We start from the raw sequence: 115,343 nt of genomic DNA on the forward strand, positions 1-115,343 counted from the left end.
GGAAAGAACGTCACCGTGCTGGTGACCCAGGGCGCCATGGAGAACGTGGGGGCCGCGAAGGCCACCACCATCGGCGGCGGCTACAGCGTCAACGTGGCGCTGGCCTGCAACGAAGCGACGGGGGGCGCAAAAGCAGAGCTGGTGGCAGGCCTCAAGGCCGAAGGCGTGGGCGGCCCGAGACAAGAAACCGTCTCGGGAGACAAGCAGCTCCACGCGGGTGGTGACGACTGGGTGGACGTGGATGGCTGTTTCACGCTGGCCATCGGCAAGGACTGGAAGGTCCAGGCCGGGGAGGGGCTCCACCTGCGCGTCGACGAGGTCCACTCGGTGCACGCGAGGTCCTTCAATTTGAACGCGGAGAGGTTCACCATCGCCGTCAACGGCAGGGTGATTCTTCAGCTGGAAGAGCCTGGACGGGCGCGTTTCTTTGGTCGCCGCCTCACCATTGAGGAGAAATAGGAGCGCGGTCATGGTCAGGTTCAAGGGGAAGCGGGTATTGATGATTCAAGGAGGCTGCGAGCTGCCCTTCGCACGGCCGATGGTGGAAGACCCCTGCCCGCCCGGTGAGCATGCCGAGCGCATCTACTTCCCAGAGGTGGACCCAGCAGAGGCCAACCCACTCAGGCGCATAGCGAAGATGAGGGATGCGGAGAACGATGCCTTCGAAATCGCCGCAGCCGAGTACAACGTCAAGAGAGGCCACATCACCCATGGACGTCAGATTTCGCGCGCCGCGACCTCCGCGGAGCTGGCAGCTGGACTGAATGGTGGCCACCAGCACGTCAAGGCCGTGTGCATCCGCTGTGGGCAGTCGCGCGAAATCGACCACGCCGCGGACAAGAGAACCACGGTCGAGTGCAAGAATCAGATGTCTCCTTATGGAGGCTCCGACCAGCTCAAGAACAATAAGACAATGCTTGAGCGAGGCATGCGGGTGTCTTACAAGCTTCCTGCGGGTCAGCGAGGAGACAGGCGCCTCCAGACGCTCACGGACGCGGGGTTTGAGCTGATCTTCATCAAGTTCGTCTAGCCGACACTCGGGAGCGCCTCATGGGAACGCCCACCTGGTTTCATTTCGCCGCGGTGCAATCAACGCCCGCGCAGCTCTTCTCCAGGGTCGAGTCACTGAGGAGGGAGCATCGCTTCAAGCCGCGTGACATGGCCCGACTGTCTCGAAACACCGAAAGCGGAGAGCTTGAGTTCCAGGAGAGCACGCTCCGTCAGGTTCATGAGGACGCGGAGGTACTGGACGCCGCGCGCACATGGGACGGGTTCGCTGTGGCCTACAACGTCCTGTCGATACAGGCGACGATGTACCTGCACTTCTGGCGCCAGGACAGAGGAGCCGGTTTCGCCGTGGAGGTGGACACCCAGGTTCCCTACCGAGAAGCTCCTGGCATGGCCGAAGGAGAGTGGCTGGAGCGGTTCATGTGTGCGTATGCCGCGACCTGTGACAGTTCCGCGTGTGCATATGGCCGGGACTGGCCTTTTTCCTTCGAGTCCCTGGAGCCCGCACGGCTCGTGGAGGAGCTGCGTGGGGGAAAGCTGCTCAAGCGTCCGCTCCCAGGCTTCTACCTGCTCTCCCCCAGCCTCCTGAGCGGGGAGGAGGTCTCCAGCCTGTTGCATGCCCAGGAAGCGGAGCTGGCGAAGCACCATCACCTGCTGCGCTACTTCCGCACGTCCACGGGACACCACGTGCTCTCGTCACTGTGCCGGAGCGACTGGTGGGCGGCCTGAAGCGTAGCCAGCCGCCCCGCGTCAGCGAATCGTCCGCACGGGCCGCACCGGGCCGTTGAACCAGCGGCTCAGCTCCACCACGTCCTCCAGCCGGCGCGCATCCGGCAGGCTGGACAGGAACACCCGGCCGTACGCCTTCGTCACGATGCGCCTGTCCAGCATCGCCACGATGCCCCGGTCCGACTGTGTGCGGATGAGCCGCCCGAAGCCCTGCCGCAGCGCCAGCGCCGCCTGCGGGAGCTGGTACGCCTCGAAGGGCTCCTCGCCCCGCTGCTGGAGCTGGTTGATTCGCGCCGCCACCAGCGGGTCCCCCGGTGATGCGAAGGGCAGCCTGTCGATGATGACCAGGCTCAGCGCGTCCCCCGGCACGTCCACGCCCTCCCAGAAGCTGTGCGCCGCGAACAGCACGCTCGGCGTCTCGCGGAAGGCCTCCAACAGCTGCTGCTTGGGCCGCTCGCCCTGGAGCAGCGCCTGGTAGGGCAGCCGCCCCGCCGTCAGCTCGTACGCGCGCACCATGTTGCGCAGCGACGTGAAGAGCACGAACGCGCGCCCCCCCGTCACCTCGCACAGCTTCAGGATTTCCTCCGCCGCCGCCTCGATGAAGCCGGGCGCCGCCGGGTCCGGCAGGTGCGTGGGCAGGTACAGCGCCGCCTGCGTCGGGAAGTCGAACGGGCTGGGCACCGCCAGCGTCCGCACCTGCGTCACCGGCTGCCCGTCCTCCCCGTACAGCCCCATGCGCTTCGCGAAGAAGTCGAAGCGGCTGTCCGCCGCCAGCGTGGCCGACGTGTACACCACCGTGTCCAGCGCGCCGTACATCCGCTCGCGCAGCTCCTTCGCCACGTCAATGGGGCTGGCGCGCAAAAAGAGCCCCTTGCCGCGCTGCTCCGCCCAGTACACGTGGTCCGCGGACTCCACCTTCTCCAGGAAGCCGAGCTGCTCCTCCAGCTCGTCGCCACGGCGCGTGACGGCCGCCAGCTCCGGCTCGCGCTCGCCCACCGTGAAGGCCGTCAGCGCGCCCAGCGCCTCGCGCACGCCCTCCAGCGCGGTGGACAGCTTCGCCATCGCCTCCGGCTTCAGTGCCACGGAGGACTCCAGCCCGGACAGCCCCAGCGCCCGCGGCGCCTGCGCGAAGAGGGCCTCCGCGCCGCTGCGCAGCCTCGCCGCCAGCGCGCGCAGCATGGCGTGGCGCGAGTCCTCCTCCTTCAGCGCCGCCACGGCGTCCCGCGCCAGCTCCTCCAGCCGGTAGTTGGACACGCTGACGCCGAAGTGGCCGCTGGCCGCGTCCTCCAGCGCGTGCGCCTCGTCGAAGATGACGGCGTCGTACCAGGGCAGCACGCCCTCGGTGCGCTTGCCGGAGCTGCGCAGCGCCAGGTCCGCGAAGAAGAGGTGGTGGTTGACCACCAGCAGGTCCGCGCCCTCCGCGCGCTTGCGCATGCGCGTGACGTGGCAGTTCTCGTACAGCGGGCACCTCGTGCCCATGCACGTCTCGGACGTGGTGGACAGCCGCGACCAGGCGCTGAAGGACTCGGGCAGGTCCAGCTCGCCGCGGTCCCCCGTCTCCGTCTCCTGCGCCCACTTCTTCAGCTTCGGCCAGTAGCGCGACTCCTCGCGAGAGGAGAACTGCGGGTCCTTGGAGAAGGCGTCGTACCGGTGCAGGCAGAGGTAGTTGCCGCGCCCCTTGAGGTACGCCGCCTCGAAGCGCAGCCCCATCTTCTCCCGCATCAGCGGCAGGTCCTTGAAGAAAATCTGGTCCTGCAGCGTCTTCGTCGCGGTGGACACCACCACCCGGCGCCCGGACAGCAGCGCGGGCACCAGGTAGGCGAGCGTCTTGCCCGTGCCCGTCCCTGCCTCGGCCAGGAGGTAGCTGCGCTCGTTGAAGGCCCGCTCCACGGCGCGCGCCATCTGGAGCTGCTCCGGGCGGTGCTCGTACCCGGGCAGCGCGGCTTCGAGCGCCCCGCCGGGACCCAGCAGGCTGTCGACGGAGTGGGACGTGGAGTGGGAGAGCGGCATCGGTACCGGGAGGAGGACGGAGGCGGCCGGACAAGATAGCAGCGCTCGCCGCTTCAGGCGCGTTTCCGTCCACGCGCCGCCCCGCGCGCGCGAAGGGCCGGCTGCTCCCCGGGGGAGCGCCGCCTCACGGGCCCGACATCAGCGCGCGCAGGTTCTGGAAGACGAGCACGGCCAGCACCACCACCACCAGGAACATCACCGCCGCCAGCACCGTCTTCATGCGCTTCTGCGTGGGAGAGGGGCCGGAGAGCTCGCCCGGCCCCGGCACCGCGAGGGTGGCCCGCCGCACCACCTCGTCCCGCCCGCGCCGGGCCATGGCGTCCTCGGGCACCCGCGCCAGCCGCAGCCGGTACAGCCGCCCCGCCATGGCCAGCTCGCCGCGCGCCATGGCCAGCGTCATCAGCCGGTCGTGCGCCTCCTCGTCCTCCCAGTGCTCGGACAGCGCCCGCCAGGCGTCCGCCAGCACGCTGGAGGGGCGGTGCTCGTCCGCGCTGAAGTTGACGTAGACGAGCCCGCACTGCGCGCAGGACTCCGCGCCCTCGCGCCGCGGCGCCACGCACTTGGGGCAGTCGCCGGCCGGCGCCTCGAAGAGCTCCTCATCGGACAGGGGCGCGCCCGGCCGCCCCGCCTGCGTCCGCACCACGCGCAGGGCCGGCGAGCTGGGGCGCGCGGGAGGCGGCGGCGCCGCTTCGGGCTCGGACGGCGGTGCGCCCGGCCCCGTCCCCTCTCTCGCCGGCGGCGAGGCGGCGGCGCCCCCCATCACCGCGGAGGAGGCCGCGGGCGCGCGGGCCCGGCTCTCCGCGCCGCAGCGGTCGCACTTCACCACGAGCACGCCCGCCTCCACCCGGAACACCTCGAGGGGAACGAGCCGCTCGCACGCCTCACACTGGAATTTCATGTCACCACCTGACGCAGGGGGATGGGCATGGCGCAACCGATGAGGGCCAGCAGGCACAACGCGCAGATGACCTTGCGCCCGGGGCTGAGCGGCTCCAGCGGCTCCACCACCTCCGGGTGCCCGAAGCCCACCAGCTTGCTCGTCACCAGCAGCCACAGGCCCCAGGACGCGGTGACGAAGACGGTGAGGAACAGCAGCACCAGCGCCACCACCCGCCCCACCCACCGCGCGCGCTGCCCCCAGAGGGCATGGGCCAGGTGCCCGCCGTCGAGCTGCCCCACCGGCATCAGGTTGAGCAGCGTGACGAGCAGACCGAACCAGCCGGCGATGACCACCGGGTGCACCAGCACGTCCTTGCCCTCGGGAATCGGGCCCAGCGCCAGCCACGTCAGGCCCCGCATCAGCAGGCTGTCCCCGAAGACGGTCTGCACGCTGTGGATGGCCTCCTCCGGCGCGGGCGGCGCGTGGGTGATTTTCGCCATGACCCAGGCGAACAAGTCACGCCCATACGCCCACAGCGAGTCGTCACCGGGGAACGGCGCGTCGAGCCGCGGCGCGTCCACCACCGTGGAGTGCGCCAGTCCCCAGAAGAGGATGGGCAGCGCCACCACCAGCCCCGCCAGCGGCCCCGCCGCGCCAATGTCCACCAGCGCGTTGCGGTGGGGGATGCGGTCCCGGATGCGGATGACGGCGCCCAGCGTGCCCACGCCCAGCACCGGCAGCGGGATGAAGTACGGCAGCGACGTGTCCACCCGGTGAATGCGCGCCAGCAGGTAGTGCCCCATCTCGTGCGAGCCGAGGATGGCCAGCAGGGACAGGCTGAAGGACAGCGCGCGCAGGGCCGCCTCGGGGGAGACCTCGCCCGGCGAGTAGGGACGCTGGAAGTGGAAGTAGAGGAGGTACGACGTGAAGGTGGTGCCCACCGTCAGCACGAGCAGCAACAGGTGTACCCAGTACCGGGGGGCGGGACGGGCAACGGGGGCGGTGTCCATGCGCGAGGGCCTCGGGGTTGGCTAGCAAGGGGAGGTGTGCATTGCAACGGGCCCCTGGCCAGCCCCACCCGGACACTCTGTCCCAGACCGACCTTGACATGGAGTCGACATCTGGTACGACCCCCCGCCGCTTGAGGTCCCATCCAACGGCCGGGCGCTTCCAAGGACGCTCAGCCACCGTTCAAGCGCCTTTTAGAGAGGGGAACGCCATGAAGAAGTTCGTCCTGTCCGCCGTTGCCGCCAGCAGCCTGGTTGCCTGCACCAGCGTGGAGAGCGCCGTTGTCTCCGGTACGGAGATCGCCTCCAATGGCGAGGCCGTCGCCGTCGTCCAGGCCAACGCCCTGGGCCTGACCGCCATCTTCCACATCATCGACATCGTCCAGAGCGACCTGGACACCGTCATCAACAAGCTGCTCATCGCCGAGGCGAAGGCCATGGGCGCCTCCAAGGTGGAGCTGCTGACCACCGGCACCACCCCCCGTCACGGCATCTACGCCCTGACCGGCCTCATCATCGGCGTGACCTCGTCCAGCGCCACCGGTGTGGCGGTGAAGTAGTCCACACCCCAGCTCACGCTGGCGGTATGCGGGAGGCCCCCTGGCGACAGGCGGGCCTCCTTGCTTTTCAGCCCTCCCCTCCCTTCTCCTCCCGCCCATGCGCTCCCGCCTCCTCCTGTCCTGTGCCCTGCTGGCCCTCACCGGTTGCTCCCGGAAGGGCGGGGACGACTCCGCCACCCTGGTTCCCCAGGTGCGGACGCGGCTGGCGGAGCGCGACGCGAAGCTCACCGGCTACCGCATCTCCGGCACGGTGAAGGAAGAGGGACAGGCGCCGGTGAGCTTCACCTTCGACTACCGCGCGCCGCAGCGCATGCGCGGCACGCTGGGCGCGCCCGCCTCGCGCACCTTCGCCTGGGACGGCACGCACCTGTTCCAGCAGCTCGACGGGGAGAAGCAGTTCAGCACCTTCAAGTCGGAGCTGCCGCCGGCGAAGCTGGCGGAGTTCCTCACGACCACCTTCGGCCCCTTCACGCCCGAGGGCTTCCGCACGCCGCTGCTGTTGCGCAGCGCCACGGCCCGCCGCGCCCAGCACCCGCGTGCCCCGGAGGCCGTGGAGCTGGTCCAGAAGCTGGAGGGCGAGGCCGCCGGCGTGGAGATGGTCTACGTGCTGCGCTGGCCCCGGCTGGATTTCCTCGCCCGGCGCACCCGTGCTCCGGACGGCACCACGGCCGAGGAGCGCATGGAGGACGAGCACTGCGACGAGAAGCTCGGGCTGTGCGTGCCGAAGCGCCTCACGCGGTGGCTGGGGGGCAGGCAGGTGGGGGAGACCGTGCTCGGCGGTGTGGAGCTGAACGTGAGCCTGCCCAACGATGCCTTCACCCTCGGCGCGCCCGAGGGGTACGAAGTGCAGTCGCGGACACTGGTGGAGTCCACTCCCGCCGCGGCGCCCACGGGCGGTTGACCGGGTTCCCATTCGTCGCCACCTTCGGGGCCGGGGGCAACGGCACATATGGTGGAAAACGTCATCTTCGACGTGGATGGGACCCTGGTGGACTCGGTGGACGAGCACGCCGAGGCCTGGCGGCGCGCCTTCCTGCACTTCGGCCGGGACATCCCCTTCGCGCACGTGCGCAGCCAGATTGGCAAGGGGGCCGACCAGCTCATCCCCGTCTTCTTCAACGACGAGGAGCTGGAGCGCTTCGGCAAGGAGCTGGAGGAGTACCGGACCCGGCTCTTCATGAGCGAGTTCCTGCCCAAGGTGCGCGCCTTCCCCCGGGTGCGCGAGCTGTTCCAGCGGCTGCGCGCGGAAGGCGTCCGCGTCGCCCTGGCCTCCAGCGCCAAGGAGGAGGAGCTGAAGCAGTACGTGAAGCTGTGCGCCATCGACGGCCTGTTCGAGACGAAGACGAACAAGGACGAGGTGGACAAGAGCAAGCCGCACCCGGACATCTTCGACGTGGCGCTGGAGCGCCTGGGCCGGCCGGACGTGCGCGCCACGGTGGTGGTGGGCGACACGCCCTATGACGCGCTCGCCGCCAACAAGCTGGGCCTGCCCACGGTGGGCGTGCTGGCCGGGGGCTTCCCTCCGGACGACCTGCGCTCCGCGGGCTGCCGCACCCTGGTGAAGGACCCGGCGGAGTTGCTCGCGCGCTTCGAGTCCTCCCCGCGCGACTGGCCCTGGAACGAGGCCGGCGCCGCCCAGACGGCCAAGGACGAGTAGCCCCGTCCGTCCCCGCGCCCCATCCCCCATGCGAGGGATGGGTGGGGACACCAACCCCGCTACCTGCGCGAGCTGCTCCGGCTGCTCTTGCGGCCGCCACTCCGGCTCCGGCTGGTGGTGCTCCGGCGGCTGACGCCGCGCGAGCCCGCCCGGGAGCGGCTGCTCGTGGAGGAGCGCTTCGCGGTGACGCGGCGCCCCGCGGTGCCACGCGCGGTGGACTTGCTGCCCGAGCGCATGGAGCGGGTGGTGCGCGTGGGCCTCCGGGTCCGGCCAGCGGCCGCGGACTTCCGCTGCGCGGCGCGCGCCTTGCCGCCCCTGCTGCCCGCCTTCCTCGCGTTCTTCCGCGCGGTGGGACGGCGGCGCGCGGCCTTGGCCTTGCTGCCGGAGCCCCCCTTCATGCCGCCACCGGTGAGCTTGTTGACGGTGGCCCAGGCGCGGGACTCCGCCGTCTTCCCGGACGTGCCGCGCTTCTCGTAGCCCTCCTCGATGTGCCGGGCCATCCGCTTCTGCTTCGCCGAGTACTTCGCCTTGCTTCCACGTGCCATGCGTTCCCTCCTGGCAGGTTCGGCGCCGGCGTGGAGCCAGCGTCGGCTGCAAGGTGGGTCGCCCCCTGCCCGTACGGAAGTGGGCATCCGGCCACGGGTGTCCACCCCGGAACGGCGGGGCCTCCGGACGCGCGCGGAAATTCCCCCCGCAACTTCTCCGCGGAGGCCGGGTTCATGGAGCCAGGGCCGGAACACACAGCACCTCGAACCCTGGAGAAAACCCATGAACCGCACGTCTGCCCACCGCCGTCTCCTCACCGCCGCGCTCTGCTTCGCCCTGCCCCTGGGGCTCGCCGCCTGTGGAGACGGCAACACCTCCGAGGAGGAGCTCCATGTCGGCGAGGCCGCCGCCTTCCTCGAGTCCTCCGAGGAGGGAGGCAGCATCGGCGCGGACGCGGTGGCGGACGCGGACACCACGACGGTGCAGTCGATTGCGGCCGAGGAGGTGGACGGCCTCAACCAGGAGCCGGTGGACACCGGCAGCGTGTGTGACTTCAGCGCCCGCCGGCAGGCGGTGCTGGAGAAGTACGACGACAACGGGGACGGCACGCTGAGCCGCGCGGAGCTGGCGGAGCTGAAGGCGGACCTGGGCGAGCGGCGCGACACCATCCGCCCGCGCCTGGCACAGGTGGGCCTGCGCGCGCGGCACTGGGCCTTCTGGCGCGTGCGCTGGGCCTTCGACGAGGACGGCAGCGGCACGCTGTCCGCCGAGGAGCGCGCCGAGCTGGTGGACGCCATGGAGGCCCGCTGCGAGCGGCTGCGCGCGGAGCGGCTGGAGCGGTTCGACACCAACGGCGACGGCAAGCTGGACGAGGCGGAGCGCCAGGCCGCGCGGCAGGCGGTGCTCGCCCGCTGGCAGGCGAAGCGCCAGGAGCTGCTGGCCACGTACGACACCAACGGCAACAACGTGCTGGACGACGGTGAGCGCCTCGCGCTGCGCCAGGACCGGATTGCCGCCGCCCAGGAGCGCCGCGCGACGCTGCTGGCCACCTACGACACCAACGGCGACGGCGTGCTGAGCACGGCGGAGGCCCTGCCGCTGCGTGAGGAAATCCAGCGCCGCATCATCGAGGGACGCGACGCCGAGGACTGACGCCTCGCTCACCGGAAGACGCGGGAGCGCGGCACCGTCAACGGATTCCCCCTGTGCCCTGCCCCGTCCCCGGGTCGCCCTCCAGGCGGCCCGGGGTTTCTACCTGGGTGACGTGAGCGCGGTGAGCCGCTCCTGGAGTCCCTCCAGCGGCGCGTCGGGCCCGGCGAGCCGCGTGTCGATGACGCCCTCCGCGTCGAGCAGCGTGATGACCGACTCGTGGTTCATCCCGCCTCCGGGCACCGTCCGGTAGCGGATGCCCAGGACGGCGGCCACGTCCCGCACACCCGCCTCGTCCGTGCGCAGCAGGCGCCAGCGCTCCGGGTCCACCCCATGCGTCCGGACCAGCCGCGTCATCGCCTCCGGGGTGTCGCGGGCGGGGTCCAGGCTGACGAGCACGATGCGGACGCGGGCCCGGGCCTCGGGCGTCATCCCCGCCGCGATGCGCTTGAGCCGCGCGAAGAGCAGCGGGCAGGCCAGGGGGCAGGTGCCGTAGAACATGCTGAGCAGCACCGGCTGTCCCCGGAAGTCCTCCAGCCGCACGGCCTGGCCATCCTGGTCCGTGAAGTCCGTCTTCAGTTGATACAGCGACAGCTCCGGCAGCGCGCGGGCCGTGCCTGCTGACTCGGCCTTCGCCGCCCGCGCGCGGGGTGGAGGCTCGGCGGCGCTCGGGGTGGCGAGTGCCAGCAGGACGGCCAGGATGTGCTTTCTCATGGTGCTCCTCCCGCCAGGTCCCGCGCGCAGCGGAACCCGAGGTTGCCTGTCGTGTATGCCGCCTGCAGCGAGCCCCGGAAGGCGAGCCGCATGAAGCTCGCGTAGTCGCCCTTCTCCCCCGAGGAGAGCGCGCCGGCCCCGCAGAAGCGGGAGGTGCCCGCGGGCGAGCCCTCCCGGCTGTCCTCGCTGACGAGCGTGTTGCCGAAGTCCAGCACCCACTCCCAGATGAGCCCGTGCAGGTCCTTCACTCCCCAGACATTGGCCTCCGTCCGCCCGACGGGCGGAAGCACGCGGGGCGTGGGCCGCGAGTACCAGCGCAGCAGCTGCTCGCGGAAGGCCTCCGTGTCGCGCGCATCCACCTCGGTCCGGCTCGCCGACGCGGCGAACTCCCACTCCGCCTCCGTGGGCAGCCGGGCGCCCCGCGCTTCGCAGTACGCCCGCGCCGCGAACCAGCTCACGCCCACCACCGGGGCGTCCGGAGCGGCGTCCGGGCCGGGCCGCAGCGGCCCCGCCCAGTGGCGCAGGTAGCCCGCGTCCGCGAAGAGCCGGGGCACCGCCCCCCGCCGCCAGGTGGGCGCCTGGCGCACGAAGGCGAGGAACTCCGCGTTCGTCACCGGCACCCGGTCCATCCAGAAGGCCGCCACCGGCACCCGTTGCTCCTCGGGGCTGGGGACGTACACGGGACGCAGCGTGCCGGGGCCGACCTTCACCATGCCGCGCGGCGGAGGCTCGGCGCGCGCGGCGGTGCCGGTGAGCCCCAGCAGCCCCGCCACGAGCGCGCCCGTCTTGAAGTGGCCCCGGCTCAATGTGCCGCTCCGGCGGGACGCGTGGTCGTGGCGCGCACCTCGGCCACCTCCGCCGCCGTGACGGCGTCGCCCCGGTTGCCCCACGTATTGCGGACGTAGGTGAGGATGTCGGCCACCTCGTCGTCGTTGAGCTGGCTCATGGGGGGCATCACCGAGTTGTACGTCTTGCCCCGGACCTGCACGGGGCCACTCATCCCGTTGAGCACGATGCCGATGGAGCGGCGCTTGTCCGCCATGAGGTAGTCCGACTGCGCCAGCGGCGGGAAGACGTCGGGCAGGCCCTGGCCCTCGTTCTGGTGGCAGACGGAGCAGGTGCCCGCGAAGAGCGTCTTGCCGGCGGCAATCTGCTCCTCGAGGGACACCTTCCCCTGGCTGCGCTTCTGCGTGGCCTGCTCGACGGCGGCCGAGGGCGTGGCCTTGTCGGCGAGGTACACCGAGTCCACCTCCTTGCCGGAGTAGACGTCCTTGCGCTCGGGGCCCTCCACCTTGAGCATTCCGAGCGCGCCCTTGTTGAAGGCACGGAAGATGGAGTGGTCCACCAGCACGTAGGTGCCCGGCGCCTCCAGGGTGAAGTCGACGATGGCCGAGCCGCCCGCGGGCACCAGCGTCGTCTGGACGTTCTCCTGGTAGCGCGTGCCGCCCTCCGTGTAGACGCGGTCGAAAATCTCTCCGATGACGTGGAAGCTGCTGACGAGGTTGGGGCCGCCGTTGCCGAAGAAGATGCGCACGCGCTCGCCCACCCGCGCCTGCAGCGCGTTGTCACCCACCAGCGCGCCCTCGGAGCCGTTGAAGAGGACGTACGTCGCGTTCTCCTCGATGGCCTTCTGCATGTCGAAGGGCTGCAGGCCCTTCTCGCGGTACTTGCCCACCGTGTAGAAGTCGCCCTGCACCACGTAGAACTCGCGGTCCACCGGCGGCAGCCCCTCGGGAGGCTCCACGAAGATGAGGCCGTACATGCCATTGGCGATGTGCATGCCCACCGGGGCCGTGGCGCAGTGGTAGATGTAGAGCCCCTGGTTGAGCGCCTTGAAGGTGAACTGGGACTCGTGGCCCGGCGCGGTGAAGCTGCTCGTCGCGCCGCCGCCGGGGCCGGTGACGGCATGCAGGTCGATGTTGTGCGGCATCTTGCTGCTCGGGTGATTGCGCAGGTGGAACTCCACCGTGTCGCCCTGGCGCACCCGGATGAACTTGCCCGGCACCTGCCCGCCGAACGTCCAGAAGGTGTAGTCCACGCCATCCGACATCCGCATCACCTTCTCCAGGACCTCCAGCTCCACGACGACGCGGGCGGGGGAGGTGCGGCGCGGCGCGGCGGGGACCGCGGGGGCGTCGGTGAGCTCGGCGTGCACCGCCGGGCCCTGGGGTGGACCGAAGTCGCCTCGCGCCGAGCCGCCCGTGTCCACAGGCGGGCTGGCCGTGGCGGACCGAGCGGCGGCGCGTGACGTGGAGCCTGTCGCGCCGTCGGCCTGCGTACACCCGACGTTCCAGCTGGCCAGGAGCAATGCGCCGATACAGCAGAGTGGGCGGGTGAGCATGTGCGACTCCTTTGCGCGCGAGCGCAAGGTGACGGGGCATGAGTCCGGGAGTGCCCTGCCAGGTGGGGTGGGACTGTCGAGGCCGGCTGCGAAGCACATGCCACCGGGCACGGCGGTGTCCTTCGCTCGGAAGCACGCCAGGCCCACGAGAGCGGCGGCGTAACCGGTGCGCTCGCGAGGACGAACGCGCGGGTTCTTGCGCGCGCACGGCGTCCTTGAAGGAAGGACGCATCCCCGGGGCCCTCGCGAGGCGGCCACGGGCGCGAGACGGAAAGCGGGCGCCGCATTCGCGCGCCGCATAGCCGACATTCCTCCGCCTCGGGTCAGACAGTGAGCGTGCCCGGCGGAGGACGGGCCTGGCGGGACAGCGCTCCTACTGACTCGCAGCGGCGGCCCTTCACGTGCGCGAGGAACAGGCGCTCGCGCGGCCTCCCGTTCAAAACATGTATTTTAAATGCATATTTTGCGCGGCCTGCTCCAGGGACCTGCCCCCACGGCGCATCTCCGCCGGACCACCGGTGGAGCGCACGGCCTCCGGGGCGTCCTCCGGGCGGCCCGGGGCGTTTCCCTTTCAGACACTTCCCGCTGACCACCTCCCGGCAGGGCCGCTGGCCTGCCTGCCCCGGCGTGCACACCTTGAAAGACGACACGGAAAGAGAGGTCGCACCTGGAACCCGCCCTCATCCAGCCCCCTCGACGCCGGGCCGTGGACGACGGGCCGGCGGTGCTGGTGGTCAACACCCGCTCCCGCTCGGGCCGAGAGGCCTTCGACACCGCCCGGGCCACGCTCGCCGCGCGCGGGGTGCCGCTGGCGGAGTGCTACGCGCTGTCCCGCTCCGAGCGCCTGCAACACGTGCTGGAGCGGATGACGGAGCTGGGCGCGCGCCGCATCCTCCTGGGCGGTGGCGACGGCACGCTGAGCTGCGCGGTGGCGCGCCTCCTCGGCCGTGACGTGACGCTGGGCGTGCTGCCGCTGGGCACCGGCAACGACTTCGCGCGCTCGCTGGGAATCCCTCCAGACGTGGAGGCCGCTTGCGGCATCATCGCCGACGGCTACACCGCGCGCGTGGACGTGGGGCTGGCCAACGGGCGCCCCTTCCTCAACGCGGCCAGCCTGGGCCTGGCCACCGCCATCGCGAAGCGGCTGACGAAGCGCCTCAAGCAGCGCGCGGGAAAGCTGGCCTACCCGGTGGCCGCCGCCGCGGAGATGAAGGACCTCCAGCCCTTCCACGTGCGCCTGAAGGCGGATGACCAGGAGCTGGAGCTGGACGCGCTGCAGCTCGTGGTGGGCAATGGCCGCTACCACGGCGCGGGCAACGTCGTCTCACCAGATGCACAACTGGATGACAGGCGCCTCCACGTGTACGCCATCACCGCGCCCTCCGCCGCGACGGGCAGCGAGGGCACCGGCCTGGGTCACCTGCGGGACGTGGCCACCCTGGCGCGCGTGGCGCTGTCGTTGCGCAGCGGCGAGCACGTGGAGCACCCGGCCGTGACGACGCTGCGCGCCGCGCGCCTGTTCGTGGAGACCGACCCCGTCCAGGAGGTGAACGCGGACGGAGAGCTCATCGGCCGCACGCCCATGCGCTTCGAGGTGGCGCCGGCGGCCCTGCGCGTCTACGCGCCCGCCCCGTCCTGAGCGGGGACCTGGCGCGCGGGCCGCTCCTGCTGGAACGCGTGGCCCCGCCCTGGACGAGGGGCCAGAATGACCTAGGCTCCTCACTGTCCGTGGCGTTCCTCCGCCACGGGGAGGACGAGCCCGTGCGCCAGCGCTCCCGAATCCCGCTCCTCATCGCCGCGGCCCTCGGCGTCGCCGCGGTGCTGCTCCTCTGGTTTCGCATGCCCGCGCCGGGCGGCGCTGCCTCGCGCCCGGGCAGCCCCGTGCCCCCCGCCGCCGCCACGCCGGGCACCACGCCCGAGGCCGCGCCGCGCGCCAGCACGCCGCCCACGCCGTCACTGGAGGAGGTCAACACGGCGGAGGATGGGGCCTTCGTGGTGCGCGTGCTCGGGGGCACGGGCCCGGTGGCGGGGGCTCGCGTGCGGGCGTACCTGCGCGTGGTGGAAGATGGCACCGGCACGCCGCCCTGGCGCCGCGCGGGCGAGGGCACCACCGCCGCGGATGGCACGCTGCGGCTGCCGGCCCGTCCCGGAGACTACCTGCTGTCCGCGCAGGCCCCGGGCCACGGCCCCGCCCGGCGCGAGGTGACGCGTCCCTCGGGTGAGGCGGAGACGGCGGTGGAGCTGACCCTGCCCACGGGCGTGTCGCTCCAGGGGCGCACGATGGCGGCGGGCCGCGGTGAGCCGGTGCCGCTCGCGGAGGTGACACTGCGGCCCTACCCGGGGACGGCCACGGCGTGGGCGGAGCCCATGGACCTGCCGGAAGAGGCCTCGGCGGTGACGAGCGACGCGGAGGGCCGCTTCACCCTCTCCGGCCTGGCGCCGGGCCGCTACGTCCTGACAGCGGAGGCGCCGGGCTTCAGCCGCCGCACCGTGCGCCAGCTCCGGGTCCCCCACTCCGCCGAGCTGGTGGTGGAACTGTGGGGCGCGGGCACCCTGGAGGGCTTCGTCGTGGACGCGAGCGGCCAGCCCGTGGTGGGCGCGGAGGTGATGGCCTCCGGTGGACTCGCCCCCGTGCGCGCCACCAGCGGCGAGGGCGGAGGCTTCGCGCTGGAGGTGCAGTCCGGCACCTGGGTGGTGTCCGCGAGGCGGGGCGAGGCGGTGGGCCGCGTCCCCGGGCCGGTGTCCGTGGCGCCGGGCGAGACGCTGCGTGGCCTCACCGTGACGCTGGGAGGCGCCAGCGGGCTGGAGGGCACCGTGTCGGCGGCGGACGGAGCGCCGGTGCGCGGCGCGGTGCTGGTGGCCAGGCCCTCGGGCGGCACGGGCGAGCTGGGCCGGGCCGCGTCGGCGGAAGACGGCGGCTGGCGGATGGACCTGCCTCCGGGCGAGTACGACGTGGGCGTCCGGGCCCCGGGCCTGACGGGCCTCGTGCGGGAGGGCGTGGTGGTCGCCCCGGGCCGCTACACCCCGCTGCACGTGCGGCTGGAGCCAGCGACGGCGGTGGTGGAGGGCACGGTGGCGGATGAGGAGGGACGGCCCCTCCCGGGCATCCAGGTGCGCGCGGAGCTCCGGTCGGGCGAGGGCGTGGCACACACCACGCTCACCGATGGACAGGGCGCATACCGGCTGGAGGGGCTCGAGGCGGGGCCGACCGCCATCAAGGCCCGGCGCGAGGGCGCCGCGCGGTGGATGTCCCGGCTGGAGACGCTGGGCCCCGCCACCACCACGCGGGTGGACTTCACGCTGCCGGAGTCGGGCATGGTGTGGGGGCTCGTGACGCTCGGGTCGGGAGCATCCCCCGCCGGGCCCGTGCTGGTGCACGCGGTGTCCAGGAGTGGCGCGGGCAAGGGCACGGCGGAGACGGATGAACAGGGGCGCTACCAGCTGGAGCTGCCCGCGGGTGTGTACCAGCTCGTCGCGCTGCCGCACGAGGCGGCCGCCATCTACTTCCACGTGGACAACGACGCGTCGGTGACGGTGCCGGCCGGGAGCACGGTGCGGCAGGACCTCGTCGTGAACGAGGACCCGGCCCTCTCGGGCACCGTGCTGGAGCCCTCGGGAGTGCCCAGCCCTCTCGCCGTGGTGGCCGCCATCCAGGGCGGAGACTTCCCCATCACCCAGAGGGTGCGCGCGGACGAGGCGGGCCGCTTCGCCCTGCCCCACCGCCCGCGAGGCGCCGCGCCGCTGGAGCTGGTGGCGTACAACGGCGGCCGCATGGGCCGGCTGCCCGGGGCCACCGAGGGCCAGTCCCCACACACCCTGCGGCTTCGGCCCGCGGCCACGCTGCGGGGACGCGTGGTGACGGGCGGAGGCACGCCGCCGGACGGCTTCGTGCTGGAGTTGCGGGAGGCGGACGGCGCGGAGCTGCCGTGGGCGAGACTCTGGCCCACCACGCGGCGGCTCTCCGGCGACACCTTCACCCTCACCGACGCGCCCGGGCAGCCGCTGCTGGTGCGGGTGAGCACCGGGGACGGCCGCACGGGAGAGGCACGGGTGACGCTCACTCCGGGCGGCACCGGAGAGGTGGAGGTGCCGCTCACGGGCGGCGCGTCCTCCCTGTCCGGGCGCGCGGTGTGGAGCCGGGGTGGTGGGCCCGCGCCGGGCGTGGCGGTGTTCCTGGACCGGCCCGTCTCGCCCCAGCCGGACGCGCGCACCGGGCCGGACGGCCGCTTCCGCCTGGACGACGTGCGCCCCGGGCCCCACACCGTGCGGCTGATGCCTCCCGAGGGACGCGTGGAGACGCGCACCGTGAAGGTGCTGGAGGAGGAGGCCACGGACCTGGGAGACGTGACGGTGTCCCCGCGCCGCGCCCCACCGGGCACCCTGGGCGCGGGCTTCAGCGAGGACCGGGGCCACGTCACCTTCGCCTGGCTGACACCGGACGGCCCCGCGGCGCGCGCGGGTGTCACCGTCGGAGACAGGCTGCTGTCGGTGGACGGGCTGGTGGTGCGGGACAGGACGGAGGCCGAGTCCCGCACCCGCGGCGCGCCGGGCTCGCCGGTGCGGCTCCAGGTGCGGCGCGAGAGCGTCGAGCAGGAGGTGCTCGTCACCCGGGCGGAGTGAGGCGCCCTACACCTTCTCCAGCACGCGCGACAGCACCTGCGCGGTGAAGTTCACCAGCGGAATCACGCGCCGGTAGTCCATGCGCGTGGGGCCGATGACGCCCACCGTGCCCAGCACCTGCTCCTGGTTGCCGTAGGGGCTGGCGATGACGGAGACGTCGCCGGCCGCGGAGAAGTCGCTCTCCGCGCCGATGAATATCTGCATCTCGTTGGCGCGCTGCACCCTGTCCAACAGCGACAGCAGCTTGTGCTTCTCGTCCAGCGCCTTGAAGAGCGCGCGCATGCGCTCCACGTCCGCGAACTCCGGCGCCTCCAGGAACGAGCCCGTGCCCTGGATGAGGACGCGCTCCGTGGTGGGCAGGTCCGTGGCCGCCGCGCCCAGCTTCAGCGCCTTGGCCGTCAGCGCGTTGTAGAGCGCCTGCTCCTGGTCCATCTCCGCGCGGATGCGCTCCCGCGCCTCCTCCAGCGGCACCTCGCGCAGCAGCTCCGACAGGTAGTTGCTCGCCTTGAGCAGCTCGTCCGAGGTGATGGGGAAGTCGACCGTAATCGCCTTGTTGTGCACCTGGCCGCTCTGCCCCACCAGGATGGCGAGCACGCGGTCCTCGCGCAGCCGGACGAACTCGATGCGGTGGAACACGGACGCGTCCGGGCGCGGCGTGACGACGACGCCCGCGTGCCGCGTCAGCGAGTGCAGGATGCGGCTGGCCTCGCCCAGCACCTCCTCCAGGTTGGCCTCGTGCACCAGGCCCGCGTGGATGAGCTCCCGGTCCTTGGGCGTGGGGTCCTTCAGCTTGACGAGCGTGTCCACGTAGAACCGGTAGCCCTGGTCCGTGGGGACGCGGCCCGCCGAGGTGTGCGGCTTCTCCAGGAAGCCCAGCTCCTCCAGGTCGGCGAGCACGTTGCGCATCGTCGCCGAGGAGACCTCGAACCCCGCCCTCCGGGTGAGCTGTTGGCTGCCCACCGGCCCTCCCGTGGAGATGTACTCCTGCACCACCGCGCGGAGGACTTCCTTCTCTCGTTCTCCCAGCTCTTCGGACATCCCGGCGTCACGCTCCGGAGCTCCGGCTCCAAGGGAAGTTTAAGAAAGCGGGCCCGGTCATTCAATCCGCGCGCCCCCTGTCCGGACGTCCATGAGCCTGCCCCATCCCCGGAGCCGGGAAACCAGGAAGACAGGCAGGCGCCACCGTGCCCGGGCGGGGACCCTCCCGCACTGTACCGCCGGGTCGATGCACCGACTGTAGGGTACGGGAAAGCGCACATGGCCGAGTGGGTGCCTCGGCGCTACAAGCCGCGGCACCGTGTCCGCCTCGTCCGTCCAGTCCCTGCCCACCGCGCCGTCCACTCCCGCCGACATGCCCGCCAGCGATTCCGCGCCCGCGGGGCCGAGCAGGGCCGGGCTCATCACCAGCCTGGTGGCGCTGTACCTCATCTGGGGCTCCACCTACCTGGCCATCCGCTGGGCCCTGCAAGGGGGGCTGCCGCCCTTCCTGATGTCGGGAAGCCGCTTCGTGCTGGCGGGTGGGGTGCTGTTCGCGGCGCTGTGGCTGCGCGGCGCGCCGGTGCCCACGGCGCGGCAGTGGGGCGCGAGCGCGCTGGTGGGCTTCCTGCTTCTGGGCGTGGGCAACGGCGGCATCGTCTTCGCGCAGCAGTGGGTGCCGTCCGGCGTGGCGGCGCTGGTGGTGGGCAGCCTGCCCATGTGGACGGCGCTCTTCGGTGGGCTCTTCGGGCAGTGGCCGGGGCGCATGGAGCGCTGGGGGTTGGCGATTGGCTTTGGCGGCATCGTCCTGCTCAACCTGGGCGGCGACATGGGCGGCCGGTGGCTGCCCACGCTGGCGATGATGCTGGCGCCGGTGAGCTGGGCGTTCGGCTCCATGTGGAGCCGCCGCCTGCCCATGCCGCAGGGGTTGATGTCCGCCGCGGCGCAGATGCTGTGCGGCGGCGTGTTCATGCTCGGCTTCGGCCTGGTGCTGGGCGAGCACGTGCCGGCGGCGATGCCCGGCGCGCAGGCGGTGTTCGCCTGGTTCTACCTGGTCATCTTCGGCTCGCTGGTGGGCTACAGCGCCTATGGCTACCTGCTGCGCCACGCGCGGCCGTCGGTGGCCACCAGCTATGCCTACGTCAACCCGGTGGTGGCCGTGCTCCTGGGCGGCGTGCTGGCCGGGGAGATGATGAAGCCCATGACCTGGGTGGCCATGGGCGCCATCCTCGGCGCGGTGGTGCTGCTGACGCGCAAGAGGTGAGCAGGCCCGGGCCTCCAGGGGACGCCACCACCGCTCCGCCGGCCCGGCGCGTGGCCCTTGGGCTTCCCTCCTCGGTAGGGCCCCCGTCTTTCCCATGCGTGGCCCGGGCCGGCGTTGTCATCCTCCGGAGGGCGGCACCATCCTGCTTACCTTGGGTGTTGGGAGGATGATGAAACCAGAGCTCCAGGCGTATGCGTTGGGCGAGCGGCTCCAGGCGGGGCACCGGGCGAGCGTCCATCACGCCGTGCGGACCTCCGATGGACGCGCGCTCCTCCTCAAGGTCCTCGAGCCTGAGCACAGCCGCCCGGAGGACCTCGAGCGGCTGAGGAGGGAATACGAGGTGGGGCGTGCGCTCGCGGGCCTGGCCGTCGTCGAGCCGCTCGCCCTCTCGACGTTCGAGGGGCGGCCGGCGCTCGAGCTCGAGGACTTCCCGGGCGCTCCCCTCGAGAAGCTCGTGGGCGCGCCGATGCCCGTCGGGGACTTCCTTCGCCTGGCGGTGCGTCTGGCCGGGATTGTCGCTGACATCCACGAGCGGGGCGTCATCCACAGGGAGCTCAAGCCGGGAAACATCCTCTTGGACCCCAGGAGTGGCGAGCTCAAGGTCTGGAACTTCAGCATCGCCGCGCGCGGCACACGGGAGCAGCCCCCTCCCCGCGCCGCGCGGCTCATCGAGGGGGCGCTCCCCTACATGTCGCCGGAGCAGACGGGCCGGATGAACCGCTCCGTGGACAGCCGCTCCGACCTCTACGCCCTCGGCGTCACCTTCTACGAGCTGCTCACGGGGCGCCGTCCCTTCGCTGCGCGCGACCCCCTGGAATGGGTGCACTGCCACGTCGCCCGCACTCCGCCCGCCCCTTCCGCGCTCGTTCCCGGCCTCCCGGGCGTCCTCTCGGACATCGTCCTCAGGCTCCTGGCCAAGCTGGCGGAGGAGCGGTACCAGACCGCGCGCGGGCTCCAGCACGACCTCGAGCGCTGTCTGTCCGGCTGGGAGGCGAAAGGCACGCTCGCGCCCTTTGCCCTGGGAACGCACGATGTCTCGGACCGCTTCGAGCTGCCCCACAAGCTCTATGGCCGCGAGGCCGAGCGCACCGAGCTCCTTCGTACCTTCAAGCGGGTCGTCGAGCAGGGGACCCCGGAGCTCGTGCTGGTGTCGGGGTACTCGGGCATTGGCAAGTCCTCGCTGGTCCGTGAGCTGCACAGGCCCATCGTGCGGGAGCGCGGGTTCTTCATCTTCGGCAAGTTCGACCAATACCGGCGAGACGTGCCGTACTCCCCCTTCGCCCAGGCGTTCGCCGAGCTGATAGAGCAGATTCTCACCGAAAGCGAAGCGAGCGTGGCCGCCTGGAGGGAGCAGCTGCGGCAGGCGCTTGGCGCGAGCGCGCAGCTCATCATCGACATCATCCCTCACGTGGAGCTGATTCTCGGCCCGCAGCCCGCGCTTCCTCCGCTCCCTCCGCTCGAAGCGCAGAACCGCTTCCACCGGGTGTTCCGCCAGTTCATCAGCGTCTTCGCGCGCGAGGAGCACCCCCTCGCCCTGTTCCTCGACGACCTCCAGTGGCTCGACTCCGGGAGCTTGAAGCTCCTCGAGGACCTCCTCCTCCACCCGCAGACCCGCTACCTCCTCCTCCTGGGCGCGTACCGCGACAACGCGGTGGGCCCCTCCCACCCCCTCGCGCTCATGCTCGACACCCTCCGGAAGTCCGGCGCGCGCGTGCACGAGCTCGTCCTCGCCCCCCTCACCGTCGAGCACCTGGGACAGTTCCTCGCGGAGGCCCTGCGCTGCTCCCCCGGCTCCGCCGCGCCCCTGGCCCGCCTCGTCCACGAGAAGACCGCCGGCAATCCCTTCTTCGCCATCCAGTTCCTCACCACGCTCCACGAGGAGGGCCTGCTGGAGTTCGACCGCGGCACCTCCCGGTGGCGCTGGGACGTGGCGAAGATTCACGCCAAGGGCCTCACCGACAACGTCGTCGACCTCATGGTGCGGAAGCTCAAGCGCCTCCCACCCGCCACACAGGAGGTGTTGAAGCTCGCCGCATGCGTCGGAAACACCACGGACCTGCACACCCTGGCCGTCATCTCCAACCAGCCGGGCGAGCAGACCGCGCGTGCGCTCTCGGACGCGGTCCGGGAAGGGCTGGTGCTCCAGCAGGGCGACGTCTACACGTTCCTGCACGACCGCGTCCAGCAGGGGGCCTATGCGCTCATCGAGGATGAGAGGAAGAAGGGCGTCCATCTCCGCATCGGGCGTCTGCTGCTGGCGAGCCTGGACGCACGGAGCATCGAGGAGCGCATCTTCGACGTCGTCGGCCAGCTCAACCGCGGCCTTGCCCTCATCACCGACCCGGCGGAGAGGGACGCGCTCGCGAGGCTCAACTTCCTCGCGGGAAGGAAGGCGAAGGCGTCCATCGCCTATACCTCCGCGAGGAACTTCCTCGCCGTCGCGGCGGCCCTCCTGCCCGAGGGTGCCTGGGAGTCCCGCTACGACGTCGCGTTCCCCCTCTTCATCGAGCGCGCGGAGTGCGAGTACCTGGGCGGCGCGTTCGAGCAGGCCGAGACCCTGTTCGACGTCCTCCTCGCCCGCGCGAGGACCGACTGCGACAAGGCCACGGTGTACGAGCTCCGCCTGAAGCTCTGCCACGTCGCGGGCAGGTACGACGAGGCGGTGGCGATGGCGTGCAAGGCCCTTCAGCTCTTTGGTGTGGACATCCCCGAGGACGACGCGGTGCTGAGCGAGGCGACCCGCGCCGAGGCGGAGGCCATCCAGGTCAACCTGGGCGGGCGCCGCATCGCGGACCTCGCGGATGCCGCCGAGGCCACCGACCCGCGCGTCAGGGCCGTCATCGGTCTGCTCTCGAACGTGGCCCCTGCCGCCTACATTGGCAGCAGGCCCCAGGTCTTCCCGCTCGTCATCCTGAAGCTCGTCAATCACTCCCTCCGGTTCGGCCACACGTACGAATCCTGCGTGGGGTACAGCGCCTACGGCTTGATGCTCGTCTCCCTCTACGATGACCCTCGTGCCGCCTACGAGTTCTCGGAGATGTCCATCAGGCTCAACCAGAAGCTCGGCGACATCAGCCGGCGGGGCACGGTCCTGCACTTCCACGGCGACCACATCAACTTCTGGAGCCGTCACATCTCGACGGACTTCCCCATCCTGGAGCGGGGATTCCTCGCATGCCTGGATGCGGGCGACCTGGTCTTCGCGAACGCCATCGCGTTCCAGATTGTCTGGCAGGCCATCGAGCGGGGCGATGCCATCGATGATGTCATCCGGTTCTCGCGGAGCTACGCGGCCTTCGCCCGGGACTCCCGCAACGAACCCATCCACGAGACAATCCGGCTGGAGCAGCAGTTCCTCGCGTGCCTGAAGGGAAGGACTCGCGGGAGTACCTCCTTCGAGGACGAAGCGTTCCAGGAGGCCCCGTGCGTCGCGAAGATTGCCGGGGCGGCCTTCGGGTGCGGCATCGTCTTCTTCCACATGATGAAGCTCATCACGGCGTATCTCGCCGGAGACGACGCCGAGGCGCTCCATCACGCGGACGAAGCGAAGAAGACGCTCAGCGCCGTGCTGGCCATGCCCATGGAGGCGACCTTCTATTACTTCCACGCCCTCCTGCTCGCCCGCATCCACCCGCGGAGGACGGAAGAGGAGCAGCGGGAGATTGAGAGGACGCTCGAGGGCTACGACAAGAAGCTCGCCCTCTGGGCCCGGAGCTGCCCGGAGAACTTCCTCACGAAACACGCCCTCGTGTCCGCGGAGCTCGCCCGAATCACGGGAGACACGCTCCAGGCCGAGCAGCGCTACGAGGAGGCCATCCGGGCGGCGCGGGCCAACGGCTTCGTCCACTGGGAGGCCATGGCCAACGAGCTTGCCGCGGCGTTCTACCGGGAGCGGCGCTTCAGGACCATCACCGCCGCCTATCTCCGGGAGGCCCGGGACTGTTACGTCCGGTGGGGCGCGGAAGCGAAGGTGAGGCAGCTCGCGGAGCGCCACGCGCACCTTCATGAGGCACCGCCGCCCGGCCTCGCGGCCGTCTTCGCGGCCCGGCCCGAGCAGCTCGACCTGCTCTCGGTGGTCAAGGCCTCGCAGACCATCTCCGGGGTGATGGTCCGCGAGCAGCTCCTGCACACGCTCTTGCAGGTCGTCCTCGAGCAAGGCGGGGCGCGCCGGGCCCTCCTGGTCCTGTCCCGCGAGGGCGCGCTCGAGGTCGCGGCCGAGTCCGCCGTGGGCGAGGAGGAGGCGCCGGGCCTGCTGTTCGGCGCGGCCCCGCAAGCGCTGGCGGCACGCGCCCCGGCGTCCATCCTGCAGTACGCGCAGCGCACCCGGGAGCACGTGCTGCTTTCCGACGCGGCCGCTGACGCGGAGCGGTTCTCGGGGGACCCGTACTTCGCGCGGGCGCGCCCGCGCTCTGTCCTCTGCCTCCCCGTCCGCAGGCAGGCGGAGGTCGTCGCCTTCCTCTACCTCGAGAACGACCTCGTCCCCGGCAGCTTCACGCCCGAGCGCCTGCTGGCGCTCGAGCTGCTCGCGGCCCAGGCGGCCATCTCGCTGGAGAACGCGCTCCTCCTCGAGCGCGAGCATGCCGGCCGCGTGGAGGCCGAGACGGCCGGACGGCGTGCGCTCCTGCTCGGAGAGGCGACCGCGCTCATCTCCTCGACGCTCGACTACGTGGGCGTGTTCGACGCGCTGACCCGCCTGTGCGCGCGCTCGTTCGCCGACTGGGCGGTCGTCGACCTCAACGAGGGGAGCACCGTCATACGCCTGGCGGGCGCACACCGCGACCCGCGGAAGGAGCCGCTCCTGCGTGAGCTCGCGGAGCGATACCCCGCGCGCCTCGGCACGGCCACGCCGGTGACGACCGTGCTCCAGGGAGGGGCCCCCGTCCACCTGCCGGCCCTCACCGACGAGCAGATCCGGTCCTACACGCTCGACGAGCACCACGCCGCGCTCATCCGCCGGCTGGGCACGCGGAGCGTGCTCATCGTGCCGCTGATCGCGCGAGACACGAAGCTCGGGGCCTTGACGTTCGTGGCGGCCGCTCCGCACTGGTTCGGGACGGCCGACGTGGAGCTGGCGGTGGAGCTGGGCCGCCGCGCGGCGCTGACCATCGACAACGCGCGCCTGCTCGCCGAGACGCAGCGGGCGCTGCGCCTGCGGGAGGAGTTCCTCACCGTGGCCTCGCACGAGCTGCGCACGCCGCTGACCTCGCTCCGGCTCTCGGTGGAGGGCCTGCTCCGCGCGGCCTCGGCCGGGAGGACCGTCTCGACGGAGACGCTGAACCGCGGCCTCGGCCGGGTGCTGAGCAGGACCGACAGGCTCGAGCAGCTCACCGGGGAACTCCTCGACGTGACGCGCATCGAGCAGGGGCGGCTGGAGCTGAAGCGCGGCGAGGTCGAGCTCGGCGCGCTGGTGCGCGGCGTGGTGGAGCGCCTCGAGCCCGAGCTGACCGCGGCCCGCTGCACGGTGTCCCTCACGTGCGCCGCGCCGGTGGTGGGGCAGTGGGATGCCGCGCGGCTCGCGCAGCTCGTGACCCACCTGCTCCACAACGCCCTCAAGTTCGGGCCAGGCAAGCCCATCGAGGTCTTCGTCAGGGAGGAGGCCGGGAGCGCGCGGCTCGTGGTGAGGGACCACGGAATCGGTATCGCCCCGGAGCGGCAGGGCCACATCTTCGAGCGCTTCGAGCGCGCCGTGTCCAAGAACTATGGCGGGCTGGGGCTCGGCCTGTACATCAGCCGCGGGATTGCGGAGTCACACGGCGGTTCCATCCAGGTCCAGAGCGTGCCCGGCGCCGGCTCCACGTTCACCGTCACGCTCCCGCGCGTCTGGCGGCCAGCGCTGACGGCGTCGCTCGGCTGAGCCAGGGCGCGCCCCCGGACGCGCGGGGGCCGCTGGAGCTGAATACCCCGCTGCGGGACGGGCGCGACGTGCGAACCCCAGTCGGATACAAGGTGCATCACGAAGGTGTACCGCTGAGCCGACGTTGCGAGCTGCGGCAGCTTGGGCCGGAGGTTCTCGGCTCTGGCGCTCCAAGGAGGGCGCTGCCAAAGTCGGGCGCTCCGAGCACTCTCGCTGTCGAGCGTGGCGGGCAGACCCCTTCCGTAACGACGTGACCATGCTTCTTCGAACTTGCGTCGCACTCCTGCTGCTTCTCTCGGCCTGCGCAACGACGGAGCCGAGCCCGAAAGAGTCGGCGACCCGGAGCCCGAGGGTCGCCAACCTCCAGAGAGCGGCAGAGCTGCCGTGGGCGGATGGCGGGCGATGCGTGGTGCGGGAGGCATCCAACGAATGAGCCGTGCTTGTGGAGCGGTGCTATCACGCGCTCGACCATGACCGGATTGAGTTTCGCGATGTCACGGGAAGATGCTCTGTCGCCTCTGCCGGTGCTGCGACCTTGGGGTTGGGAGTCTGCATTCTGATAGCACCCGAGATAGTCGTTGGAGCCGTGATCATAGCTGGCGCAGTCGTGGTGGCAGTCGCCATCAAAGAGGAGTTGGATGCATACCGTAGGGCATCTCGTGAGCGAGCCAAGCCCGAGATTCAAACGCAGCCATCCAATGAGCAGGATCGTTTGACGCACCGCAAGCCCAATCCCGAGCCATCAGGACAGGACTGGTTCCCCCCGGTGCCGACCGATCCACTGGACCGAGAGCGCCGTCCCGAGTGCAGGCCCGTCCCGGTGCCGCGCGCCTCCAAAGATGGTCCGCATAACGAGTGCGCCGACAAGTTTCCACCCAACCGTTATCCCGGCATGGACGTGAGCGTGGGCGGAGTACGCTTCGATGCACTGCAAGTCGGCGTGCGCGTGCTGTGGGAGATCAAGACTCATCAATTTGATAAGTACAATGCCTTCGTCCAGAACATGGAGATCAAGAAGGAACTCAAACAAATCAGGAAGGAGCGAGACATAGCCGTGGCGTGTGGATATGACTTCGTGATCGGAGTGAGCACCCAAGCGCACAAAGACGCTCTGCTCGCCGAGGATGAGTCCCTCAATATCATCGTCACGGGATGCCCACGATGACTAAGCAAAGAACCCTCAACCTTATCACCTACGCGCCTGCGCTCGTGGGCAAAGACGGTCGCGCGGTCGACGTCATCCATGGAATGGAACAGACACTATCCGGCTTGCGGCTGAAGTGGCGGCTCTCAGACAGCGGGCGCCCCATCCCATTGCCACAGCGTGATGCATGGCTCCTGGAAAACATTGAAGACGGGGAGTTCCCTATTGTGTGCAACGGGGACGTGAATTACCCCGTGACGGTTGATGGAAGGGAAAGGTCGGGACTCTTCAGCCCAGGCGGTCAGCCCCTTTTTGAAATCCATGCGAAAATGCCACTGGACGAGCCAGTGATCGCGGCAGCGGCGGCTGTGCTTGAAGCCGTGGCGGAGGGCGCACGCGCGTTCTGGGGGAGTGCAACGCCGTACGCCGCTAAGGTGGACATCGCGTATCAGACAGCACCCACGCTGCAAGGTCCGCCTTCCCCACGCCGGGGACTGCCCGCCCTGAAACTCCCCCCGCACATTCGCTCGCCCGAGATTCCCTATTACCTTGGGTGGATGAACTACTGGTCTGCCGCTGCCGCACAGGCCATCGGGTTCCCAGACCCCGCCCGCGACGCCGACCTGCTCTCACGAGCGCGGCGCACGGCATCGGGCGGGTGGGTCGTGCAGCTCACGGACACGCCGCTCGACCTGGACAACCCCGCCCACCTGGACGCGCTGAAGCGGGCCTATGAGCGCTTCCCGGAGATCGGCGGTCGCGCAGCGCCTTGACCCCTCAGCTCGGGGCGCCCTTGCGTGCTTGCCGGCGGCTGAATACCCCGCTGCGGGACGGACGCGCCGTGCGAACCCCAGTCGGGTATTGCCGCAACTCAACAAAGACGCGACCATCCGGAATGATGAACAGCGTCCCGGAGAAGTCATGGCCCATGGCACCAATGGCTCATGAGGTGAGCCGGGCTCCTCGTCCCGCGAGGCCGATCCACTACGTGCTCATCGCCAGTGTGCTGCTGGTTGCATGTGGTGCACCGGCCCGATATGGCAGGCCCAGCCACTACGCGCAGTCGATGGACTCGGCGACGAGCGCCTGCCTGCGCACGCCCGCCTGCTACACGGCAACGGGCGAGGAGGCCATCATTCCCTGGCTGTCACGCGCGGCGGGCGCGGTGCGAACCACCGCGGCGGTGATGCGGTTGCTGGAGGCGGCCGAACTCGCCCGCATTGAGGCCATCCTGATGGAGTGCGCGTCGGAAGCGAACGGCCAGGTCAACGAGCAGTTCTTCGGGAAGGGCGGCTGGCCGACCCGCGCTCAATGCGAGGAGAAGATCACGAACGAATGGGAGCAGCAGGAGAAACGGTCCGAGCGACTGGGCCGATTGAAGCACGAGGTGGCGCTGAAGTGCGCCCGAGAGAAGCTGAAGGAGGTGATTCCAGGCAACTTCAGCATCGAGCCACGCTACTTCCCCGACCCCAGGAAGGGGCTGCGTCTGATAACACCCGCGCAGGTAGCAGAGTGGCTACAAGATGGGCTCTTCCACCTGCTGTTGGGGACGCTGGTGCCGGACGTCGTCATCCACGCGACGAACGAGCCGCTCAAGGTTCAGGCCGTCTATGATTTCAAGTTCCCGTGCCCGCTCAGCAACCCGCCCCAGTGGAATTCCTATGACCGCAGGCATCCCTACTACGGAAAGCACCAAGGTCAGATGTACCACCAGTCGCTGGGAGGCACGACTCCATCCGTTGTTGTACCCCAACAAGGAATCACTCAACCGTGGACGCCTTGAGCCCAAAGATACGCATCTACAAGACGTATGATGCGTACCCGCCGGAAATCCCCGAACCCGTGCGCTATCTGGTCGTGCGGGACAGTCTGAACATCACCTTCTATATGCAGCGGCCCCATGCCGAGGTGAGGCATGGAATCGCGCACGCGCTGGACGTCTACCTCAGCGCGGTAGGCAGCCGGAAGCTGTCTCAATACGTGACCCGTTCCGGTCAGTGGAGCGACCTTGATGATGAGGGCTGGGCTGCTGTCCGAAAGGACCTACTCGACCCAGAAGGCGGCGGCAGAATCGTCCTGAGAGAATGGCCGACGGTGGTGCCGGGGCACGAGTTCACCTATTTCGGTCGGCTCTACGACTTCCCTGGGTACATGACGTTCCCCAACGAGACGTCCACGGTCTCCTTCTGGCTGCCGACCGAGTACCTGGAGGAGCGCGGCGCCGGCTGGGTGCGCGAGCTGGCACTGGAACTGGGAGCCCGGCTCCCCTTCAACTCCGGCCATGCCGGCCTGTTCATGCAGTCGCTTTTCGACTCAAGGACGTATGCGGCGGAGGTTCGCGAGGCCTGCTTCACCTATCCGGGCATGGACATCGCGATTGCGGATCATCTGGCCAATCACATTGGAGCCCGCGTGAAGGGAGCGCACTGGCTGACCTTCCTCGGCCAGCCGGTGCTGGGGGAGCTGGGCGGTGCCGAGGGCCTTCGCTCGCGCCTGCACTCGCCCGACACCACCGTGCAAGACATGGGCGGAGACCGCGTCGTCGTGACGCTGGGCAAGCAGCCGGAGGCCGGTGACAGAGAGCCCGAGCGCACCCTCGCCTCCTACCGAGAGCTGGCCCTCGTGCTGGAGCCCTGGCTCTACCGCGAGCGCTCCCCGTGGCCCGGCTTCACCGAGGACGACATGCGCCGCTGGGAGCGCCGGCTCCTCGACTAGCAGCCGCTCCGCTCCCTGCCCCGCCCGCCCACCGGGCGCACTCGCCGGAAGCGCACCGCCGGAAGCCGGTTACACTCCCCGCCCCCATGCGGTACGCGCTCCTGCCCATCCTCCTCCTGTGCGCCGCGCTCACCAGCGTGGGACTGGGAGTCCTGACGCTGCTGGAGCGCAACCGCGCGGCGCTCGCGCAGCAGTTCGCCACGGACCGCCAGGCCCAGCTCGACGAGGCCACGCGTGGAGTCGCGGAGACGCTCGAGGACGTGGGCGAGGACCTGCGCTTCGCGGGCGAGCTCATGTCCCAGCCCGGCAGCGACGCGGAGCACCGGCGCGAGCTGCGCGCCCTGCTGGAGGCCGTGGGCCAGTACAAGGTCATCGCCACCTACAACGCGCAGGGCGCCGAGCGGCTGCGGCTGCTGGACCGGCGCACCGGCAAGCAACTGGCACGCGGCACCATCCTTCCCCAGATGGCGGAGGCGGCCCGGCGCGCGCTGCAGCGGCCTCCCGGAGACATCACCACGTCCCCTCCGCTGGGAGAGCCGCAGAGCTGGCTGCGCGTCATGGCCACCGCGCTGCCCGCCGTCAACGGGCGCCCCGCGGGGGCCGTGGCGGTGCTGGTGGACACCGAGTCCTTCTTCACGCCGCTGCGCATCGTCACCTCGGACCCGGAAGCCCGCCTGCTGCTGGTGGGCGCCCATGGCCAGCCCACCTCCGCCAGCGATGCCACGCTCGCGGACTGGTACAGGCGGCTGGACACCGAGGGCGCGCTCGTCCCCGGCTTCGCGTCCGTGGCGGCCCGGCTCCGGGAAGGCGAGCGCGGCAGGCTCCCCCTGCGCGAGGACGAGGCCGAGCGGCTCGGCCTGGGACGCGCCGAGGCCGTCGCCATCTTCACCCCCATCCGCATCCGCGGCGGCAGCCACTGGTCCGTGGCCACCCTGGTCTCCACCGCCGCGCTCCGCTCGCACGAGCAGGGCCTCATCTGGCAACTGGCCGGGGCCGCGCTGCTGGTGTCCCTCTTCCTGGTGGCGTTCGCCGTGTACGTGGCCCTGGCCCAGCGCCGCGCGGCGGCCCTGCGGGAGAGCCGCCGCCATGCCGAGCAGCTCGCGCACCTGCACGACAAGACGCAGAAGATTCTCGACCACATCCCCGCCGGCGTGCTCGCCCTCACCGAGACGGGCCGCATCAGCGCCGTCAACCAGGTGCTGCGCGCCCGCATGCCCGACAGCGCCGTGGGAGCCCCCCTGGCCGCGGCCTTCCCCCAGGCCCCAGAGCCGGTGGTGTCCCGCCTGCGCGCCCTGGTGGAGGCCGCCAACGGCGAGGCGCGCCCCCAGAGCCTGCTGGGCGAGCCGCTCGCGCTCTTCGGAGACGAGGGCCGCTTCAACCTGCACGCGGTGCCGCTGGAGGCAAGAGACCCGGACGTGCGCACGCTGCTGGTGGTGGAGGACCTCACCAACGTGCGCGCGCTGGAGACCCAGCTCCTGCGCGCGGAGAAGCTGGCCACCGTGGGCGTGCTCGCCGCGGGCATCGCCCATGAGATTGGCACCCCGCTGGGCGTGGTGCGCGGGCGGGCGGAGTACGTGCTCGGCAAGCTGGGGCCGGCCCACCCCCAGGGGCCCGGAGTGGCCGTCATCATCGAGCAGATAGACCGGGTGAGCCGCACGCTGCGGCAGCTCCTGGACTTCTCCCGCCTGCAGGCCACCGCGGTGCGCCCCGTGGCGCTGGCCCCCATCGCCCGCGACGTGTACGAGCTCTTGCGCGTGGAGGCCGAGCGCCGCCGGGTGAGCCTGGAGCTGGACGTGCCCGACGCGCTGCCGCCCCTGGCCGCGGACCCGGACCAGCTCCAGCAGGTCCTGGTGAACCTGGCGCTCAACGCCTGTGACGCGTGCGGCCCGGGAGGGCAGGTGCGGCTGTCGGCCTCGCCGCCGGATGGCGCGTCCGCCGGAAGCTGGGGGCTGGTGGCGCTCACCGTGCGCGACAACGGCTGCGGCATCCCCCGGGAGAGCCTCAACCAGGTCTTCGACCCGTTCTTCACCACCAAGAAGCGCGGGCAGGGCACGGGGCTGGGCCTGACGATGGTGGCCCACGTCGTGCGCAACCACGGCGGGCGGCTGGAGCTGGAGAGCGAGCCGGGCCAGGGCACCTGCGTCACCGTGCTATGGCCCGCGGCGGTGCCCGCCACCGAGGAGCGACATGCGAGCTGAGGGACGCATCCTGGTCGTCGACGACCACGTGGAGATGGGGCGCATGCTGAGCGACCCGCTCACGGACGAGGGCTACACGGTGGACCTGGCCACCGGGGGCGAGGAGGCCATCCGCCTGGCGCGCACCCGTCTCTACGACGCGGTGCTGACCGACCTGCGCATGGAGAAGGTGGACGGCCTGGACGTGCTGGAGGCGGTGCGCGCCATGGACCCGGACGTGCCGGTGCTCCTGATGACCGCCTTCGGCGGCGTGGAGAGCGCCGTGGAGGCGATGAAGCGCGGCGCATACCACTACTTCACCAAGCCCTTCCGGCTGGACGAGGTGCTCGTCTTCCTGAAGCGGGCGCTGGCGGAGCGCCGGCTGCGTGCGGAGAACCGGGCGCTGCGCCAGCAGGCGGCGGAGCGGAGCAGCCTGGGCGCGCTGGTGGGCCGCAGCGCGCCCATGCGCGCCCTGTACGAGCTCATCGAGCGCGTGGCCCACTCCGGCGCGGCGGTGCTGCTGCGGGGCGAGAGCGGCAGCGGCAAGGAGCTGGTGGCGCGCGCGCTCCACTTCGAGGGGCCACGCGCCGAGGGGCCCTTCGTGGCCGTCAACTGCACCGCCCTGCCGCACCACCTGCTGGAGAGCGAGCTGTTCGGTCACGTGAAGGGCGCCTTCACCGGGGCCACCTCGGCGCGGCGCGGCCTCTTCGTGGAGGCGGACCGGGGCACGCTCTTCCTCGACGAGATTGGCGACATGCCCCTGGAGCTGCAGGCCCGCCTGCTGCGCGTGCTGGAGGACGGCGAGGTGCGCGCGGTGGGAGCGGACGCCAGCCGCACCGTGGACGTGCGCATCATCGCCGCCACGCACCAGGACCTGGAGGCGCGCGTGCGCGAGGGCCGCTTCCGCGCGGACCTCTTCTACCGCCTCAACGTCGTCACCCTCCGCATGCCCCCGCTGCGCGAGCGCCGCGAGGACATCCCCCTGCTGGTGGAGCACTTCATCTCCCGCTCCCGCGCGCGCAACCCGCGCTCGCGCCTGCAAGGCCTGACGCCCGAGGCCGTGGCCGCCCTCGCCGCCCTCCCCTGGCCCGGCAACGTGCGCGAGCTGGAGAACCTGGTGGAGCGGCTGGTGGTGCTCGCCCCGGGAGAGAGCGCGAGCCTGGACGACCTGCGCCCACACCTGCCCCCCGAAGCGGCGGAGTCCCAGCCGCTGGCGCGTGCCCAGCAAGAGCTGTGGCCCCTGCGCCGGCTGGAGGCGGAGTACATCACCTGGATGGTGGCGCGCTGCGGCGGAAACAAGACGCGGGCCGCGGAGCTGTTGGGTATCGACGTCTCCACCATCCACCGCCGCGAGCGGGAGCGGGGGTAGCGCAAGGGAGCGTGGCAATCCGCCACGCCCCCCTGGCGCGATGCCACGGTTCGCGGCCGCCCGGCCACGGCTTCCCAGGGCACCAGGCCGGGCATGGGCCTTGCTTTGAGCTCCCACCGTGGAGTCCCCGCACACAGCCCATGCCTGCCTCCTGGGAGGTGACGCCTCGCTCGGCTCGCTCCTGGCGGACGTCCTGGGCGAGCTGGGCATCACACTGGACGTGGAGGCCCCCGGGTCCGCCGTGCCCCCCGACGTCGTGCTGGCGCACGTGGAGCGCGGTGAGGCCATCCTGCCGCTGCTCCAGCGGGCGCGGGAGCTGACGGCCGAGGGGCCCGTCATCGTGCTGGTGCCGTTCGCCGACGAGCGGCTGGTGCGGCTCGCGCTCCGGCTGGGCGCCCGCGACTGCTTCGCCCTGGGACGCCCGCTGGATGAATTGCGCCGCGTACTGCTCGCACACCTGCCCCGCGCCCGGGGCGCTGACTCAACTCCTTCCGGCGGGGCCGTGCCGCCGTCTCGTGGAGACGACCCATGATTGAGCCACTGGCAGTAGTCCCCCGGCTTCCCGCCACGCCCGCGTTTCCCGAGCGCCCGGTGGTGGTGTCGCTTCCCGCGCCCGAGGCGCCGCTCTTCCAGGGGCACGGCGTGCTCGTCACGTCCGAGCGACTGGTGGCCCGTGGCCGGAGCCTCCTCCTGGCGGACGTCGTGCGTGTGGAGTCCGTCCGCCGCTCGCCGCGGATGGCCCCCGTGCTGGCCCTGCTCGCGGTGGCCGTGAGCGTGGGCCTGCCGGCGCTGTCCGCCTTGTCCGTGTCGCCGGCGGCGGCCCGGGGCCGCTACGAGGCCGCGCTGGTGGCGACCGTGCTGGTCATCTTCGCCTCCATCGCGCGGCTCGTGCTCGCGGAGGACGTGTACCAGGTCATGGTCCACACGGGGGCCGGAGCCTGGCCGGTGCTCTCGAGCCGGGAGCCGCGGGACAGCACGAAGCTGGCGGGTCTGCTCGACGAAGCGGCCGCACGGGCGAGGGGACGGTACTGATGTCGACGAAGGGCAGCGTTGCGAACAGAAAGCTGGGGTCGCTCTTCGCCGGAGTGGTCCGTCCCATCCAGCGGTTCTTCGAGCTCGAGGCCGCCAGCGGAATCCTGCTGCTGGCCGCCGCCGCGGCGGCGCTCATCTGGGCCAACTCGCCCTGGAGCGCGCTCTACACCACGGTGTTCGACTACCCGCTGTCGCTGGGCGCTGGCGGCGCGGTGGGCCGCTTCACCGTGCGCGTGCTCATCAACGACGGGCTGATGACCCTCTTCTTCTTCGTCGTGGGGATGGAAATCAAGCGCGAGCTGGTGGTGGGCGAGCTGCGCACGCCGTCCCGCGCGCTGCTGCCGCTCTTCGCGGCGGTGGGAGGCATGCTGGTGCCCGCGGGCATCTACGTGCTGCTCAACCGCGGTGGCCCCGGGCAGCCGGGCTGGGCCATCCCCATGGCCACCGACATCGCCTTCTGCATCGGCATCCTCACGCTGCTCAAGAGCCGGGTGCCCCACCCGCTCATCGTGTTCCTCACCGCGCTCGCCATCTTCGACGACATGGGCGGCATCCTGGTCATCGCCCTGTTCTACGGCTCGGGGCTGCACCTGGACTGGCTGCTGGTGGCGCTGGGCGTCACCGGCGCCCTGTTCGTCTGCAACCGGCTGCGCGTGGCCAATGGCCTCATCTGGGCCGCGGGTGGCGCGGCGCTCTGGTACGCGCTCCACCACGGCGGCATCCACGCCACCCTGGCCGGCGTGGTGCTCGGGCTGATGATTCCCTCGCGGCCGCTGCGGTCCGCGAGCGAGGTGCTGGCGGAGCTGCACGCGCACACCACCCAGCTCATGAACAAGCCCGCCGACGAGGACCTGGAGAACGCCGAGGTGCTGGCCATCGAGGAGAAGCTGGAGGACCTGGAGCCGCCGCTCAACCGCTTCGTGCACCTGCTCCACCCGTACATGGCCTTCTTCATCATGCCGGTGTTCGCCCTGGCCAACTCCGGCGTGTCCCTGTCCGGCGTGGGGCTGTCGGACCTGGCCAACCCCATTCCGCTGGGCGCCATGCTGGGGCTGTTCCTCGGAAAGCAGCTCGGCATCTTCGCCGCCACGTTCGCGGCGGTGCGGCTGGGGATGTCACCCGTGCCGGGCAACGCCTCGTGGGTGAAGGTCTACGGCGTCTGCGTGGTGGCGGGCATCGGCTTCACGGTGGCCCTCTTCATCGCCGGGCTCGCCTTCCCAGAGCCGCGCCTGCTCGACGAGGCGAAGGTGGGCATCCTGCTGGGCTCGGCCCTGTCCGGCATCGGGGGCTACCTGCTGCTGCGGATGACCGCACCCGTCATCGGCACCCGCGAGGCCGGCGCCCCCGCGCCGAGCGCTGCCCCCCAGGTCTGACACCCCACCTGCGGCGCGGGCGCCTTTCCGCCCGCGTCAGCTCGCGGTGCGCGAGCCACCCGCCTGATGCACGGAGGACAGCTGCGCCACCGTCTCGCGCGGCAGCCACACGTGGAAGGTGGAGCCCTCGCCGGGCACGCCCGGGGACTCCACCCAGATGCGGCCGCCGTGCTGCTCGACGATGCCCTGGCTGATGGTGAGCCCCAGGCCCAGGCCGCCGTACTTGCTTCCGTGCGCGCGGCCGAAGCGCTCGAAGATGAGCGCCTGCTTCTCCTTGGGGATGCCCACGCCCCGGTCCCTCACCGACAGGTGCACGCCCTCGTCACCCTCGCCGCTGAGCCGCACCTGCACCGGCCCACCCTCGGGCGAGTAGCGGATGGCGTTGGACAGGAGGTTCGTGAGCACCTGGTCCAGGCGTCCCCGGTCCCACGTGCCCTCCAGGTGCTCGGGCCCTTCCACCCGGATTTCATGGCCCTGAGACAGCACCGCCATCCGGTCCCGCGTCTCGTGCACCAGCTGGCTCAAGTCAAACCGCTCCAGCTCCAATGACAGACGCCCCGCCTGCAGCCTGCTGATGTCCAGCAGGTCCTCCACCAGCTTGGCCATCCGGTCGATTTGCCGGTTGATGATTTTCAGCGACTTGCCCGGCCCGGCCTCCGTCTCGTTGCCCAGCTTGAGCAGCGCCAGGTGCGCGTGGCCCTTGGCCGCCGCCAGCGGCGTGCGCAGCTCATGGCTGGCCGCGGCGAGGAAGGCGTCCTTCGCCTCGCTGGCCAGCCGCAGCGCCGTCTCCGCGCGCTGGCGCTCGGTGATGTCGCGGGCCACGGAGATGAAGCGGCCCAGGCCCTCGTCCGCGGCCACGAACTGGAGCACCACCTCCACCGGCACCTCGGTGCCGTCGCGGCGGCGGTGGCTGGTGGAGTACGTCTGGCTGGGCAGCGTCCCGCTGAGCAGCGGCGCCAGCAGCTTGCGGAAGCCCGCCTCGTCGAAGGCGGCCTCCACCTCCAGCACGGACAGGCCCACCAGCTCGTCCACGCTGCCGGCCAGCTGCCTGGCCGCGCCCGCGTTGGCGTAGGTGAGCGTCAGCGAGTCCGGGGAGAACATGAAGACGCAGTCCAGCGTGGCGTCCAGCGTCGTCTTGAAGCGCGCCAGCGCCTCCTCCGCCCGGCGCTTGTCGTCGATGTCCGTGGCGATGGCAATCCAGCCCACGAGCTGCCCGGCCTCGTCCCGCTCGGGCACCGCGCGCGCCAGGTGCCAGCGGTAGACGCCGTCGAAGCGCCGCAGGCGGAACTCCCGCTCCACGCGCTGGCCCAGGCGGATGGCCTGCTCCCACGCGTAGCGCATGGCCTCCCGGTCCACCGGGTGGACGAAGTCCAGGAAGGTGGCCAGCGACAGGGGATGGCCCTCCTGGATGCCGGTGTAGTCCCGCCCGGCGCGGTTGGCGTAGGTGAAGGTGCCGTCCGGCCGCGCCGCCCACATCACCTCGGGCAGCGACTCGGTGAGCCGCCGGTAGCGCAGCTCGCTCTGCCGCTCCAGCGCCTCGCGCTCCCGCTGCCGGAGCTGGGCCGCCTGCCGTTGAATCTGTTGTTCCTTCAGGAACAGGTCCACGAAGACGCTGACCTTGGAGCGGAGGATTTCGGGGTCGAACGGCTTGAGCAGGTAGTCCACCGCGCCGTGCGCGTAGCCCTTGAAGACGTGGGCCGCGTCCCGGCTGAGCGCGGTGAGGAAGATGATGGGAATGGTGCGCGTACGCTCGCGCTGCTTGATGAGGGTGGCCGTCTGGAAGCCGTCCAACCCCGGCATCTGCACGTCCATCAGGATGACGGCGAAGTCGCGTTGCAGGAGGAACTTGAGTGCTTCCTCGCCGCTGGTGGCCTTCACCAGCTCCTGCCCGAGCGGCTCGAGGATGGCTTCGAGCGCCAGCAGGTTGGACGGGTGGTCGTCCACCATGAGGATGCTCGCCCGCGGACGCGCGGCTCCTTCCTGGGGGCGTTCGGGGGAGATGTGTTCGCCAGGCGTCATGGAGATGGGAGGACTGTCGTAGAGGCTAGGCTCGGCCCCCGCCGGACCCAAGTCCGGCGGAGGCCAGCCGTGCGCTAGCCATCACTCCATCCGTCAGGTCGTCACCCACAGACGGATGAGCTCCAGCAGCTTGTCGGTGTCCACCGGCTTGGGCAGGTAGTCGCTCGCCCCGGCGGCCATGCACTTCTCGCGGTCGTCCTTCAGCGCCTTGGCGGTGACGGCGATGATGGGGAGGCTGGCGTACTTGAGGTCCTTGCGAATCGCACGCATGGTCTCATAGCCGTCCATCTCCGGCATCATCACGTCCATCAGGACGATGTCCACGTCGCGGTGCTGCTCCAGCATTTCAATCGCCGCGCGCCCGTTCTCCGCGAAGACCACCTGCATGCCGTGATTCTCCAGCACGCTGGTGAGGGCGAAGATGTTGCGCATGTCGTCGTCGACGACGAGCACCTTCCTGGAGGCCAGCTCCGCGTCCTTCTCGCCGCGCTGGGACAGCGCGGCCCGGGCCCGGGGTGGCAGGTTCCGGTCCAGCCGGTGGAGGAAGAGCGCCGTGTCGCTGAGGAGCTGCTCCGGGCTCTTCGAGCCGCTCTTGAGGATGACGCTGCCGGTATAGCGCCGCAGCCGGGCCTCGTCCTTGGGGGTGAGCTCCTTGCCCGTGTAGACGACGATGGGCAAATCCCGGAAGCGCTGCTGCGTCTTGACCTCCTCCACCAGCTTGATGCCGTCGGTGTCCGGAAGCAGCAGGTCGATGACGAGGCAGTCGTACTCGCTCTCCTCCAGCTTCTCCAGCACCTCCTCGCCGGTGGCGACGGCCGTCACCTCCACGTCGCCCCCCTCGCTCAGGAGCTTCACCAGGCTGTCACGCTGGGTGTCGTCGTCCTCCACCAGCAAGAGCCGCCGCTCCTTGCGCTCCAGGAAGCTGGCGAGCTGGTTGAAGACGCGCTCCAGGCCCTCCTTGCTGACAGGCTTGGTGAGGTAGCCGAAGGCCCCCTGCGAGTTGCCCTGGTGCTTGTCCATGACGCTGATGACATGCACCGGGATGTGGCGTGTGCGCGGGTTGCGCTTGAGCCGGTCCAGCACGCTCCAGCCGTCCACCACGGGCAACTGGATGTCCAACGTAATCGCGTGCGGCTGGAACTCGTTGGCCATGGACAGGCCGGAGTCACCCCGGGTGGCCACCAGCGCCTTGAAGCCCTTCTCCCGCGCCATCTGCACCATGATGCGGGCGAACTTCACGTCGTCCTCGATGATGAGGAGGACGCGGTCCCCCTCGCGGATGTGCTCCCGGTCGTCCTCCAACGCGACGGAGGCGAGCGAGGACTCCGTGGGCGGCGGCAGCGCCGCGTCCAGCACGTGGCTGCTCTCCGACACGGCCGGCGGCGGGGTGTAGGCCGGAGCCGCGGACTGGGGCTCCGGAGCCGGGGGCAGGAGGGGCGAGGGCTCGCTGGGGCCCGACAGGGGCGGCAGGCCGTCGTCCTCGGGGCTCACGTACTCGGGCGGCAGGTACAGCGTGAAGGTGCTGCCCTTCTTCGGCTCGCTCTGCACGTGGATTTCGCCACCGAGCAGCTTGGCGATTTCCCGGCTGATGGACAGGCCCAGGCCGGTGCCGCCGTACTTGCGCGCGGTGGAGCCGTCCGCCTGCTGGAACGCCTCGAAGATGAGGCGCTGCTTGTCCCTGGCGATGCCGATGCCCGTGTCCGCCACCGAGAAGGCGAGCACGTGCCGCGAGCGCTTGAGCACCTCGTGCTCCAACCGCGTGGAGCGGTCCGCCACGGACACCTTCATCCGGACGCTGCCCTCGTCGGTGAACTTGAAGGCGTTGGACAGCAGGTTCTTCAGCACCTGCTGCAGGCGCTGCGGGTCCGTGCGGATGTGCCGCGGCGAGCCCGGAGCCACCTCCACCGTGAAGGCCAGCCCCTTCTGTTCCGCCACCGGGCGGAAGGCGCGGTCGATGAACTGGTTGAGCTCCGACAGGACGATGTCCCGCGGCTCCACCTGCATCTTCCCGGCCTCCACCTTGGAGAGGTCCAGAATCTCGTTGATGAGGCTGAGCAGGTCTCCACCGGACGCGTAGATGGTGTTGGCGTACTCCACCTGCTTGTTGCTGAGGTTGCCGTCCTTGTTGTCCGCCAGGAGCTTGGCGAGGATGAGCAGCGAGTTGAGCGGCGTGCGCAGCTCGTGGCTCATGTTGGCCAGGAACTCGCTCTTGTATTTGGAGATGACGGTGAGCTGCTCCGCCTTCTCCTCGAGGCTGACGCGGGCGCGCTCCACCTCGTTGTTCTTCTCCTCGACGCGGCGGTTCTGCTCCTCGAGCAGCTTCGCCTTCTCCTCCAGCTCGATGTTGGTGCGCTTGAGCTGGTCCTGCTGGACGGTGAGCTCCTTGGACTGGCTCTGGAGCTCCTGCGTGAGGCTCTGCGACTGGAGCAGGAGCTGCTCGGTGCGCATGTTGGCGATGATCATGTTCAGCACCACGCCAATGCTCTCGGTGAGCTGGTCCAGGAAGATTTGATGGATGGCGCTGAACGGGTGGAACGACGCCAGCTCGATGACGGCCTTGACCTCGCCCTCGAAGAGGACGGGCAGGACGATGATGTTGAGCGGCGTGGCCTCACCCAGGCCCGAGGAGATGGTGATGTAGTCCGAGGGCACCTTGGTGAGGAGAATCGTCTTCCGCTCCAGGGCGCACTGGCCGATGAGCCCCTCGCCCAGGCGGAACCGGTTGGCGATGTGCTTGCGCTCCCGGTACGCGTAGGTGCTGGTGAGCTTGAGCAGGGGCGTGCCGGACTCGCCGTCCATGAGGAAGAAGGCGCCGTGGTGCGCGGACACCAGCGGCGTCAGCTCGCTCATGATGAGGCGGCTGACGGCGTCCAGGCTCTTCTGGCCCTGCATCATGCCGGAGAACTTCGCCAGGTTCGTCTTGAGCCAGTCCTGCTCCTGGTTCTTCTGCGTGGTCTCACGCAGGTTGACGATCATCTGGTTGATGTTGTCCTTCAGCGCCGCCACTTCGCCCTCGGCGACGACGGTGATGCTGCGGGTCAGGTCGCCCTTCGTCACCGCGGTGGCGACGTCGGAGATGGCGCGCAGCTGGCTGGTCAGCGTGCCGGCGAGCTGGTTCACGTTGTCCGTGAGCTGCCGCCACGTACCGCGCGCACCGGGCACGCGGGCCTGGCCGCCCAGCTTTCCTTCGATACCCACCTCGCGGGCCACCGTGGACACCTGCTCGGCGAAGGTGCCCAGCGTGTCCGTCATGTTGTTGATGGTGTCCGCGAGCGCGGCCACCTCGCCCTTCGCGTCGACGATGAGCTTCTGGGTGAGGTCACCGTTCGCGACGGCCGTCACCACGCGCACGATGCCGCGCACCTGCGTGGTGAGGTTGGACGCCATGAAGTTCACGTTGTCCGTGAGGTCCTTCCACGTGCCGGCCACACCGGGCACGCGGGCCTGACCGCCCAGCTTCCCTTCCACGCCCACTTCACGGGCCACCGTGGACACCTGCTCGGCGAAGGTGCCCAGCGTGTCGGTCATGTTGTTGATGGTCTCCGCGAGCGCGGCCACCTCGCCCTTGGCCTCCACCACCAGCTTCTGCTTCAGGTCGCCGTTGGCGACCGCCGTCACCACCTTGACGATGCCGCGCACCTGCGTGGTGAGGTTGCGGGCCATGAAGTTCACGTTGTCCGTCAGGTCCTTCCAGACGCCGGACACGCCGCGCACTTCCGCCTGACCGCCCAGCTTTCCTTCCGTACCCACTTCACGGGCGACGCGCGTCACCTCTGAAGCGAAGCTGTTGAGCTGGTCCACCATGATGTTGATGGTGTCCTTCAGCTCCAGGATTTCGCCCTTCGCGTCGACGGTAATCTTCTTGGACAGGTCACCGTTCGCGACGGCCGTCGTCACCAGCGCGATGTTGCGCACCTGGCTGGTGAGGTTGGAGGCCATGCTGTTCACGTTGTCCGTGAGGTCCTTCCACGTGCCGGCCACCCCCGGCACCGCGGCCTGGCCACCCAGCTTGCCGTCCGTCCCCACTTCCTTGGCGACGCGAGTCACCTCCGCGGCGAACGCGCGGAGCTGGTCCACCATCGTGTTGATGGTGCTCTTCAGCTCCAGGATTTCGCCCCGGGCCTCGACGGAGATCTTCTGCGACAGGTCACCGTTCGCCACGGCCGTCGTCACCTTGGCGATGTTGCGCACCTGGTCCGTCAGGTTGCCGGCGAGGACATTCACATTGTCCGTGAGGTCCTTCCACACGCCCGCGACACCGGGCACCGCGGCCTGACCACCCAGCTTGCCTTCCGTGCCCACCTCCTTGGCGACGCGCGTCACCTCGGAGGCGAACGCGCGGAGCTGGTCCACCATCGTGTTGATGGTGTTCTTCAGCTCCAGCACCTCGCCCTTCACGGACACGGTGATCTTCTGCGACAGGTCGCCGTTCGCCACGGCCGTCGTCACCTTGGCGATGTTGCGCACCTGGTCCGTCAGGTTGCCGGCGAGGACGTTCACGTTGTCCGTGAGGTCCTTCCAGACGCCGGACACGCCCTTCACGTCGGCCTGACCGCCCAGCTTGCCTTCCGTACCCACTTCCTTGGCGACGCGAGTCACCTCGGCGGCGAACGCGCGGAGCTGGTCCACCATCGTGTTGATGGTGCTCTTCAGCTCCAGCACCTCGCCCTTCGCGTCCACCGTAATCTTCTTGGAGAGGTCACCGTTGGCCACCGCGGTGGACACCTCCGCGATGTTGCGCACCTGGGCCGTGAGGTTGTTGGCCATCAGGTTCACGTTGTTCGTGAGGTCCTTCCACGTGCCCGCGACGCCCGGCACCTCCGCCTGGGCGCCCAGCTTCCCTTCCACGCCCACCGTGCGGGCGACGTCCGTCACCTGCTGGGCGAAGATGGACAGCGTCTGCGTCATGTTGTTGATGGTGTCCGCGAGGGCGGCAATCTCGCCCTTGGCCTCCATCGTCAGCTTCTGGGTGAGGTCCCCGTTGGCGACCGCCGTCACCACGCGCACGATGCCGCGCACCTGGCTGGTGAGGTTGGACGCCATGAAGTTCACGTTGTCCGTGAGGTCCTTCCAGACGCCGGACACGCCCTTCACGTCGGCCTGACCGCCCAGCTTGCCTTCCGTACCCACTTCCTTCGCGACGCGCGTCACTTCCGAGGCGAAGGCGCGGAGCTGGTCCACCATCGTGTTGATGGTGTTCTTCAGCTCCAGCACCTCGCCCTTCGCGTCCACCGTAATCTTGCGCGACAGGTCGCCCTTCGCGACGGCCGTGGTGACTTCGGCGATGTTACGGACCTGGTCGGTGAGGTTGTTCGCGAGCAGGTTCACGTTGTTCGTGAGGTCCTTCCACGTACCGGCCACCCCGGGCACCACCGCCTGGGCGCCCAGCTTTCCTTCCACGCCCACCGTGCGGGCCACGTCCGTCACCTGCTGGGCGAAGATGGACAGCGTCTGCGTCATGGCGTTGATGGTGTCGGCCAGCTCGGCCACCTCGCCCTTGGCCTCCATCTTCAGGCGCTGGGTGAGGTCACCATTCGCGACCGCCGTCACCACCTTGGCGATGCCTCGCACCTGGGTGGTGAGGTTCACGGCCATCACGTTCACGTTGTCCGTGAGGTCCTTCCACGTGCCGGACACGCCGCGCACCTCGGCCTGACCGCCCAGCTTGCCGTGCGTCCCCACCTCGCGGGCCACGCGCGTCACTTCCGAGGCGAACGAGTTGAGCTGGTCCACCATCGTGTTGATGGTGTTCTTCAGCTCCAGAATCTCGCCGCGCGCGTCGACGGTAATCTTCTTGGACAGGTCCCCGTTGGCCACCGAGGTCGTCACCAGCGCGATGTTGCGCACCTGCGTGGTGAGGTTGGAGGCCATGTAGTTCACGTTGTCCGTGAGGTCCTTCCAGACGCCGGCGACACCCTTCACGTCGGCCTGGCCGCCCAGCTTGCCGTCGGTGCCCACCTCGCGAGCGACGCGCGTGACTTCGGAGGCGAAGGCGCGGAGCTGGTCCACCATCGTGTTGATGGTGTCCTTCAGCTCGAGCACCTCGCCCCTCACGTCCACCGTAATCTTCTTGGACAGGTCGCCCTTGGCGACGGCCGTCGTCACCTCGGCGATGTTGCGCACCTGGGCCGTGAGGTTGTTGGCCATCAGGTTCACGTTGTCCGTGAGGTCCTTCCACGTACCGGCGGCACCCGGCACCTGGGCCTGGGCGCCCAGCTTGCCCTCGACACCCACCGTGCGGGCGACGCTGGTCACCTGCTGCGCGAACACGTTGAGCGTGTCCGTCATGTTGTTGAGCGTGGCGCCCAGGGCGGCAATCTCCCCCTGCGACGGCACCATCAGCTTCTGGGTGAGGTCGCCGTTCGCAACGGCCGTCACCACCTTCACGATGCCGCGCACCTGGGTGGTGAGGTTGGACGCCATGAAGTTCACGTTGTCCGTGAGGTCCTTCCACGTACCGGACACGCCGGGCACCGCGGCCTGACCGCCCAGCTTGCCCTCGGTGCCCACTTCGCGGGCCACGCGCGTCACTTCCGAGGCGAAGCCGTTGAGCTGGTCCACCATCGTGTTGATGGTGCTCTTCAGCTCGAAGACCTCGCCGCGCGCGTCCACGGTGATTTTCTTGGACAGGTCGCCGTTGGCCACCGCGGTGGACACCTCCGCGATGTTGCGCACCTGGGCCGTGAGGTTGTTGGCCATCAGGTTCACGTTGTCCGTGAGGTCCTTCCAGACGCCGGACACGCCCTTCACGTCGGCCTGGCCACCCAGCTTGCCGTCGCTGCCCACTTCCTTCGCGACGCGCGTCACCTCCGCGGCGAACGAGTTGAGCTGATCCACCATCGCGTTCACGGTGGTGCCGATGCGGAGGAACTCGCCCTTCACGGGCTGGCCGTCGATTTCCAGCGCCATCTTCTGGGTGAGGTCGCCTTCGGCCACCGCCACCAGCACGCGCGCGACCTCCGTGGTGGGCTGCACCAGGTCGCCGATGAGGGCGTTGATGGAGTTGATGCTGGTGGCCCAGTCGCCGCGCACGTCGCCCAGCGACACGCGCTCGCCCATGCGGCCCTCACGGCCGACCACGCGCTCGACGCGGACCATCTCCTGCGTCATCGCGGAGTTGAGCGTCACCACGGCGTTGAACGCGCGGGCAATCTCCTCCATCACCGCGTCGGGGCCGCCCCCGGGCAGGCGCACGGAGAAGTCACCCGCCTGCACGGCCCGGAGGGCGCTGAGCAACGGCTGCATGGGGTGGCCCCCACGCACGCGGGTACTGGGGCCGGGCGTCTTGGAGCCACCATTCCGGCCGTTGCCGGTGACCGGTGCCCCGTCTCCGGACGTCGGGTCCGTGGGGCGGGTGCGCGCCCGCTCGGCCCGCAGACGGTTGGCCGCGGAACTGGAGCTGGTGCGCTTGCGGCCGTTGGCGTTGGGGTTGGGAACCTTGGTGTCGTCCACGCTGGCAGACCTCTGATCGGGATGAACGCTGCGGCGGTGCTCTGAGCGGCGCCCGGGGCGGTGCGAATGTCCAAGGAGTTCGCGGGCTTGTCGATTCCAAGCCGGACGCCGGAGGAGCCTGTTCGTCCACTACTGAACCGTGTGGTTCATGGGCTCGGACACCCCGTGAAAGACGCGGGGGTTGGAGCCTTTTTCCAACACGTCAGGGGGCCGGGGCCGTGCACGGAAAGCCATCACAGCCCTGGACGTAGAGGGCCCGGCCGGTGAGCCGGCGGGCAGGGGCTGCCGGCGTGCCCGGCGCCGGAGCCCGGGCTCCCGTGCGCACGTCCCAGGTGAAGGCGGGAGTGCCCCCCGGCGCGCAGCCGATCAGCAGCCGCTCCGGCGCGTCGAGCCACCAGAGGGTGGCGACGGGACATGGAGGCTCGGCGGGCAATGGGGCCAGCGTGCGGGCCTCGAAGAGGCGCACCGCCCCCCCGGTGAGGACGGCGGCGAGGGTGCCCGAGGCCCCCACGGACAGCCGGGCCCCGGCGCCGGGGACGGTGGCCTGGCCGAGCACGCTGCCCTCGGACGAGACGGAGACGAGCTGCCCGGCCTCGTCCAGCGCGAGCACCCCTCCGGCATGGCCCGCGAGTGAAACCGGCGAAAAGTCACCGACCGGACGAAGTGTGCCCTGCTCCTCGTGGAGCAGGCGGCCTCCGGCGGAGACCCAGAGGCGGTTGTCGGCGCCGAAGGTGGCGGCGAGCGCGCCCCGCACGGGAAAGGAATGGGAGGCCGTGCCGGGGCCGCACACGGCGACGGAGCGGGGGCCGTAGACAGCGGCGCGCGAGGCATCCGGGGACACGGCCCAGCCGAGCCGGGGCGCGGGCAGCGCGCGGGAGAGACAGGCGTTGAGCGCGCCGAAGTGCGGGTCCGTGGTGGGCGAGGAGATGAGGTACGGCAGGCTGGTGGTGGCCGTGTAGACGAGCAGCCCGAGCGCGGCGGCGATGACGAGGGTGAGCGGCCAGGGACGCACGCTGAGGGCGCGCACGGCCCTCGCGGAGGCGCGGCCTCCCGTCCTGCTTCCCTTCACCGGGCCTTCCCGTCCACCCACGGCGGCTCCTGTGTCGCGTCCACCCGCGCCCCGCAGGACAGCACAGAACGGGCGCGAAGGCTTCCGGTGGATGCCTGGTTGCTTGCGTGTTTCGTGAGGGAACCGTGATGAAACGGTGAGGAATGCGCCCCGGTGTTCGCGCACGCTCGCGGCCGTGAGAAGGGATTCGAGCATGCAGGCGAGGGGGTTGTTCCGGGGCCTTGGGGTCCTGGCGGTGTTGCTGGCGTCCGGGGCGCTCGGCGCCGAGGCGCGGGGAGTCATCTTCGGCACGGTGAAGGACGCCGGGTCGGGACAGCCCGTCGCGGACGTCGTCATCACCGCGACGTCGCCTTCGATGCCGGGCGAGCAGACCGTGGTGTCGGATGCGCAGGGGGCGTACCGGATTCCGGGACTGCCTCCGGGGACGTACACGGTCCGGTTCGAGAAGGAGCACTTCCGGCCCTACCCGCGAGCCGATGTGCCACTGAGGGACGGGCACGCCACGCGGCTCGAGGTGTCCATCCTGCCCGAGGTCTACGATGAGTATTATGTCTCGTGGGGCTGTGGCCCGCCGGCCGTCGACGTCGGCAGCACGACGACGGGCCGGGAGCTCCACCACGAGCTCGAGTTCTACCGTGTACTGGGCAGGTCTTCGGGTCCCCTCGGCGCGGTGCGCGGGGGAGAAGACCTCGCCCCCTTCGTCCCCGGTGTGCTGGACGCGGCAGGAGGCCTCTCCATCAGCGGCGCCTCCGTCTTCGAGAACGAGTACGTGCTGGACGGCCTGTCCGTCCGCGACGCGGTGCTGGGGCTCGACGCCCTGCCCCTGAGCATGGAGCTGATGCAGGCTCCTGACCTCGCGGCCGGCGGATACCCAGCGGAGTACGGCCGTGCCACCGGCGGGCGCCTGTGGACCGTGACACCATCAGGCTCCAATGCGTTGCATGGCTCCCTCTTCGGCTTCTGGACTCCGGGGCTGCTGGAGGGGCGCCGCGCCAGCACTGAGGTCGCGAGCCAGGATGCGCTCAAGCACCAGGGAGACTTCGGGGCCACCCTGGGCGGCCCGGTGCTCAAGGACAGGCTCTGGTTCTTCGTGGGAGTCACCCCGGCGCTGAGCCGGGTGGAGCGGACGCGTACCGTCGAAGCGCCGGACGCGGGTGTCGCCACGTCACGGTCGTTCGACGATGCGCGCAGCCTCCAGGCCCTGGGCAAGCTGACGTATCTCTTCGACATGAACCACAACGTGTCGCTCTCGCTCCTCACCGCGCCTTCCTCGCTGGAAGCCGGGAGCACCGGCTCGGCGATGTCCGCGCTCCATTACTCGGGAGCGTTCATGGACAAGCGCTTGCTGGTGGATGTGAACACGGGCTGGCTGTCCCAGCGGGTGACGCCCCGAGCCGGGGAGCGCGGAGACCGCACGGTGGACCGCTACCAGGCCCATGCCCGGGTCATGGGGCTGGCTCGATGGCTGGGGACGCACGTGTTCAAGGCGGGCGTGGACGCGGAGTGGCTCACCTACGAGCAGACGGGCTCACGGACTCCCAGCACCGTCTTCGGGGGCTACGTGCAGGACAGCGTGTCCTTCATGAATCGCATCACCTTGAACGTGGGCGCCCGCTACGACGTGCAGCGCATCGATGGCGCCCGCGAGGGTCATGTCACCAGCGCCCGGCTGTCGCCTCGCGTGGGACTGGTCGTCGACCCCCATGCCAATGGCCGGGGGAAGGTGTTCGTCCACTACGGGAAGCTCACGGGGCTGACGCCCCTGGGGCTCACGGATGCTCCGGCCCCCGGGACGGACGTGACGTTGGCCCCGGACCTCGCGCTCATGTCCTCCAGCGAGGTCGTCACCGGGCTCGAGTACGAGCTCTTTGATTACGTGGTCCTCGGAGGGACGTACACGCACCGGGGCTTGGAGGACGGGGTGGCGCGCGTGCCCCGGGCAGAGGGGAACAGCTTCGTGCTCGCCAATCCCGGCTCCGGGCTCGCCGCGGACTCGCCGCGCGCGGCGCGCCATTACGATGCGGTGACGGTGGAGCTGCGCCGCACCTTCCTGGCTGGCTGGCAGGGCCAGGTGAGCTACACGTGGTCGAAGCTGACGGGGAACTACGAGAGCCCGTTCGCGGCGTGGGACGGGCTCGCGCTGGAGCGGCGGCTGCCCCTGGACCGGCCCCATGTCCTTCGCGCGTACGGAGCGCGGCAGTTCTTCCTCGGGAACCAGCTGACTGCCGACGTGGGCGCTTCCTACCTGGGAGCGTCGGGCGTGCTGCTCGAGGACACGGGAGAGCGCACGCCGTGGATGCAGTCGTTGGATGTGTACCTCGGCGTGGGGTACAGGCCCACGCCGCACCAGGACCCCCTCGTGACGTTCCGCCTCGACGTGTTCAACGTCTTCAACGCCCAGGAGGTGGCGCAGGCGGAGACGCATGACGCCGTGGACGGCGCGTCTCCCGTCACCGTGCGCTACCAGGCGCCTCGTCAGGTGCGCCTCGGGGCGCGCTACGAGTTCTGAGGCGGGCGGGCCCAGCCCTCACGCTGCACGAACCGCGCGACGCGCGAGGCCACCTCGTCCCGGATTCTCCGTACGTGCTCCACGGGCTTGCCCTTGGGGTCCTCCAGGGGCCAGTCGTCGCGCTTCAGCCCCGGCACATACGGGCACGCCTCGCCGCAGCCCATGGTGACGAGCCACTGCGCGTCCCGCGCCAGCTCATCCGTGAGCCGCTGGGGACGGGCACCCGACAGGTCGATGCCCACCTCGGCCATGGCGGCCTGCACCTCCGGGTGGACGCGCTCACCGGGCTGCGTGCCGGCGGAGACGGCCCGGGCCTTCGCCGGGTCCGCCAGGGCATTGAAGAAAGCCGCCGCCATCTGCGAGCGGCCCGCGTTGTGTACACACGCGAAGATGACCGTGCTCATCGTGAGACCTCCTGGATTCGTCACGGGTTCGACTGGCCCGGCGCCTTGCCGTCGAAGCGCCGGGGCAGCACGGCCTCGCCCGCGTCCGGGAACAGCCGGCGCTTGAGCCAGAGCGACAGGTAGACGAGGGCGATGAGCGCGGGCACCTCGATGAGCGGTCCCACCACGCCCGCGAGCGCCTCTCCCGACGCCATGCCGAAGACGCCCACCGCCACCGCGATGGCGAGCTCGAAGTTGTTGCCCGCCGCCGTGAAGGACAGCGACGCCGTCTCCTCGTAGCTGAAGCCCAGCTTCCGCGAGAGGAAGAAGGCGCTGGTGAACATGATGGCGAAGTAGGCCAGCAGCGGCACCGAGATGCGCACCACGTCCAGCGGCAGGCGGGTGATTTTCTCCCCCTGCATCGCGAACATGAGGACGATGGTGTAGAGCAGGCCGACGAGCGCGGTGGGGCCCAGGCGCGGCAGGAAGCGCTGCTCGTACCACTGCTCTCCCTTGAGGCGGGTGAGCCCGAAACGCGTCAGCGCGCCGGCCACCAGCGGCACGCCCAGGAAGATGAGCACGCTCTTGGCGATGCTCCACATCGACACGTCGAAGGCCGTGACGTCCGCGCCGAACCAGCCCGGAATCACGGTGAGGAAGAGCCAGCCGAGCACCGAGTAGAAGAGGATTTGAAACACGGAGTTGAGGGCCACCAGCACGGCGGCCACTTCGTTGCTGCCACACGCGAGCATGTTCCAGATGAGGACCATGGCGATGCAGCGGGCCAGTCCGATGAGCACCAGGCCGTTGCGGTAGTGCGGCAGGTCCGGCAGGAAGAGCCACGCCAGCACGAACATCAGCACCGGCCCCACCAGCCAGTTGAGCACCAGGGACGTGGTGAAGAGCCTGCCGCGCGTGCGCAGCCGGCCCAGCTCGCCGTAGCGCACCTTCGCCAGCACCGGGTACATCATCCACAACAGGCCAATGGCGATGGGCAACGAGACGGTGTCCAGCTTCACCGTGTCCAGCCGCGCGCCCAGGTCCGGGAAGGCCCGGCCCAGCCCGATGCCGAGGGCCATGGCGGCGAAAATCCAGACCGGCAGCAGCCGGTCGATGAGGGAGAGCTTCTTGACGATGCTGGCGGAGGGAGCGGCGGCGGTCATGGAGTCCTTCGTTACTTGCAGGCGTTGGGGCCGCGGGACCTGAGCAGGCGCTCCACGTCCTCGCGGAGCACGTCTCGTTTGGAGAAGGCGGCGACGAGCGCCTTGAGCTGGGCCTTGCACACCTCGTCCATCTGCGGAGCGAGCTGGTAGTAGACCCAGCTCCCATCGCGGCGGGCATCAACGATGCCGGCGTTCTTCAGCACCGCGAGCTGCCGCGAGGTGTTGGACTGCGTCAGCCCGAGCGCGGACTCGAAGTGGCAGACGCACAGCTCCCCATGGCTGAGGAGCGCGACCATGCGCAGGCGGGTCTCATCCCCCAGCGCCTTGAAGAGGCGCGAGGCGGAGCGGACATCCAGGGTGGCGACGGCGGCTGACATGAGGACATGAGCATATTGGAATGTCGTGGTGCCGCAACCGGAAGATGTGTGACGCCTGGGTGACATCGTCGCCCACGCGGAGGCCCCCTCGCCCTCGGGCCAGAAAGGCGAGGGCAAGAGGCTGCTGCTGGCCCGAAGGCTGCACCGGACCAGCGGCCATGCGCTGGAAACGCCTCTTGAAGTGGCTGGTGTGGTTGCTCGGCCTCGGGCTCGTGGTGGTGCTCACCACGGTGGAGTGCGTCTACCAGGCCACGCTCGCTCAGGTTCCCGAGTTCCCGCCTTGTCCCGAGGGCGCCTCCACCCCTCCTGTTCATGGCAGGCTGCGGTGGGCATTGCTCGAGGGCTCCACGACACCGCGCGTGGACATCATCTGGCCAGGAACCATCGTCCGTGTGCTGGTGAGCGCCGCATCATCCGAGCGGCCTCCATCGATGCCAGCGGGGCTTCGCCTCGCTGACGAGGTCGCGCGGAGCTGGTCGGCGCGGATGCATCAAGAGAACGGCAGGCACTTGAGAGCATTCGAGCGCCTCGCGCTGGCAATCTGGCTCACCCGCCACTGGAGCGTTGAGGAGCTGCTCGCCTTCGATGCGGAGCACACCTACCTCCTCCAGGACCTCGTTGGCATGCGGGCAGGAGCGCAGGTGCTGCTCGGGAAAGACTGGGCACAGCTCGATGCCACGGGCATGGCCCTGCTCATCGCGGTAAGCGAGGCCCCAGGCAAAAGCAGAGACCCCTGGTGCTTTCCCGCCGAGATGCGCTCGAGGCGTGACCGACTGTTGAAGCAAATACAGGCCAAGGGAGGCCTCACCATGACGGAAACGGAGGCCGCGCTCCGTGCCCCACTCGGCCTTGCGGTCAGGCCCGCGCACTGGCGTCCCTGCGGCACTGAATGAAGCGGCGCTCCCGCTCCGAGCCCTGGCATGCAGCCGTGCTTCCGTATGAGGCCATGGCTTCGCGCTTGCCACCCCGCCCTCGGGCCTCACCTTTGCGGTGGAGAGGGAAAGGAACCCACCATGCGACGAGCGATTGCCACTGCGGCCCTGACCTTCAGTTTCCTGCTCTCATCTGTCGGGCTCGCCCAATCAGCAGGCGGCGGTTCAAGCGGAGGCACGCCTGCGGGTGGGACTGCGGGCGGCAGTGCTGCCGGTGCCCAGGGTGGTGCGGGCGCCGGAGGCACGGGGACCTCGCAGGCGCCGGGCACCTCCTCCGCGGGAACCCTGGCTCCGGCACCGCAGGGCACCACGGGCACCACGGGCGGTTCGACGACGGGCACGGGTGGCACGAGGACAACGGGCACGTCCGGTCAAGGCGCGACTGGCGCTGGCGGCGGCGGCACGACAGGTGGAGGCGGAGGTGGCGGAACCACGGGCGGTGGTGCGGGCGCGAGCGCCGCGGGCGGCGGAGCAGCGGCCGGAATGGCCCCGCGTCCCAGCGAGTCGCAAGAGGTGGCCCAGCTCCGCGCCCAGGTCCAGGAGCTCCAGCGTCAGGTGGCCACACTGAGCCGCACGGGTGGCGCGGCGGGCACGGGCACGGGTGGCGCGGGCACGGGTGGCTCCGCACCGGCGGCGGACCCGGACAGCACCGTGGTGGCGAGCGTCCTCATGCAGGGCCAGGTGGCCGCCGTCTCGGAGAACCGCATCCAGGTCCGCGACGCGGAGACCGGCGGCATCTACACCCTGTTCGTGGGCGGCAAGACGCGCGCCACCCACAACGGCCAGCGCATCTCGGTGCAAAGCATCCCCGAGGGCACTCAAGTCCGGGCCACGTTCAATCAGCTCGCCGACGGCGACAGCTACGCGACCCGCATCCAGGTGTATCCTCGGCGCCGATGACTTGAAGTGAAGCGCCCCACGCGCATCACTCTCCGGGCCGCTGGGGGGAGCTGAAACCCTTCCGACGGCCCGGAGGCTTTTTCAGCGCCTCTCGCCACGCTCACGGACGAAGCGCTCGACACGCTCGATGGCCAGCTCCATCTTCCGCCGCGCGGAGCTGTTCGCCGAGTGCACACGCAGGCGCGGCGGCACGAAGCCCCGCGTCGCCACGGCCTCCTCCACCCAGAGCAGCACGTCATAACCGGTGCCATGCGAGTCATCCCCGAGGTCATGGTCCAGGCTCAACTCCGTCACCTGCCCGCCCTCGAGCAGCGCGATGGCCTCCTCGGGCCACCGCACCGGCACCCAGCCCTCCGGCGTGGGACGCTCGTCATCCAGGTAGACCTTCATCGATTCCGCTGCTCAGCGCTCCCCGTCCTTCGGGGCCGTGCCGCCCGCGAGCTGCCGCAGCTTCGCGGCGAAGGGGCTCTCGCCATCCACTCGCGCGGGGCCCCCCGCCAGCCGCTGCCGCCGTGTCATCGCGAGCGGTCCCTCGGCCGGCCCTTCGACGGCCTCCTTCTCATAGCGGTCCTGCCCACCCAGCGCGCGCCCCACGGGGCGGGCGGCACTGATGCGTCGATTCGTGTCCACGGGCATGACGGGTACCTCCAGCCCCTTTCTACCCCACCACCGGCCCGCTCGCAGCCCCTCGGGGCCACTCCTCGGGGACGAGTGGGGCCGGCCCCCACGTCCCCTCCGGGTCCTCCAGCGCCGCACCGATGTGGCGCAACACCCGGGCGACCGAGTCCACGTCGATGAGACGCGCGTCCCAGGTGCAGGTGAGCGTCAGTTGCTGGCCCGGCACCAGGGTGTCGCCCTCCACCACGGGCACCCTGCGCACCGCCCCGGGCGCCAGCAGCAGCGGCACGCGCGTGTACGGCACCATGGCCACGTAGCCACGCTCCAGCCCCAGCGAGCCCAGGCTCGTCACCGCCACCGAGCCGAACGGGTCCCTCGGCATCCCCACCCAGCGCAGGTCCACGTTCAGCGTGTACCAGACGAAGGACAGCAGCCGCAGCGCCAGCCCCATCAGCAGCCCGGGGATGCGGTACGAGCGGCGCTTGCCCCGCTCGATGACGGCATCCCGGCGCGCGCGCACCTCGGAGATGCGGGACTCCATCGTCTCGACGAAGTCGCCCAGCGACAGCGTGTCCGCGCGGTGCACCGTGGCCGTGGTCAGGTCCGCGCGGCCCGCCTCCGCCGGCTGCACCACGAGCACGCAGACACCCACGTCCTTCCGGAACGAGGGCCGCTGCCAGCGCAGCAGCACGTTCGTCTCCGGGTAGCGGCGGAGCGCGTCCGCGGCCGCCTTGGCCACCAGGTGCGTCACCGTGAAGCGGCGTCCCGTGCGCGCGCGGTACGCCTCGAGGTACGCGAGCGCCCGCTCCATGCGCACCTCCAGCGCCGCGTAGGCACTGGGGTCCCTGGGCGCGCGCCACGTCCCCAGCGCGAGCTTGCGGAAGGCGCCGGGCGGCGGCGCTGGCTTCAGGTCGAGATTCACGGGTGGACTCCCGCTTCGCACGGAGCGTGCGCCCCTGCAACCTCGCGCTCCTGCGCCGCGCGCGCCGTCCTGTTAGACAGGGGCCACCGGAGCCGGACGCGGCTCCCCCTGACCGAGGCACACGACATGACGCCCCTCGCCCTGGCCCTGTCTCTCGCCCTCAACGCCACGCCGCCCGCCAAGGCGGCGACTCCCCCACCCCGTCCCGCCGCCAAGACGAACATGACCGCCGCCGCCCAGAAGCCCGCCGCCGAAGACCTCGCCACGTCCACCCGTGCCTGGCAGGAGGAGCGCCTCAAGAGCCTCCAGTCCGAGGACGGCTGGCTCACCCTGGTGGGGCTGTTCTGGCTGAAGGAGGGCGAGCAGACCGCCGGCTCCGCGCCGGAGAGCGACCTCGACTTCCCGCAGGGCACGCCCGCGAAGCTGGGCACCTTCACGCGCGAGGGGAACACCGCCAGCTTCCAGCCCGCGCCCGGTGTGGCGCTCACGCTCGATGGGAAGCCCTTCACCGGGGGCGCGCTCCAGTCGGATGAGAAGGGCGCGCCGGACGTGCTGAAGCTCGGCAGCCTCAGCCTCCAGGTCATCCTGCGCGGAGACAAGCTGGGCGTGCGCGTGAAGGACATGGAGGCGCCCGCGCGCAAGCAGTTCCATGGCATCCCCACCTACCCGGCGAGCGCCGCGTGGCGTGTCGAGGCACGCTTCGAGCCCTCGGAGACGCCGCGCACCATCTCGGTGCCGAACGTGCTGGGCAACGTGGAGGAGATGAAGGTGCCGGGCACGCTGGTCTTCACGGTGAATGGCAAGGAGCACCGGCTGACGCCCGTGGAGGGCGGCGAGCAGCTGTTCATCATCTTCGCGGACGAGACCAACCGCGACGCCACCTACGGCGCGGGCCGCTTCCTCTACGCCGACATGCCGAAGGACGGGCGCGTGGTGCTGGACTTCAACCGCGCCTACAACCCGCCCTGCGCCTTCACCCGCTTCGCCACCTGCCCGCTCCCCCCGCGCGGCAACCGGCTCGCCCTGCGCGTGGAGGCCGGCGAGAAGCGGTACGGGGACCACTGAACGCGGCGGGATGAGGCGCGGCACACATGGAGTGAAGCCTCGCCGTCAAAATGGCTGGGAATCCATTCATCTCCAGCCGTCATTCACGGAAATTATCTAGAGATAATGGCCAGTTGCTTCCTAGAATCCATTCAGGAACCGATTCAGGAACCCATTCATGGCCTCCGTGGAGCAGCTCCTCTCCGTGCTGGGTCGTCAGGTCACCGTGCGGGCCGGCGAGCTGGCCCCGCAGCTCGGCGTTTCGCAGCCGACGCTGTCGCGGCTCATCACCGCGGCGGGGGACCGCGTCCTCCGAATGGGGCGAGGCCGCGCGACGCACTACGCACGCACCCGGAGCCTGCCGGCGCTGGGGACGCGGCTCCCCATCCACCAGGTGGATGAAACGGGCCATGTGCGGCCCTACGGTGTGCTGCACCTGCTCACGGCCGGCCGTCACTGGCTCGAATCCGAGACGGGTGAAGGAGAGCTCTTCGAGGGACTCCCGCCGTTCGCGGCGGACTTGAGCCCGCAGGGCTACGTGGGCCGAAGCTTCTCCTCGCGATACCCGGAGCTGGACCTTCCCGTCCGCATCACCGACTGGAGCGATGACCACCGCCTCATCGCGCTGGCCCGGCGCGGAGAGGACTGTGTCGGCGACCTCATCCTGGGTGACGAGTCGCTGAACCGCTTCCTCGAGATGGAGCCACGCTCCGCGCACCGCGACAGCTACCCCGAGCTGGCCCGGGCCTCCATGGCGGGACAGCCCGGCTCGTCCGCCGGCGGAGAGCAGCCCAAGTTCCTGACGTACGCGGAAGGCCGCCACGTCCTGGTGAAGTTCGCGGGAGGCGACGACGGCACCACCGCGCGACGGTGGAGGGACCTGCTGACCTGCGAGCACCTCGCGCTCGAAGCGGTCCGAGCAGCCGGGATTCCCGCCGCGTCCGCGAGCACGCTGGACCTGGGTGACTACCGGTTCCTGGAGGTCGAGCGCTGCGACCGCATCGGCGCGCGCGGGAGGAAGGCGCTGCTTTCACTCGGCGCCATCGATGACGAGTACTTCGGCCACCGCGACACCTGGACCCGCGCGGCACGACGCATGTCCGAGGCCCGGCTCATCTCCGAGGAGGACGCCCGGCGCATCCGCTGGCTCGACACCTTCGGGCAGCTCACCGGCAACACCGACCGGCACTTCGGCAACCTCTCCTTCTTCGTGGAGGGCCCGAAGCAGCTCCGGCTCGCGCCGGTCTACGACATGCTGCCGATGGTGTTCGCACCCGTGGCGACGAGCGTCGTCGATCGCACCTTCGAGCCTCGGCCTCCCACCGCGGACACGCTCGACGTCTGGCCTGATGCCGCACGACACGCGGTGGAGTACTGGACGCGGCTGGCTCGCGAGCCCGTGCTCGGCGACGCGCTTCGAGAGCACTGCGCACGGCACGGAGAAGCGGTCTCGACGCTGGTACAACGAGCGCCGGTGTGAGCCAGAGCCCGCCGCCGCGGCGTCAGTGCACGGCGGGCGGCTGGTCCGACGCGGCCTCGGGGGCGAGCGGCGCCTCCAGCCGCGGGGCGATGCCCCGGGACACCTGACGTAGCAGTGCCTCGCAGAACGCCGGCAGGTCGCCCGGGTTGCGCGAGGTGATGATGTTGCCGTCCTCCACCACCTCGCGGTCCACCCAGCGCGCCCCCGCGTTGAGCAGGTCCGTCTTGATGGAGGGCCACGAGGTGACGGTGCGCCCGTCCGCGATGTCCGCCTCCACCAGCATCCACCCCGCATGGCACACGGCGGCGATGGGCTTGTCCGCGCGGAAGAAGTCCCGCACGAAGCCCACCATGCCGATGTCCGTGCGCAGGTGGTCCGGCGAGTAGCCACCCGGAATCACCAGCGCGTCGAAGTCCTTCGCGATGACGTCCTTCACCGACTTCTCGGCCTTGATGACCTCCTTGCCCTTCTTGCCCTTGAGCTGCCTGCCCGCCTCCAAGCCGATGATGACCGCCTCATGCCCGGCCTTCTTCACGGCGTCGTAGGGCACGCGAAACTCCGAGTCCTCGAAGTCGCTGTCCACGATGAACGCGATGCGCGCCATGGGTCGCCTCCCTTTGGATGAGTGAGTGGATTTCCGTCCGGAGAAGGTGCCCACGGCCTCCGCCACCTCCAACGCGGGAGCAACCCTCCGGGCCTCGGTCGGGCCGCCCGCCTGCCCCCCGTCCCGGCCGGGATGACAGGCGCGCGTCAACCCGGCAACGCAGCCGCACGGACCCACTGGCGCACCCACGCACGGTCGACATTAATCGCCCCATGCGCGCCTCCCGCCGGGTCGTCCTCTCTCTCGTGGTGCTCGCCCTCTCGGCCTCCGCCTGCCGCAAGAGCCAGTCCCAGGGCACCGCCGCCCCCCAGGAATGCATCCTCGTGGAGGAGGGCTGGGGCACGGACGGCACCGTCCCCTTCGACGTGGAGGTGGTGGCGGAAGGACTGGAGGTGCCCTGGGGCATCGCCTGGCTGCCCGGTGGCGACGCGCTCGTCACCGAGCGGCCCGGCCGCGTGCGCCTGCTCAAAGGCGGTGTCCTCCAGCCCACGCCCGTGGCCACGGTGCGAATCACCAGCACCGCCGAGGGCGGCCTGCTCGGCATCGCCGCGCACCCGGACTTCGCCTCCAACCGCCAGTTCTACCTGTACGTCACCACCGACGCCGGTGGCCCCGACGAGAACCGCATCGAGCGGTGGACGCTCTCCGAGGACCGCACCCAGGCCACCTTCGACCGGGTCATCTTCGGCGGCATCCCCTCCGCCACGTACCACGACGGCGGACGCCTGCGTTTCGGCCCGGACGGAATGCTCTACGCGGGCACCGGCGATGCCAGGGAGCCGGACCGCTCGCAGGACGTGAAGGACTCCGCCGGCAAGCTGCTGCGCCTGACGCCCGAGGGGCAGGTGCCCCAGGACAACCCCTTCCCCAACTCGCCCGCATACCTCACCGGCCTCCGCAACCTCCAGGGCTGGGACTGGAAGGATGCAAACACGCTGTACGTCACCGACCACGGCCCCAGCGGGGAGACGATGCGGCGGGGCCATGACGAGGTGAGCCTCGCCCGCCCCGGCGCCAACCTGGGCTGGCCCGGCATCTACGCGTGTGAGCTTCGAGAGGGGCAGGTGACGCCGTCCCTCACCTTCTCGGACGCCATGCCGCCAGGCGGCGCCGCGCTCTACACCGGGAGCGCCATCTCCGAGTGGCGGGGCTCGCTCCTCATCGGCACGCTGGGCTCGCGCCACCTGCACCGGGTGGAGTTCGCCTCGGACAACCCGGCCCGGGTGGTCCGCCACGAAGTCTATCTGCGCAACACGTACGGCCGCCTGCGCGAAGTCACCATGGGCCCGGACGGCCACCTCTACGTCACCACCAGCAACTGCGACGGGCGGGGGAACTGCGGCCCCCGCAAGGACCTCATCCTCCGCCTCAAGCGCTGAACCCACTCCACAAGTACGGGCCTCGTGCATGAGCGCCCCGGTTCTGGAAGACTCGGGCCGTGCACCTCGAGATGCCCCTGGTCATCGGGTTGATGGTGGCGGCCATCGTCCTGGCCATCGCCGCCAAGCGCGCGCGCCTGCCCTACAACGTCGCGCTGGTGGTGGGCGGACTGCTCATCTCCGTGGGCAACCTGCTGCCCGGCGTGCCGCCCCTCAATCCGGAAGTGGTGTTCCTGGTCTGCCTGCCCGCGCTCCTGTTCGAGGGCGGCATCATGGCGGACCTGGGCGGCATCCGCGCCAACGCCCTGCCCATCCTCGTGCTGTCCACACTGGGAATGGCGCTGGCCATTGGAGGCACCGGCGCCGCGCTGCACCTGCTCGTCGGGCTGCCGGTGTGGCCGGCGATGCTGCTGGGCGCCCTGCTGTCGGTGACGGACACCGTCTCCATCCTCTACGCCTTCCGCCGCGCCCCCGTGCCCGCGCGCCTGTCCGGCATCATCCAGGGCGAGAGCCTCTTCAACGACGGCACCGCGCTGGTGGCGTACGCGGCCATCTCCGCCGTGGTCGCCGGAGCCGCGACGCCGTCGCTGCCCCTGCTGGGCGCGCGCATCCTCGTGGCCTCGGTGGGCGGCGCGGCGGTGGGGCTCGCCCTGGGCCTGCTGGGCGGCTTCGTCATCCGCCGCACGGAGGACCCGCTGGCCGAAATCATGGTGACGACGGCCGTGGCGCTGGCCTCGTTCGTCGCGGCCGAGCAGTTCCACCTGTCCGGCGCCATCTCCGCCGTCACCGCGGGCCTCGTGGTGGGCGTCACGCTGCGGCGCGAGGTGTCCCCGCAGAGCCAGGTGGCCATCCACTCCTTCTGGGAGTACGCCACCTTCGGGGTGAACACCTTCCTCTTCCTGGCGGTGGGGCTCACCACGAAGCCGGAGACGCTGCGCGGCCACATCCCGGAGACGCTGCTGGCGGTGGCGTGCGTGTTCATCGGGCGCGCGGTGGGCATCTACGTTCCCTTCTTCCTGATGCGCCTCGTGCGCCCGGCGGAGGCGGTGCCACCGCGCTGGCAGCACGTGTTCATCGCCGGCAACATCAAGGGCGCGCTGTCCATCGGCCTCGCGCTGGGCCTTCCGGCGGCCACGCCCGCGCGAGAGCAGCTCGTGGCCATCGCCTTCGGCGTCACGCTGGTGTCGCTGGTGGGCCAGGGGCTGATGCTCACCCGGGTGCTGAATTGGCTGGGCCTCTTCCAGCAGGACGAGGTGGCCCTGGCCATGGCCGAGCAGCGCGGGCGCCTCATCGCCAGCCGCGCGGCCCACCAGGAGCTGGAGGTGCTGCACGAGCAGGGGCTGTTGCCCCGCGCCGCGTATGACCACCTGCGCAGCGAGTACCAGGTCAACATCGCCCGCGCCGAGCGCGAGCTGCGGCGCATCAGCGAGCAGCACCTCGCGCAGGGCGCCAGGGACCTCATCGCCATGCGCCGGCGGCTCATCGACGCGGAGCGCACCGCGCTGCAGGGGGCGCGGCGCAACGGCCTCATCCCCGAGGCCACGGCGGAACACATGCTGGCGCAGTTGGATGAGCGGACGCTGTCGCTGGACAAGGTGCTGCACGGCGACGCGAGCGCCGAGAGCCACGGGAGGAAGGCGTCTTGAGGATTGTCATCGCGGGCGGAGGCCGGGTGGGCAGCGTGCTGGCGGCGCGGCTGGTGGCCGAGCAGCACACCGTCACCGTCATCGAGCGGGACGCCGCCGTCTGCAACCGCATCTTCGAGGAGGTGGGCGCGGTGACGGTGTGCGGAGACGCCACCAACCCGCAGATTCTGGAGGCGGCGGGCATCGGCTCGGCGGACGTGGCGGCGGGCGTGCTGGCGCGCGACTCGGAGAACATGGCCTTCGCCATGCTGGTGCGCAGCGTGTCCAGCGCCCGCGTCATGGTGCGCATGCTGGACACCAGCTACCGCGAGGCCTACCGGCTGGCGGGCGTGAAGGAGCTGGTGGCGGAGGCGGAGGTGGTGGTGGCGAAGATGACCACGGCCATCGACTTCCCGCAGGTGGCCGGCACGCTGCCGCTGGGAGACGGCGACACGCTGCTGTTCGAGCTGTCCCTTCCCCTGCGCGCGCAGGTGGCGGGACAGACGGTGGCGCAGGTGCGCGCCACGCCGGGCTTCCCGCGCGAGTGCGTCTTCATCGGCGTGGTGGACCCGCAGGGCCGGGCGACGCTGCCGGAGGGGAGCACGGTGCTGCGCGCGGGGCACACCGTCATCATGGTGTCGCGGCGCTCGCAGCTCGCGGCCGCGGTGGAGTTCCTCGGCGCGGAGCCGCCCGCGGGAGCGGGGGCCGGCTCGGTGCTGGCGGCCACGCTGCGCAAGGTGGACTTCCTGGCGCCGCTGAGCGGCGAGGAGTTGGAGGCGGTGGCACGCGGCGCCGAGCACCTCCAGCACCCCGCGGGCACGGAGCTGTTCCGCCAGGGTGAGACGGGAGAGACGTTCTACGTGGTGCTGTCGGGCGAGGTGCTGCTCAAGGACGACACGGGACAGGTGGTGGCCACGGTGAAGCCGGGGGGCTTCTTCGGCGAGCTGGCGCTCTTGACGGGCGAGCCACGCACGGCCACGGCGGTGACGAGCACCGCGTGCGAGCTGGCCGCGGTAGGCCGCGAGGACTTCCGCAGCGTCGTCATGGCGAATCCGTCGGTGGCGCTGGAGATGAGCCGCATCCTCGGCGAGCGCCTGTCGCGCGCCCAGGGCGGCAAGCCGCAGCAGAAGCGCCGGAGCCTCTTCGGACGGTAGCGTGAGCCCGCCCCTCCAGGGCACCGGCCGGTTGAATGGCCGCGGGTTGCCCCGCTACGCTCCGCGCGCGTCGGCGCACCTCCTGGAGGCACATGAAGCGGCATCCAGCACTCGCGGCACTCCTGTCACTGGCCTGGGGGATTGCTGGAATCGGATGCTCGGCGCCCAATCCCAACGTCCGGGTGAGCCGCCTGGCGGATGGACGCCTCCAGGTCGAGGGGCCTCTCGCGGGACCGTTCAAGAACACCGAGGAACTGGCCGAGGCCGCGTGTGAGCTGATGACTCGCCAGCCAGGGGCATCCGGCGGTCTTCATGGATTCGAGTACTGCGCGTTGCACTACTACTCTCCAAACGTGGGAGCCTATTTCCTCAGCTACCTTTCCGACATCCGGGACAAGCTCGACTCAAGGACCGCGAAGACGTGTGCGATGCCACGAGCGTTGCATGACCCGCTCCATGAAGACGCCATCATCTCTGGAGGCGGCCACACACACCCGCATAACCGGCAGTTCTCCCCAGTGGATTTGAAAGGACGTTGGCGTCCCGTGCGCATTCCCGTCAGCGCGGCGGGGAAGCTCCTGCACCGCGAGCTGATGGTCTTCTTCCGGGAGAAGGCCGGCGAATGCCATGCTTACAAGTACGACTACGCCACGCGCATCGTCTCGGCCCTTCGGGCTGGGCACTGGGTGGACATCGGCCAGACCCACGGAGAGCACGGCAGCATCGAGATGTTCGAAGGAATGGACTGGCTCCCGTGATGCCCTGGGACGCCCCACGGGAACCGTGCTTGCCGCAACGTCCAGCACTCAATATGTTTCTCGGAGAGTTGACATGAAACTACGCCTGCTTATCGGTATCTGTTGCCAAAGCCTGCTCATCGGCTGCTCATGGATCGGCTTCTACAAGCATGACAAAGCAGAACGAGCCCCACCCGACGTGGCGGAGAAGGTTGACTTTCCCAGCTCTTACGAAGAGGGCATCCACCTGGATGGACCGATGATGGCGGCCCTGGAAGTGGCAATGAAAGAGCTCCTTCCTCCCGGCGTGAAGGCCCAATCGGACGACGAACGCCTGGCTCGATGCATGGTGCGGCGCGACACCTACGACACGACCATCTTGAAAAAGAGCGAGGACCTCTACTTTGTCAGCTTCATACCCAACTTTGAACGATGCGGCCTGTCCGACGTGCTCATCATGGATGCAGGCGCTGTTTACGCCATTGATGGACGCGGCCGAATCCTCAGCGAGTTTTGAGTGTTCTCAGCGGGGGTGATGATGGGTCGCGCGGCATGTCTCGTGTTTGTCTGCCTGGTGGCCATGAACTGCTCCAGCAGCAACGCCGTGAGCATGAGCATCCGGCCACGGGCCGTGCCCAACAAGGGCATCCAGTACGAAGGCCCCATGGTCGGCCCCTATGACTCCTTCACGGAGATGGCGCAGGTCGCCTGCCAGAGGATGTCCGCCCTCCAGGCGCAGCCTGGCCAGCGACGGCGCCCCGGGTACTGCGCGCTCATGTTCTCCTGGCCGAGCGACAGCACGAAGTGGGCCTTTCTCCACATCTCGGAGATGACCTCCGAGCCTGCTGGCGGGGGCATGCGGTGCGCGCTTCCGGAGGACCCCGTCCACCCCGACGACACCTCGCCCCTTCGGCTCGGGGGGAGATTCGTTCCGTCCCCATCGGGTGAGGCCGCGAGCAGCACCTGGCGCCCCACGCTCTTCCTCAATGAGAAGACCGCCGAGTCGTGGGATTACGACTCCATGTTGTTCTCCCTGGAGGACTCCGGAAGCTGCACGGCCTACGCCTACATCGGCTTCAGCAGGGAGCTTTCAGTACTCCGGGGGGATGACTGGGTGCCTATCGGGACGGTCTACAACGATGAAGGCGTCGTCCATGCGTTGAAGACCGGGATGTAGCGGGCGACGGGCTCGCACGACAGGGCGCGGTAGCGTCAGTGCAGGTGCTCCGCCCGCGCCTCCCCGTCCTTTGGCGGTGGGGGCCGCGCGGGCGGAGGTGGTGGCCCGGGAGACGGGTGTCCGTGCGGGTGCTCCTGCCGCAGCGTCTCCACGAGCGCGACCACCGTGTCCTCCGGCAGGTCGGCGGACCGCAGCACGCGCGCCACGGCCTCCAGCGCTGTCTCCAGCTCACCCGCGAGCACCTCGCTGGCCCCGCGCTCGCGCAGTTCCGCGATGTCTCCCAACCGGTGCACCCGCACCAGGATGGGAACCTTCGCGTGCAGCCGCCGCGCCGCCGACACCGCCCGCGCCGCCCCCACCGGGTCGTCCAGCAGCAACACCAGCGCGCGCGCCCGGTGGATGCCCGCCTTCTCCAGTATCTCCGCGCTGGTGATGTCCCCGTAGTACAGCGACTCCCCCCGCCGCCGCGCGTCGGCCACCACCTCCGGGTCCAGGTCGATGGACACGTGCGGCACGCGGCTCTCACGCAGCGCCCGCGTCACCAACCGCCCCGCCGTGCCCAGCCCGCCGATGATGAAGTGGCCGCTCAGCGCGTCGCTGTGCGTCCCCTCCAGGTGGTGCGGCCCATGCGCGCCAATGAGCGCCTCCAGCCGCTTGAGGTGCGCCGCCCCCGCCGCGAGCCTCGGGCCGAAGTGCAGCACCACCGGCGTCACCAGCATGGTCAGCACGCTCATGGTGATGAACAGCCGCTGCTCCCCGGCGCTCAGCAGCCCCGCCCGAGCCCCCTCGTGCGCCAGGACGAAGGAGAACTCGCCAATCTGCGCCAGCCCCAGCCCCGCCAGCACCGCCACCCACGGCGGGAAGCGCATCACCATGGCGCTCACCGCTCCCACCAGCGCCTTCAGCACCAGCACGCCCGCCACCAGCCCGGCCACCAGCAGGGGGCCGCGCATCAGCACGCGTACGTCCAGCAGCATGCCCACGGAGATGAAGAAGAAGCTGGAGAGCGTCTCGCGCATGGGCAGCACGTCCGCCAGGGCCTGGTGCTTGTAGTCCCCGTCCGCCAGGGCGATGCCCGCGAGGAAGGCCCCCAGCGCCAGGGACAGCCCCGCCAGCGACGACAGCCAGGCGATGCCCACGCACAGCCCCAGCACCGCCAGGATGAACACCTCGCGCCGCCGCGTGGCCGCCACGTCCTTCAGGAAGCGGGGCACCACCGTGCGGCCCAGGAGCACCGTGGCCACCACCAGCAGCCCCGCCTTCAGCAGCACCCAGAAGAGGGCGCCCGCCCCGCCCCGCTGCCCGGCCAGCAGCGGAATGACGAGCATCATCGGCACCACGCACAGGTCCTGGAAGATGAGCGCGCCGATGATGAGCCGGCCGTGCGGCGCGTCCACCTCGTGCCGCTCCGTCAGCGCCCGCAGGACGATGGCCGTGCTGGACAGCGCCACCAGGAAGCCGAAGAAGATGCCCTTGGCGGTCGGCATGCCCAGCGCCAGCGCCCCGGCCAGCACCCCCAGCGTGGTGAGCCCCACCTGCAAGGCCCCGCCCAGCAGCAGCACCCGCCACAGCCGCCGCAGCCTCGCCAGGGAGAACTCCAGGCCGATGCTGAACAGCAGCAGCACCACGCCAATCTCCGCGAGCACCTCGATGCGGGCCGCGTCGCGCACCAGGCCCAGTCCGCCCGGCCCGATGAGCGCCCCCGCCGCGATGAGCCCGGCGATGGTGGGCAGCCGCAGGTGGCTCAGCGCGAGCACCACCACCACGGCCACGCCGAGCACCACCACCAGCTCCTGGAGGACCGCCGGGACTTCCATGGCGGAGGGCCTCCCAACGCCCCGGACGGGAGGACACACGCGTCCGTCACGAAACCCGTGGCGGGACTCCCCCCTTCAATGGGGTAACACGTGTGCCGGGCAGAGAGTCGCCCCGGCGAGAGCGGGCCTCGGCTCGGGGGCCGGGCCGTCCGCCCGGCCGCGCCGTGCCGGCGCTCAGGCGCCGAGCTGCTTCAACAGCCGCTCCGCCTGCTCACGCACGACGCCGGTGCCATTCGCCTGGGCCTGCTTCGCGTGGCGGATGCAGGCCGCCTTGTCCGTGGAGAACCAGGCCACCGCCAGGTTGAGGTGCGTCGTCGCGTCCTTCGGGTGCGCGCTCAGCACGCGCTCCAGCACGGGCCGGGCGCGTTCGTAGGCCTCGTCCTGCAACAGCAGCAGCGCCAGGTCGTTGGCGGGGCCGGGGTCCGTGGGCACCAGCGCCACGGCATCCTCCAGGCGCTTGCGGGCGAGGCCCCGCTCCCCCAGCGCGAGGTGCACCTGCGAGAGCGCCTGCAGCGCCTGCCAGCTTCCCGGCGACAGCCTCAGCGCCTCCTCGAAGAGCGCCAGCGCCTCCCGGAACGCTCCGCCGCTCATCACCGCCAGCCCGTGCAGGTAGAGGTACTGGGTGTTGGCGGGCTCGAGCTGCCGCAGCTCCTGCGCGACGCGCTTCGCCCCGTCGGGGCTGCCGCCCGTCAGGTACAGCCGGAACAGGTCCTCCAGCACCGAGCGCCGCATCCCGCCCTGGGCCTTCTCCAGCGCCAGGGTGCCCGCCTGGATGGCCAGCCCCAGCGCGCCCCGGGCCGCATGCGCGCGAGACAGCATCAGCAGCGGCATGGGCTCCTGGGGAGCCCCCTCCGCCGCCCGGTGGAAGTGGAACGCCGCGCCGTCCGCGTTGCCCTGCTGGAGGTGGATGCGGCCCAGCTCGAAGTGCACGTGGGCGCTGTCCGGGGCCACCTGCAAGGCGGACTCGTACGCCGCCCGCGCGCCGTCGAGGTCCCCGCGGTCCAGCAGCAGCCCGCCCAGGTTGAAGCGCTCGAAGTAGCCGGCGGTGGGGGCGGAGGCCAGCGCCTTGAGGGACTCCAGCGCCTCCGCGTCACCGGCCTGGGCGCGCAGCATGGCCAGGTGCGCCTGCGCCTCCGCGTGGTCCGGCTTCACCTTCAGCAGCCGCAGCGTGGCCGCCTCCGCCTCGCCGGCCGCGCCGGTGCTCAGGTACGTGCGGACGAGCCCCAGCAGACAGTCCACGTCATCCGGGTCCACCGCCAGCCCCTTCTGGAAGCTCCTCACCGCCTCCTGGGGCTGCCCCATCTGCAGGAGCTGCCCGCCTTCCCGCGCATGCGTCGATGCCATGCGCCGGGGTTTATCACGGGGTGGCACCGCCAGGCAGTCCGGGGCGGAGGGCCGGACGCCCACCCTCCGAGTCCCGGTGAGGGCGCACCGCCCGGGCCCGGCGGAGGCTCACCGGCGCAGCGCCGCGGCGGCGATGCCCGGCACCTTCAGCCACGAGGGCTCCAGCTCGAACTGGACCAGCTTCCGCGCCAGGTCTCGCACGCCCCGGTGCCCCGGCACCCACGGCGGGGCCGGCAGGTTCGTCAGCGGCGCCCGGATGACGGCCTTGTCGATGTTCTCCAGCATGAACGTGTTGTGGACCCAGCCCAGGCCACTCTGGATGTCCCGGGGATTGGAGGACGGGTGCCCCCCCCACGGCAGGGAGACGAGCGCGTAACCGGCGGCGGGCCAGGTGTTGACGGCCACGGTGCCGTAGCGCAGCTCGCGGATGGCGCGCTCGACGGCGGCGTGGACGGCCGGGTCCCTGAGCGACTTCGGGTGGACGATGAGGGTGGCGTTGAGGGTGCCCCATACCTTCTCGTTGAGGAAGGGCACCACCTGCTCCAGGAAGGCCACCGGGTCATCCGAGCCCGGCAGGCCCGTCTCCGACAGCACCGTGCACCAGGGCTCCTGGCGGAAGACGCGGTCCTCGGCCTGGGCCGGGTCCACGTCCGGAATCAGCGCGTAGGGAAGCTCCCCCGCGCCCGGCGCCCCCACGAGGCGCAGCCGCGCGCGGCCTTCGGTGAATTGCTTCCAGCGCTGCTCGGCGCCCGGGTAGTACGCGCGGCGCACGGCGGCGCGGCTCAGGCCGGCATGCACCCCGTCCACCACCTGTGCGCGGCGCGCCCAGTCCTTCGGCTGCACCAGCAGCTTGGCGGAGTTGCAGTTGAAGGACGCGTTGTTGGCCACCATGCCGGCGATGTTGTCCGCCTGGAAGAGCAGCTCGCCGTCCGAGTACGGGCCGGGCACCACCACCACGGGGGAGATGTTGCCCAGCTCGCTGGAGAAGGGCTTCTTCAGGAGCGGCTCGTTGCGCGCGCGGCGGGCCTCCGACTCCGGCCCCGGCGGGCCCCACACCAGCGCGTCGTGCGTCCTGTCGCTGCCGGTGACGTGCACCTCGTCCACCGCCGGGTGGTACACCAGCGCCGAGCCCTCCTCGCCGCCGCCGTACACCACGGCGAAGACGTTGAGCCGCGCCAGCGGGGCGAACGCCTGCTCCAGGAAGGGCCCGAGATAGGCATTCACCGGGTTCATCTTGAGCACGCACGCGGTGCCCTCGACGAAGAGCTTGTAGAGGCAGTCGGCGGGCGGAATCGAGTTGACGTTGCCGCCGCCCAGCACCGCGCACACCCGGCCCTCATGCGGCTTGCGGTAGAAGGAGGCCTGGTGCTCGCGCAGGTTGGCCGCGGTGACGCCGGGCAGGAAGTGGACCTCGCCCTCGTTGCGGGGCAGCAGCATCCCGTCCAGCGTGTCCTTCGGGTAGATGCGCGCCGCCAGCCGCCCGTCCTCCAGCGTGCGCAGCCGCGAGGAGGGGATGTGGGGCACGCCGTGGCGCTGGATGTCCTTCAGCGAGTCCACCAGCAGGCGCATGTTGCGCAGCACCACCAGCGGACCGCCCAGCCACTCCTCGCCGGCCAGCGGGCTCTCCGGGTGGATGCCCTTGGCCTCGCATGCCGCGCGGACGCTCGGCTCGGCGACGGCGGCGAAGGAGCGGCGCAGCTCCTCCAGCAGGGAGATGCGCTCGCGAAGGCCCAGCTTCACCCAGGCGCGCGAGCCCTCCTTCACGCGCTGAATCACCGACTCGAGGGCACTGCTGGGAGTGGCCGGGGGGACGGCGGCGAGGCTCATGCGGGACCTCCGAAGACAGGGGCTCCCCGAAGTTAGAGGAGCAATGCCCCCGGCGTCACCGGCCCCGCGCGGAGACCGTCGTCAGGTGGGCAGCGGCTGGCCGAGCCCCTTGCGGAGCGCCTCGTCGATGAGGCCCTGCACCTTCTTCTCCGCCTCCTCGGCCCGCTGCTGCTGCTGCTCGCCGAGCTTCTCCTGCTCACGGCCCAGCGCCGCCTGCTGCTCGCCGAGCTTCTCCTGCTCGCGGCCCAGTGCCTCCTGCTGCTCGCCGAGCGCGTCCATCTGCTTCTCCAGGGCCTCCCGCTCCTGCTCCAGCGCCTGGTCCTGCTTGCGCAGCTCCGCCAGGCGGCGCTCGCGCTCGGCGCCGGGGAGGGACTCCACGCGCCGCTCCTCCAGGTGCAGCCCGGCCTGCTTGTGCGCCAGCTCGGCCTGCTTCAGGGCCAGCCCCCCCTGCTTCAACCCGAGCTCGCCCTGCTGCTGGCCCAGCTCCCCCTGCTTCCGCCCCAGCTCGCCCTGCTTCCCGCCCAGGTCGCCCTGCGCCTTGCTCAGCTCCCGCGCGGGTGCGTGCGCCTCGCGGATGGCCTTCAGCGTGGCCGGGTCGCGGATGAGGAACGTCTCGCCCTTGCGGCGCACGTACAGCAGCTCCTTGCCCGGCTGCTTGAACATGCCCGCCAGGTTCAGGTCCACCGCGCTGCCGTTCATCATCGCCATGTTGTCCGCGAGCAGCACGTAGTTGCTGTCGTCATCATCCATCATGACCCGAGGAGGCACGGGCGGCACGGGGGGCACGGGCACCACGGCGGCCACGCGCGGAGTCGGCGGCACGGGGGGCACGGGCGCCACGGCGTCCACGCGCGGAACGGCGGGCACCCGAGGCACGGCCGGAGTGGCGGCCACGTGCGAGCTCAAAGGCACCGAAGGCACGGACGGAGTGACGGCCAGGTGCGAGGTCGAAGGCACCGAAGGCACGGACGGAGTGACGGCCAGGTGCGGCGTGGCGGAGGCGGCCGGAGCGGCGGCCGTGCTCGGCGTGGCAGGGGCGGCCGGCTTCGCGGACGGCGTTGCCGAAGCGGATGGCGTCGCAGGCACGGCGGCGGGCACCGGCGCCGCGGCGGGACGGGCCCTGGAGGCCGACGTCGCGGGAGCTCCGTCGGCGGCAGACTTCGACGCCGCGGCGGGGCGGGCCTCGGAGGCCGACGTCGCGGGCGCGGCGGGCTTCGCGGCCTTCTCGCCGGACTCCTGCGCCACGACCTGGAAGGGCACCAGGGCCACGAGGCCGAGGGCGGAGAGCGCCACCTTCAGCAGGCGCCGGGAACGGGTGGGACCGACGTCGACGTGCTCCAGCATGCTCAACCTCCTGTGCAAAGCGTGAATGTGGGCGGACGCACCGTGGGCAGCGGCCGTGCCGGCTCCTCGGGCGACACCGAAGGCGAGCAGCAGCTCGCCGTAGTCCGCGGGCTCCGCGCCCGTGAGACGGAGGGCCTCGGCGTCACACGCCTCCTCGCGGGCCAGCGCGTACTCACGCGCGGCCCGGCGCGCGAGCGGGTGGAAGAAGAGGAGCGCCTCCGCGAGCGCCGGCACCCAGCCGAGCCACAGGTCTCCCCGCCGCAGGTGCGCCAGCTCGTGCGCCAGCGCCATGCGCAGCGCCTCCACCGGCAGCCGCCGCACCGCCTTCGCCGGCAGCACCACCACGGGGGATAGCAGTCCAGTGGCCAGCGGACTCGCCACGGACTCCGACACCAGCAGCCTCGGCACGCGCCGCAGTCCCGCCTCGGCGGACAGCGCGCGCACCTCCGACTCCAGCACCGGATGCTCCAGGGGCCGCGCGCTCCGGCGCAGTCGCCGCATGGCGGCCCAGCCCTTCACGTGGCCGCGCGAGTGCCAGAGCACTCCGGCCGCCCACACGGCCAGGAGCACCAGCGCGAGGACCCTGCCCCACGACACGGGAGCAGAGGAAGGAGACGTGGGAGTCCGCCCCTCCGCGCTCCCGGGCGCCGTGCTCCGGAAGGACCCGCCGCCAACGACAGGCGCATCCTCCATCGAGGCAACGAGCCGACTCGCGGAGGCCATGCCCCAACTCCCCTGCGAGGAGGAGCGTGGTTCCGGAACGGGGGCGCCGGTTCGCGAGCCGTGCTCGCGCCCCACTCCCTCCGAGCGCGGCGCCAGCCCCGAGGTCTCCGCCGCCACGGCGCCCAGGCGCGGCGCGACGCCCTGGCCCCGCGCCACCACGGCGTCCACCCGCGGCGCCAGCCCCGAGGTCTCCGCCGCCACGGCGTCCACCCGCGAGGCCACCGGCGCGGGCAGCACCGGCAACAACACGGGCCGCGTCCATCCCAGCGACACCACGAACTTCAGCGCCACCAGCCACCACAGCCCGGCACGCAGCGAGGCCGGCATCCTCGGCCAGAGCCGCGTCAGCGCCCACACCAGCGCCACGCACAGCGCGCCCTGCCATGACGCCCGCCACAGCCCCTCGGGCCACGCGGACGCCCACTCCCCCACGTGAGACAGCCAGCCGGTACCCATGTGGCTACTCCTTCCGCTTCTTCGAGCGAAGCCGCGCCACGACGTCCTGGAGCTGCTCCAGCTCCTCGTCCGTCACGTCCTCGGCCTCGGACAGGTAGGCGGCGAACGGCGACAGCGAGCCGGACAGCGTCCGCTGCACGAAGTCCCCCACCACGTCCCGCAGCAGCTCCGACGCCGGCACCGGCGAGGCGTACTGGTACACGCCCTCCACCTTGCGCCGCGTCAGGTACCCCTTCTGCCGCAGCCGCTCCATCACCGTCAGGATGGTGGAGCGCGCCAGCCCCTGCGGCTCACCGAAGCGCTCGGCCACCTCACCCACCGTGGCGGGGCCGTGCTCCGCCACGTACCGCAGCACCGCCAGCTCCTGCTCTCCCACCGGCTTCATCATGGCCCTTCCCGTGACGACAACTGTAGTCACCAAGCAAGGTACGCGTGACTACAGCCGTAGTCAAGTCGAGGGCGGCGAGGGCTTCACCAGGGAGTGGAGCGCGGACAACAGCGTCCTCAGCCCGTGGGGCAGCGGAAGCGGAAGTCGCTGGTGCCCGCGCGCAGGCGCTCCAGGCGGGCTCGCACCTGGCGCTCTACGGGCGAGCGCGGGAATGATTTCAGGAAGCGCTCCAGCCCGGCCTCCACGGACTCGCGGTCGCCGCAGGCACAGGTGCTCTGGGCCACCATGTCCTCCAGCGCCTTCACCTCGCGGTCCACGACGTCCGAGTACGCGCGCGGGTGCGTGGCCCAGAAGCGCGTCCAGTTGCGGTAGAGGGACTCCAGGTCCGGGTGGTCGAAGACGTGGCAGACGGAGACGTCCGAGCGCGGCACGGTGTACCGCCGGGTGACGCCATCCGCGTGGTAGGTGTCGCGCAGCAGCGTGAAGAACGCCTCGTCCACCGCCGTGCCGCGCCGGCGCGCCAGGTCCAGGAAGAAGCGCGGGTCCGGCCCCACGAGCAGCGACTCCTCCCCGAGGCGGATACCGAGTCCTCGCGGCACCTCGGACGCCGGCATCCGCGCCCCAGGCCCTGCCCCGCTCAGCTCCCGGGCCGCGGCGCGGCCCGCGTCGAACACGCGCTCCAGCGAGACACCCCGCCCCTGCTCGAAGCGCTCCAGCGTGCGCAGGTAGTCCCGGTCCGCGTCCTCCCCCCACGCCGCTCCAGTGAGGCCCGCGAGCAGCGCGCCCACGAGCCACGCCACGCGAGCCCTCATCGCCCACCTCCGCTCCGGAGCAGGGTGCTCACGGAGCAGCGGAGGAGGCACCGGTCAGCGCTGGAAGTCCACGCCCACGCCAGCGCCCGCGGAGACGCCGCGCACCAGCCGGCCGTCCGCCTGCGGGAAGTGCACGGTGCCACCCGAGCCCCAGGCATAGAAGTGGTTGGCGACACGCTGGCGCACCTCCAGGCCCAACGAGTAACGCGGCCTGTCTCCCAGCGCCGTCAGCACCGCGCGCACGAGCGCCCGTGTCCTCGCCCCCGGCAGCTCGAAGCCCGCGGACGCGTCCGCGTCGGTGCGGCCGAAGCCGTGGTACTGCGCCGCCAGGCTGCCCAGCAGCATGAGCTCGTTCGGCCCGCCCTTCGCCATGTTCAGCTCCAGGTAGCCGGAGAAGCCCGACTCCAGCACCTCGTCGGCGATGGGCACATCCGACAGGCCCACACCAGAGAAGCGTCCCAGCTCATAGTCGGGGCCGAACATGCCGAAGCGGAAGCGGCCGCCCTGCTTGCGCCCTTGCAGGGTGACGCTGAGCTGCGTCCCGCTCGACGTCTGCCCTTCCATGGCGAGCCCCAGCAGCCCGCCGAAGTCCGGCGTGTAGCCCCGCGTGAAGCGCGCACCGCCGGCGAGCAGCGCCCACGTCCGCAGGCGCTCGCCCTTGTAGAGCGCGACGTCTCCACCCACGGAGACGAGGGTGAGGTTCGGCGTCGTCCCGCCCGCGCGCCCCGCGTCGTGCGCGCCGGACAGGCGCACCAGGTAGCGGTCGAACCGCTTCGCGTCCTCGCTGGCCATGCGGCCGATGTCCAGCAGCACCTCGCCGGCGAAGATGCGCGCGGCGAGCACGTCACTGGCCAGCACCTCCGCGCGCACCGGCCCCTTCACGAGCGTCAGCGAGCCGCCCGCGGGGTGGTAGTCCGGAGCCAGCACGTTGCTGTAGCGGCCCACGAGGTAGCCACGCCCCAGCGTCTCCTCGACGAAGGGCTCCACGCGCAGGAAGAAGGGCCGGCCCTCCTGGCCGATGCGCAGCATGCGCACCACCTGGCCGGCATCGCTCAGCGTGTCCCAGTCCTCGCGGCGCAGGCGCGCGCCATAGTCCGTCTGCGTCTGAAGCGGCTCCTCGTCCACCATCCGCAGCCGCAGGCTGGCCCCCAGCCGCAGGACGAAGGTCTCTCCCCGCGTCAGCCCCAGGGACGGATACACCCGCGCGAACAGGTCCTGCCCGCCGCCCGGCGTGCCCGAGGGAAGGCTCAGCCCGCCCGCCTCCAGCTGCGCGCTGAAGCCGAAGCCCTCGCCACCGGTGCGGCTGCCCGGCGGAGCGGGCTCGTCCAGCCGAGCCGCGGTGACGGACGAAGCACCTCCGGACGAGACTCCTCCGGACTCGGCTCCGTCCGAGGGCAGTTCCTCATACGAGGAGCTGGCCTCGGGTTGCTGAGTGGTTACCAGGGCGAGAAGGACGAGAAAGGGGGCGCCAGTCATCGTCCCCCGACTCTACTCCTTCTCGGCATTGCGCGGCTCGCGGTCCACGCCCGGCTCATCCACGACGTCCCACCTCTCGCCGTCCTTCGTCGTCACGGACGTGCCGCTGCCGCTGCCACCGGTGGCCTCGCCGTCATAGACGGTGGGCGCGCCCATGCGGTCCCGGCGCTCGTTGTCCGTCACGTCGGACGCCTCGAGCGGGCTCTCCCGGGCCTCCGCCTCATCCTCCGCCTGCTGGCGCGCCTGCTCCTCGGCCGAGCTCTCCTGCCCCGAACCGCCTGCCGCGGTGTCATCCGCCCGCGTGCTCGCGGACTGGCTCGAACAGCCCCAGAACGTGAGGGCGGCCAATGCCGCCAACAGTGGAAGCTTCATGTGGGAATCTCCTTGCAAGAGTTGTCCTCCCGACAAGGTGGAGACCCTCGGAGCGCGAACAACCCGCCGGGCGGGCCCGCGCCTTCGGGCCCGTCCCAGGGCAGGGAGGCACCCGGCCGCACGCCACCGCCGCGCTCCCCCGAGACGCCAGCGCGAGCCGCCTCAGCCGCCCGTGGGCCGCCCGTCCTCCTCGGTGGTGGCCGGGAGGATGGCGCGGTGCGGGCGCTCCGTGCTCGTGCCCACCAGCCAGCGCGACAGCAGGCGGATGCCGGACGCGAACAGCCCGTCCTCCGCGCGGTGCAGCGCCTCGAAGAGGGACTCGTCCAGCACGGAGTCCTCCGGGTCGATGATGAGCTCCTCCGGCTCCAGCGACTTGAGCAGCGGGCTCTGGTCGAACACCGTCTCCATGGGGTGCGGGCGCAGCCGGTGCAGGCCCACCGCGGCCACCCCGTCCAGCCAGTCCACCAGGCCCCCCTCCGCGCGCGCCAGCACGCGCACCGGCTCCACGCCGTACAGGCCCGCGTGCTCCGCCATCAGCGACACGCGGATGCGGCGGATGGCGCGCGACACCGCGTCGCCGTCCTCGTTCGCCTCCCAGCTCAGGTTCAGCTCCGAATCCAGGCCCAGGCTGCGGTTGGTGGTGTTGGCCGAGCCGAGCGTGAGGAACCGGTCGTCCACCACCATCACCTTGGAATGGATGTACGTGTAGACGTCAGTGCCGTCGTCGTCACGCCCCGCCGAGCAGTACACGCCGAAGACGTGTCCCGTCTCACGCGCCACCTGCTCCAGCGAGCGCAAGAGGCGCACCTGGGCCACGCCCATGGCCAGCTGCTCGCGCAGCGCCTCGGGCTGCTGCGGCAGCACCAGCATGACTCGCAGCCGGCCGCGCCCCGCCGCCCGCATGCGCCTCACCAGCGCCTGGTAGATGGCGCGCGAGGAGAAGTACTGGTTCTCGATGTAGATGAAGCGCTCGGCCGAGCCGATGGCGTCCAGGAACAGCGCGCGCACCTCCTGCACCGCCGCCTGCGGAGGCAGCAGCGTCTTGCCGAAGGTGCGGCTGAGCGCCACGGGCCCGGGAGGCGCCGGCAGGCTCGCGTGGAAGTCCACGTCGTCCCGCGACACCTTCGGCAGCCGCAGCTCGCCGCCGCCCGAGTGCGCCCAGCGCGCCTCGAACAGCTCCGCCAGCTTGTCCACCACGGGGCCGGTGAGCACCGCCTGCACGTCATGGTACGGGCCGTGAGGGTCCCTCCCGCTGTCACAGCGCAGCGGCGAGCGCACCGCGTGGTCGCGGTCATCCCAGCGGCAATCACAGACATCCATGCCGCCGGTGAAGGCGACCGCGCCGTCGATGACGACCAGCTTCTGGTGATGCGCGCCGTACAGCGGACTGGACGCATCGAAGCGGAAGCGCACGCGCTCGTTCGTCGTCCAGTTGAAGATGAGGTGCTGCATCCACTCGCGCTCCATCGCGAGCAGCAGGCTGAAGTCCCAGGCGAGGACGTAGACGTGCAGCTCCGGGTTGGCGCGGCACAGCGCGTCCAGCATGGGCAGCAGCCGCACCTCGCCGCGCGCCTCGCCGAGGTCCTCGCCCCGCATCAGCGCCACGTCGCTGTCGAACTGCCAGCCTGTAATCGCGATGTAGCGGCGGGCCTTCTGCGCGGCCCGGTACAGCTCCCGGTAGTAGGCGCGTGCGTCCACGAGGACTCCCGCGTCGCTCGTCTCCTCCACCGTCCAGCAGTTCCGTCCGGGAATGATGACGCGTCTCACCCGTGTGTCCCCTTCACGCCGCCGCCACACGCCCCAGGCGCCACGAGGTGGCGCACGCCCCGGACCGGCGCGTCAGCCAACGAAGACGATGTGCTTGCCGGTGGCGAGCGTCATGTCCCTGGAGGACACCACCTGCGCCACCTTCTTCACCTCGCCGCCCACCGTGTCGAACGCGGCGGCGATGAGGTCTCCCAGCGTCACCTGCACCTGACGCGCGCTCCGGCCGGCCCCCTTCACCGCACGCGCCGTCGTCACCTTCACCTGCTGGGCCTTACGACGGATGACCTGCCCACGCTGAGTCGTCTTCGCCATGGTTTCATCTCCCAGGTTGAGGGTCTGCCTGTCCTGCGAACAGCCCGCCGACGCCGCCCTGCACGCTCCACCCTTGCAGCAACGTCCATGCCGAGCGCCAACCCCCTGTGATGACGAGGGCCGCCCGCCTGCCCCCTCCCTTTCTGGGACGGAAGGACTGACCTTTTTTCAGTCCTCCTCCGGCAGGCCCGGCGAAACGTCCTCAACCGGCGCGAGCTCCGCCCGGGGTTCCCCGCACCGGGGATTGCCCCCCACGTGGGGCTTTCCGCCCCACCGTGGCGTAAAGCCCCACCGGGCTCCCCGCGAGAGCGCCGCGCCGGGAGGGCAGCGCGGGCGGCCTGCCGAATCCGCATGCCCGGCCTGCTGAATCCGCACGCTCGCGCGCCCTCCCGCACTCCGGGTCGGGTGCCCCTTCCTCGGACTTCCACCTTCATGCGCGAGTCCGTGTGAGCAGCGCCACACACCTCGCGTCGCGTCCGCGGACACCCGATTCCCACGCGCGGACACAGCGACACTGAACGCTTGTGAATGACACTGCACGCGTTGGCCCCGCGGCACGGGTGCACGGCCTCCCGCCCCCCCCTGCCCGCCACCAGCCTCGCTCTCACCGCGGCGACCCGCGGCATGAGCGCGCCACGACCGGCCGCGCGGGTCAAAGCCACTCCTGCGGATATCCCTTAGCCCCTCTTCCGGAAAATTACAGACATGCAATGCAATTTGAAAAAACTGGAAAAAACCGGTTCAATGTCTCGCACCCCCCAAGAGGACGCACAAACGTATGGAATTGAAGACTCACACACCTGTCACCTCGTCGACGCTGCGGCCCGAGGCCTTCCACGGCGTCGAAGTCATCGGGCAGTCCATCCTGGCCATCGTTAATGGAATGGAGCTCGCCCAGTCGCGGGCGCTGAGAATCCTCGGCGAGAACGGCATCTCTCCCCTGAAGGCGGACGCGTGGTACCCCATGCCAGCCCTCCTCAAGTCGTTCCAGCTCGTGTTCGAGAAGATTGGCCCGAGCACGGTGCGCACGATTGGCCGGAAGATTCCGGACAGCGCGCACTTCCCGACGGACATCGACACGCTGGAGAAGGGCCTGCGCGCCCTCGACATGGCGTACCGGATGAACCACCGCGGCAAGGGCGGCATCGGGGGGTACCGCTATGAGCCCGTGGACAAGCGCAACGCGCGCATGGTCTGCGACAATCCCTATCCCTGCGACCTGGACCTGGGCCTCATCGAGGCCATCGGCGACAGGTTCCGCCCCAAGGATTCGCTCTGGGTGCGTATTGAACATGACCCCAAGAGCTGCCGGCGACGGGGAGATGGTTCCTGCACGTACACCATCAACTGGTAGCGCGCGTTGCACGCCTTTGCGCCCGCACGGCTCCCCGCGGCGGGCGTAAGTCCTGACTCCTCCGCCAGGCCGGGGCGGGGGCATCACCCGTGAGGAACCACCCATGAAGGCCGTGCTTCAACACATCGCTGTCCGCGAGGCGCGGTTCGCCTCGCACCCGTTCTTCTCCGACTTGAGGATGGACCGTCCGCTGGAGCAGGTGATGGCGTTCGCGCCCCGGCTGACGTTCTGGGTGATGACCTTCCAGGACGTGCTGCGGCTCAACGCGCACTTCCTCCAGGACGCGCACCTCAAGGCGCTCGCCCACCGGCACTACTCGGAGGAGAGCGGGCACGACCAGTGGTTCGAGGACGACATCGCCGCGCTCACCGGCGGCTCGCTGAGCATCGGCACCATGTACGGCAAGGCCCACGTGAAGACGCGCGACGCGGCCTACGCCATCATCAGCGAGGTGTACCGGCCGGTGGATGACCGGCTGCGCATCGTCCTCCTGTGGGCGCTGGAGGCCACCAGCCATGTCTTCTTCGGCCGCACCGCCATCCTCACCGCGGCGCAGGGCGCGGACGAGCGCCTGAAGTACTTCTCCGACCACCACATGCAGGCGGAGGCGCAGCACGCCATGTTCGAGGAGGAGCTGGCGGCCGAGCTGGAGGCCATGCAGCTGACACCCGAGGTGCGCGCCGACGCGCTCGCCATGGTGGACCGCGTCTTCGCCGCCTTCGACACCATGCTCGACGGGCTGCGCATCCACCTGGAGCGCGAGCGCGCCGAGGAGCCCGCCGCCGCGCACCAGGCCCCGCCTCCGCGCGTGGAGCGGGCCGTGGACACGAAGGCCCAGAAAGAGCACGAGGCCCCCGCGGCGCCGGACGTCACCGTCCACCGCGCCGCCTGAGGGCCTCGGAAGGCAGCGTCGCCTGTGACTACTTCGCGGGCGGGGAGAGGACGAGGATGAGCTCCCCGCCCACGTACTTGCCGGCCTTCTGGTAGACGGCGCCCTGCCGCCCCAGCTCCACGTCCAGCGTGGGCTGGCGGGGGATGGCCACGCGCACGGTGGCGATGCCCTCCTTCATGTCCAGCAGCTGCAGCGACGCGTTGGTGCCGCTGGGCAGCTTCAGCTCGGTGGGCTTCTGCGCGCTCACCTCGAGCACCTCCAGCGACAGGCGCTTGAAGGAGGTGAAGCTGAAGTTCTGCTTCTGGAACTGCTCCTTCATCTTCGCCAGCTCGGGGGGCTCCACCTCGGAGCCCTTCTTGGAGGCGAGCACCACCTCCGCCTGGACCCGGACCTTCTGCTCCTGGGCACTGGCGGCCAGGGGCAGCATCAGCACCAGCCCCACCACCGCCAGCCACGACGACACGTGCTTTCTCACAGGGGACCTCCCGACGGCCGAGGGGCGTCCGTCGACGGGCGCGCGGGCTGCTTCGTCCCGGCACCGTCCGGCGACATGCCGCCGCCAATCTCCTCCTCCAACTCCTCGTCATCCGCGCCGCCGGACGAGCCGTCCTGCGTCTCCTCGTCCACCAGCCAGATGATGGTACCCCCGTTGTCCGTCTCCATCACCACCGGCGCCACGCGGGCGTTCTGGTAGGGCTGGATGGACTTCACCGTCATGCGCTCGGCCGCGTAGCCCACCGGCGCCCTGTCCGCCATGAGCAGCGGCAGCGCCACCAGCAGCAGCACCGCCGCCGTGGCCAGCGACGAAATCATCGCCGTGCGCTGGTAGAGGAACATCTCCGACAGCGTCAGCTTCAGGCGCTCGAAGAGCGGCGGCCGCTCCGGCGTCACCCGGGCCATGACCTTCTGGGCGAAGTCCTTGAAGTCGACGTCGTCCACCGCCATGTCCAGGCCCACCCGGAGCAGACCGGACTCGGCGCGCAGGTCCGCCGCGCGGCCCGTGCAGTCGCGGCAGGCGGACAGGTGACGCTCCACGGTGACCCGCTCCGCGGGGGTGAGCTCCCCGTCGACGTAAGGGGAGAGCATGGGGACGAAACGCTCACATGCGGGATTTCCGGCCATATCCTTCACCCTGCTTCCTGGTGGGGGGTGCGAATCGTGTGACGCACGCCTCCCTCAGATATTCGAGGCCCGCTCACTCACTGCCCACGCCGCTCTTCGCCTCGTCCAACTCCAGGTATTCACTCAGGATTTTCTGGACCTTGGCCCGGGCATGGAAGAGGCGGCTCATCACCGTGCCCTTGGGGATGTCCAGGGTGCGGGCGAGGTCCTCGTAGGACATTCCCTCGATCTCCCGGAGCAGGAGGATGGCGCGGTGCTTCTCCGGCACGGTGGCCAGGGCCTCCTGAATCTTCTCGGCCAATTCGCGGCGCAGGGCGCTCTTCTGGGGGTTGGTGCCCAGACGGCTGCCGAGCGCGCCGATGCGGGCCTCGGACAGGTCCATGGCCTGGGACTCGTCGAACTCGACGGCCTCACCGCCTCCGCCGCGCTTGCGAATCACGTCGATGCAGATGTTGACGGTGATGCGGTAGAGCCAGGTGTAGAAGGACGAGTCGCCCTTGAAGTGGTCCAGGTACTTATAGACTTTGACGAACGCCTCCTGGGAGACGTCCATCGCTTCCTCCTTGTCCTTCAGCATGCCCAGGGCAACGGCGTACACCTTGCGCTGGTAACGCTCGACGAGGAGCTTGAAAGCGCGCTGGTCGCCGCTCCGGACGCGCTTGACGAGTGTGAGGTCGTCGGTGGCCAATGGGTGCGGCAACGTACCACAAGCCGGCGCCCGCCAAGGAGTTTCGCGCTGCCGGGGGGTTTACTGGCGGGCGGCCCTAGAGGCTCACGAGCGCGAGGGTGATGAGGGCGATGGCGGCCAGGGCCAGCACCGCCCCGAAGGTCGCCCGGTCCCACTGGGCCTGTGCCACCGCCCCGTCCTCCGGGTCCGAGCGGAAGCGGTGGAGCACGTTCCACAGCATCATCGCCCCCAGCTTGCGGTCGCGGTGGCGCTCGCGCCGGGGCTTCGCCGCGTCCTCCTCCTCCTCTTCGCCCCCCGGCTGGCGGGCTTCCAGGGCGACGGGGACGGCCATGCCGCGGACGGCCTCGGAGGTGCGGGCGCCGGCGGGGAGGGACAGCGCCTGCTCGCCCGCCCGCTCGGCGGGCGGGGCGTCCTTCCGGACGGCGGCCTCCGAGTGGCGGACATCCGGGGGCGGCTCCAGGCGGACGCTGGCACCCCGCTCCCGGGCCTCGTCCGGGGTGCGGGAGGCCAGCACCCAGAGGCCGCGCTCCACGCCGTTCTGCCCGGTGTGCGCGTCGCGCAGCTCGGCGAAGCCCTGGCCCTCGAGGGCCTCTCGGAAGGCGGCCTTCGCCTCCTCCTGGGGCGGCTTGCCGGCGGCGGCTTCCGCGTAGGCGGCGTAGAAGGCCCACAGGCGGGTGGCGCGCTCGGAGCCGGAGAGCTGCGAGGGCTTGAGGTGCGCGGCCAGCAGGGCCGCGTCCGAGGCGAAGCGGAGGGCCAGCTCCTCCTGCCCCTCCACCTGCTCCAGGCCGGGGGGCACCAGCTCCTCCACGGACTTCACCGGGGGGCGCTCGTCGCCCACCAGGGGCGGGCGCCCCGGGGGAGGCTGCTGCCAGGCACGGAAGTTGTCGCCCAGGCCCGGGCGCGTGGACTGGCCACCCTCGAGCACCTGGGGAATGGGGCCGCGACCCTGGCCTCCCGTCAGGGCGGGGATGAGGCGCGCGATGGCGGAGGGGATTCGGAAGGAGGACATGGGCGATGCCTCACCAGCCGGCGGAGGGGTTCCGGGGTGGATGGGGTGTCCGCCCCGGGCGCTTGTGAGCCTAACGCGGGCGGATACGCCGCGCCGTTACCGGACATTTTGAAGATGTCCGGAACCTGCCCACCCACTGGATTCTCGCGCGGAGCGAGGCCGGGTTGCGGCAGGGACTACTCGCCCTCGCGCTCGACCTCGACGGGTGTGGTCATTCCGTTCGAATCCAGACGAACGCGGTACACGGAGTTCTGCCCGTCGCCGTCGAAGTCGCCGCGCGCCAGGCACGACACCTCCGGCTCTCCCACCGGGCTCTCCTGCACCACCACCTCATATTGGAAGCGGACCTCCTCGCCCGGGTCGAAGCCGATGTGCTGGAAGGGCTCCTCCTTGGGGAAGGGCACCGGCTCGCCGCCGCGCGGCACCTCCTTCGGCGTGGGGCCGGCGGCGAGGTACGTGCCGTGCTCGTCACGGTAGCTCTGCACCGCGTCACACAGCGCGAGCAGGTTGACGCGGGCCTCGGTGTCGGTGGGCTTCTCGGCCTTGAAGAGGCCGCCCCCCCTGCCGTCGGCGGTGGCCAGGCCCTCGCCCAGCGAGCGCATCCCCCGGTAGTAGAGCCAGCCCCAGACGGCGGCGCCCACGAGGACGGCCGCGGAGACGATGAGAACGAGCTTCTTCCGCGAGGCCATGCGCTTCAGCCTCCCTGGCCCGCCCAGTCGCGCGGCTGGCGGAGCACGTCCACCAGCTTCGCCTCGGGCGTCCCCGGCTCCGGGTGGTAATCGTAGCGCCAGCGGGCCTGGGGCGGCAGGGACATGAGGATGGACTCGGTGCGCCCGCGCGTCTCCAGGCCGAAGACGGTGCCCCGGTCATAAACGAGGTTGAACTCCACGTAGCGCCCGCGCCGCACCTCCTGCCAGAAGCGCTGTCCTTCCGTGAAGGGCGTGTCCTTGCGCCGCTCGGCGATGGGCAGGTACGCGGGGAGGAAGGCCCGGCCGCAGTCCTGGATGAAGGCGAACTCCCGCTCCAGGTCTCCGCCCATGTTCTCGAAGAAGACGCCGCCCACGCCGCGTGTCTCCTCGCGGTGGCGCAGGTAGAAGTACTTGTCGCACGCGGCCTTGAAGCGCGGGTAGTACGTCGCGTCGTGCCGGTCGCACGCGGCCTTGTGCGTGCGGTGGAAGTGCTCCGCGTCCTCCTCGTAGAGGTAGTAGGGCGTCAGGTCCGCGCCGCCGCCGAACCACGCCTTCCCGCCCTGGTGGATGAAGCGGTAGTTGGCGTGCACGGTGGGCACATGCGGGTTGCGCGGGTGCAGCACCAGGGAGATGCCGCCCGCCCAGAAGGTGCGCCCCTCGCCCTGGAGCTTCTGGGCGAACTGCTCCTCCAATTCGCCGAAGACCACCGAGGTGTTGACGCCGGCCTTCTCCAGCACGGCGCCTTCCTCCAGCACGCGGGTGCGCCCGCCGCCGCCGCCGGGACGGCTCCAGGGGTCCTCGCGGAAACGTGCCTTGCCGTCCAGCCGCTCCAGGCCGCCGCAGATGTCGTCCTGCAGCGACTGGATGAAGGCCGTCATCCGCTCCTTGAGGCTCTCCACGTCCACCGTCTTCATGCGCCCTCCAGGGCAGGCCGCTCAGAATCCCGTCGGCACGAAGAGGCCGGCCTGCCCGTGGGTTGATGGCGTACACCATCTTCCGGCCGTCCGGGGAGACATCCAGCGCCCGGGCGGGCCTCCGCTTCGAACCCGGCCCCTCACCTTCCCGCCGGGACTCATTCCGTCGGGGCCTCGAAGTCAACGGGCGGGACGGGCGGAGCCTCGCGGCCGGCGGCGTCGAAGGCCTCGATGCGGGCGCGGTAGCTGCGTCCGTCCTCCATGGAGAAGGTGCCGCTGCACGCCTCGTGGCCGATGAAGGCGGTGTTGTTGTGCACGGGCACCACGTACTGCTGGACGGCGGGCCCGGGACGGCGCGGCTCCAGCTTCACCACGAGGTAGGCGGGGCTCTCCTCGCGCAGCGACAGGTTGAGCCGGACGAAGCGGGCGGTGCCCTGGGGCGTGCGGCGCAGGAAGCCCTCGGAGACGGCGGGCCGCTTGAGCCAGCGCGGGGCGTGGGCGTCGGCCCCCTTTCCCGTGCGCCACTCGGGCAGCACGGTGCTGCCATGGCCGTTGAGCAGCATGACGTTGGGCAGCACCTCGTCGATGCGCAGCGAGTAGCGCGTGTCCGGCTGCAACGTCCCGGCCACCTTGAGGACGATGGTGACGCGGCCCAGGCTGCTCTCCCACCCGCGCTGCGCCTTCACCTCCACCTCGTGTTTGTCCGACACCAGCCGGAGCTTCTTCCCCACCAGCGCCGCCACCTGGGGGCGCGCGGTGCCCACGCCCTCCAGCAGGAAGCGCGTGTTGGTGGGGACGACGGCGCCCGGCGTGGGGAAGAGCTGCACGCCGTCCCCCAGGCACTGGGCGGCGGCGGAGGAGGCACACAGCAGCACGAGGAGCGGCACGAGGAATCGGAGCACGGTGCCCGGAGTCTGCGCCGTGCCGGGCCGCGTGGCCAGAGGCAGGCCGTGCGGGCCGGCCCGCCCGGAGCCGCGCTCAGCCCGCCGTGCCCGGCGCCGGGGGACGCTCGGCGGGCGGGGGGCGCTGGGCGGACAGCACCGCCAGTTCCTGCGCCAGGCGATGGAGCTGCCTGCGCTGCTCGGCCACCTGGAGGCTGAGGCGGAAGAGCATCCACAGGAGCCCGCCGCACACGACGAAGAAGAGGGCGGAGGGCGGGTAGTAGATGCCCATGGCCGCGGCGAGCGTGTCAATGGCGTTGCGCCACAGCGCCAGGGCGGCCGTGAGCACGGACACCAGCAGCCAGCTGAAGGTGTGGTGCTCCGACGTCCGCCGGCGGCGCGCCGTCAGGAGGACGGCCACGGCGAAGGCGGCCGAGAAGACCAGGACGATGATGCTGGACCGGCTCATGCTCAGACCGCCCGGAAGCGCTCCATGAAGAGCGCGAAGGACACCTTGGCCATGTAGAAGGTGGACCGCCAGGGCGTCAGCGAGCTCACCCCCGCGCGCCGGGAGCGCATCTTCACCGGCACCTCGACGATGGGGAACCGCTGCCGCGACGCCATCAGCACGCTCTCCGGCTCCGGGTAGTCGTGCGGGAAGTGCGAGGAGAAATAGCGGATGGCCCTGGGCCCGAAGCCGCGGAAGCCCGACGTGGGGTCGGTGATGCGCTGCCGGCACAGCGACGACAGCAGGCCCGCGATGAGCCGGCTCCCGAGCCGGCGCAGCCACGTGGAGCGGAAGCTCTCCACCCCGGCGAAGCGGCTGCCCACCACCAGCTCCGCGCCCCCGTCCAGGGCCTCGAGCAGCTCCGGCACGCCGTGGGGGTCATGCTGGCCGTCGCCGTCCATGCGCACCACGCGGGTGTAGCCGTTGCGCAGCGCGTACAGCAGGCCGGTGGCCTCGGCCGCGGCCACGCCCAGGTTGATGGGGTGGCGGACCACGACCGCGCCACCCTCCCGGGCGCGCTCCGCCGTCGCGTCCCTGGAGCCGTCGTCCACCACCGCCACGTCGATGCCCGGCAGCTCCCGGCGGAGCTCGGCGACGACGTCGGTGATGCAGGCCTCCTCGTTGTAGGCCAGCAAGACGATGAGCGTTCCCGCACCCATGGCCTCCTTCTCGCCGAGAAACCCTCATCGGGCAACAAGGGGACGGGCAGGAAGGCTCCGCCATCCCTGTGCGCGAAGATACGACACCCGTCGTGAGCGGCGTCCCGGCACGGGCGTTGGCGCGCTCGCGGACATGGGATAGGAGCCGCGTCGCCTTCTGAATCCCAGGCGCCCCGTGCCGGACACCCTCGACTCGCAGCCCACCCCTCCTCCCGCGGTGCCCCCTCGTGGGCTCGGGCCACTGTTCATCCTCCTGCTCCCGTGGCTGTTGCCCGCCGCCCTGGCGAGCGTGCTCCGGTCCGCCCTGAAGCTGCCGCTCTGGGTGGGCGCCGCCGTCGGCGCCGCGATGGCCGCCGCCCTCACCTGGAAGGCGGTGTCGAGCCGCCGGCCGTGGCCGACCCACGCCCCGCTCGCCCTGCTCCAGGCGCTCTACGTCGCCGTCACGCTGGGCATGACGTGGCGGCTGCTGGGCATCCCCGTCATGGGCGGGCTGGTGAGCACGGGGGGCGGCGACGCCGGCAACCACGCCGCGCTGCGGGCCGACTTCGTCACGCACGCGCCCGGCACCTACCAGGGCTTCACCATCTTCCACACGGTGACCCACCTGCTGGAGGAACTCCTCGGCCTGGACGCGTTCGCCAGCTTCCGCGCCGGCTTCTACCTGGTGCCCGCGGTCCTCGCCGTGGCGCTCACCATGGGACTGGAGGCCGCCGCCGGGCGCCTCTGGCGCTCCGGGCGCGCCATGGTGGTGGCGCAGGGGGCGCTGCTGGTGGCCACCGCCTTCGCGTGGCCGCACCTCCTGCTGCGGCTGCTGCACTACCACCAGGGGGAGGGCTTCTATGCGCACCTCTTCGGCCTCGTGCCCCTGGTGCTGGCGTGGCTCGCCTACGCGCTGCCGGCATCGGCCTGGGCGCGGTGCGCCGCGCTCGCCGTGTTCACGGTGTTCTACCGGTACACCTATGGCTTGAACCTGGGCGACTTCCTCTTCACCTGCGGCGTGCTCGTGCTGCTGGAGGGGACGACGTCGCTCGGCCGGAGGTGGCGCCCGTGGGCGTGGCTGGTGGGGCTCGCGCTCCTCGGCGCGGCGGCGTACGCGTACTGGCGGCTCCTCCCGCTGGCGCACATCAGCGGCGGCTTCGTGCCCCACTCGCACGAGCGCGCGCTGCGGGTGCAGAGCTGGGCGGTGGTGGGGCTCCTCGTCGTGCGCTTCCTCGTCCCTCGTGGGGACGGCGTGGAGCGGCGGCTGCTCGACTTCGCCCTGCTGTTCGCCGGCATCAACGCCGCGGTACAGGGCGCCTACCTGGGGGCGCGGCTGCCCATCGACTACTACTTCCTCAAGTACGGGCTGCACGCGCTGGTGCTGCTGCTGAGCGCCGCCATGCTCGTCGCCAGCAACCGGTTCGGGGCGCTGCTCGACGGGAAGGCCCGGTCCCCACGAGGAAGGGCGTGGAGCGCCGGGCTGGCGGTGCTCGTCGCCGTCATGTTCGTGGAGGTGACGCGCGGGTGGGGCCGGGCCTTCAAGGTCCACGCCCCCGGCTACGAGGAGCGCGTGCGCGGCCAGCCGCCCTTCGAGTTCCTCGACGCGCTGGAGGACCGGAACGCCACCGCGCTCATCCGGCAGGTGCTGCGTGAGAAGGGCAAGCGCTTCGGGGGGCTGCTGACCCCGTCCTGGCCCCGGCTGAACTTCTCCAACGTGGCGCTGGGCTGGGTGCCGGACGACTGGCAGGCCCACAACGGCCACGGGCCCGTGTTCGAGACCGGCACCGTGAAGGAAGGCCCGGGCACCTGCGTCTTCTGGGAGGCCTCCGCGGCGGACTGGGAGGCCTACCGGCGCCACGCCGCGGACGGAATCCCCCGCCTGGAGGCCAGCGTCCGGAGGCTCCACGAACTGCCCGGCAGGGTCTGCCAGGACCACGCCGCGCCCTGGGTCCCCGGCGGCACCCGGACGCTCTGCTACCGCTGCGACTGAAGGGCCAGTGCCCTGCCTACGATATATGTCGTAGCCTCGGTGCGTTCTCCTCGGCGTCCGGCCCGTGAGGCCCCGAAGCGCCGGATGTTTCCTCCCGAGGCCGGGGCACAAGGTGTCTGCAATGAATCGGCGTTTCGCATCCCTGCTGGCCGCCGGACTCCTGCTGGGGGCCGTGGGCTGCGCCGTCACCCCGGACCCGCGCCAGAGCCTGCTGGAAGGGACGACGAGCCAGGCCGTCTACAAGCTTCCACCGGAGTCACTGCTGACGACGGCGCGGGAGCTGCTCGTCGAGCAGGGCTACGAGCTGCTGCCCACCGCGGACCCGCTCTACCTGCACACGACGTGGAAGATAAAGGGCAACGTGGACATCGGCGCGAGCTGGTCCCGCATCCTGGTGCAGGCGCACCGGCTGGACAATGGACGCACCATGGTTCGCGCGTACCGGATGGCCTACACCACCAATGGCCGGGCCGCTTCGCACCCGGGCTCCTTCGCGGGCCAGCGGGAGGCCAAGGAGGACAAGGGAAGCGGCGGCGGCGCCTCGGGACAGGCGGGCACGTACGTGCTGGGTGAGCCCCTGTCCCCGACGAAGCCCACCCTCCTGCGCGCCACCGACATCGAGTGGGCCATCCTGAGCCGGGTGGAGCCGAAGTTCGCCGCCCACCTGAAGGCGCGGGCGGACGCGTACCTCGCCGAGCGCCAGCAGCCCCCCTCCGGAGAGGAGAAGCCCTAGCCACCTCGCGGAGGGCGCCCGGCGGAGCGTGCGTCAGTGCATGCCGCTGTCGTCCTCGCGCAGGACGATGGGGCCGTACTTCGCCTCGTAGCGGGCGATGTTGTCCTGCATGGCCGCCAGCAGGCGCTTCATGTGCTTGGGGTTGGTGATGATGCGCGAGCGCACCCGGGCCTTGGACACCTGGGGCTGGACGTAGATGAAGTCCAGGGTGAACTCGGTGTCGGAGTGGTTCACCAGGGCCATGTTGACGTACTGGCCATTGGCCACGTCCTCGTCGATTTGAATCTGCAGCTGCATGTCCGGGGGCTTCGGAGTGTCCGCCATGAAGCAGACGGCATAGCGCCTGCGCCTCCTCGTGGCCAGCGTCACGGTGTGAGCGCACATCCCGAGGCGATGGACCCGCGGAAGACAGCGCCCTTCGACCTGGGCACGGGCGAGGACGCGTGTTTGCTGCTGCACGGCTTCACCGGCAGCCCGTGGGACGTACGCCCGCTGGGCGAGGCCCTGGCGGCGCGGGGGATGCGCGCGGTGGCCCCCCGGCTGCCGGGGCATGGCACCACGCCCCAGGCGCTGCTGCACGTCAACTGGCGGGACTGGCAGGCGGCGGCGGAGCACGCGCTGCACTCCCTGCGCGGCCACCGGAGCATCTTCGTCGCGGGGCTGTCCATGGGCTCGCTGCTGGCGCTGAGACTGGCGGCCCACCACGCCGGGGTGGTGCGGGCGCTGGCGCTGGTGGCCCCGGCGGTGCGCTTCCGGGGGCCGCGCATGTTCCTCATCCGGCAGCTGGCGCGCACCCCGCTGCTGGAGTGGGCCCGCCCGTGGGCGGAGAAGACGGGCACGGACATCTCGGACCCGGAGGCACTGGCCGAGGCGCCCGTCCTCCCCGCCTTCCCGGTGGCGCGGCTGAGGGACTTGTGCACCTTGCAGGACCGGGCGGCGAGGGACGCGGCGCACGTGCGGTGCCCCACGCTGGTGGCGGTGGCGGAGCAGGACCACGTGGTGGACCCGGAGGGCGGGCGGTGGCTCGCCCGGCGGCTGGCGGCGGCTCCGTCGGTGCGCTTCCTCTCCCTGCGTCACGGCTTCCACATCATCCCCCGCGACACGGCCGGTCCGCTGCTGGCGGCGGAGGTGGGGAGCTTCCTGGAGCAGTGGCGGGACGGAGGCAACCGGGACGCGCCCGCGGCCGGGGCCTGAGCGGAAGACGGGCGGGCGCAAAACGCGGCGGCGCGACGGGCATCCGTGTATCTGAGACGCGCCCATGCCTCCGTCCGACACCCCGCCCCTCGTCGAGCTGCGCGATGTGACCAAGGCCTATGCCGAAGGTGACACCGTGAGGGAGGTGCTCTCCGGCGTCCAGCTCTCCCTGCACCGGGGCGAGTTCGTGGTGCTGCTGGGCCGCAGCGGCTCGGGAAAATCCACGCTGCTCAACCTCATCAGCGGCATTGATGTGCCCACCCGGGGCGAGGTGCGGGTGGACGGCCGGAATCTGGGCAGCCTGAGCGAGCGCGAGCGCACGCTGCTGAGGCGCGAGCGCGTGGGCTTCATCTTCCAGGCCTTCAACCTGCTGCCCACGCTGACGGTGGAGGAGAACGTACGGCTGCCCCTGGAGCTGAACGGGCACGGCGCCGCGGAGTCCGGGGCGAAGGCGCGGGCGCTGCTGGAGCGGGTGGGACTGAGAGAGCGCGCGCGCAGCTTCCCGGACCGGCTGTCCGGCGGCGAGCAGCAGCGCGTGGCGGTGGCGCGGGCGCTGGCCCATGCCCCGCCGCTGCTGCTGGCGGACGAGCCCACGGGCAACCTGGACGAGGCCACGGGCCGGCAGGTGCTCGACCTGCTGGAGGGGCTCACCCGGCAGGGCAACGCGTGCGCGCTGGTCGTCACCCACGAGCCGGCGCTGGTGTCCCGCGCGGACCGCGTGCTGTCGATGGAGGGTGGGCGGCTGGTGGAGCGCGAGCACGCGCGAAGGGAGGCGCGGTGAGGCGGCTGCTGGTCCGCTCCAGCCTGCGCCACCTGGGCGGCCACCCGTGGCTGACGGCGCTGTCGCTGCTGGGCATCGCCCTGGGCGTGGCGGTGGTGGTGTCCATCGACCTGGCGAGCGGCAGCGCGCTACGCGCCTTCGAGCGCTCCACGGACGCGGTGGCCGGCCGCGCCACGCACCAGGTGGTGGGCGGCTCCTCGGGCCTCGACGAGCGCGTGTACCGGGACCTGCGCCTGCGCCGTGACGCGCCGGTGTCCGCGCCGGTGGTGGAGGGACACGTGCAGGCGGCGGTGGGCGACCGGCGCACGCTCACCGTGCTGGGCGTGGACCCGTTCGCGGAAGCGCCGTTCCGCGACTACGCGAAGGGCGAGGCCGTGGGCGACGTGGGCGCGCTGCTCACCGAGCCGGGCACGGTGCTGCTGAGCGCGCGGGCGGCCCAGTCGTTGGGCATCACCTCCGGCGGCGAGCTGCCGGTGCGGGTGGAGGGCGTGGAGAAGCGGCTGCGCGTGGCGGGGCTGCTGACGCCGTCGGACGAGGACACCGCGCGGGCGGTGGAGGCGCTGGTGCTCACGGACGTGTCCACCGCGCAGGAGGTGCTGGGGCAGGTGGGGCGGCTGACGCGCGTGGACCTGCGGATACGCGACGAGGCGGAGGCTCAGCGGCTGCAAGCGGCGCTGCCCACGGGGACGGAGCTGGTACGCGCCTCCGCGCGGGCGGGCACGGTGGAGCAGATGACGCGGGCCTTCCGCACCAACCTCACCGCGCTGTCGCTGCTGGCGCTCGTGGTGGGGATGTTCCTCATCTACAACACGATGACCTTCTCCGTGGTGCAGCGGCGTGGGCTGCTGGGGCGGCTGCGCGCGGTGGGCATCACCCGGGGCGAGCTCTTCGCGCTGGTGCTGGGCGAGGCCGCGGTGCTGGGCGCCGTGGGCACGGTGGCGGGCCTGCTGCTGGGCGTGCTGCTGGCGCGCGGGCTGGTGGGGCTCGTCACGCAGACGTTCAACGATTTGTACTTCGTGGTGAGCGTGCGGGCACTCGCGCTGGAGCCCTTCACCCTGGCCAAGGGGCTGGTGCTGGGGCTGGGCGCCACGCTGGTGGCGGCGCTGGTTCCGGCGTGGGAGGCGGCGCGCTCCGCTCCGGTGACGACGATGCGGCGCTCCACGCTGGAGGATGTGTCCCGCTCGCGCGCGCCCAGGCTGGCCGTGCTGGGGCTGGTGGTGCTGGCCGCGGGCACGGGGATGCTGACGTGGCCCACGCAGGCGCTGCTGCCGGCGTACGGGGGCCTCTTCTCGGTGCTGCTGGGCTCGGCGCTGCTGGTGCCGTGGGTGACGGAGCGGCTGTCGTCGGTGGCGGCGCTGCCGCTGGGCAGCACCTTCGGCCTGCTGGGGCGCATGGCGGCGCGGAGCGTGCGCACCAGCCTCAGCCGCACGGCGGTGGCGCTGGCGGCGCTGATGGTGGCGGTGGCGACCACGGTGGGCGTGGGCCTCATGGTGTCCAGCTTCCGGGGCACGGTGGTGTCGTGGCTGGACACGTCGCTGCAGGCGGACGTGTTCATCTCCCCGCCCTCGCTGGTGGCGCGGCGCGGAGGCGCCACGCTGGTGCCCGGCCTGGAGGAGCGTCTGCGCTCCACGCCCGGCGTCGCGGCCAGCAGCACCCTCCGCGTGGCCTCCGCCCGCGTGGATGGCGTGCCCACGGACCTGCTGGCCATCGACTTCACCCGGACACAGGCGCGGCCCTACCGCTTCAAGGAGGGCAACCCGGAGACGGTGTGGCGCGAGCTGGAGTCCTCGCCGGACGCCCTCCTCGTCTCCGAGCCCTTCAGCTTCCACCGCCGCGTGCGCGTGGGAGACACGGTGCGGCTGACCACGGATAGAGGGCCTCACGACTTCCGCGTGGTGGGCGTGTACTTCGACTACGGCTCGGACGTGGGGACGATGCTGATGCCCCGCACCACGTATGAGCGCTGGTTCGACGACCGGGGCGTGAGCGGTGTCGCGCTGTACGCGGCGCCCGGGCAGGACGTGGACGCGCTGGTGGCCTCGGTGCGCGAGCGGGCCGGGGACTCCCAGGCGCTGCTGGTGCGCGCCAACCGCTCGCTGCGGCAGGCGTCGCTGGAGGTGTTCGACCGCACCTTCACGATTACGCAGGTGCTCCGGCTGCTGGCCATCGGCGTGGCCTTCGTGGGCGTGCTGAGCGCGCTGATGTCGCTGCAACTGGAGCGGGCCCGCGAGCTGGCGGTGCTGCGCGCCACCGGGCTGACGCCGGGACAGCTCTGGGGACTGGTGTCGTTGCAGACGGGGTTGCTGGGACTGCTGGCGGGGCTGTTCTCCGTGCCGCTGGGCATGGCGCTGGCGTACGTGCTGGTGCACGTCATCAACCAGCGCTCGTTCGGGTGGACGCTGCGGCTCGCGGTGTCGCCGGAGACGCTGGTGCAGGCGGTGTTGCTGGCGCTGGTGGCGTCAGCGCTGGCCGGCCTGTACCCGGCCTGGAAGATGGCGCGCGCCAACCCCGCGCTCGCGCTGCGGGAGGAATGAGGGATGAGCGGCCGAGGGCTCGTCATCGGAACGGCGGTGGTGCTGGCGGGACTGGCGGTGGCCGTGGCCATCGTCACGCACGAGTCCCGCCCGCCCGAGCTGAACCCGGGAGGCACGCTCACGGTGAGCGATGCGCTCGGCGGAGGCGGCGCGGAAGGCTACGCGCGCGCGGTGGAGCCCCGGCCCTTCCAGTTCCCCGAGGACCATGGCCCGCACCCGGAGTTCCGCACGGAGTGGTGGTACTGGACGGGCAACCTCGAGACGGAGGACGGGCGCGCCTTCGGCTACCAGTTCACGCTGTTCCGCAGCGCGCTGGCGCCGGAGGCCCCCCAGCGGCAGTCCGCATGGGGCGCGCGGCAGGTGTACCTGGGTCACTTCACGGTGTCGGACGTGGCGGCCGGGGAGTTCCATGCCTCCGAGCGCTTCAGCCGCTCCGCGCTGGAGCTGGCCGGGGCGAGCGCACGGCCGTTCAAGGTGTGGCTGGAGGACTGGGAAGCAGCGAGCGTGGGCGAGTCCACCTGGCCCGTGCGGCTGCGCGCGGAGACGGACGAGGTGGCGCTGGAATTGCTGCTGGAGCCGGGCAAGCCGCCGGTGCTCCAGGGCGACCGGGGCCTGAGCCAGAAGGGGCCGGAGCGGGGCAACGCGTCCTATTACTACTCGATGACACGGATGCCCTCGCGGGGCACGGTGCGGGTGGAGGGGCGGACGTACGCGGTGAAGGGCGAGAGCTGGATGGACCGCGAGTGGAGCACCAGCGCGCTCGGCGAGGACCAGGTGGGCTGGGACTGGTTCTCGCTGCAGCTCTCGGACGGGAGCGAGCTGATGTACTACCAGCTCCGCCGGAAGGACGGCTCGGCGGACCGGTTCAGCTCGGGCACGTGGGTGCCCTCGGCCGGTGCGGAGTCCAGCGCGCCGGTGAGGGTGTCCCGCGAGGACATACAGCTCACCGTGCTGGACACGTGGAAGAGTCCGCGCAGTGGTGGCGTGTACCCGTCACGCTGGCGGCTGCGTGTGGAGAAGTTGGGGCTGGACCTCACGGTGACGCCGAGGCTGGCGGACCAGGAGCTGCCGGTGAGCGTCGTCTACTGGGAGGGCTCGGTGGGCCTGGAGGGCACGCGCGAGGGGGAGCCGCTGACGGGCCAGGGCTACGTGGAGCTGACGGGATACGCGGACACGCGCCCCCGACCCCAGGGCCGGAGAGCTTCGGATAGCGGACGGTAGACGGACCGGCCACGCCATGACGCATGACGGCGGGCCCATGAGCCAGCCCGGTTGCGGGGGCGTGGGTGGAGCGCTGCTATGCTTTGGCTTCCACACGGGGGGAAGTCATGAGTGATACGGCCAATCCAGGAGCGCAGTCCGTCACCACGAGCACCTCGACGTCCGCCGCCCACGGCGCCGTCATGAAGCCCATCCCGCTCGCGGTGAACAACCGGCTGGTGGTGCTCACCGCGGCCCTGCCGCTGCTCACCTTCATGGCGGCGTGGTTCGTGGCGCCGGGCTGGAGCTACGTCGCGACGTCCGTCGTGCTGGTGGCCTTCCTGCTCGTGCTGGGGCAGACCATCTCCGGGACGCCCTTCGGCGTGCTCATCAACGAGCGCAACCTGATGAGCCTGTCACGCTTCCAGGCGGTGCTCTGGACCATCATCGTCATCGGTGGCTACCTCACCATGGTCGTCGCGCGCATCAAGGCAGGGACACCGAACGCCGTCGACGTCGGCATTCCCCAGGAGCTGTGGCTGACGATGGGCATCTCCTCGACGTCGCTGCTGGGCACGCCGCTGCTGCTCGGCGGCAAGCGCCAGCGTCAGCCGGACGCCAAGATGATGAAGAGCACGGCGGACCAGCTCTCGGAGGACCAGCAGGCCATCGACTCGCAGCGCCAGGGCGTCCTCTACGCCAACGAGAGCATCCACGACGCGCGCGTCTCGGACATCTTCCAGGGTGACGAGGTCGGCAACACCGCGCACGTCGACCTGGCCAAGGTGCAGATGTTCTATTTCACCGCCATCGCCGCGGTGAGCTACTTCATGGACGTCACCATGGCGGTGCTGCGCGGGGACACCGCCGGGCTGCCCGCCCTGTCCCAGGGCTTCGTCGCGCTGCTGGCCATCAGCCACGGTGGCTACCTGGTGAGCAAGAGCACGGACCACTCCAACTCGAAGCCGGGGTAGGCACGCCGGCCGTATACTCCCGCCCCGCGCACCCTCGGCGGAGCCGGGGTGGGAGGACGGAGGACCGAGTTGCCCAGACCCCTGGTGGACGTGGACGCGGTGCCCGCCTCCGCCTTCTGCCTCACCGACGACCCGGCGGCCTTCTCCTCCGGCTGGCACACCCACCGCCGGCACCAGCTCCTCTATGCCGCGCGCGGTGCGCTCCACCTGGAGGTGGCCCACGCGCAGTGGCTGCTCCCTCCCCAGCGTGCCGCGTGGCTGGCCGGAGGCACGCGCCACCGCGTGAGCGCCACGCAGCCCGTCACCCTCTGCACCGTGTACCTGGAGCCCTCCCACGTCCCCGTCGCGCCGGAGGGCGAGTGCCGCGTCTTCGTCCTGCCGCCCCTCGCGCGGGAGATGCTCCTCTACTCCACCCGCTGGGGCCCGGAGCGCGCGCCGCGTGACAGGGTGGCGGAGAGCTTCTTCTCCGCCCTCGCCCACCTGCTCGCGGAGTGGGCCGCGGAGCCTCGCGAGTGGAAGCTGCCTCGCGCCCGCACGCCGGAGCTGGAACGCGCCATGACGTACACGCTCACCCGGCTCGCGGGCCCCGTCACGCTCGCGGGCGCGGCGAAGGCGGCGGGACTGTCCCAGCGCACCCTCTCGCGCCGCTTCGAGGAGGAAGCCGGCACCTCCTGGCGCCGCTTCCTGCACGACGCCCGCATGCTGCGCGCCATGGAGCTGCTGGCCGAGGACGGCGCCCGCGTCACCCAGACGGCCTACGCGGTGGGCTTCGAGAGCCTCGCCGCCTTCACCCACGCCTTCACCAGCTTCACCGGCGAGCGCCCCCGCGACTTCCGCCAGCGCATCACCCGGGGCGAGACACCGCCGCCCCGGGCCACCCGCACTCCCACTACCCGCCGCAGGCGAGCTGGTTGACCAGCCCGTACACCCCGTACCCCACCATGTACGGCAGCGCGTAGTCCGGGAAGGCCGCCGCCGCGCGCTTCTGCAGCTCCGCGTGATGCGGCGCCGCCGCGTCACCGCACAGCTCCGCCTTGCGGCTCCCCAGCTCCGCCGCGTAGGCGTTCACCAGCGCCACCATGCCGTCCAGGTACTGCTTCTGCGCGGTGATGGCGTCCGTCACCGGCGCGGCCTCGCCCCGTCCGCCGTACACCGTGGCCTCCGGCCACGCGGCCAGCTCGTCCACCGCCGCCTTCCACGCCTCCACGTCCGGCACCACCTTGCCGTCGCGAAGGCCCCCCTCCAGCCACGCGTGCGTCTTGTGGTGCACCAGGTCTCCCACGATGAGCGCCTTGCGGCCCGGCACGTACGCCACCGTCTGCGTCGTGGTGACACCCGGGTGCTTCAGCTCGGTCAGCTCCACCCTCGCGTCCCCCTCCAGCGGCAGCGCGTACGTGCCGCGGAAGGTGACGTCCACCGTGGCCTGCGCGGGGTACGTCTCCTCGGTGAACATCTTCGCCACGTTCACCCAGAAGTACTTCTTGTACGCGTGCACGGCGGGGATGGCCGCGGCGGTGGCCTCGCTCGCCACCACCTTCGCGCCCTCGCGCTGGAACACGCCCACGCCGTTGAACTTGTCCGGGTTCGGGTGCGTGACGACCACGTAGCGGATGGGGTTGCCCGTCTTCGCACGGATGGCGGCGAGCACCTTCCGGGCCTCGGCCTCGGTGAACTGCGCGTCGAAGACCACCACCTCCGCGCCCGTGTCATAGAAGAACGAGTGCGTGTCGAACCCGTTCGCGTCGCTCGTGTAGCGGGCCACGTCCGCGTCCACCAGGTTCGCCTTCGAACCCGCGCACCCCACCGCCAGCACCGCGCACAGCGACACCACCCACCGCCTCATCGTGAAAGACATGTCCGTCCTCGTGTCTGGAAGAGCCGGGGCCTCATGTCCCGGCGAGCGAGGCGGAAGATGCCGTTCCGCGCTCTGGCGCGCTTGCGCGCATCCGCCGTGAATTTGCTCCCATCCGCCAATGCCTTCCGGGCCTCGCTGTCAGGACCGGCGCCGGACGGACGCACCGCTCGCCTCCACGGGACTGGCACCGTGTTTCCCCGCATGGGGAACGCGGCACCCCACGCCACTCCTTCGCGCTTCCCTCCGCGTGGCACCGCGTGGCGCTCGCGCCCCGGCAAGCCCTGGCACCCCGCTTGCCTCTGGGCTCAGGGACCAGGAGTGGAACGTCCGCCGGAGGACGTTGGAGGCAGACCCGGGTATGCGATGGCTGGGACGAGGCAGGTGGTGGGCGGGAGTGTTGGGGGCGGCGTTGTGGATGGCGTGCACCGGAGGCGGCACGCCAGAAACCCGTCCTGCCATTGGGGACCCCTCGGAGCCTCCCGAGGAACAACCCGGGAACGACACGCCGCCGCCCCCGGATGACGGGGACGACCCGCCTGTCGATGACAAGGAGGAGGACCCGCCGCCCCAGGAGGAGCCGGATGCCGGCACGCCGGACTCGGGGACGCCCGACTCGGGAACGCCGGACTCCGGTACGCCTCCGCCCAACGGCGGCCCCCGCGTTCCTCCGGACGCGGCCGGCTGGCGCTTCCTGGGCGCCGCGCAGGGCGCTCCGCGCGAGGTGCTGGGTGTCACCGAGGACGAGGGCGGCAACCTCTGGGTGGCCGGCGGCGAGGACGGCCTCTGCGTGCTGCGTCCGGAGGCCACCACCTTCAAGTGCTTCACCCTGGCGGACGGCCTGAAGCCGTGGGCGCCCTGGAAGGGCAAGGACCCGCTGCCCGAGAAGCGCTACCTCAAGGTGATTTCCGTCACCGGCGGCCCCGCGGGCACCGTGTGGGTGGGCTACCAGGGCCAGGCCAACTGCGAGAGCGAGTTCTACAAGGCCCCGGGCGAGCTCGAGGACCCCGCCATCTTCAAGAGCGGCGACGCGGACCGCGTGGAGCTCCAGGCCGACGGCACGATTCGGGTGCAGCACTACGACATCCACTCGCCGGCGCACTCGGTGCCGGGCTACGGCCACCGCGAGAAGCTCTGCACGGTGAACCGCATCGTCTGGGACAAGCAGCGCAACAGCCTGTGGTTCGCCTCCAACCACGGCCTCGCCTGGGCCGAGCCGGACTACCAGGGCGCCGAGACGTGCTCCAACCCGGAGATTCTCGCCGCCAACGCGTGGGTCTACATCCAGCGTGACGCGGCGGGGAACGAGGTGGGCCGCGAGACGCGCCAGCGCTGCAAGTTCGGCGTCATGGAGCACGTGCACCCGCACATCGCCATGAGCGCCACCGACAGCGAGGACAGCCGGCTGGCCGGCGACGTCTGGGGCGTGGCGGTGCGGCCCGACGGTGACGTGTGGATGGGCACGCACATCCGCACCTCGCGGTTCAAAATCATGACCAACGCCGTGGGCCACGTGGGCACCGGCGCCCCGTGGAACTTCGAGGCGGCGCGCAAGCAGACGGAGGAGAAGAAGCACCGGGCCAACCGCATCGACCTCTGGCCCGACGCCGTGGCCGAGCCGCAGATTCCCACCCGCGAGCAGCGCAAGGACGACCTCGTCAGCGACCTCGTCCTCATGCCGGACGGCACGGTGTGGGTCTCCAGCTTCGCCTGGGGCCTGGCGAAGATGAACGACGCGGGCGCGGTGACGGCGTACCACCTGGCGGGCGACAGGGAGCGCTTCGTCTCCGCGCTCGAGAGGGACACGCGGGACGGCAGCCTGTGGATTGGCCACCGCTGGGGCGGCGGGCTGATGCGGATGCACGCCGAGGGCGAATTCGTCAGCCACAACAGCGTGCTCGGCGCGCTGTCCGGCCTGCCCGTCTGGGACATCCAGGTCGTGGGCAGCGGGGACAGCCGCAAGGTGCTGGTGGCCTTCAGCGCGTACCGGGACGCCGCGGGCGGCATCACCCACCGGGGCGCCATCGGCATCTACACCGGGCGCTGAAGCCGCCTGCCCGCCTCCGGGGCCGCCAGAAGGCCCCGGAGGAGCGCCCTCCGGGAAGGGGTGTCCTCCCCGGGGGGCGGCGTCACCTTGAAGGCACTCCCGCCCCGGCGGGGACGCTCCCGCTTCGGGCGGGGGCCTTCAACCTGACGCACAGGAGGCCTCACCATGTCTCTTCTGGGAAACATTCTCGGTGGTCTGTCCGGCGGCCGTAGCTATCGCGGTTACGGCGCCGGGGGTCGGAATCGCGGACGCACCCGCCATGGCCGCCGCCCCATCGGGTACGGCTACGGCCGCGGCCGGGCCCCGTCGGGCGGCGCTCTCGGCGGCTCACTGGGCCGCATGGCCATGGGTGGCCTGACGGCCTACGGGCTGCGCCGCATCTTCGGCGGCCGGGGTCCGTACGGCGACTAGACACGCCTCGGACAGGAACCTCGCCTGTCCGGCCCCCAGGCTGGGGTAGGTTCCTCCCATCTGGCCGTCTGCCGTTGGGAGGACTCACCCCATGCCGAAGGCGAAGTACGTGCTGGCCCTGGACCAGGGCACCACCGGAACCCACGTCTCCATCCTCGACTCGAAGCTTCAGGTGGTGGGCCGCTCCTACAAGGAGTTCACCCAGCACTTCCCCAAGCCGTCCTGGGTGGAGCACGACCTGGACGAAATCTGGGCCACCAGCGAGTGGTGCATCGCCCGGGCGCTGAAGGACGCGGGCCTCACCGGCCGGGACATCTCCGCGGTGGGCATCACCAACCAGCGCGAGACGACGGGCCTGTGGATGCGTGGCACCGGCAAGCCGCTGGCGAAGGCCATCGTCTGGCAGGACCGGCGCACGTCGGAGATGTGCAGGCGGCTCAAGGAAGAGGGCGTGGAGCCGCGCGTGCGCGAGGTGACGGGCCTCGTCGTGGACCCGTACTTCTCCGGCACGAAGCTCACGTGGATGTTCGACCACCTCAAGGGCGCCCGCGCCCGCGCCGAGCGCGGTGACGTGTGCTTCGGCACCATCGACACGTGGCTCGTCTACAAGCTGACCGGCGGCGCCGCGCACGTCACCGACGTGTCCAACGCCAGCCGCACGCTGCTGATGGACCTGAAGACGCTGCAGTGGAACGACGACATGCGCGCGCTGCTGAATGTGCCGGCCGCGTGCCTGCCGCAGATTCGCGGCTCCGCGGAGGTGTACGGCACCACGCGTGGCATGCGCAGCCTGCCGGACGGCGTGCCCGTGGCGGGCATGGCGGGGGACCAGCAGGCCGCCCTCTTCGGGCAGGCGTGCTTCGAGCCCGGCGAGTCCAAGTGCACGTACGGCACCGGCGCCTTCCTGCTGATGAACACCGGCACCACGCCGGTGCGCTCCAGCGCCGGCCTCCTCACCACCGTGGCGTGGCGCCTGGGCGGCACCGGCACCACCACGTACGCGCTGGAGGGCAGCAGCTTCATCGCCGGCGCCGCGGTGCAGTGGATGCGCGACGGGCTCAAGGCCATCAAGAAGGCGCCGGACATCGAGGCGCTCGCCGCCAGCGTGAAGGACTCCGGGGAGGTCGTCTTCGTCCCCGCCCTGGCGGGCCTGGGCGCGCCCCACTGGCGTCCCGAGGCGCGCGGACTCTTCGCCGGAATCGACCGCTCCACCACCGTGGCCCACCTCGCGCGCGCGGTGCTGGAGGGCATCGCCTTGCAGATTCACGACCTGGCGGAGGCCATGCGCCGCGACAGCGGGCGGCACATCCCCACCTTCAAGGCGGACGGCGGCGCGGCGGCCAACGATTTGCTCATGCAGTACCAGGCGGACATCCTCGGCGTGCCGGTGGTGCGCCCGAAGAACCTCGAGACGACCAGCCTGGGCGCCGCGTTCCTCGGCGGCCTGGGCGCGGGCGTCTGGGACAGCCCGGAGGCCATCCGCCGCGCGTGGAAGGCGGACAAGACCTTCAAGCCGAAGATGAAGCCCCACGTGCGGGAGCACCACCTGGCCAAGTGGAAGCGGGCGGTGGAGCGCGCGTGATGAGGGCCCCGCGCTGGAGACACCTGCTGGCCGCCCTGCTCGTCCTGGGCGGCGCCAGCGGCTGCCCGGGCAACTCCGTGCCCTGCCTCGGTGGCTCGCAGCAGCCGCCGGCGTCCTCGCAGCGTGTCTCCGGCGTGGACCAGGAGGTGGTCCTCACAATCCCCGCCACGCTGACCCGCGCCTGCGACTCGGACGAGCCGCCGAGGCAGCCGGAGTCCGTCAGCGTGGAGGTCTCCGACCCGGAGAACCGGCCCGTGCCCGCCACCGTGTCGCTCGGCACGGGCAGCGCCCTGGTCCGCTTCCGTCCCACGAAGCCGGGCCGCCACCACGTCATCGTCGCCTTCGCGCCCGTGGGCAGCCTCCACCAGCTCGACGTGCTGGTGGTGGAGGACCACCGCGACGCGCCGCCCCTCGCGTCCTTCCCCGGCGGGACGAGCTGCCCGTACGTGGACCGCACCGCGCGGGGCACCTGGCTGTGTGGTGCGCGGGCGGTACGAGCACCGGGCGGCGCCTTCCAGCCGCTCGCCGATTCCCCCGATGCGGCCATGGCGGTGGCGGGGGACGTGGTGTGGACTCTGGCTGGGGACCGGGTGCTCCGCTACATCGACACGGGCACCGGGCCGCTCGAGCTCACCAGCACCGCCCCCTTTCCCCTCGCGCCGGGCACGCCGGGCGGCCCCATTGACACCGGGACGGCCTCACGGCTCGCGACGCCGGAGGAGCTGCTGCTGGTACGCAAGGCGACGCTGTACCGGTACACCTTCACCGAGCCGGGAGGGCTCGTCCGCGCGCCCGAGACCTCCCTCCAGTTCCTGAACCTCTACGCCTCCCTGGGCAGGGACCCCGCCGGTGCCCTGCTGCTGCGCGCGGGGGCCCGGCTGCTGGTGGTGGGCAACGCGAACGACCCACGGACCTCCGAGCTGCGACTCCAGGCGTGCCCCTACCAGCTCGGCGAGGACGGTGCCTACCTGCCGGTGCTGGACGCGCCCTGCCAGGGTCCGGAGGGGGAGCCCGTGGGCTACGAGGAGGGCGTGCTGTGGACGGTGAGCACCACCTTCTCGTCGGGCTTCATGCTGGAGACGCTCCACCGCTACCCGGCCGCGAGCGGCAGGCTGGTGGAAGAGGGAGGGCTGGCGCTGGATGGAGCCCTCGTGACGGAGCGGCTCACGCTGCGCCCGGGCCCCATCCTTCCGAGCCTGACCGCGCCGGGCGCCGCCAGGCCCTTCGCGATGCCCCGCTGGAACCCGGCGACGGGGCTGGTGGACCTGGAGCTGACGCCGGACCCGGGAGGCTTCATCCCCGCGCCCCGCATCGGGGAGCGCTTCATCTGGGTGGAGAACGTGACTGCAACAGGAGGAGTGACGGTGTACGCGCGGCCGTCCACCCGCTGACGGCGGGGCATTGGCGGCTTCCCTCGGGCGCGGGAGCGGGTAGAAAGAGGACATGGCCCAAGACCGCACGCTGCTCGCCCCCGAGGCGCTCCAGTCCTTCCTCGCCCAGCACCCCGAGTGGAAGCACGAGGGCGGGATGATTCGCCGCACGTATGAGGCGCCGTCCTTCCTCGCCGGCATCACCTTCGTGGAGAGGGTGGCGCAGGCGGCGGAGAAGGCGGACCACCACCCGGACATCGACATCCGCTGGAGGAAGGTGACGCTGGCGCTCGTCACCCATGACGCCGGGGGCCTCACCTTCCGTGACACCAGCCTCGCCGCCGAGGCCGACCGCCTCTTCACGGAGGTGGTGCGGGCGAAGTGAGCACCCGGATGCATGAGGCCATGCGGGCACCGGGCAACGAGCGGGGTGCCGTGAGCGCGCGAGGGTGCTGGGCGCTGGTGGCCGTGGTGACGCTGGCCGCTTCACCGGCGGCGTGGGCGCAGGACGAACAGCCGGTGGAGCCACGCCCGGAGCGGCTCTACTTCAACCCCGGCTCGCTGCTGGGCTCGGCGCGGGTGGTGGCGCTGGGCGGCGCGTACGTGGGCATCGCCGAGGGCGCCGCGGGCTTCCCCAGCAACCTGGCGGCGCTGGCGCACCGGAGCCCGTCGCTGGAGAGGGATTGGGACCTGGGCGTCACGCTGTCCTGGCTCATCGTCCCCTTCTCCGACAAGCGCGACTACGACCTGGACAACGACGGGCGGACGGACGAGTCGGAGGACAGCCGGCAGCTGCTGGGCGGACTGCTGCTCCAGTACAAGCGCTTCGGCATCGGCTTCTCGCTGCGCAACAGCGTGGCGACCTACTGCGCCACCGAGGCGTGCGCGGGAGACAGTGAGCGCATCCGCGTGTCGCTGACGCAGTCGGTGCTGGCGGGGGCGGTGGCCTTCGGGCAGGACGACTTCATCCTCGCGCTCGGGATTTACGCGGCGCAGGCGTCCTTCCGCCTGGCCTCCGGCGGTGACGACATCCGCTATGGGGACACCGGCGTGGAGGTGGACCTGCTGTACCGGCCCCACGGGCGCTCGTGGCGGCTGGGCGTGACGGTGCGCCCGGAGGTCATCGCGGAATTGCGGGGTGACGCGGAGCAGGCGCCGGTGCTGGCGGGCAAGCCCCTGTTCAGCGCGGTGGCGGCGCCGGCGGTGCTGTCGCTGGGCGCGAGCTGGCGCTTTGGCGAGGGCTCCGAGCGCTACAACCGGCTGTCGCCCGCGGCGCGGCGGCAACTGCTGGTGGAGGGAGACGCGCTGCCGGTGCCGCCGGAGGAGCCGAGGGACGCGCCCGCGGGGCGGTGGCTCGTCACCGCGCAGGTGGACCTCATCTCCGGCGTGGACAACGCGGTGCCCATGCGCGCGTTCGCCTCCACGGCGGAGCCGGAGTCGGTGGGCAGCACCTCCGAGTTCGCGCCCCGGCTGGGCGTGGAGCACGACACGGTGCCGGGCATGATTCGCCTGCGGGCGGGTGTCTACGCGGAGCCCTCCCCCTTCGACGGCCGGCCCGCGCGGCCCCACGTCACGGGCGGCTTCGAGGTGTTCGTCCTGCGCTACTGGGAGGACTGGGCCATCACCGCCTCCTTCGACCTGGCGCGCCGGTACACCAACGTGGGCCTGTCCGTGGGCTTCTGGCGCTGATGCGGACGGGGCTGCTCACGGTGCTGGCGCTGGTGGGCTTCGCGGCCAACTCGCTGCTGTGCCGCGCGGCGCTGGCGGGAGGCGGGCGGCTCATCGACGCGGCCTCCTTCACGGGCGTGCGGCTGGTGTCCGGCGCGCTGGTGCTGGCGCTGTTGCTTCGGGCACGGAGCGGGCGGCACACGGGCGGCTCCTGGCCCTCCGCGCTGGCCCTCTTCGCGTACGCCGCGGGCTTCTCGCTGGCATACGTGCGCATTCCCACCGGCGTGGGCGCGCTGCTGCTGTTCGGCTGCGTGCAGGCGACGATGCTGGGCACGGGACTGGCGCGCGGCGAGCGTCCGAAGGCACGCGAGGTGGCGGGCCTGCTGCTCGCGCTGGGCGGGCTGGTGGGGCTGACGGCGCCGGGCGTCTCCGCGCCGGACCCGGTGGGCGCCGCAATGATGGCGGGCGCGGGCGTGGCGTGGGGCGTGTACTCGCTGCGAGGGCGCGGCAACCGGGACCCGCTGGCCGCCACCGCGGACAACTTCCTGCGCTCCGTGCCCATGGCGGTGGCCCTGTCCGGCGTGGGGCTGCTGGCGCAGGGGACTCCGCACGCGACGGGACGCGGAATCGCGCTGGCGCTGGCGTCGGGGGCGCTGGCGTCGGGTGTGGGCTACAGCCTGTGGTACGCGGCGCTGCCGCACCTGACGGCGACACGCGCCGCCATCATCCAGCTCTCCGTGCCGGTGCTGGCGGCGGCGGGCGGCGTGCTGCTGCTCGGCGAGGGGGTGACGGCGAGGGTATTGCTGGCGGGCACCGCGCTGCTGGCGGGCGTGCTGCTGGCGCTCTCGGCGAAGGCGGCGCCCCGGAAGCCGGCGGCGGCTTCCGGGCAGGAGTGACGCACGGCGCGGCGGGCCGCGACACTGGAGCGGCTCACTCGAGGGAGTGACGCCCTCCTGCCCGAGCGGAAGCAGCGGCTCCCGGGCAGGAGTGACGCACGGCGCGGCGGGCCGGGACGGCTTCAGCCGCCCTGCTCGCAGAAGCCGTAGTTGCAGGAGGGCGCCGAGGACGGGCAGTCCCCCGGGCCCGCGCAGGGCGTGCAGGAGGTGGCGCCGTTGGCCACCTTGTCGAAGAAGCAGCCGCAGCGCAGGCCGGTGGTGACGGGAGACAGCGGGCCCATCTCCGTGGTGCGCCTCACCCGCATGGCGCACTTGGGCACCAGGTGCTTGTTGATGATGGCCTCCAGCAGCGGCTGCGCGAGCTGCGGGGCGGCGAAGCGGCTCACCAGCGCGCCCGCGGCCTGCGAGGGCAGCCCGTTCTCCACCCGCGTGTAGAAGTGCACCGGCCCCCAGATGGGGTAGTGGCCATCGCGCACGTTCGCCTTGTCCCTGGCGAACGGAGTGGAGTCCGGAAGGAAGCCGCACTTCTGGCCCCGCGCCTGGAAGGCGAGGATGCGCAGGCTGGCGCGCTCCTCGTCCGCGACGTCCGTGGACAGGATGCCGATGGCCTGCTCGGAGCGGCTCGTGTCCAGCAGGCTCATGTTCCTGCGCACGCCGTCGCTGCCGCCCCGGTCCACGCCCCACCACTTGTCGGCCGGCACGCTGATGGCGCGCGCAATCATCTGCTGCGTGCCGGAGCTGGCGTTGCGCACGAAGAAGAGCGCGGGGTCCACCCACGGCGCGGCCCTGCCCTGGTTGCCCCCCATGCCGAAGGCCATGTACGCCGCCTCCGCGCTGATGCTCCGCTGCGTGGAGCTCACCGGCACCACGAAGGTCATCGGCTGGATGGGCCCCTCGTAGTCGGAAATCTGCACGCCCGCGGGTGCCTCGGCGCCGCACGTGGAGGCGTAGACGTCCGACACACCCACGTCCACCGGCACACCCTCCGGAGGCAGCGAGCACTCCTGCGCCGTGCCGTCCGCCTTGAGCAGGATGGCGTAGTTCGCGGCCTTGGAGCCGGAGGCGGGAATGTCCTTGATGACCCGCTTGCTCGGGTCCGAGCTGAAGATGGCGGTGACACCCGTGCACGAGCCCTGGGACTGGTAGACGATGCTGTAGGCGGGCGTGTCCTGGGCGAGCAGCGGGGCCACCACCGTCAGGAACGAGCGGACGGCCGAGGAGCCCGCCACGTAGACGACGTTGGTGGTGGGGCAGGAGATGGTCGGCGGATTCGTCTGCGCGTGGGCGGAACTCGCGGCGAGCGCGGCGGTGAGCACGGCCAGCGCGCACGGCGCGCCGCGACGGAGAGCGGAGATTCTCATGGAAGGTGTGTCCTCGGGAGGGAGGGGCCTCACGGCCGGGGAACCAGGTCGGGCAACGGCTCGCCCGGGTTGCACAGCCCCAGGCGCGCGCAGTTGTCGAAGGGCTGGCACTCCGCGCGGGTGCACTGGTTGAGGAACTGTTCCTCGGAAGAGGCATTGCCGCGGAAGCAGCCCTGCGGGCCGAGTCCGGAAGGCACGCACACGCCCTCCTGACAGAGGGGGTAGGTGCCGAAGTGCTCGCAGTCGGCGTCCGTCGTGCACTGCGCGGACTCGGTGTCCAGGGCCAGCGAGCAGCCGCCGGCCGTCATCAGGAACACCGAGGCGAGCAGGGCCCGGCGGAAGGCCTGGGAGCGGCGCGAGGTGTGCGCGCTCTCGTAAGAAGGAAACAGAGGCATGGGTGTGGCTCGTGAAGACAGGGGCTAGAAGGCACCGGCGAGACCGACGCTGCCGGGGCCCACGCCCACCCGCACGGACGGGGAGGACGGAGCGGGAGTGTCGGAGGAGGAACCGCCGGAGAAGGTCATGAAGGCGGAGATGCCGGCGGCCACCAGGGTGGCTCCGGTGAGGATGTCGCTGGTGAGGGCCAGCGTCTTCGTCTTGCTGCTGGCGTCATCCAGCTGGGCGCGCGTCACCCCGAAGGTGTCCCGCTGCGTCTTCAGGTCGCTGGCCGCGCTGCTGGCGAGCACGGCGGTGACACCCGCGCCGACCGCCAGCGCGCCGGTGGCCGCCCACATCTTCCAGGGCACGCCGCGCGGCTCGGCCCGGGCGGTGACGCCCGGAGTCCCGGCCACGGGCGCCACGGTCAGCGGCTCCTGGACGGCGGCGGTCTTCGGAGCGGGCGGAGGCGCGAACTCCAACCGCACCTGCACGCTGTCCATGCCGGCCACGTCCACCATGCGCGTCACCGGAGGCTCACCGGGAAGCTCGGCCGTCACCTTGCGCCGGCCGGCGCTCACCACCACCGGCTCGGACAGGGGCGTGCGGCCCACGGGCTGGTCATCCACGGACACCTCGGCGCCCACCGGCTGGGTGACGATGTCCAGCGTCGCCACGCGCGAGCGCAGCCGCTCCACCTCGCGCTGCACCTCGTCGCGGCGCTGCGGGGGGATGTCCGCCTGACCGTCCCGCAGGTACTGCTGGAAGCTGCGCAGCGCGCCCGCGTAGTCCAGGAGCTGATACTGCACCTGGGCGATGTTGTAGAGGAGCCGGTAGCTGGGAGCCAGCTCGTGCGCGCGCTGGAACTCCACGAGCGCCGCGCGGAAGTCGCCCTCCTCGTAGAACTCCCTGCCGCGCTCATAGCGGCGCTGCGCCTCCTCCAGTTGAGGCTGGGGCTGGGTGCGGGAGGGGGTCTTGCGAGCAGGGGCCGCGGCGCTGGCGCTGCCCGCCGCCATCGCCAGCAGGAGCACGAGGGCAAGCCGCTTCGGACGAAACATCAGGTTGAAGGTCATGGGCTTTCCGAGGAAGAGGTACCGCCCTGCTCGGTCCAGGGATTGTCTGAGTCGAGCGCGCGCCGGGACGCCTTGCGGCGGGACGGCTTCGCGGGCAGCTCGGCGAAGTCCGGCTCCTGCGCCTGGACCTGCTCCGGCTCGGCCGGCTGGCGCGGAGTGCTCTCCACGACGGCGGGGCGGCGCGACTCCTGGCCGCGCCGCGAGAGCGTGATGTCCAGGGCGAGGTCGCGCTCGAAGCGGAGCTCCTTCACGACGGGCGCATACCCGGACGCCGTGACGCGCAGCACGTGCACGCGGCCGTCCCGGGGGAACTTCTCCGAGAAGGGATTGCCCGCGAGAGGCCGGTCGTCCAGGCGGAGCTGCGCCTTGCGCGGTGTCACCGTCACATGCAGCTCCACCTCCGTGGGCTCGGCGGGCGCCTGCGCCACCGCCGCGACACCGGGGGCCAGGGCGGACGGGCTCGTGGGTGCCGCGCCCGCGGTGCCAGCCGCCATGGAGGAAGGCTCCGCCGCCGGAGAGGCGGGCACCAGGGCGGACGGGCTCGTGGGTGCCGCGCCCGCGGCGGAAGCCCCCGTCGCCGGAGGAGTGGGGACCGGAGCGGACGGGCTCGCGGAGGTCGCGCCCGGGGTGCCCGCCGCCACGGCGGAAGCCCCCGTCGCCGGAGGAGTGGGAGCCGGGGCGGTGGCCGCCACGGGCGAGGTGCCCGCCGCCGCGCCCTCTCCCCCACCCGAGCGCAGGCCCGCGATGGCGGCGCCCACCAGCAGGGCCAGGACTCCCGCGCCGGCCAGGACCGCGCCCCGGCCTCGCGACAGGAAGAAGGGACGCGTGGGGCCGGTGGGCTGCGGCTCCGCATTCACCTCCGTCGTATCGGCGCGCGGGGCGGGCGTGACGGGACGGGATGGAAGACCGGAGCCGCGGGACTGCTCGCGGGGCCGGCTGCCCGACACCGGGGTGCCCATGACGGGGCTGCCTCCGGTCGGCACGGCGGCGCGGCTGATGAGCTGGGCCAGTTGCTGGGTGCCCACCGGATGCCCGCAGCTCAGCAGGTACTGGTCCAGGTCCGCCTGCATCTGCCGGCAGCTCGCGTAGCGGACCGCCCGGTCCTTGGACAGGGCGCGCTGGATGATGCGCTCCAGGGCCTCGGGTACGTCCTCCCGCCGCGCGGCCACGGGGATGAACGGCTCGAAGAGGATGGACTGCATCAGGGCCGCTTCGTGGCTGGCCTCGAACGGCTTGGCCCCCGCGACCATCTCGTAGAGCACCACCCCGAGCGCGTACACGTCCGTGCGCGCGTCCAGCGGCTCGTTGCGGAGCTGCTCGGGCGACATGTACGGCACCTTGCCCTTGAGCGTGCCCACCTGCGTCTGCGGCGCGCTGCTGGAGGCCTTGGCGATGCCGAAGTCCACCAGCTTCACGTTCCCGCTGCGCGACAGCAGGATGTTGTCCGGGCTGACGTCGCGGTGGATCATCCGCAGCGCCTCACCGGTGTCCGGGTCGCGGAACTCGTGCGCGAACGTCAGCCCCTCGCAGACCGCCGAGGCGATGCGGGCGCACAGGGGATAGGGCATGGCCTGCCCCTGCGCGTTCAACCGCCGCAGCAGCGCGCGCAGCGTCGGCCCGTCGATGTACTCCATCGCCAGGAAGTACGCGCCCTCGGACTCGCCGAAGTCGAAGATCTGCACGAGGTTGGGGTGGTTGAGCCGCGCCGCCAGCCGTGCCTCTGCCAGGAACATCTCGACGAACTGGGGGTCCTGCGCGAGGTGCGGAAGGATGCACTTCACGACCAGCGTCTTCTCGAAGCCCCCAGGGCCGGCGGCGCGGGCCCGATACACCTTCGCCATCCCGCCGTGCCCCAGCTCGGAGACAAGCTCGTATCTTCCCAGCAAGGCATTGCTGGTGACTGCATCACGGGGGGCCGACACTGTTACCTCGCCGTCAAAATCGGGAGGCACGAATACACCGCGTCTGACAAAGCTGTCGAGAAGGCGAACCAGCCTGGCTACTCTGTGTTCACAGATTTGTAACTGTCACGATTTCGTGACCGTTACGTGCTCGTGACGTTACATGTTCGTGACGTCATGCATTTGTGACACATCGGAGAGAGCCCCGGGGAGCGGGTGACTGTCTTTGCGGGTCCGCTCCCGTCAGGGAGCCTGAGGCTCCGGCGGCCACAAGGCCCCGAGCTCCAGTTCGAGCACTTCACTGTCTTCCGCGACCACGGCTTCGGCGCGATGGAGGTCTACCGGACTCAGGCGGGGACCGGGTTCGAGAGCACCCTCCCGTCTGTCACAAAGATGAAACATCAAGGAAACAAGAACGCGCTATCTGCCCGCCTTCCCCCCGGAGGAAACACATGTCGAGATGCGCGTATCAGGTGTTGTGGGCCGCCGTACTGCTGGGATTCGCGGGCCTGTCCGGGCCCGCGCTCGCGCAGTCGGGAGCGGCGGTGCTGTTCGACGCGGGCCACCTGCAGACGGCGGGTAACGCGGACTGGGTGCTGGACGAGAACACCTGCGACGTCGCCCAGCGCTATCCCTCGCCCGCACAGAGCGGCATCACCGCGAGCACCCCGGAGACGTACTGGAGTGGTGCGTTCTCCTCCTTCGGCGTGGCGCTGGCGAAGAAGGGCTTCCAGTTGGAGAGCCTGCCGCCCGGCGTGCCCGTCACCTATGGCGACGCCAGCAACCCGCAGGACCTGGCCAACTACAAGGTCTACGTCATCCCCGAGCCCAACGTGCGGTTCACCACCGCCGAGAAGACGGCCATCATCAACTTCGTCCGCAATGGCGGCGGCCTCTTCATGATTTCGGACCACTGGAACTCGGACCGGAACAACGACGGCTGGGACTCACCGGAAATCTTCAATGACCTGATGACCGGGACCTCATGGGGCATCCACTTCCAGGTGAGCGGCGAGACGGACAACTGGTTCAACGACCACCCGGACTCGAAGTTCACCAAGGACACCACCTCGCCCATCATCTACACGGGCCCCTACGGGGCGGCCACCGCCGGCAAGGGCCTGGGCCTCTACGGCGCCACGTCCATGACGCTCAGCCCCGCGCAGAACGCCACGGTGAGGGGCCATGTGTGGATGACGAACGGCACGGCGGACACCAACAGCAAGGTGACGTTCGCGACCTCCACGGACGGCCAGGGGCGCATCGCCGCCATCGGTGACTCGTCGCCCTCCGAGGACGCCACCAACTCATGCGGCCACACGACGTACGAGGGCTGGAACGTGAGCACGTTCGACAACGCCCTCATCCACCTCAACGCGGTGGCCTGGCTGGCCAGCGGCGGTGGCGGCACGACGGACACCACCGCCCCGAGCGCCCCGGCGAACCTCACCGCCACCGCGGCCTCCTCCAGCCAGCTCAACCTGGCCTGGACGGCCTCCACCGACAACGTGGGTGTGACGGACTACAGCGTCTACCGCTCCACCAACAGCACCGACTTCTCGCTCGTCGCGAGCGTCACCGGCACGAGCCACTCGGACACGGGCCTCGCCGCGAGCACCACCTACTGGTACCGCGTGACGGCCAACGACGCGGCGAACAACGAGTCTGGAACGAGCAACACCGCCTCGGCCACCACGTCCGGTGCGACGAGCGCGGCCAGGGTCATCATCAACGAGATTCTGGCCAACGAGCCCGGCTCCACGACGGCCGGCGAGTTCGTCGAGCTGGTGAACGTGGGCGGTGCGTCCATCGACCTCGGTGGCTGGACGTTGTCCGACGGCACCAGCGTGCGCCACACCTTCGCCGCGGGCACGACGCTGGCGGCCGGCAAGGCGGTGGTGGTGTTCGGCGGCGCGTCCGCGATTCCGGCGGGGCTGACGAACGCGGTGGCGGCTTCCACGGGCTCGCTGGGCCTGGCCAACGGCGGCGACTCCGTCACGGTGAAGAACGCGGCGGGCACGGCGGTGGACACGTATACCTACGCGAGCAGCCTCGCGGGCACGGACGGCGTGTCCATGAACCGAAGCCCGGACGCGAGCGCCACGGGCACCTTCGCGCTGCACACGACGCTGTCCTCGCTGACCTCCTCGGCGGGCCAGCGCGTGAACGGCTCGGCCTTCTAACGCGCGGAGCTCGGAGCGGCGGCCTCCGCGGGGCAGGCGGCCGCCGCCTCACTCACACGCACGATGCGGCCGGCCGCGGGGGCCACCAGCGGCTGGCCTCGGGCCCGAAAGTGCGCCGTGAGCGCGTCACGCAGGGTGAGCGGCTGGCTCTCGCCCAGGTCGATACTCCCGGGTGGCAGCGCCCGGAGCGCCTCCTCCAGCCCGCCGCCACCCCGGGCCAGGAAGTCGGGCATGGCCACCCGGAAGCGCCCCTGGGCCGGCAGGGGCCTGCCATCCGGAAGGGTGACGGACGCCAGCCGCGGTGCCCCGTTGCAGGTGGCGACACGCACCTTCAGCCCCGACACCTGGTAGATGCTCTTGTGGGCGTAGGCGGCCTCGAGCAGCCGGCGCAGCTCCGGCGGGGAGACGGTGACGACGGCGAGGGTGTTGTCGAAGGGCAGCACCTCGTAGAGCGCGCCGTAGGTGAGCTCTCCGGCGGGCAGCTCCGCGCGCAGGCCGCCGCTGTTGAGCAGCGCCACGTCGGCCCCCGCCAGCTCGCGCAGGGCATCCGCCAGCACGCTGCCCAGCGGGCTCTCCGCGTCGTAGCTGCGCTTGAGCACCGCCGGCACCTGGACGCCCAGCGGGCGCCGCTGCTCCTGCTCCACGCGGGCGAGCACCTCGGCGAGCCTCGCCTCCAGCCCCGCGTCGGGCACCACGGCGCGCCCCACGAAGGTGGCGGGAACGAGCTCGAGCCGCCGCGCCTCCTTCAGCACCCGCTCCTCGCAGGTGCCGAGCGCCGCGTCCACCCGCGAGCACACCGGGATGGAGCCCCGCAGCAGCGTCCGCTCGGGGAGCACCTTGCGCGTCACCGGGTCCACGAAGAGCTCGATGAGGCCGAAGGCGCGGCCCCTGCCAGACGTCTCGATGACGGGGGTGCCGCGGATGAAGTGGCCCACCGGCTGGTGCGTGTGGCCGGCCACCACCGCGTCCAGCGTCCCCTCCGGCAGGGCCTCCAGCATCTCGATGATTTCGCTGTCCCCGCGGTCGCAGGAGGAGGCGTCACGCGGGTCGTCCAGGCGCTTGCACACCGCGCCGGCGTGCGCCACCGCGACCACCACCTCGGCCCCGCGGGCGCGAAGGCCCTGGGCCGCGGCGAGGGCCGCCGGGGCCATGGGGGCGAAGCGCAGGCTCGCCACATTCACGGGGTTGGTCGCCTTCGGAGTCTCGGGGGTGGACAGCCCGAGGATGCCGACGCGCACGCCCCGCAGCTCCACCATCCGCGTACCGTCGTTGCCGAGCCACGTGGGGCCCGCGCCGGTGGCGGCCTCGGTGACGTTGACGCCGAGCACCGGGAAGCGCGCCTGGGCAATGCGCGCCTTGAGCGCCCCGAACGGGTCATCCCCCGCGAGCGCCACCGAGCGCGGCCCCGCGGGCCCGTAGTCGAACTCGTGGTTGCCGAGCGCCGAGGCGGCGTAGCCGAGGGCGTTCATCGCGTCGATGACGAGCTCGCCCTCGGTGAGGTTGGAGGCGAGGGTGCCCTGGAAGAGGTCGCCGCCGTCGAGGAGGAGGACGCCTCCCGGGTTGTCGGCCCGGAGGGCCGCCACGTAGCCCGCCAGCGTCGCCAGTCCGCCCTGCTCCACGACGGTGCCGTCCGGCAGCGTGGCGCGGGAGGGCATCACCCAGCCGTGCAGGTCATTGGTGCCCACCAAGGAGAGGCGGAGGGGCTCCCGCGCCGCGGGAGGTGGCACCGGCGCGTGGGGCGCGGAGGCGCAGGCGGCGAACAGGACGGACAGCAGCCCGAGGGCGAACGGACGCGAGGAGGAGGTCACGTGCCCGTCTAGAACGGACGCGCCCCCCGGTTCAAGCGGGAGCGCGTCCGTGCGCGTGTGTGGCTAGTTGCGGACGCGCAGCAGCAGCTCGGCCTGCATCGGGTTGCGGCGGCTCGTCGCCGTGCCGAAGCGGTTGTTGGTGGCGCGATACTGCTCCTGCACGAACGTCACATCGCTGTTGTTGAGCACGTTGAACATGATGAGCGTGAGCTCCATCTTCGTCTCACCCATCTTCACCAGGCGGTTCAGGTCGTAGCGGGCCTGGGCGTCGAGCAGGAACTGGCTCGGCTGGCGCAGCTCGGAGACGAGCGACGGGTCGTTGAAGTCCGGGGTGCCCGTGTTGGTGTTGTTGGCGTGGCCGGTGCCGCGCGGCGAGCGCACCACGCGCTGCCGGTCCACCGCGCCCTCCTGGTACATCCACATGGGCGCGCCGGTGCGGTAGTTGAAGCGCACACCGAAGTCGAGGCCGAAGCGGGTGGTGTAGCCGATGGAGCCCTTGAGGGTGTGACGGATGTCCTCCGGCGAGGGGCCCTCGAAGAAGCGCTTGAAGCGCGGGTTGAAGCCGTAGCCGTCGAAGTAGTCACCCACCGTGCCCTCGCTGAAGGCCAGGGTGTAGCTGGCGAGCAGGTCCCACGGGCCGTTCCGGCCCTGCACCCACAAGTCCATGCCCTTGTAGTCGCGCCAGGCGTCGTCCGGGTTGTGGATCTTCACCACCGTGTGATTCACACCGTCCGCATAGCCAATCACGCGCTGGCCGGACGGGTCCCAGATGCGGTTCATCTCCTCGTCCACCCACAGGTTGGAGTACTTGCGGTAGGTCAGGTCGAGGCCGATGACGGACTGCTCGGCGATGGCATGGTGCAGGCCGAGCGCGAGCTCGTCCACGTGCGGCGGGGTGTGGCCCTTCTCGAAGGAGCGGCCGGTGGGTCCGCCCGAGACGCTGCACAGGGTGTTGCCGGTGGTGTCCGGGGCGCAGTCCGCGAAGGCGCCGTTGCTGAAGGTGGACGTCACCTGCGTCAGCCCCGGGTTGGCGTGCTGGGCGATGAAGACGTCCCCCACCTCGTTGGAGCGGCCGTAGTGCGCCTTGAGGAGCGTGCCGCGGTTGCCGAAGAGGTCATAGGTGGCCGAGAAGCGCGGGCCCACGCCCACCAGGTTGGTGATGAACTGGTTGTTGTCGCCGTACAGCCGGCCGACGTCCGCGCGGATGCCGCCCACCAGCGTCAGGTGGCGGTTGACGTTCCAGCGGTCCTGGAGGAAGGCGCCCGCGATGAGGTTCGCCGCCTCGGTGGTCAGCGGGGCCTGCACGCCGTCGCTGTTGTAGAAGTCGATGCGCTGGTTGCAGTACTGGAAGGTGGCGGGGTCATCCGGGTTGCACTCGCCGTTCCTGTCGATGTAGCGCTGGTTGCCAATCACCTGCGCCGTCTTGCTGCCGCTCAGGTAGCTGACCTGCACGCCCGCCTTCATCTGGTGGTTCTTCACCTTGAAGAGCAGCGTCGGGTCGAACTGGAAGCGCAGGCGCTCCTCCGTCACCAGGTTGCCCACCTCGTTACGCAGCGCGCCGGCGTTGCGGTACGTGGTGCTGTTGTAGATGTGGGCGATGTCCTGCGAGTCCTCGTTCATCGGGCCCTGCCAGATGTCCTTGTAGGTGGCGCCCGTCTGAAGCTGGAAGAGGACATTGTCGGTGAAGCTGTGGTCGTAGTTGGCGATGGCGAAGAAGCCGCCGCGGTCAATCTGCGTCTCCGCCTCCGGGCTGGCGCTCGTCTGGGCGACCTGGTTGGTGATGGCGTTGTTGTCGTAGTTGAAGGCCACGGAGAGGCGGTCCTTCGCCGTGGGCTGCCAGGTGAGCTTCAGGCGGGCCAGCCGCGTCTCGGTGTCGGTCGGGCGGTTCTCCTCGCCCAGCGGCGTCTCCCGGTGGGAGAAGTTCCACTGGCCGCTGAAGTAGAACCACAGCTTGTCCTTGATGATGGGGCCACCCACGCCCACCAGCGGGCTGTAGAAGGACGTCTCCGACAGCGGCACCTCGTTCTGCGTGTAGCCGGACACGCTGGGGTTCTGGTTGGAAGCGCCCCGGTACTTCGCGTTGGCCCAGGCCGGCGACAGAATCATCGTCACGTCATAGGTGAACTTGTTGGAGCCGCTCTTGCTGACGACGTTCTCGATGAGGCCCAGCGAGTTGTACTGGGCGTCCAGGCCGCCCGTAATCACCTCGAAGTTCTCCACGGCGTAGAAGCTCATCGGCGCGGTGATGCTGCCGTCCACCACGTCCGTGGTGTCCATGCCGTCCACGTAGAACTTGCCGTAGCGCGACAGGCCGGCGCGCAGGCTGGGCGAGTTGCCCGTGCCCACGCCGGCCACCAGCTGGGGCATGGCCTGCACCTGCGTGAAGACGGGGGTGGTGGCCGCCTTCTCCGCGTTCATCACCGCGCCCGTCTGCGCGGAGTCCGGGTTGATGATGGGGTTGACCTTCTCGACGATTTCGTAGGTGGCCACCGCCTGCGTCTCGGTGAACACCTCCAGCTTCACGTCCACCTGCGTGGATTGGCCGAGCAGGACGATGATGCCCGTCTTCTTGATGGGGGCGAAGCCGGGGACGTTCACCTCGAGGACGTAGCCCTCGCCCGGGGGCAGGGTGTCGAACTCGAAGCGGCCGTCCTCGCCGCTGGTGCGCGACTGGGGCTGCTGCAGCGCCGGGCCGCTCACGGTGAGGGGTACCTCGGCGAGCGCGGCGCCCGTCGGGTCATACACGTAGCCGGCGAGGCGGCCGTAGTTGCCGCTCGCGGCCAGGGCGGGCATGGGGAGGGCCGCGACGAGCGCCAGCATCATCAGCACGAGCGCGCGGCCGCCACGGAAGGCGGAGGTCTTCATGGAGGGCATCTCGGGGAAGAGGGGGGTGCTCACAGGGTGCTCCCCACGACGAAGAGCACGCCGGCGTACCGGTTGATGGGCGTGATGTTGAGCTCGGTGTCCGCGCAGGCGTCGGCGCACAGGCCGGTGTAGCTGGAGGCCGGCTTGGCCGCGGTCGCGGTGAACGTGCGCAGGCGCACCACCGGCGACCAGCCCTCCTCGCCGGGCTGGGCCGCGAACAGGTACACGGGAGTCTCCGTGGCGGGCGCGCCGGTGGGCGGGCTCACCAGCACACCGTCCATCACCTTCACGTTGCCGGCTTCGTCCACCGCCACGGCGCCGCCGTCCAGGTACGCCAGCTGCAGGCCACGGTACCAGCCGCCCGTGGAGGTATAGGCGGACTCCGTGCGCAGCGGGTAGAACTCCGCGGACACGTCGATGATGCCGCGCAGGGCGAGGCTCTCACCCTCCTCCGCGGCGCCGCCGAAGGCGCCCTTGGTGAGCGAGGCGACGTCCTTGATGGCGTTGCACTGCTCGCCGGCCGTGCCCGTCCAGCGCTTCACCTTCACCAGCGGCAGGGCCTGGGGGGCGGTCCTGCCGGTGACGGCCAGCGGCAGGGTGTCGA

The 115,343-nt window shown here is 71.0% G+C and carries 92 protein-coding genes and 2 pseudogenes (1 of these 94 running past the window's edge); 48 read left to right on the top strand and 46 right to left on the bottom strand.

Going from position 1 to position 115,343, the window contains the following annotated elements; genetic code table 11:
* From K8638_RS34870 to K8638_RS34880, 3 genes and pseudogenes are all read left to right on the top strand, one after another.
* A pseudogene (locus tag K8638_RS34870) lies at positions 1-459 on the top strand (type VI secretion system tip protein VgrG); the annotation flags it as partial.
* A 10-nt stretch (positions 460-469) separates the two neighbouring features.
* Complete coding sequence (locus tag K8638_RS34875; protein ID WP_223759027.1) at positions 470-1,030, top strand: hypothetical protein; 561 nt, start codon at positions 470-472, stop codon at positions 1,028-1,030.
* A 248-nt stretch (positions 1,031-1,278) separates the two neighbouring features.
* Positions 1,279-1,737 carry a hypothetical protein gene (locus K8638_RS34880; protein WP_223759028.1) on the top strand — a complete coding sequence of 153 codons (459 nt, stop codon included), beginning with the start codon at positions 1,279-1,281 and terminating at the stop codon, positions 1,735-1,737.
* 21 nt (positions 1,738-1,758) lie between these two features.
* On the opposite strand, the gene K8638_RS34885 is transcribed toward K8638_RS34880, so the two are convergent.
* The 3 genes from K8638_RS34885 to K8638_RS34895 form a co-directional block, all read right to left on the bottom strand.
* Positions 1,759-3,747 carry an ATP-dependent DNA helicase gene (locus K8638_RS34885; RefSeq protein ID WP_223759029.1) on the bottom strand — a complete coding sequence of 663 codons (1,989 nt, stop codon included), beginning with the start codon at positions 3,745-3,747 and terminating at the stop codon, positions 1,759-1,761.
* A gap of 124 nt (positions 3,748-3,871) precedes the next feature.
* Positions 3,872-4,645 carry a hypothetical protein gene (locus K8638_RS34890; RefSeq protein ID WP_223759030.1) on the bottom strand — a complete coding sequence of 258 codons (774 nt, stop codon included), beginning with the start codon at positions 4,643-4,645 and terminating at the stop codon, positions 3,872-3,874.
* Positions 4,642-5,637: a site-2 protease family protein gene (locus tag K8638_RS34895; protein WP_223759031.1), complete on the bottom strand. Its 996-nt coding sequence runs from the start codon at positions 5,635-5,637 to the stop codon at positions 4,642-4,644. The genes K8638_RS34890 and K8638_RS34895 overlap by 4 nt, the downstream gene beginning before the upstream one ends.
* Before the next feature lie 209 nt (positions 5,638-5,846).
* Between K8638_RS34895 and K8638_RS34900 the strand changes: the two genes are divergently transcribed.
* The 3 genes from K8638_RS34900 (at position 5,847) to K8638_RS34910 (ending at position 7,851) form a co-directional block, all read left to right on the top strand.
* Complete coding sequence (locus tag K8638_RS34900; RefSeq protein ID WP_223759032.1) at positions 5,847-6,194, top strand: hypothetical protein; 348 nt, start codon at positions 5,847-5,849, stop codon at positions 6,192-6,194.
* A gap of 97 nt (positions 6,195-6,291) precedes the next feature.
* A complete protein-coding gene (locus K8638_RS34905) occupies positions 6,292-7,095 on the top strand; it encodes a hypothetical protein (protein WP_223759033.1) in 804 nt (267 codons plus the stop codon).
* A 48-nt stretch (positions 7,096-7,143) separates the two neighbouring features.
* Complete coding sequence (locus tag K8638_RS34910) at positions 7,144-7,851, top strand: HAD family hydrolase (RefSeq protein WP_223759034.1); 708 nt, start codon at positions 7,144-7,146, stop codon at positions 7,849-7,851.
* A gap of 59 nt (positions 7,852-7,910) precedes the next feature.
* On the opposite strand, the gene K8638_RS34915 is transcribed toward K8638_RS34910, so the two are convergent.
* Positions 7,911-8,396 carry a transcriptional regulator gene (locus K8638_RS34915; RefSeq protein WP_223759035.1) on the bottom strand — a complete coding sequence of 162 codons (486 nt, stop codon included), beginning with the start codon at positions 8,394-8,396 and terminating at the stop codon, positions 7,911-7,913.
* A 223-nt stretch (positions 8,397-8,619) separates the two neighbouring features.
* On the opposite strand from K8638_RS34915, the gene K8638_RS34920 reads away from it, so the two are divergent.
* Positions 8,620-9,489 carry a calcium-binding protein gene (locus K8638_RS34920; protein WP_223759036.1) on the top strand — a complete coding sequence of 290 codons (870 nt, stop codon included), beginning with the start codon at positions 8,620-8,622 and terminating at the stop codon, positions 9,487-9,489.
* 99 nt (positions 9,490-9,588) lie between these two features.
* Here the strand turns inward: K8638_RS34920 and K8638_RS34925 are convergent, their stop codons facing one another.
* The 3 genes from K8638_RS34925 to nirK are packed head-to-tail and all read right to left on the bottom strand — an operon-like array spanning position 9,589 to position 12,541.
* Positions 9,589-10,200, bottom strand: coding sequence for an SCO family protein (locus K8638_RS34925; protein WP_223759037.1), 612 nt, complete (start codon positions 10,198-10,200; stop codon positions 9,589-9,591).
* Positions 10,197-11,006 (bottom strand): formylglycine-generating enzyme family protein, encoded by an 810-nt coding sequence (locus tag K8638_RS34930; RefSeq protein ID WP_223759038.1) that lies wholly within the window; start codon positions 11,004-11,006, stop codon positions 10,197-10,199. The genes K8638_RS34925 and K8638_RS34930 overlap by 4 nt, the downstream gene beginning before the upstream one ends.
* Positions 11,003-12,541: a copper-containing nitrite reductase gene (gene nirK / locus K8638_RS34935; protein WP_223759039.1), complete on the bottom strand. Its 1,539-nt coding sequence runs from the start codon at positions 12,539-12,541 to the stop codon at positions 11,003-11,005. Before nirK ends, K8638_RS34930 begins: the two co-directional genes overlap by 4 nt.
* A 724-nt stretch (positions 12,542-13,265) precedes the next feature.
* Here nirK and K8638_RS34940 point away from each other — a divergent pair.
* Both K8638_RS34940 and K8638_RS34945 read left to right on the top strand, forming a co-directional pair.
* Positions 13,266-14,180 (top strand): lipid kinase, encoded by a 915-nt coding sequence (locus tag K8638_RS34940; protein ID WP_223759114.1) that lies wholly within the window; start codon positions 13,266-13,268, stop codon positions 14,178-14,180.
* A 122-nt stretch (positions 14,181-14,302) separates the two neighbouring features.
* Entirely contained in the window at positions 14,303-17,161 is a 2,859-nt protein-coding gene (locus tag K8638_RS34945) for a carboxypeptidase regulatory-like domain-containing protein (protein ID WP_223759040.1), read from the top strand.
* A 6-nt stretch (positions 17,162-17,167) separates the two neighbouring features.
* Here K8638_RS34945 and hrcA read toward each other — a convergent pair whose 3' ends face one another.
* Positions 17,168-18,199: a heat-inducible transcriptional repressor HrcA gene (gene hrcA, locus K8638_RS34950; protein ID WP_223759041.1), complete on the bottom strand. Its 1,032-nt coding sequence runs from the start codon at positions 18,197-18,199 to the stop codon at positions 17,168-17,170.
* Positions 18,200-18,458: 259 nt separating this feature from the next.
* On the opposite strand from hrcA, the gene yedA reads away from it, so the two are divergent.
* From yedA to nhaA, 11 genes and pseudogenes are all read left to right on the top strand, one after another.
* Positions 18,459-19,400 carry a drug/metabolite exporter YedA gene (gene yedA / locus K8638_RS34955; RefSeq protein WP_370644204.1) on the top strand — a complete coding sequence of 314 codons (942 nt, stop codon included), beginning with the start codon at positions 18,459-18,461 and terminating at the stop codon, positions 19,398-19,400.
* 166 nt (positions 19,401-19,566) lie between these two features.
* Positions 19,567-25,254, top strand: a complete 5,688-nt coding sequence (locus tag K8638_RS34960; protein ID WP_223759042.1) for an ATP-binding sensor histidine kinase — start codon at positions 19,567-19,569, stop codon at positions 25,252-25,254.
* Between the two features lie 256 nt (positions 25,255-25,510).
* A pseudogene (locus K8638_RS34965) lies at positions 25,511-26,419 on the top strand (DUF6310 domain-containing protein).
* A complete protein-coding gene (locus K8638_RS34970; protein WP_223759043.1) occupies positions 26,416-27,171 on the top strand; it encodes a DUF5953 family protein in 756 nt (251 codons plus the stop codon). Before K8638_RS34965 ends, K8638_RS34970 begins: the two are co-directional and overlap by 4 nt.
* Positions 27,172-27,386: 215 nt before the next feature.
* Positions 27,387-28,181, top strand: a complete 795-nt coding sequence (locus K8638_RS34975; RefSeq protein WP_223759044.1) for a hypothetical protein — start codon at positions 27,387-27,389, stop codon at positions 28,179-28,181.
* The gene (locus K8638_RS34980) at positions 28,169-29,113 is read left to right on the top strand and encodes a type VI immunity family protein (protein WP_223759045.1); all 945 of its coding nucleotides are present in this window, start codon (positions 28,169-28,171) and stop codon (positions 29,111-29,113) included. Before K8638_RS34975 ends, K8638_RS34980 begins: the two co-directional genes overlap by 13 nt.
* Positions 29,114-29,199: 86 nt before the next feature.
* Entirely contained in the window at positions 29,200-31,311 is a 2,112-nt protein-coding gene (locus K8638_RS34985; protein ID WP_223759046.1) for a nitrogen regulation protein NR(II), read from the top strand.
* Complete coding sequence (locus tag K8638_RS34990) at positions 31,301-32,659, top strand: sigma-54 dependent transcriptional regulator (protein WP_223759047.1); 1,359 nt, start codon at positions 31,301-31,303, stop codon at positions 32,657-32,659. Before K8638_RS34985 ends, K8638_RS34990 begins: the two co-directional genes overlap by 11 nt.
* A 118-nt stretch (positions 32,660-32,777) precedes the next feature.
* Entirely contained in the window at positions 32,778-33,191 is a 414-nt protein-coding gene (locus tag K8638_RS34995; protein WP_223759048.1) for a DNA-binding response regulator, read from the top strand.
* Positions 33,188-33,691, top strand: coding sequence for a DUF6232 family protein (locus tag K8638_RS35000; RefSeq protein ID WP_223759049.1), 504 nt, complete (start codon positions 33,188-33,190; stop codon positions 33,689-33,691). Before K8638_RS34995 ends, K8638_RS35000 begins: the two co-directional genes overlap by 4 nt.
* Positions 33,691-35,064: a Na+/H+ antiporter NhaA gene (gene nhaA, locus K8638_RS35005; RefSeq protein ID WP_223759050.1), complete on the top strand. Its 1,374-nt coding sequence runs from the start codon at positions 33,691-33,693 to the stop codon at positions 35,062-35,064. The genes K8638_RS35000 and nhaA overlap by 1 nt, the downstream gene beginning before the upstream one ends.
* A 36-nt stretch (positions 35,065-35,100) precedes the next feature.
* On the opposite strand, the gene K8638_RS35010 is transcribed toward nhaA, so the two are convergent.
* The 3 genes from K8638_RS35010 to K8638_RS35020 all read right to left on the bottom strand — a co-directional run bounded on the left by K8638_RS35010 (position 35,101) and on the right by K8638_RS35020 (position 45,625).
* The gene (locus tag K8638_RS35010) at positions 35,101-37,083 is read right to left on the bottom strand and encodes an ATP-binding protein (RefSeq protein ID WP_223759051.1); all 1,983 of its coding nucleotides are present in this window, start codon (positions 37,081-37,083) and stop codon (positions 35,101-35,103) included.
* A gap of 93 nt (positions 37,084-37,176) precedes the next feature.
* The gene (locus K8638_RS35015) at positions 37,177-44,535 is read right to left on the bottom strand and encodes a HAMP domain-containing protein (protein WP_370644205.1); all 7,359 of its coding nucleotides are present in this window, start codon (positions 44,533-44,535) and stop codon (positions 37,177-37,179) included.
* 202 nt (positions 44,536-44,737) lie between these two features.
* Positions 44,738-45,625 (bottom strand): hypothetical protein, encoded by an 888-nt coding sequence (locus K8638_RS35020; protein ID WP_370644206.1) that lies wholly within the window; start codon positions 45,623-45,625, stop codon positions 44,738-44,740.
* A 172-nt stretch (positions 45,626-45,797) separates the two neighbouring features.
* On the opposite strand from K8638_RS35020, the gene K8638_RS35025 reads away from it, so the two are divergent.
* Positions 45,798-48,113, top strand: coding sequence for a TonB-dependent receptor (locus tag K8638_RS35025; protein ID WP_223759053.1), 2,316 nt, complete (start codon positions 45,798-45,800; stop codon positions 48,111-48,113).
* On the opposite strand, the gene K8638_RS35030 is transcribed toward K8638_RS35025, so the two are convergent.
* Genes K8638_RS35030 through K8638_RS35040 form a run of 3 tightly spaced genes read right to left on the bottom strand, consistent with a single transcriptional unit; the run spans position 48,101 to position 50,036 of the window.
* Positions 48,101-48,517: an arsenate reductase ArsC gene (locus tag K8638_RS35030; RefSeq protein ID WP_223759054.1), complete on the bottom strand. Its 417-nt coding sequence runs from the start codon at positions 48,515-48,517 to the stop codon at positions 48,101-48,103. The two genes, K8638_RS35025 and K8638_RS35030, sit on opposite strands and share 13 nt — an antisense overlap.
* A 20-nt stretch (positions 48,518-48,537) precedes the next feature.
* Complete coding sequence (gene arsB / locus K8638_RS35035) at positions 48,538-49,659, bottom strand: ACR3 family arsenite efflux transporter (RefSeq protein WP_223759055.1); 1,122 nt, start codon at positions 49,657-49,659, stop codon at positions 48,538-48,540.
* Between the two features lie 11 nt (positions 49,660-49,670).
* A complete protein-coding gene (locus K8638_RS35040; RefSeq protein ID WP_223759056.1) occupies positions 49,671-50,036 on the bottom strand; it encodes a metalloregulator ArsR/SmtB family transcription factor in 366 nt (121 codons plus the stop codon).
* 176 nt (positions 50,037-50,212) lie between these two features.
* Here K8638_RS35040 and K8638_RS35045 point away from each other — a divergent pair, with 176 nt between their 5' ends.
* Together K8638_RS35045 and K8638_RS35050 are read left to right on the top strand one after the other, a co-directional pair.
* Complete coding sequence (locus K8638_RS35045; protein ID WP_223759057.1) at positions 50,213-50,929, top strand: transglycosylase domain-containing protein; 717 nt, start codon at positions 50,213-50,215, stop codon at positions 50,927-50,929.
* Between the two features lie 522 nt (positions 50,930-51,451).
* Positions 51,452-51,868: a hypothetical protein gene (locus tag K8638_RS35050; RefSeq protein ID WP_223759058.1), complete on the top strand. Its 417-nt coding sequence runs from the start codon at positions 51,452-51,454 to the stop codon at positions 51,866-51,868.
* A gap of 81 nt (positions 51,869-51,949) precedes the next feature.
* Here K8638_RS35050 and K8638_RS35055 read toward each other — a convergent pair whose 3' ends face one another.
* The 3 genes from K8638_RS35055 to K8638_RS35065 are packed head-to-tail and all read right to left on the bottom strand — an operon-like array spanning position 51,950 to position 53,408.
* Entirely contained in the window at positions 51,950-52,258 is a 309-nt protein-coding gene (locus K8638_RS35055) for a cyclic-phosphate processing receiver domain-containing protein (protein WP_223759059.1), read from the bottom strand.
* Between the two features lie 12 nt (positions 52,259-52,270).
* Positions 52,271-52,504, bottom strand: a complete 234-nt coding sequence (locus K8638_RS35060; RefSeq protein WP_223759060.1) for a hypothetical protein — start codon at positions 52,502-52,504, stop codon at positions 52,271-52,273.
* A 22-nt stretch (positions 52,505-52,526) separates the two neighbouring features.
* A complete protein-coding gene (locus tag K8638_RS35065; RefSeq protein ID WP_223759061.1) occupies positions 52,527-53,408 on the bottom strand; it encodes a 2-oxo acid dehydrogenase subunit E2 in 882 nt (293 codons plus the stop codon).
* A 126-nt stretch (positions 53,409-53,534) separates the two neighbouring features.
* Between K8638_RS35065 and K8638_RS35070 the strand changes: the two genes are divergently transcribed.
* Complete coding sequence (locus K8638_RS35070; RefSeq protein ID WP_223759062.1) at positions 53,535-54,473, top strand: DUF1684 domain-containing protein; 939 nt, start codon at positions 53,535-53,537, stop codon at positions 54,471-54,473.
* 157 nt (positions 54,474-54,630) lie between these two features.
* A complete protein-coding gene (gene yjjJ / locus K8638_RS35075) occupies positions 54,631-55,932 on the top strand; it encodes a type II toxin-antitoxin system HipA family toxin YjjJ (protein ID WP_223759063.1) in 1,302 nt (433 codons plus the stop codon).
* 22 nt (positions 55,933-55,954) lie between these two features.
* Here yjjJ and K8638_RS35080 read toward each other — a convergent pair whose 3' ends face one another.
* The gene (locus K8638_RS35080; RefSeq protein ID WP_223759064.1) at positions 55,955-56,536 is read right to left on the bottom strand and encodes a type 1 glutamine amidotransferase domain-containing protein; all 582 of its coding nucleotides are present in this window, start codon (positions 56,534-56,536) and stop codon (positions 55,955-55,957) included.
* Positions 56,537-56,748: 212 nt separating this feature from the next.
* Here K8638_RS35080 and K8638_RS35085 point away from each other — a divergent pair, with 212 nt between their 5' ends.
* The 6 genes from K8638_RS35085 (at position 56,749) to K8638_RS35110 (ending at position 62,608) form a co-directional block, all read left to right on the top strand.
* Positions 56,749-57,915 carry a sorbosone dehydrogenase family protein gene (locus K8638_RS35085; RefSeq protein ID WP_223759065.1) on the top strand — a complete coding sequence of 389 codons (1,167 nt, stop codon included), beginning with the start codon at positions 56,749-56,751 and terminating at the stop codon, positions 57,913-57,915.
* 59 nt (positions 57,916-57,974) lie between these two features.
* Positions 57,975-59,561 (top strand): cation:proton antiporter, encoded by a 1,587-nt coding sequence (locus tag K8638_RS35090; protein WP_223759066.1) that lies wholly within the window; start codon positions 57,975-57,977, stop codon positions 59,559-59,561.
* Positions 59,558-60,694 carry a cyclic nucleotide-binding domain-containing protein gene (locus tag K8638_RS35095; protein WP_223759067.1) on the top strand — a complete coding sequence of 379 codons (1,137 nt, stop codon included), beginning with the start codon at positions 59,558-59,560 and terminating at the stop codon, positions 60,692-60,694. Before K8638_RS35090 ends, K8638_RS35095 begins: the two co-directional genes overlap by 4 nt.
* A gap of 92 nt (positions 60,695-60,786) precedes the next feature.
* Positions 60,787-61,452, top strand: coding sequence for a hypothetical protein (locus K8638_RS35100; protein ID WP_223759068.1), 666 nt, complete (start codon positions 60,787-60,789; stop codon positions 61,450-61,452).
* Positions 61,453-61,525: 73 nt separating this feature from the next.
* The gene (locus K8638_RS35105; RefSeq protein ID WP_223759069.1) at positions 61,526-61,948 is read left to right on the top strand and encodes a hypothetical protein; all 423 of its coding nucleotides are present in this window, start codon (positions 61,526-61,528) and stop codon (positions 61,946-61,948) included.
* A gap of 63 nt (positions 61,949-62,011) precedes the next feature.
* Positions 62,012-62,608, top strand: a complete 597-nt coding sequence (locus tag K8638_RS35110) for a hypothetical protein (protein ID WP_223759070.1) — start codon at positions 62,012-62,014, stop codon at positions 62,606-62,608.
* Positions 62,609-62,643: 35 nt separating this feature from the next.
* Here K8638_RS35110 and K8638_RS35115 read toward each other — a convergent pair whose 3' ends face one another.
* The 10 genes from K8638_RS35115 to K8638_RS35160 form a co-directional block, all read right to left on the bottom strand.
* Complete coding sequence (locus K8638_RS35115; RefSeq protein WP_223759071.1) at positions 62,644-64,425, bottom strand: cation:proton antiporter; 1,782 nt, start codon at positions 64,423-64,425, stop codon at positions 62,644-62,646.
* Between the two features lie 174 nt (positions 64,426-64,599).
* Complete coding sequence (locus K8638_RS35120; RefSeq protein WP_223759072.1) at positions 64,600-65,769, bottom strand: tetratricopeptide repeat protein; 1,170 nt, start codon at positions 65,767-65,769, stop codon at positions 64,600-64,602.
* 108 nt (positions 65,770-65,877) lie between these two features.
* A complete protein-coding gene (locus K8638_RS35125) occupies positions 65,878-67,596 on the bottom strand; it encodes an aldehyde dehydrogenase (RefSeq protein ID WP_223759073.1) in 1,719 nt (572 codons plus the stop codon).
* An 81-nt stretch (positions 67,597-67,677) separates the two neighbouring features.
* Positions 67,678-70,119: a M56 family metallopeptidase gene (locus tag K8638_RS35130; RefSeq protein ID WP_223759074.1), complete on the bottom strand. Its 2,442-nt coding sequence runs from the start codon at positions 70,117-70,119 to the stop codon at positions 67,678-67,680.
* 4 nt (positions 70,120-70,123) lie between these two features.
* Positions 70,124-70,507 carry a BlaI/MecI/CopY family transcriptional regulator gene (locus K8638_RS35135; protein ID WP_223759075.1) on the bottom strand — a complete coding sequence of 128 codons (384 nt, stop codon included), beginning with the start codon at positions 70,505-70,507 and terminating at the stop codon, positions 70,124-70,126.
* A gap of 116 nt (positions 70,508-70,623) precedes the next feature.
* On the bottom strand, positions 70,624-71,319 hold the full coding sequence (locus K8638_RS35140; RefSeq protein ID WP_223759076.1) for a hypothetical protein: 696 nt from the start codon (positions 71,317-71,319) through the stop codon (positions 70,624-70,626).
* Positions 71,320-71,373: 54 nt separating this feature from the next.
* Entirely contained in the window at positions 71,374-72,795 is a 1,422-nt protein-coding gene (locus K8638_RS35145) for a hypothetical protein (protein WP_223759077.1), read from the bottom strand.
* A 12-nt stretch (positions 72,796-72,807) separates the two neighbouring features.
* Positions 72,808-73,167 carry a hypothetical protein gene (locus tag K8638_RS35150; RefSeq protein ID WP_223759078.1) on the bottom strand — a complete coding sequence of 120 codons (360 nt, stop codon included), beginning with the start codon at positions 73,165-73,167 and terminating at the stop codon, positions 72,808-72,810.
* 162 nt (positions 73,168-73,329) lie between these two features.
* Positions 73,330-74,934 carry a phospholipase D-like domain-containing protein gene (locus K8638_RS35155; RefSeq protein WP_223759079.1) on the bottom strand — a complete coding sequence of 535 codons (1,605 nt, stop codon included), beginning with the start codon at positions 74,932-74,934 and terminating at the stop codon, positions 73,330-73,332.
* A 72-nt stretch (positions 74,935-75,006) separates the two neighbouring features.
* On the bottom strand, positions 75,007-75,246 hold the full coding sequence (locus K8638_RS35160; RefSeq protein ID WP_223759080.1) for a chaperonin: 240 nt from the start codon (positions 75,244-75,246) through the stop codon (positions 75,007-75,009).
* Positions 75,247-76,024: 778 nt separating this feature from the next.
* Here K8638_RS35160 and K8638_RS35165 point away from each other — a divergent pair.
* On the top strand, positions 76,025-76,600 hold the full coding sequence (locus K8638_RS35165) for a hypothetical protein (RefSeq protein WP_223759081.1): 576 nt from the start codon (positions 76,025-76,027) through the stop codon (positions 76,598-76,600).
* Between the two features lie 103 nt (positions 76,601-76,703).
* Positions 76,704-77,492 carry a hypothetical protein gene (locus K8638_RS35170; protein WP_223759082.1) on the top strand — a complete coding sequence of 263 codons (789 nt, stop codon included), beginning with the start codon at positions 76,704-76,706 and terminating at the stop codon, positions 77,490-77,492.
* A gap of 28 nt (positions 77,493-77,520) precedes the next feature.
* Here K8638_RS35170 and K8638_RS35175 read toward each other — a convergent pair whose 3' ends face one another.
* The 9 genes from K8638_RS35175 to K8638_RS35215 all read right to left on the bottom strand — a co-directional run bounded on the left by K8638_RS35175 (position 77,521) and on the right by K8638_RS35215 (position 83,962).
* Positions 77,521-77,967 (bottom strand): hypothetical protein, encoded by a 447-nt coding sequence (locus K8638_RS35175; protein ID WP_223759083.1) that lies wholly within the window; start codon positions 77,965-77,967, stop codon positions 77,521-77,523.
* A complete protein-coding gene (locus K8638_RS35180) occupies positions 77,964-78,614 on the bottom strand; it encodes an anti-sigma factor (protein ID WP_223759084.1) in 651 nt (216 codons plus the stop codon). The genes K8638_RS35175 and K8638_RS35180 overlap by 4 nt, the downstream gene beginning before the upstream one ends.
* Before the next feature lie 73 nt (positions 78,615-78,687).
* Entirely contained in the window at positions 78,688-79,302 is a 615-nt protein-coding gene (locus tag K8638_RS35185) for an RNA polymerase sigma factor (RefSeq protein ID WP_223759085.1), read from the bottom strand.
* A gap of 76 nt (positions 79,303-79,378) precedes the next feature.
* The gene (locus tag K8638_RS35190) at positions 79,379-80,311 is read right to left on the bottom strand and encodes an Immediate early protein ICP0 (protein ID WP_223759086.1); all 933 of its coding nucleotides are present in this window, start codon (positions 80,309-80,311) and stop codon (positions 79,379-79,381) included.
* 176 nt (positions 80,312-80,487) lie between these two features.
* The gene (locus K8638_RS35195) at positions 80,488-80,913 is read right to left on the bottom strand and encodes a hypothetical protein (protein WP_223759117.1); all 426 of its coding nucleotides are present in this window, start codon (positions 80,911-80,913) and stop codon (positions 80,488-80,490) included.
* Positions 80,914-81,005: 92 nt separating this feature from the next.
* Positions 81,006-81,914, bottom strand: coding sequence for an oxygen-dependent coproporphyrinogen oxidase (gene hemF / locus K8638_RS35200; RefSeq protein ID WP_223759087.1), 909 nt, complete (start codon positions 81,912-81,914; stop codon positions 81,006-81,008).
* A gap of 158 nt (positions 81,915-82,072) precedes the next feature.
* Positions 82,073-82,816 carry a hypothetical protein gene (locus K8638_RS35205; RefSeq protein WP_223759088.1) on the bottom strand — a complete coding sequence of 248 codons (744 nt, stop codon included), beginning with the start codon at positions 82,814-82,816 and terminating at the stop codon, positions 82,073-82,075.
* 76 nt (positions 82,817-82,892) lie between these two features.
* On the bottom strand, positions 82,893-83,264 hold the full coding sequence (locus K8638_RS35210) for a DUF2304 domain-containing protein (protein WP_223759089.1): 372 nt from the start codon (positions 83,262-83,264) through the stop codon (positions 82,893-82,895).
* A gap of 2 nt (positions 83,265-83,266) precedes the next feature.
* The gene (locus K8638_RS35215) at positions 83,267-83,962 is read right to left on the bottom strand and encodes a glycosyltransferase family 2 protein (RefSeq protein ID WP_223759090.1); all 696 of its coding nucleotides are present in this window, start codon (positions 83,960-83,962) and stop codon (positions 83,267-83,269) included.
* 175 nt (positions 83,963-84,137) lie between these two features.
* On the opposite strand from K8638_RS35215, the gene K8638_RS35220 reads away from it, so the two are divergent.
* Together K8638_RS35220 and K8638_RS35225 are read left to right on the top strand one after the other, a co-directional pair.
* Entirely contained in the window at positions 84,138-85,931 is a 1,794-nt protein-coding gene (locus tag K8638_RS35220; protein ID WP_223759091.1) for a hypothetical protein, read from the top strand.
* 121 nt (positions 85,932-86,052) lie between these two features.
* A complete protein-coding gene (locus K8638_RS35225; RefSeq protein WP_223759092.1) occupies positions 86,053-86,664 on the top strand; it encodes a hypothetical protein in 612 nt (203 codons plus the stop codon).
* A 33-nt stretch (positions 86,665-86,697) separates the two neighbouring features.
* Here the strand turns inward: K8638_RS35225 and K8638_RS35230 are convergent, their stop codons facing one another.
* A complete protein-coding gene (locus K8638_RS35230) occupies positions 86,698-86,988 on the bottom strand; it encodes a DUF3467 domain-containing protein (RefSeq protein WP_223759118.1) in 291 nt (96 codons plus the stop codon).
* A 69-nt stretch (positions 86,989-87,057) separates the two neighbouring features.
* Here K8638_RS35230 and K8638_RS35235 point away from each other — a divergent pair, with 69 nt between their 5' ends.
* The 6 genes from K8638_RS35235 (at position 87,058) to K8638_RS35260 (ending at position 94,262) form a co-directional block, all read left to right on the top strand.
* Positions 87,058-87,858 (top strand): carboxylesterase, encoded by an 801-nt coding sequence (locus K8638_RS35235; RefSeq protein ID WP_223759119.1) that lies wholly within the window; start codon positions 87,058-87,060, stop codon positions 87,856-87,858.
* Between the two features lie 64 nt (positions 87,859-87,922).
* On the top strand, positions 87,923-88,639 hold the full coding sequence (locus K8638_RS35240) for an ABC transporter ATP-binding protein (protein WP_223759093.1): 717 nt from the start codon (positions 87,923-87,925) through the stop codon (positions 88,637-88,639).
* A complete protein-coding gene (locus K8638_RS35245; protein ID WP_223759094.1) occupies positions 88,636-91,173 on the top strand; it encodes an FtsX-like permease family protein in 2,538 nt (845 codons plus the stop codon). The genes K8638_RS35240 and K8638_RS35245 overlap by 4 nt, the downstream gene beginning before the upstream one ends.
* Positions 91,174-91,176: 3 nt before the next feature.
* Entirely contained in the window at positions 91,177-92,394 is a 1,218-nt protein-coding gene (locus K8638_RS35250; protein WP_223759095.1) for a lipocalin-like domain-containing protein, read from the top strand.
* A gap of 107 nt (positions 92,395-92,501) precedes the next feature.
* Positions 92,502-93,347, top strand: coding sequence for a hypothetical protein (locus K8638_RS35255; RefSeq protein ID WP_223759096.1), 846 nt, complete (start codon positions 92,502-92,504; stop codon positions 93,345-93,347).
* 69 nt (positions 93,348-93,416) lie between these two features.
* On the top strand, positions 93,417-94,262 hold the full coding sequence (locus tag K8638_RS35260) for a helix-turn-helix transcriptional regulator (protein ID WP_223759097.1): 846 nt from the start codon (positions 93,417-93,419) through the stop codon (positions 94,260-94,262).
* Here the strand turns inward: K8638_RS35260 and K8638_RS35265 are convergent.
* The gene (locus K8638_RS35265; RefSeq protein ID WP_223759098.1) at positions 94,237-95,202 is read right to left on the bottom strand and encodes an MBL fold metallo-hydrolase; all 966 of its coding nucleotides are present in this window, start codon (positions 95,200-95,202) and stop codon (positions 94,237-94,239) included. The genes K8638_RS35260 and K8638_RS35265 overlap by 26 nt on opposite strands.
* Before the next feature lie 415 nt (positions 95,203-95,617).
* Between K8638_RS35265 and K8638_RS35270 the strand changes: the two genes are divergently transcribed.
* The 6 genes from K8638_RS35270 (at position 95,618) to K8638_RS35295 (ending at position 103,173) form a co-directional block, all read left to right on the top strand.
* Positions 95,618-97,246, top strand: a complete 1,629-nt coding sequence (locus tag K8638_RS35270) for a hypothetical protein (protein ID WP_223759099.1) — start codon at positions 95,618-95,620, stop codon at positions 97,244-97,246.
* A gap of 502 nt (positions 97,247-97,748) precedes the next feature.
* Positions 97,749-99,239 (top strand): glycerol kinase GlpK, encoded by a 1,491-nt coding sequence (gene glpK, locus K8638_RS35275; RefSeq protein WP_223759100.1) that lies wholly within the window; start codon positions 97,749-97,751, stop codon positions 99,237-99,239.
* The gene (locus tag K8638_RS35280) at positions 99,239-100,630 is read left to right on the top strand and encodes a hypothetical protein (protein WP_223759101.1); all 1,392 of its coding nucleotides are present in this window, start codon (positions 99,239-99,241) and stop codon (positions 100,628-100,630) included. Before glpK ends, K8638_RS35280 begins: the two co-directional genes overlap by 1 nt.
* 52 nt (positions 100,631-100,682) lie before the next feature.
* Complete coding sequence (locus tag K8638_RS35285) at positions 100,683-100,994, top strand: 4a-hydroxytetrahydrobiopterin dehydratase (RefSeq protein ID WP_223759102.1); 312 nt, start codon at positions 100,683-100,685, stop codon at positions 100,992-100,994.
* Positions 100,995-101,014: 20 nt separating this feature from the next.
* Positions 101,015-102,298 (top strand): hypothetical protein, encoded by a 1,284-nt coding sequence (locus tag K8638_RS35290; protein WP_223759120.1) that lies wholly within the window; start codon positions 101,015-101,017, stop codon positions 102,296-102,298.
* Positions 102,298-103,173: a DMT family transporter gene (locus K8638_RS35295; RefSeq protein ID WP_223759103.1), complete on the top strand. Its 876-nt coding sequence runs from the start codon at positions 102,298-102,300 to the stop codon at positions 103,171-103,173. Before K8638_RS35290 ends, K8638_RS35295 begins: the two co-directional genes overlap by 1 nt.
* A gap of 122 nt (positions 103,174-103,295) precedes the next feature.
* Here K8638_RS35295 and K8638_RS35300 read toward each other — a convergent pair whose 3' ends face one another.
* From K8638_RS35300 to K8638_RS35315, 4 genes are read right to left on the bottom strand one after another with little or no spacing between them, the layout of a single operon-like run.
* Entirely contained in the window at positions 103,296-104,534 is a 1,239-nt protein-coding gene (locus K8638_RS35300) for a substrate-binding domain-containing protein (protein WP_223759104.1), read from the bottom strand.
* A 29-nt stretch (positions 104,535-104,563) separates the two neighbouring features.
* Complete coding sequence (locus K8638_RS35305; protein WP_223759105.1) at positions 104,564-104,929, bottom strand: hypothetical protein; 366 nt, start codon at positions 104,927-104,929, stop codon at positions 104,564-104,566.
* A gap of 24 nt (positions 104,930-104,953) precedes the next feature.
* The gene (locus tag K8638_RS35310; RefSeq protein WP_223759106.1) at positions 104,954-105,982 is read right to left on the bottom strand and encodes a PEGA domain-containing protein; all 1,029 of its coding nucleotides are present in this window, start codon (positions 105,980-105,982) and stop codon (positions 104,954-104,956) included.
* Positions 105,979-107,904, bottom strand: a complete 1,926-nt coding sequence (locus K8638_RS35315; protein WP_223759107.1) for a serine/threonine-protein kinase — start codon at positions 107,902-107,904, stop codon at positions 105,979-105,981. The genes K8638_RS35310 and K8638_RS35315 overlap by 4 nt, the downstream gene beginning before the upstream one ends.
* Positions 107,905-108,335: 431 nt before the next feature.
* On the opposite strand from K8638_RS35315, the gene K8638_RS35320 reads away from it, so the two are divergent.
* Positions 108,336-110,066, top strand: a complete 1,731-nt coding sequence (locus tag K8638_RS35320; protein ID WP_223759108.1) for a lamin tail domain-containing protein — start codon at positions 108,336-108,338, stop codon at positions 110,064-110,066.
* Here the strand turns inward: K8638_RS35320 and K8638_RS35325 are convergent.
* The 3 genes from K8638_RS35325 to K8638_RS35335 form a co-directional block, all read right to left on the bottom strand.
* Positions 110,063-111,874: a 5'-nucleotidase C-terminal domain-containing protein gene (locus K8638_RS35325; RefSeq protein WP_223759109.1), complete on the bottom strand. Its 1,812-nt coding sequence runs from the start codon at positions 111,872-111,874 to the stop codon at positions 110,063-110,065. The two genes, K8638_RS35320 and K8638_RS35325, sit on opposite strands and share 4 nt — an antisense overlap.
* A 63-nt stretch (positions 111,875-111,937) precedes the next feature.
* Complete coding sequence (locus K8638_RS35330; protein ID WP_223759110.1) at positions 111,938-114,739, bottom strand: TonB-dependent receptor; 2,802 nt, start codon at positions 114,737-114,739, stop codon at positions 111,938-111,940.
* A gap of 29 nt (positions 114,740-114,768) precedes the next feature.
* Positions 114,769-115,343 carry the 3' portion of a hypothetical protein gene (locus K8638_RS35335; protein WP_223759111.1) on the bottom strand. The gene runs 394 nt beyond the window's last position, so the window shows 575 of its 969 coding nt (coding positions 395-969); the start codon falls outside the window, past its right edge; the stop codon is at positions 114,769-114,771.

The organism is Myxococcus sp. RHSTA-1-4 (assembly GCF_020037125.1).
GTDB lineage: Bacteria > Myxococcota > Myxococcia > Myxococcales > Myxococcaceae > Myxococcus.

Coding starts and splice junctions, on each gene's coding strand:
- K8638_RS34875 (WP_223759027.1), top strand. CDS start 470: ATGGTCAGGTTCAAGGGGAAGCGGGTATTGATGATTCAAGGAGGCTGC.
- K8638_RS34885 (WP_223759029.1), bottom strand. CDS start 3,747: ATGCCGCTCTCCCACTCCACGTCCCACTCCGTCGACAGCCTGCTGGGT.
- K8638_RS34890 (WP_223759030.1), bottom strand. CDS start 4,645: ATGAAATTCCAGTGTGAGGCGTGCGAGCGGCTCGTTCCCCTCGAGGTG.
- K8638_RS34895 (WP_223759031.1), bottom strand. CDS start 5,637: ATGGACACCGCCCCCGTTGCCCGTCCCGCCCCCCGGTACTGGGTACAC.
- K8638_RS34900 (WP_223759032.1), top strand. CDS start 5,847: ATGAAGAAGTTCGTCCTGTCCGCCGTTGCCGCCAGCAGCCTGGTTGCC.
- K8638_RS34905 (WP_223759033.1), top strand. CDS start 6,292: ATGCGCTCCCGCCTCCTCCTGTCCTGTGCCCTGCTGGCCCTCACCGGT.
- K8638_RS34910 (WP_223759034.1), top strand. CDS start 7,144: ATGGTGGAAAACGTCATCTTCGACGTGGATGGGACCCTGGTGGACTCG.
- K8638_RS34915 (WP_223759035.1), bottom strand. CDS start 8,396: ATGGCACGTGGAAGCAAGGCGAAGTACTCGGCGAAGCAGAAGCGGATG.
- K8638_RS34920 (WP_223759036.1), top strand. CDS start 8,620: ATGAACCGCACGTCTGCCCACCGCCGTCTCCTCACCGCCGCGCTCTGC.
- K8638_RS34925 (WP_223759037.1), bottom strand. CDS start 10,200: ATGAGAAAGCACATCCTGGCCGTCCTGCTGGCACTCGCCACCCCGAGC.
- nirK (WP_223759039.1), bottom strand. CDS start 12,541: ATGCTCACCCGCCCACTCTGCTGTATCGGCGCATTGCTCCTGGCCAGC.
- hrcA (WP_223759041.1), bottom strand. CDS start 18,199: ATGTCCGAAGAGCTGGGAGAACGAGAGAAGGAAGTCCTCCGCGCGGTG.
- K8638_RS34960 (WP_223759042.1), top strand. CDS start 19,567: ATGATGAAACCAGAGCTCCAGGCGTATGCGTTGGGCGAGCGGCTCCAG.
- K8638_RS34970 (WP_223759043.1), top strand. CDS start 26,416: ATGACTAAGCAAAGAACCCTCAACCTTATCACCTACGCGCCTGCGCTC.
- K8638_RS34985 (WP_223759046.1), top strand. CDS start 29,200: ATGCGGTACGCGCTCCTGCCCATCCTCCTCCTGTGCGCCGCGCTCACC.
- K8638_RS34990 (WP_223759047.1), top strand. CDS start 31,301: ATGCGAGCTGAGGGACGCATCCTGGTCGTCGACGACCACGTGGAGATG.
- K8638_RS35000 (WP_223759049.1), top strand. CDS start 33,188: ATGATTGAGCCACTGGCAGTAGTCCCCCGGCTTCCCGCCACGCCCGCG.
- nhaA (WP_223759050.1), top strand. CDS start 33,691: ATGTCGACGAAGGGCAGCGTTGCGAACAGAAAGCTGGGGTCGCTCTTC.
- K8638_RS35010 (WP_223759051.1), bottom strand. CDS start 37,083: ATGACGCCTGGCGAACACATCTCCCCCGAACGCCCCCAGGAAGGAGCC.
- K8638_RS35025 (WP_223759053.1), top strand. CDS start 45,798: ATGCAGGCGAGGGGGTTGTTCCGGGGCCTTGGGGTCCTGGCGGTGTTG.
- K8638_RS35030 (WP_223759054.1), bottom strand. CDS start 48,517: ATGAGCACGGTCATCTTCGCGTGTGTACACAACGCGGGCCGCTCGCAG.
- arsB (WP_223759055.1), bottom strand. CDS start 49,659: ATGACCGCCGCCGCTCCCTCCGCCAGCATCGTCAAGAAGCTCTCCCTC.
- K8638_RS35040 (WP_223759056.1), bottom strand. CDS start 50,036: ATGTCAGCCGCCGTCGCCACCCTGGATGTCCGCTCCGCCTCGCGCCTC.
- K8638_RS35050 (WP_223759058.1), top strand. CDS start 51,452: ATGGCCCCGCGTCCCAGCGAGTCGCAAGAGGTGGCCCAGCTCCGCGCC.
- K8638_RS35055 (WP_223759059.1), bottom strand. CDS start 52,258: ATGAAGGTCTACCTGGATGACGAGCGTCCCACGCCGGAGGGCTGGGTG.
- K8638_RS35060 (WP_223759060.1), bottom strand. CDS start 52,504: ATGCCCGTGGACACGAATCGACGCATCAGTGCCGCCCGCCCCGTGGGG.
- K8638_RS35070 (WP_223759062.1), top strand. CDS start 53,535: ATGACGCCCCTCGCCCTGGCCCTGTCTCTCGCCCTCAACGCCACGCCG.
- yjjJ (WP_223759063.1), top strand. CDS start 54,631: ATGGCCTCCGTGGAGCAGCTCCTCTCCGTGCTGGGTCGTCAGGTCACC.
- K8638_RS35080 (WP_223759064.1), bottom strand. CDS start 56,536: ATGGCGCGCATCGCGTTCATCGTGGACAGCGACTTCGAGGACTCGGAG.
- K8638_RS35085 (WP_223759065.1), top strand. CDS start 56,749: ATGCGCGCCTCCCGCCGGGTCGTCCTCTCTCTCGTGGTGCTCGCCCTC.
- K8638_RS35100 (WP_223759068.1), top strand. CDS start 60,787: ATGAAGCGGCATCCAGCACTCGCGGCACTCCTGTCACTGGCCTGGGGG.
- K8638_RS35105 (WP_223759069.1), top strand. CDS start 61,526: ATGAAACTACGCCTGCTTATCGGTATCTGTTGCCAAAGCCTGCTCATC.
- K8638_RS35110 (WP_223759070.1), top strand. CDS start 62,012: ATGAACTGCTCCAGCAGCAACGCCGTGAGCATGAGCATCCGGCCACGG.
- K8638_RS35115 (WP_223759071.1), bottom strand. CDS start 64,425: ATGGAAGTCCCGGCGGTCCTCCAGGAGCTGGTGGTGGTGCTCGGCGTG.
- K8638_RS35120 (WP_223759072.1), bottom strand. CDS start 65,769: ATGGCATCGACGCATGCGCGGGAAGGCGGGCAGCTCCTGCAGATGGGG.
- K8638_RS35125 (WP_223759073.1), bottom strand. CDS start 67,596: ATGAGCCTCGCCGCCGTCCCCCCGGCCACTCCCAGCAGTGCCCTCGAG.
- K8638_RS35130 (WP_223759074.1), bottom strand. CDS start 70,119: ATGGGTACCGGCTGGCTGTCTCACGTGGGGGAGTGGGCGTCCGCGTGG.
- K8638_RS35135 (WP_223759075.1), bottom strand. CDS start 70,507: ATGATGAAGCCGGTGGGAGAGCAGGAGCTGGCGGTGCTGCGGTACGTG.
- K8638_RS35140 (WP_223759076.1), bottom strand. CDS start 71,319: ATGAGGGCTCGCGTGGCGTGGCTCGTGGGCGCGCTGCTCGCGGGCCTC.
- K8638_RS35145 (WP_223759077.1), bottom strand. CDS start 72,795: ATGACTGGCGCCCCCTTTCTCGTCCTTCTCGCCCTGGTAACCACTCAG.
- K8638_RS35150 (WP_223759078.1), bottom strand. CDS start 73,167: ATGAAGCTTCCACTGTTGGCGGCATTGGCCGCCCTCACGTTCTGGGGC.
- K8638_RS35160 (WP_223759080.1), bottom strand. CDS start 75,246: ATGGCGAAGACGACTCAGCGTGGGCAGGTCATCCGTCGTAAGGCCCAG.
- K8638_RS35165 (WP_223759081.1), top strand. CDS start 76,025: ATGGAATTGAAGACTCACACACCTGTCACCTCGTCGACGCTGCGGCCC.
- K8638_RS35170 (WP_223759082.1), top strand. CDS start 76,704: ATGAAGGCCGTGCTTCAACACATCGCTGTCCGCGAGGCGCGGTTCGCC.
- K8638_RS35180 (WP_223759084.1), bottom strand. CDS start 78,614: ATGGCCGGAAATCCCGCATGTGAGCGTTTCGTCCCCATGCTCTCCCCT.
- K8638_RS35190 (WP_223759086.1), bottom strand. CDS start 80,311: ATGTCCTCCTTCCGAATCCCCTCCGCCATCGCGCGCCTCATCCCCGCC.
- K8638_RS35195 (WP_223759117.1), bottom strand. CDS start 80,913: ATGCGCTCGCTGGGCGAGGGCCTGGCCACCGCCGACGGCAGGGGGGGC.
- hemF (WP_223759087.1), bottom strand. CDS start 81,914: ATGAAGACGGTGGACGTGGAGAGCCTCAAGGAGCGGATGACGGCCTTC.
- K8638_RS35210 (WP_223759089.1), bottom strand. CDS start 83,264: ATGAGCCGGTCCAGCATCATCGTCCTGGTCTTCTCGGCCGCCTTCGCC.
- K8638_RS35215 (WP_223759090.1), bottom strand. CDS start 83,962: ATGGGTGCGGGAACGCTCATCGTCTTGCTGGCCTACAACGAGGAGGCC.
- K8638_RS35225 (WP_223759092.1), top strand. CDS start 86,053: ATGAATCGGCGTTTCGCATCCCTGCTGGCCGCCGGACTCCTGCTGGGG.
- K8638_RS35230 (WP_223759118.1), bottom strand. CDS start 86,988: ATGGCGGACACTCCGAAGCCCCCGGACATGCAGCTGCAGATTCAAATC.
- K8638_RS35235 (WP_223759119.1), top strand. CDS start 87,058: ATGGACCCGCGGAAGACAGCGCCCTTCGACCTGGGCACGGGCGAGGAC.
- K8638_RS35240 (WP_223759093.1), top strand. CDS start 87,923: ATGCCTCCGTCCGACACCCCGCCCCTCGTCGAGCTGCGCGATGTGACC.
- K8638_RS35250 (WP_223759095.1), top strand. CDS start 91,177: ATGAGCGGCCGAGGGCTCGTCATCGGAACGGCGGTGGTGCTGGCGGGA.
- K8638_RS35255 (WP_223759096.1), top strand. CDS start 92,502: ATGAGTGATACGGCCAATCCAGGAGCGCAGTCCGTCACCACGAGCACC.
- K8638_RS35265 (WP_223759098.1), bottom strand. CDS start 95,202: ATGTCTTTCACGATGAGGCGGTGGGTGGTGTCGCTGTGCGCGGTGCTG.
- K8638_RS35270 (WP_223759099.1), top strand. CDS start 95,618: ATGGCGTGCACCGGAGGCGGCACGCCAGAAACCCGTCCTGCCATTGGG.
- glpK (WP_223759100.1), top strand. CDS start 97,749: ATGCCGAAGGCGAAGTACGTGCTGGCCCTGGACCAGGGCACCACCGGA.
- K8638_RS35280 (WP_223759101.1), top strand. CDS start 99,239: ATGAGGGCCCCGCGCTGGAGACACCTGCTGGCCGCCCTGCTCGTCCTG.
- K8638_RS35285 (WP_223759102.1), top strand. CDS start 100,683: ATGGCCCAAGACCGCACGCTGCTCGCCCCCGAGGCGCTCCAGTCCTTC.
- K8638_RS35290 (WP_223759120.1), top strand. CDS start 101,015: ATGCGGGCACCGGGCAACGAGCGGGGTGCCGTGAGCGCGCGAGGGTGC.
- K8638_RS35295 (WP_223759103.1), top strand. CDS start 102,298: ATGCGGACGGGGCTGCTCACGGTGCTGGCGCTGGTGGGCTTCGCGGCC.
- K8638_RS35300 (WP_223759104.1), bottom strand. CDS start 104,534: ATGAGAATCTCCGCTCTCCGTCGCGGCGCGCCGTGCGCGCTGGCCGTG.
- K8638_RS35305 (WP_223759105.1), bottom strand. CDS start 104,929: ATGCCTCTGTTTCCTTCTTACGAGAGCGCGCACACCTCGCGCCGCTCC.
- K8638_RS35310 (WP_223759106.1), bottom strand. CDS start 105,982: ATGACCTTCAACCTGATGTTTCGTCCGAAGCGGCTTGCCCTCGTGCTC.
- K8638_RS35320 (WP_223759108.1), top strand. CDS start 108,336: ATGTCGAGATGCGCGTATCAGGTGTTGTGGGCCGCCGTACTGCTGGGA.
- K8638_RS35330 (WP_223759110.1), bottom strand. CDS start 114,739: ATGAAGACCTCCGCCTTCCGTGGCGGCCGCGCGCTCGTGCTGATGATG.